At 72.5% G+C, this 87,698-nt stretch carries 73 protein-coding genes and 3 pseudogenes (1 of these 76 cut by a window edge); 42 read left to right on the forward strand and 34 right to left on the reverse strand.

Features of this window, described 5'->3' with window-relative positions:
* From ACWEK3_RS21330 to ACWEK3_RS21345, 4 genes are all read right to left on the reverse strand, one after another.
* Positions 1 to 406: the beginning of a TOMM precursor leader peptide-binding protein gene (locus ACWEK3_RS21330; RefSeq protein ID WP_453250342.1), read on the reverse strand. It extends 1,541 nt beyond the left edge of the window; only the first 406 of its 1,947 coding nucleotides appear in the window; the start codon lies at positions 404 to 406; its stop codon lies off the left edge, out of view.
* Positions 396 to 2,654 (reverse strand): TOMM precursor leader peptide-binding protein, encoded by a 2,259-nt coding sequence (locus ACWEK3_RS21335; RefSeq protein ID WP_450540713.1) that lies wholly within the window; start codon positions 2,652 to 2,654, stop codon positions 396 to 398. The genes ACWEK3_RS21330 and ACWEK3_RS21335 overlap by 11 nt, the downstream gene beginning before the upstream one ends.
* A 126-nt stretch (positions 2,655 to 2,780) precedes the next feature.
* Entirely contained in the window at positions 2,781 to 4,682 is a 1,902-nt protein-coding gene (locus tag ACWEK3_RS21340; protein WP_453250343.1) for a BTAD domain-containing putative transcriptional regulator, read from the reverse strand.
* Between the two features lie 548 nt (positions 4,683 to 5,230).
* On the reverse strand, positions 5,231 to 5,401 hold the full coding sequence (locus tag ACWEK3_RS21345) for a thiazolylpeptide-type bacteriocin (protein WP_031128743.1): 171 nt from the start codon (positions 5,399 to 5,401) through the stop codon (positions 5,231 to 5,233).
* Positions 5,402 to 5,611: 210 nt separating this feature from the next.
* On the opposite strand from ACWEK3_RS21345, the gene ACWEK3_RS21350 reads away from it, so the two are divergent.
* Positions 5,612 to 6,526 carry a HipA family kinase gene (locus ACWEK3_RS21350; RefSeq protein WP_388725907.1) on the forward strand — a complete coding sequence of 305 codons (915 nt, stop codon included), beginning with the start codon at positions 5,612 to 5,614 and terminating at the stop codon, positions 6,524 to 6,526.
* A 99-nt stretch (positions 6,527 to 6,625) separates the two neighbouring features.
* Here ACWEK3_RS21350 and aceB read toward each other — a convergent pair whose 3' ends face one another.
* Together aceB and ACWEK3_RS21360 are read right to left on the reverse strand one after the other, a co-directional pair.
* Positions 6,626 to 8,251 (reverse strand): malate synthase A, encoded by a 1,626-nt coding sequence (aceB, locus tag ACWEK3_RS21355; protein ID WP_453250344.1) that lies wholly within the window; start codon positions 8,249 to 8,251, stop codon positions 6,626 to 6,628.
* Between the two features lie 222 nt (positions 8,252 to 8,473).
* Entirely contained in the window at positions 8,474 to 9,073 is a 600-nt protein-coding gene (locus tag ACWEK3_RS21360; RefSeq protein ID WP_450540705.1) for a nucleotidyltransferase family protein, read from the reverse strand.
* Between the two features lie 192 nt (positions 9,074 to 9,265).
* On the opposite strand from ACWEK3_RS21360, the gene ACWEK3_RS21365 reads away from it, so the two are divergent.
* Positions 9,266 to 9,580: a DUF5955 family protein gene (locus tag ACWEK3_RS21365; RefSeq protein WP_361412201.1), complete on the forward strand. Its 315-nt coding sequence runs from the start codon at positions 9,266 to 9,268 to the stop codon at positions 9,578 to 9,580.
* 82 nt (positions 9,581 to 9,662) lie between these two features.
* On the opposite strand, the gene ACWEK3_RS21370 is transcribed toward ACWEK3_RS21365, so the two are convergent.
* Together ACWEK3_RS21370 and ACWEK3_RS21375 are read right to left on the reverse strand one after the other, a co-directional pair.
* Positions 9,663 to 10,301, reverse strand: a complete 639-nt coding sequence (locus ACWEK3_RS21370; RefSeq protein WP_450540703.1) for a response regulator — start codon at positions 10,299 to 10,301, stop codon at positions 9,663 to 9,665.
* Positions 10,298 to 11,482: a sensor histidine kinase gene (locus ACWEK3_RS21375; protein WP_450540702.1), complete on the reverse strand. Its 1,185-nt coding sequence runs from the start codon at positions 11,480 to 11,482 to the stop codon at positions 10,298 to 10,300. The genes ACWEK3_RS21370 and ACWEK3_RS21375 overlap by 4 nt, the downstream gene beginning before the upstream one ends.
* Positions 11,483 to 11,617: 135 nt before the next feature.
* Between ACWEK3_RS21375 and ACWEK3_RS21380 the strand changes: the two genes are divergently transcribed.
* Together ACWEK3_RS21380 and ACWEK3_RS21385 are read left to right on the forward strand one after the other, a co-directional pair.
* Positions 11,618 to 12,652, forward strand: a complete 1,035-nt coding sequence (locus tag ACWEK3_RS21380) for an ABC transporter permease (protein WP_453250345.1) — start codon at positions 11,618 to 11,620, stop codon at positions 12,650 to 12,652.
* On the forward strand, positions 12,649 to 13,368 hold the full coding sequence (locus ACWEK3_RS21385; protein ID WP_450540698.1) for an ABC transporter ATP-binding protein: 720 nt from the start codon (positions 12,649 to 12,651) through the stop codon (positions 13,366 to 13,368). Before ACWEK3_RS21380 ends, ACWEK3_RS21385 begins: the two co-directional genes overlap by 4 nt.
* Positions 13,369 to 13,771: 403 nt before the next feature.
* Here the strand turns inward: ACWEK3_RS21385 and ACWEK3_RS21390 are convergent, their stop codons facing one another.
* Entirely contained in the window at positions 13,772 to 14,575 is an 804-nt protein-coding gene (locus tag ACWEK3_RS21390; protein WP_361412191.1) for an IclR family transcriptional regulator, read from the reverse strand.
* A 235-nt stretch (positions 14,576 to 14,810) separates the two neighbouring features.
* Between ACWEK3_RS21390 and ACWEK3_RS21395 the strand changes: the two genes are divergently transcribed.
* From ACWEK3_RS21395 to ACWEK3_RS21415, 5 genes are all read left to right on the forward strand, one after another.
* Positions 14,811 to 16,304 (forward strand): NCS1 family nucleobase:cation symporter-1, encoded by a 1,494-nt coding sequence (locus ACWEK3_RS21395; RefSeq protein WP_450540694.1) that lies wholly within the window; start codon positions 14,811 to 14,813, stop codon positions 16,302 to 16,304.
* A gap of 76 nt (positions 16,305 to 16,380) precedes the next feature.
* A complete protein-coding gene (locus tag ACWEK3_RS21400) occupies positions 16,381 to 17,106 on the forward strand; it encodes an aspartate/glutamate racemase family protein (RefSeq protein ID WP_376546178.1) in 726 nt (241 codons plus the stop codon).
* Positions 17,107 to 17,283: 177 nt separating this feature from the next.
* Positions 17,284 to 18,630 carry an allantoinase AllB gene (gene allB, locus ACWEK3_RS21405; protein WP_453250346.1) on the forward strand — a complete coding sequence of 449 codons (1,347 nt, stop codon included), beginning with the start codon at positions 17,284 to 17,286 and terminating at the stop codon, positions 18,628 to 18,630.
* Positions 18,631 to 18,635: 5 nt separating this feature from the next.
* A complete protein-coding gene (gene alc / locus ACWEK3_RS21410) occupies positions 18,636 to 19,751 on the forward strand; it encodes an allantoicase (RefSeq protein ID WP_450540691.1) in 1,116 nt (371 codons plus the stop codon).
* Between the two features lie 206 nt (positions 19,752 to 19,957).
* Positions 19,958 to 20,353 (forward strand): ribonuclease domain-containing protein, encoded by a 396-nt coding sequence (locus ACWEK3_RS21415; protein WP_361412179.1) that lies wholly within the window; start codon positions 19,958 to 19,960, stop codon positions 20,351 to 20,353.
* A 125-nt stretch (positions 20,354 to 20,478) separates the two neighbouring features.
* Here the strand turns inward: ACWEK3_RS21415 and ACWEK3_RS21420 are convergent, their stop codons facing one another.
* Together ACWEK3_RS21420 and ACWEK3_RS21425 are read right to left on the reverse strand one after the other, a co-directional pair.
* The gene (locus ACWEK3_RS21420; protein ID WP_453250347.1) at positions 20,479 to 21,459 is read right to left on the reverse strand and encodes a hypothetical protein; all 981 of its coding nucleotides are present in this window, start codon (positions 21,457 to 21,459) and stop codon (positions 20,479 to 20,481) included.
* The gene (locus tag ACWEK3_RS21425; RefSeq protein ID WP_453250348.1) at positions 21,456 to 22,955 is read right to left on the reverse strand and encodes a M48 family metalloprotease; all 1,500 of its coding nucleotides are present in this window, start codon (positions 22,953 to 22,955) and stop codon (positions 21,456 to 21,458) included. The genes ACWEK3_RS21420 and ACWEK3_RS21425 overlap by 4 nt, the downstream gene beginning before the upstream one ends.
* 87 nt (positions 22,956 to 23,042) lie before the next feature.
* Here ACWEK3_RS21425 and ACWEK3_RS21430 point away from each other — a divergent pair, with 87 nt between their 5' ends.
* Entirely contained in the window at positions 23,043 to 23,465 is a 423-nt protein-coding gene (locus ACWEK3_RS21430; protein WP_450540685.1) for a hypothetical protein, read from the forward strand.
* 15 nt (positions 23,466 to 23,480) lie between these two features.
* Here the strand turns inward: ACWEK3_RS21430 and ACWEK3_RS21435 are convergent, their stop codons facing one another.
* Both ACWEK3_RS21435 and ACWEK3_RS21440 read right to left on the reverse strand, forming a co-directional pair.
* The gene (locus ACWEK3_RS21435; protein ID WP_453250349.1) at positions 23,481 to 24,446 is read right to left on the reverse strand and encodes an NADPH:quinone reductase; all 966 of its coding nucleotides are present in this window, start codon (positions 24,444 to 24,446) and stop codon (positions 23,481 to 23,483) included.
* A 589-nt stretch (positions 24,447 to 25,035) separates the two neighbouring features.
* Positions 25,036 to 26,058 (reverse strand): Gfo/Idh/MocA family protein, encoded by a 1,023-nt coding sequence (locus ACWEK3_RS21440; RefSeq protein WP_450540682.1) that lies wholly within the window; start codon positions 26,056 to 26,058, stop codon positions 25,036 to 25,038.
* A gap of 116 nt (positions 26,059 to 26,174) precedes the next feature.
* Here ACWEK3_RS21440 and ACWEK3_RS21445 point away from each other — a divergent pair, with 116 nt between their 5' ends.
* The 8 genes from ACWEK3_RS21445 (at position 26,175) to ACWEK3_RS21480 (ending at position 37,824) form a co-directional block, all read left to right on the forward strand.
* The gene (locus tag ACWEK3_RS21445) at positions 26,175 to 26,924 is read left to right on the forward strand and encodes a GntR family transcriptional regulator (RefSeq protein WP_361412462.1); all 750 of its coding nucleotides are present in this window, start codon (positions 26,175 to 26,177) and stop codon (positions 26,922 to 26,924) included.
* 183 nt (positions 26,925 to 27,107) lie between these two features.
* Positions 27,108 to 28,112 (forward strand): sugar ABC transporter substrate-binding protein, encoded by a 1,005-nt coding sequence (locus ACWEK3_RS21450; RefSeq protein ID WP_450540681.1) that lies wholly within the window; start codon positions 27,108 to 27,110, stop codon positions 28,110 to 28,112.
* Entirely contained in the window at positions 28,109 to 29,173 is a 1,065-nt protein-coding gene (locus ACWEK3_RS21455) for an ABC transporter permease (RefSeq protein WP_450540679.1), read from the forward strand. Before ACWEK3_RS21450 ends, ACWEK3_RS21455 begins: the two co-directional genes overlap by 4 nt.
* Positions 29,170 to 29,961 carry an ATP-binding cassette domain-containing protein gene (locus tag ACWEK3_RS21460; protein ID WP_450540678.1) on the forward strand — a complete coding sequence of 264 codons (792 nt, stop codon included), beginning with the start codon at positions 29,170 to 29,172 and terminating at the stop codon, positions 29,959 to 29,961. The genes ACWEK3_RS21455 and ACWEK3_RS21460 overlap by 4 nt, the downstream gene beginning before the upstream one ends.
* 142 nt (positions 29,962 to 30,103) lie before the next feature.
* Positions 30,104 to 31,252, forward strand: a complete 1,149-nt coding sequence (locus ACWEK3_RS21465; RefSeq protein ID WP_361412162.1) for an ROK family glucokinase — start codon at positions 30,104 to 30,106, stop codon at positions 31,250 to 31,252.
* Positions 31,249 to 31,830 carry a sugar kinase gene (locus ACWEK3_RS21470; protein ID WP_450540676.1) on the forward strand — a complete coding sequence of 194 codons (582 nt, stop codon included), beginning with the start codon at positions 31,249 to 31,251 and terminating at the stop codon, positions 31,828 to 31,830. The genes ACWEK3_RS21465 and ACWEK3_RS21470 overlap by 4 nt, the downstream gene beginning before the upstream one ends.
* Positions 31,831 to 31,933: 103 nt before the next feature.
* Complete coding sequence (locus ACWEK3_RS21475) at positions 31,934 to 34,882, forward strand: DEAD/DEAH box helicase (protein WP_453250350.1); 2,949 nt, start codon at positions 31,934 to 31,936, stop codon at positions 34,880 to 34,882.
* 1,019 nt (positions 34,883 to 35,901) lie between these two features.
* Positions 35,902 to 37,824 (forward strand): SWIM zinc finger family protein, encoded by a 1,923-nt coding sequence (locus ACWEK3_RS21480; RefSeq protein ID WP_453250364.1) that lies wholly within the window; start codon positions 35,902 to 35,904, stop codon positions 37,822 to 37,824.
* 115 nt (positions 37,825 to 37,939) lie between these two features.
* Here ACWEK3_RS21480 and ACWEK3_RS21485 read toward each other — a convergent pair whose 3' ends face one another.
* Genes ACWEK3_RS21485 through ACWEK3_RS21495 form a run of 3 tightly spaced genes read right to left on the reverse strand, consistent with a single transcriptional unit; the run spans position 37,940 to position 40,859 of the window.
* Positions 37,940 to 39,049: a PP2C family protein-serine/threonine phosphatase gene (locus ACWEK3_RS21485; protein WP_450539669.1), complete on the reverse strand. Its 1,110-nt coding sequence runs from the start codon at positions 39,047 to 39,049 to the stop codon at positions 37,940 to 37,942.
* Between the two features lie 50 nt (positions 39,050 to 39,099).
* Entirely contained in the window at positions 39,100 to 40,230 is a 1,131-nt protein-coding gene (locus tag ACWEK3_RS21490; protein ID WP_453250365.1) for an MFS transporter, read from the reverse strand.
* A 53-nt stretch (positions 40,231 to 40,283) separates the two neighbouring features.
* A complete protein-coding gene (locus ACWEK3_RS21495; RefSeq protein ID WP_450539671.1) occupies positions 40,284 to 40,859 on the reverse strand; it encodes a Chromate resistance protein ChrB in 576 nt (191 codons plus the stop codon).
* 165 nt (positions 40,860 to 41,024) lie between these two features.
* On the opposite strand from ACWEK3_RS21495, the gene pcaDC reads away from it, so the two are divergent.
* The 4 genes from pcaDC to ACWEK3_RS21515 all read left to right on the forward strand — a co-directional run bounded on the left by pcaDC (position 41,025) and on the right by ACWEK3_RS21515 (position 44,378).
* On the forward strand, positions 41,025 to 42,320 hold the full coding sequence (gene pcaDC / locus ACWEK3_RS21500) for a bifunctional 3-oxoadipate enol-lactonase/4-carboxymuconolactone decarboxylase PcaDC (RefSeq protein ID WP_450539673.1): 1,296 nt from the start codon (positions 41,025 to 41,027) through the stop codon (positions 42,318 to 42,320).
* Positions 42,321 to 42,403: 83 nt separating this feature from the next.
* Complete coding sequence (locus ACWEK3_RS21505) at positions 42,404 to 43,039, forward strand: MBL fold metallo-hydrolase (protein WP_450539674.1); 636 nt, start codon at positions 42,404 to 42,406, stop codon at positions 43,037 to 43,039.
* 58 nt (positions 43,040 to 43,097) lie between these two features.
* Positions 43,098 to 43,877: an exodeoxyribonuclease III gene (locus ACWEK3_RS21510; protein WP_361412150.1), complete on the forward strand. Its 780-nt coding sequence runs from the start codon at positions 43,098 to 43,100 to the stop codon at positions 43,875 to 43,877.
* A 60-nt stretch (positions 43,878 to 43,937) separates the two neighbouring features.
* A complete protein-coding gene (locus tag ACWEK3_RS21515) occupies positions 43,938 to 44,378 on the forward strand; it encodes a DUF6278 family protein (RefSeq protein ID WP_450539676.1) in 441 nt (146 codons plus the stop codon).
* 365 nt (positions 44,379 to 44,743) lie between these two features.
* On the opposite strand, the gene ACWEK3_RS21520 is transcribed toward ACWEK3_RS21515, so the two are convergent.
* Positions 44,744 to 45,505, reverse strand: coding sequence for a hypothetical protein (locus tag ACWEK3_RS21520; protein WP_450539678.1), 762 nt, complete (start codon positions 45,503 to 45,505; stop codon positions 44,744 to 44,746).
* Positions 45,506 to 45,640: 135 nt separating this feature from the next.
* On the opposite strand from ACWEK3_RS21520, the gene ggt reads away from it, so the two are divergent.
* Positions 45,641 to 47,452 (forward strand): gamma-glutamyltransferase, encoded by a 1,812-nt coding sequence (gene ggt, locus ACWEK3_RS21525; RefSeq protein WP_450539680.1) that lies wholly within the window; start codon positions 45,641 to 45,643, stop codon positions 47,450 to 47,452.
* 72 nt (positions 47,453 to 47,524) lie between these two features.
* Here ggt and ACWEK3_RS21530 read toward each other — a convergent pair whose 3' ends face one another.
* Both ACWEK3_RS21530 and map read right to left on the reverse strand, forming a co-directional pair.
* On the reverse strand, positions 47,525 to 50,083 hold the full coding sequence (locus ACWEK3_RS21530) for an ATP-dependent Clp protease ATP-binding subunit (RefSeq protein ID WP_450539682.1): 2,559 nt from the start codon (positions 50,081 to 50,083) through the stop codon (positions 47,525 to 47,527).
* Between the two features lie 214 nt (positions 50,084 to 50,297).
* Positions 50,298 to 51,065 carry a type I methionyl aminopeptidase gene (gene map / locus ACWEK3_RS21535; RefSeq protein ID WP_450539684.1) on the reverse strand — a complete coding sequence of 256 codons (768 nt, stop codon included), beginning with the start codon at positions 51,063 to 51,065 and terminating at the stop codon, positions 50,298 to 50,300.
* A 43-nt stretch (positions 51,066 to 51,108) separates the two neighbouring features.
* Here map and ACWEK3_RS21540 point away from each other — a divergent pair, with 43 nt between their 5' ends.
* Positions 51,109 to 51,360 carry a helix-turn-helix domain-containing protein gene (locus ACWEK3_RS21540; protein WP_361412138.1) on the forward strand — a complete coding sequence of 84 codons (252 nt, stop codon included), beginning with the start codon at positions 51,109 to 51,111 and terminating at the stop codon, positions 51,358 to 51,360.
* 61 nt (positions 51,361 to 51,421) lie between these two features.
* On the opposite strand, the gene ACWEK3_RS21545 is transcribed toward ACWEK3_RS21540, so the two are convergent.
* On the reverse strand, positions 51,422 to 52,204 hold the full coding sequence (locus tag ACWEK3_RS21545) for an HAD family hydrolase (RefSeq protein WP_453250351.1): 783 nt from the start codon (positions 52,202 to 52,204) through the stop codon (positions 51,422 to 51,424).
* A 269-nt stretch (positions 52,205 to 52,473) separates the two neighbouring features.
* Positions 52,474 to 53,487 (reverse strand): ScbA/BarX family gamma-butyrolactone biosynthesis protein, encoded by a 1,014-nt coding sequence (locus tag ACWEK3_RS21550; protein WP_453250352.1) that lies wholly within the window; start codon positions 53,485 to 53,487, stop codon positions 52,474 to 52,476.
* A gap of 110 nt (positions 53,488 to 53,597) precedes the next feature.
* Between ACWEK3_RS21550 and ACWEK3_RS21555 the strand changes: the two genes are divergently transcribed.
* From ACWEK3_RS21555 to ACWEK3_RS21590, 8 genes are all read left to right on the forward strand, one after another.
* Positions 53,598 to 54,236 (forward strand): ScbR family autoregulator-binding transcription factor, encoded by a 639-nt coding sequence (locus ACWEK3_RS21555; protein WP_450539690.1) that lies wholly within the window; start codon positions 53,598 to 53,600, stop codon positions 54,234 to 54,236.
* A gap of 166 nt (positions 54,237 to 54,402) precedes the next feature.
* Positions 54,403 to 55,245: a nitrilase-related carbon-nitrogen hydrolase gene (locus ACWEK3_RS21560; RefSeq protein WP_141356879.1), complete on the forward strand. Its 843-nt coding sequence runs from the start codon at positions 54,403 to 54,405 to the stop codon at positions 55,243 to 55,245.
* The gene (locus ACWEK3_RS21565; protein WP_453250353.1) at positions 55,242 to 56,525 is read left to right on the forward strand and encodes an aspartate aminotransferase family protein; all 1,284 of its coding nucleotides are present in this window, start codon (positions 55,242 to 55,244) and stop codon (positions 56,523 to 56,525) included. Before ACWEK3_RS21560 ends, ACWEK3_RS21565 begins: the two co-directional genes overlap by 4 nt.
* A 133-nt stretch (positions 56,526 to 56,658) precedes the next feature.
* Entirely contained in the window at positions 56,659 to 58,245 is a 1,587-nt protein-coding gene (locus ACWEK3_RS21570; RefSeq protein WP_453250354.1) for a PucR family transcriptional regulator, read from the forward strand.
* Between the two features lie 155 nt (positions 58,246 to 58,400).
* Positions 58,401 to 59,243, forward strand: coding sequence for a nitrilase-related carbon-nitrogen hydrolase (locus ACWEK3_RS21575; protein ID WP_450539696.1), 843 nt, complete (start codon positions 58,401 to 58,403; stop codon positions 59,241 to 59,243).
* Between the two features lie 49 nt (positions 59,244 to 59,292).
* Positions 59,293 to 60,693 (forward strand): dihydropyrimidinase, encoded by a 1,401-nt coding sequence (gene hydA / locus ACWEK3_RS21580; RefSeq protein ID WP_390724649.1) that lies wholly within the window; start codon positions 59,293 to 59,295, stop codon positions 60,691 to 60,693.
* Positions 60,694 to 60,704: 11 nt separating this feature from the next.
* On the forward strand, positions 60,705 to 61,724 hold the full coding sequence (locus ACWEK3_RS21585) for a TIGR03842 family LLM class F420-dependent oxidoreductase (protein WP_390724650.1): 1,020 nt from the start codon (positions 60,705 to 60,707) through the stop codon (positions 61,722 to 61,724).
* Between the two features lie 111 nt (positions 61,725 to 61,835).
* Entirely contained in the window at positions 61,836 to 63,362 is a 1,527-nt protein-coding gene (locus tag ACWEK3_RS21590) for an NCS1 family nucleobase:cation symporter-1 (RefSeq protein ID WP_384427866.1), read from the forward strand.
* A gap of 59 nt (positions 63,363 to 63,421) precedes the next feature.
* Here the strand turns inward: ACWEK3_RS21590 and ACWEK3_RS21595 are convergent, their stop codons facing one another.
* The gene (locus ACWEK3_RS21595; protein ID WP_450539699.1) at positions 63,422 to 64,114 is read right to left on the reverse strand and encodes a hypothetical protein; all 693 of its coding nucleotides are present in this window, start codon (positions 64,112 to 64,114) and stop codon (positions 63,422 to 63,424) included.
* Between the two features lie 262 nt (positions 64,115 to 64,376).
* Positions 64,377 to 65,441, reverse strand: a complete 1,065-nt coding sequence (locus ACWEK3_RS21600; RefSeq protein ID WP_450539701.1) for a lipoate--protein ligase family protein — start codon at positions 65,439 to 65,441, stop codon at positions 64,377 to 64,379.
* A 486-nt stretch (positions 65,442 to 65,927) separates the two neighbouring features.
* Between ACWEK3_RS21600 and ACWEK3_RS21605 the strand changes: the two genes are divergently transcribed.
* The 8 genes and pseudogenes from ACWEK3_RS21605 to ACWEK3_RS21640 all read left to right on the forward strand — a co-directional run bounded on the left by ACWEK3_RS21605 (position 65,928) and on the right by ACWEK3_RS21640 (position 74,802).
* A complete protein-coding gene (locus ACWEK3_RS21605) occupies positions 65,928 to 66,806 on the forward strand; it encodes a hypothetical protein (RefSeq protein ID WP_453250355.1) in 879 nt (292 codons plus the stop codon).
* Positions 66,807 to 67,433: 627 nt separating this feature from the next.
* Complete coding sequence (gene galE / locus ACWEK3_RS21610) at positions 67,434 to 68,543, forward strand: UDP-glucose 4-epimerase GalE (protein WP_453250356.1); 1,110 nt, start codon at positions 67,434 to 67,436, stop codon at positions 68,541 to 68,543.
* Positions 68,540 to 68,731 (forward strand): annotated as a pseudogene (locus ACWEK3_RS21615) (UDP-glucose 6-dehydrogenase); the annotation flags it as partial. The gene galE and the pseudogene ACWEK3_RS21615, both read left to right, overlap by 4 nt.
* 392 nt (positions 68,732 to 69,123) lie before the next feature.
* Positions 69,124 to 70,953: a gamma-glutamyltransferase family protein gene (locus ACWEK3_RS21620; protein ID WP_453250357.1), complete on the forward strand. Its 1,830-nt coding sequence runs from the start codon at positions 69,124 to 69,126 to the stop codon at positions 70,951 to 70,953.
* A 140-nt stretch (positions 70,954 to 71,093) separates the two neighbouring features.
* A pseudogene (locus ACWEK3_RS21625) lies at positions 71,094 to 71,962 on the forward strand (inositol monophosphatase family protein).
* A gap of 252 nt (positions 71,963 to 72,214) precedes the next feature.
* On the forward strand, positions 72,215 to 73,624 hold the full coding sequence (locus ACWEK3_RS21630; protein ID WP_450539711.1) for a phytoene desaturase family protein: 1,410 nt from the start codon (positions 72,215 to 72,217) through the stop codon (positions 73,622 to 73,624).
* Positions 73,621 to 74,133 (forward strand): O-acetyl-ADP-ribose deacetylase, encoded by a 513-nt coding sequence (locus ACWEK3_RS21635; protein WP_450539712.1) that lies wholly within the window; start codon positions 73,621 to 73,623, stop codon positions 74,131 to 74,133. Before ACWEK3_RS21630 ends, ACWEK3_RS21635 begins: the two co-directional genes overlap by 4 nt.
* A gap of 129 nt (positions 74,134 to 74,262) precedes the next feature.
* Complete coding sequence (locus ACWEK3_RS21640) at positions 74,263 to 74,802, forward strand: manganese efflux pump MntP (RefSeq protein WP_390724661.1); 540 nt, start codon at positions 74,263 to 74,265, stop codon at positions 74,800 to 74,802.
* Positions 74,803 to 74,807: 5 nt separating this feature from the next.
* Here the strand turns inward: ACWEK3_RS21640 and pqqE are convergent, their stop codons facing one another.
* From pqqE to ACWEK3_RS21690, 10 genes are all read right to left on the reverse strand, one after another.
* Complete coding sequence (pqqE, locus tag ACWEK3_RS21645) at positions 74,808 to 75,944, reverse strand: pyrroloquinoline quinone biosynthesis protein PqqE (protein ID WP_453250358.1); 1,137 nt, start codon at positions 75,942 to 75,944, stop codon at positions 74,808 to 74,810.
* Entirely contained in the window at positions 75,937 to 76,266 is a 330-nt protein-coding gene (pqqD, locus tag ACWEK3_RS21650; protein WP_388725841.1) for a pyrroloquinoline quinone biosynthesis peptide chaperone PqqD, read from the reverse strand. Before pqqD ends, pqqE begins: the two co-directional genes overlap by 8 nt.
* A 5-nt stretch (positions 76,267 to 76,271) precedes the next feature.
* Positions 76,272 to 76,970, reverse strand: a complete 699-nt coding sequence (gene pqqC / locus ACWEK3_RS21655) for a pyrroloquinoline-quinone synthase PqqC (RefSeq protein WP_384427843.1) — start codon at positions 76,968 to 76,970, stop codon at positions 76,272 to 76,274.
* 4 nt (positions 76,971 to 76,974) lie between these two features.
* Positions 76,975 to 77,862, reverse strand: a complete 888-nt coding sequence (gene pqqB, locus ACWEK3_RS21660; protein ID WP_450539719.1) for a pyrroloquinoline quinone biosynthesis protein PqqB — start codon at positions 77,860 to 77,862, stop codon at positions 76,975 to 76,977.
* 193 nt (positions 77,863 to 78,055) lie between these two features.
* Entirely contained in the window at positions 78,056 to 78,187 is a 132-nt protein-coding gene (gene pqqA / locus ACWEK3_RS21665; RefSeq protein WP_453250359.1) for a pyrroloquinoline quinone precursor peptide PqqA, read from the reverse strand.
* A gap of 45 nt (positions 78,188 to 78,232) precedes the next feature.
* Positions 78,233 to 79,933 carry a PQQ-dependent dehydrogenase, methanol/ethanol family gene (locus ACWEK3_RS21670; RefSeq protein WP_453250360.1) on the reverse strand — a complete coding sequence of 567 codons (1,701 nt, stop codon included), beginning with the start codon at positions 79,931 to 79,933 and terminating at the stop codon, positions 78,233 to 78,235.
* Between the two features lie 19 nt (positions 79,934 to 79,952).
* Positions 79,953 to 80,414 carry an MSMEG_3727 family PQQ-associated protein gene (locus tag ACWEK3_RS21675; protein WP_450539725.1) on the reverse strand — a complete coding sequence of 154 codons (462 nt, stop codon included), beginning with the start codon at positions 80,412 to 80,414 and terminating at the stop codon, positions 79,953 to 79,955.
* Positions 80,415 to 80,610: 196 nt separating this feature from the next.
* Positions 80,611 to 82,761, reverse strand: a complete 2,151-nt coding sequence (gene katG, locus ACWEK3_RS21680; protein WP_453250366.1) for a catalase/peroxidase HPI — start codon at positions 82,759 to 82,761, stop codon at positions 80,611 to 80,613.
* Positions 82,762 to 82,832: 71 nt separating this feature from the next.
* The gene (locus ACWEK3_RS21685) at positions 82,833 to 84,227 is read right to left on the reverse strand and encodes a LytTR family transcriptional regulator DNA-binding domain-containing protein (RefSeq protein WP_453250361.1); all 1,395 of its coding nucleotides are present in this window, start codon (positions 84,225 to 84,227) and stop codon (positions 82,833 to 82,835) included.
* 54 nt (positions 84,228 to 84,281) lie between these two features.
* Positions 84,282 to 84,872 carry a DUF488 domain-containing protein gene (locus ACWEK3_RS21690; RefSeq protein WP_453250362.1) on the reverse strand — a complete coding sequence of 197 codons (591 nt, stop codon included), beginning with the start codon at positions 84,870 to 84,872 and terminating at the stop codon, positions 84,282 to 84,284.
* A gap of 140 nt (positions 84,873 to 85,012) precedes the next feature.
* Here ACWEK3_RS21690 and ACWEK3_RS21695 point away from each other — a divergent pair, with 140 nt between their 5' ends.
* Together ACWEK3_RS21695 and ACWEK3_RS21700 are read left to right on the forward strand one after the other, a co-directional pair.
* Entirely contained in the window at positions 85,013 to 86,518 is a 1,506-nt protein-coding gene (locus ACWEK3_RS21695) for an AlkA N-terminal domain-containing protein (RefSeq protein ID WP_450539730.1), read from the forward strand.
* A gap of 12 nt (positions 86,519 to 86,530) precedes the next feature.
* A complete protein-coding gene (locus ACWEK3_RS21700) occupies positions 86,531 to 87,013 on the forward strand; it encodes a methylated-DNA--[protein]-cysteine S-methyltransferase (RefSeq protein ID WP_453250363.1) in 483 nt (160 codons plus the stop codon).
* Here the strand turns inward: ACWEK3_RS21700 and ACWEK3_RS21705 are convergent.
* Positions 87,010 to 87,227: pseudogene (locus tag ACWEK3_RS21705) on the reverse strand (NAD-dependent deacetylase); the annotation flags it as partial. The gene ACWEK3_RS21700 and the pseudogene ACWEK3_RS21705 overlap by 4 nt on opposite strands.
* Positions 87,228 to 87,698 lie beyond the last annotated feature (471 nt).

An 87,698-nucleotide genomic window follows, 5' to 3' on the forward strand; every position in this document is an offset into this window, starting at 1 on the left:
GCGCGGCGACGGCCTGTGCGGCGAACGGCACCCGGTAGGGCCAGGGGCCCGCCTCCCGGGTGCCGCCGCGCAGCTCGATGCCCTCCCGCAGGCCGACGGAGCGCACCCCCTGCCAGCGGCGCCGCAGGCAGTCGCCGCAGCCGGCCCGCCCCTCGGCGGGCCAGGGGCCGACCAGCACCTGCCGGCCGTACAGGTGCACGGGGAGCGTGGCGCGTGAGGCGCTGGCGGGGGCGGTGAAGGCGTCCCGCACACCGAGAGCGGAGACCGCGATCCCGGGCTCCTGGTGACCCGGCTCGGACGCCAACTCCCTCAGGGCGTCGTGAAGTTCCTCCGCGAAGAGGCGGCATGCCCCGCGCCGCGGCTCCTCGGCCCCGTCGACGGTGGCCTCGGCGAGGTCAACGGTCATCGCCGGCCGCCTTGGTGAGCAGGACCCGGACGGTGTGGATGCCGGCGGCGGGCAGGTCGGCCGCGTGCGTGGGCACGACGAGGGCGTCACGCCCGGCGGCGGCCAGGCGCTCCAGGACGTCCGTCCAGGTCACCGCGGACCGGCCGGTGGCGTCGTCCTGTGCCGTGACCGGTATCAGGGCCGCGTCGAGGTCGGCCAGCAGCGGGTCACCGGTGTCGGGCGTGCCCAGCACCCCCTCCGCGGCGAGCTGGACCGTGCCGAGCAGGTCGCGCAGGGCGTCGGTGGCCGCGGCCGTCCGGTCCAGGGCGGCGCCGGTGGCCCAGCGGCACGGCTCGTCCGACCCCGTCGGACGGGTCCTGGCCAGCACGACGGACACTCCGGTGCGGTCCGCCTCCCCGAGGTCGAGGACTTCGACGTCCAGTTCCAGATGCCCGGCGGAACGCAGCAGGAAGGTCGCCTCGGGGTCGTCGGCGAACTCGGCCGGGGAGATCGCCGTGGTGCGCCCGGTCCCTCGCACGGACCGCTGGAGCGCGTCGTGGGCGAGCGCGGACAGCAGGCCGGCCGCCGCGGCCTCCGGGAGGCCGTCGCCCGCTCCGGCCCCGGCGCGGGACGGCTCGAACCGACGGTCCTGGTTGTCCGGCCCGAAGGGCCGCACGGCGCCGGCCGGCACCAGTGTCCGCTCCTTGGTCAGCAGCGACGTGGCCAGGGCCCAGGAGGCGACCGGATCGCCTCCCGCGCCGGTGGCCGTGGTCAGCGCGTCCGGGTCCACCTTCGGCGGCGCGTCGGGGTGGCCCGCGCGGGAAGTGCCGTTCGGGGCGGGGAAGGTGGGCACCACGTGCTCGGCGTAGACCTCGGCGGCCGCGTTGAGGGCTCGCAGGCGGGCGCCCGCGGTGTGGTGGACGTCGAACGCGGCGACGGTCCGGGTTCCGGCCTGGCCCAGACCGATCTCCACGGCGCCGACCTTCAGCGGGGTCTGGGTGACCGGTTCGTCCGCGTACCGGGTGAAGACTCCGACGGACGGCCGGACCGCGAGCGAGCGGCGGTCGAGCTCGGCGAGCGGCCCCTCGGTCGCACCGTCGTCCGGGGCGGCGGCGACGACCGGCTGGAAGGCGGGCCGCTCGGGGGCCGCGGTCAGGTCGACGGGCTCGGGGGAGCCGGGCCGGCCCGGGCAGAACGGGCAGTGCGGATGGGGCAGCAGCCGCTCCGCCAGGACGTCGAAGGAGGCCATGTCCTGGAGCAGCACCTGGCCCCGGGTCTCGGCCGGTAGTGCCTTGGTGACCAGCCGGAACACTTCGTAGCCGAGCAGGTTGCCGAGCATCGCGGCGAGTGGGCCGCGCGGCCCGGGTCCGGGAGTTCCCCCCAGCGTCAGGCCGCTCCAGAGGTCGGCCGCGACCGCCGCGTCCCCCGTCGCGCCGAGCCGGAGCGCCGCGCAGGCCAGGCAGCCGGCGGAGTCCGGGGCGCCGACCGGTCCGACCACCGCCCGGCCGCCGAAGGTCCAGGCGGGGAGCAGGAAGCGGCCGTCCGGAACGCCCTGGCCGAGCAGGGCGATCGCGGTCCGGAACGCGTCGCGGCCGCAGGCGGCGACCACGACGTCGTACCCCTCGTACGCGTTCCAGCCGCCCGCCGCGCCGGACCCGGCGTCGGGCAGCACCGCCACCTCGGCCGGGCTGCCCTGCGCGGTGAGCTCCGCCGCCTCGGCCCGGAGCGCGCCGAACTCGGCCGTGGTGGCCGGGTTTTCGGCCAGAGCGGCCTCCACGCCGACGAAGGCGCAGCCGTTGCGGATCAAGGAGAGCGCGCACCACCGGGCAACCGGGCCGTCGCCGAGCACGGCGACACGGGTGCCGCGGAACGCGGCGAATCTGCTCCCGGCGTCGTCGGCGTAGTGGTCGATGTAGGCGATCTGCTGCCCGAAGCGGGCGGCGACCACCGGTTCCACGGACGCGCCCGGTCTCTCCTCGATGGGGTCCGGCACGGGCCGGGCGAATCCGCGCGCGTAGAGCGCCTTGACCAGGCCGCCCACCATCGCCTTCTGCGGGTCCTTGAAGCCGGCGCAGATCTCCGCCACGGTCCGGCTCCCGTCCAGGTGCGGGACGAGGAGGGTGGCGAACCGGTAGGCGGACGGGGAGCTGAGCTGGAAACCGCCATCGGCGTTGTGGAAGATCACCCCGCCCGGCGTCTCGGTGAACAGCACGTCGCGGCGCACCCTGGGCCGGGTGTGCGCGGTCTCCTCGTACGGCGTCGTGGGCATGCGGGGATCGCACCTCCGGGTCGGGGCCTGGCGGCCGCTCTGGTCTGAACAGGTGGGAAAAGGCGGGGCGTTCGAGGTGTGGGCCGGCCGAGCCGGGCCGCGTTCCGCGCGGTGGCGCCGGGGCCGTCAGGTGGCTCCGGACGGAAGCGCGCGCCGGGCCGGGGAGCCGACGGTCTGCGGGATGTCGCCGGTCCGGGCGGCCCTGCGCAGCGCGTGGGCGCGGAACAGGGTGTTCATCCGGAGCGTCCCCGGCTGCTCCTCGTCGAGGAGCCCGGTGTCGAGGAGCCGTTCGAGCAGTTCCTCGGCGTGTGTCTCGGGGACGGAGAGGGCGGCGGCCGCGGCCGGCCCGGTGATCTGCCCGTTCAGTCGCGCCAGGCGCAGGTGCGCGTCGGCCAGTGGGGCGGGCAGCCGGTCCAGGGCCCCGTCGAGGGACAGGGGCACGGACATCCGGGGGTCGTCGGGCAGGGCCAGCCGGGCGGGCAGGTCCCGCCGCACCCACGCGGCGTAGTCCGCCAGGCGCAGCTTCGGCCGGGTCAGCAGCCGGGCCGCGACGATCCGCAGGGCCAGCGGGACATGCCCGCACGTGTCCGTGAGGGTTCGTGCGGCCGTGGCCTCGGCCGCCACCCGTTCATGACCCAGGACGGCGGTGAGGAGCGCGTGGGACTCCTGCGGCGACAGGGCGCCCAACTGCAGCACGGCCGGGCCGTGCGTGGCGACCAGGGCGGCCAGTCCCAGACGGCTGGTGACGACGACGGCGCCGCAGCCGCTCACGTCGAGCAGCCCGCGCGCCTGGTCCGGGTGCACGACATCGTCGAGTATCACCAGGCGCGACCCGCGGGAAGCGCCGGCGGGGAGCCGGGAGCGCAGTTCGGCGGCCACCTCGTCGGCGGACCGTGGCCTACCGTCGGGCCCGGTCAGCCGCAGCAGCACGCCGCCCGCGGGGTACCGGTCCGCCACCAGCTGCGCGGCGTGCAGTGCCAGCGCGGTCTTGCCCATGCCGGGGCCTCCGGAGATCACCGCGATCACCGGGGCGGCGTCCGCCCGACCGTCGCTTCGGCCGCCGCCGCTCAGGTGGCTCACCAGGTGGGCGGCCTCACGGGTGCGCCCGGTGAAGCCGGGGACATGGGGCAGCCGGGGCCCGGGCGGGTCGGCCGGATCCGGGGACAGTCGGCCGCCGCCGGGCGTGGCGGGTCCGGCCGCAGCGGTGCGCCCGTGCTGCGCCGCGGGGTCGTCGGCCGCCGCGGGCGCCCCGTGCGGCGTCGGTGCGAGCGGCGTGGCCTCGAAGGCCGGGCCACGGGGTTCGGCGCCGCGCAGGATGGCCAGTTCCAGGCTCTGCAGTTCCGCGCCCGGGTCGACGCCGAGTTCGTCCCGGAGGTGCGTCCTGATCCTCCGGTACTCGGCCAGCGCCTCGATCTGCCGTCCCACCCGGTAGAGCGCCCGCATCAACTGGGCGGAGAATCCCTCGTGCTCGGGGTGGGTCCGGGTGGCCTCCCAGAGGTCCACCAGGACCTCGCGGCATCGTCCCCGGGCCAGTTGGATCTCGCAGACGCGTTCCAGGACGCGCAGGCGCTCCTCGACCAGCCGGGGCACCTCGTCGCGGTGTATGAGTGCGGAGGGGACATTGGCGAGTAGCGGTCCCCGCCACAGGCCGAGTGCCGTGCGCAGCAAGGGGAGTTCGGACTCTCCGGCCCCGGCCGCCCTGGACACCAGGCCGCGGAAGTGCAGCAGGTCCAGGGTGTCGCCGTCGGCCGGGAGGCGGTAGCCCCCGGCGACCGCGACCACCGACTGCTCCTCTATGTCGTACTTCGCGAAGAGGCGGCGCAACCGCAGGACGCAACTCTGCAGGGCCGCTTTCGCCGTCGCCGGCTGCTCCTCCCCCCAGACGGCCTGCCGGAGACGATCCGTCGGGACCACCTCGCCGGGGCGGACCAGCAGCGCCGCCAGCAGCGACGTCGGTTTGGACGGCGGAAGAACGACCACGTCACGCCCGTCGGTGATGCTGAGCGGACCGAGCAACTGAAAACGCACCGAGTTCCCCCGTTGACCGTCGAACACCTGCCGGACCGGCTCACCACTGCGCCTTCAGGGAAGTGGTGTCCTGCCGCCATGGCCGCCCTGGTCGGGGGGCGGTGGCTCACACAGGACCCCGATCTCCCCTCTGGTGCGGGCGGGACGGAGCACGTGTGAAGTTGTCTTCACGAAACGATTTCGGCCTTGTGGCAGTGGTGAGTGTCTACTGGCGTAGACCGCGGGTCAAGGGGCGGTCAAGAAATGTTCAAGGGGCGGATTTCAGCCACTGACTATGTGTCAACTTGCTTTGAAATCAGAATAGTTACTGGTCATGGACTCGTCGGTGTCCCGCGCCGGACGGACGCTCCCGAGAGGGCAGGCGCGTCTGACGGACGGCGTTCTCCAAACCTTGTCACGGCATTCACTCCCGCCCCGGACGGCCCAGGGCCGGGACGCGCGCCGCCGGGCGCCGGTGCGGTCGGTCCGGGGCACGCCGAACGCCCGGTTCGCGACCGCCTCTTGACGAGGGAAGGCGCGAACCGGGCGCTGCGGCACCGGACCTGGGCTCAGGCGGAGCAGGAGGTGGTGCTGCAGGTGGAGCTGGAGGTCGAGGTGGAGCTGGTGCTCGTGCAACCGGCCAGCACGACCTCGCTGGCGTCCGAGTAGTCGGAGATCTCGAAGGTCTCGGCCTCGAGCTCGAGGATCTCGTCCGCGAGGGTGCTCAGGTCCTTGTTCATGGTGCCTCCCGATGAGTCGGGGCGGACCGCCGTGGCCGGCAGCCTCCGCCGTGTGGGGTACGGGACCATTCCAGCGGCCTCCGCTCACCGTTCGGCACGTCTCCCGCTGGCATCCCGCTGTCACGCGGCGCCAGCGGGCGACCGGGGGCGCGCGGAGGGATCGGCACGCCGGCCGAAACCCCCCGGATTCTCCCCGTATAGCCTGGGGGGATGCTCACCCAGGTCAACGCCACCCGCTACATAGAGCCGCTGCGGTCCGGCGGCTCCGTACCCGGAGTCGTCGAGGCCGACGACCTCGGCACGTACGTGGTGAAGTTCACCGGCTCCGCGCAGGGCCGCAAGGCGCTGGTCGCCGAGGTGATCGTGGGTGAGCTGGCGCGCGCCCTCGGACTGCGGTTCCCCGAGCTGGTCCTCGTGCACTTCGACCCCGCGCTCGCCGCGCACGAACCCCACCAGGAGGTGCGCGACCTGCTCGACGCGAGCCCGGGCGTGAACCTCGGCATGGACTACCTGCCGGGCGCCGCGGACTTCACCCCCGAGGTCGCCGAGCACTTCCCGGTGGACCCCGTGGAGGCGGGCCGGATCGTCTGGCTGGACGCGCTGACCGTGAACGTGGACCGCACCGTCCACAGCTCGAACCTGATGGTGTGGCCGACCTTCGGCACCGCGCCGCCGCGCCTGTGGCTCATCGACCACGGCGCGGCCCTGGTCTTCCACCACCGCTGGGACGCCTCGGAACCGGGGAAGGCCTACGACTTCCGCCACCACGCGCTGGGCCGGTACGCGCCGGACGTGGAGGCTGCCGACGCCGAACTGGCCCCCAGGGTGACCCGCGAGCTGCTGCGGTCCGTCCTCGCCGAGGTGCCGGACGCCTGGCTCGCCGACGAGCCCGGTTTCGCCGGCCCGGACGAGGCCCGGCACGCCTACGTCGACTACCTCGCCGCCCGTGTCGAGGCCTCCCCGGCCTGGCTGCCCACCGACTTCCCCACCCGCGAGGAGCTGGCGGCGGAGGAGTCCCGGCGGGCCGCGCGGACCCGGGCAGGCCGACCGGACTGGCTCAAGCGCGTCCCCGACCTGCACGGCAGGCCGGCCGCGGCGCAGGACTGGTCCGTGCACCTGGGGTGACCGGCCGTGGCGCAGGACCGGTCCGTGCGCCCGGGACGAGCCGGGGCACGACGCGAAGTGGCCCCGGAGGGTTCCGGGCCACTTCGCGCGGTGCGGTTGTCAGCCCTTGAGCTGCTGGTACGCCGGCAGGGTCAGGAAGTCGGCGTAGTCCTCGTCGAGGGAGACCTGGAGCAGCAGGTCGTGGGCCTGCTGCCAGTGACCGGCGGCGAAGGCCTCGTCGCCGATCTCCTTGTGGATGTTCTCCAGTTCCTCGGCGGCGACCTCGCGGGCCAGCTCCGGCGTGACCTTCTGGCCGTTCTCGAACTCCACGCCCGCGTTGATCCACTGCCAGATCTGCGAACGGGAGATCTCTGCGGTGGCCGCGTCCTCCATCAGGTTGAAGATCGCGACCGCGCCCAGGCCGCGCAGCCAGGCCTCGATGTAACGGATGCCGACCTGGACGGCGTTGACCAGGCCCGCGTACGTCGGCTTGGCGTCGAGGGAGTCGACCGCGATCAGGTCGGCCGCCTCGACGTGCACGTCCTCGCGCAGCCGGTCCTTCTGGTTCGGCTTGTCGCCGAGGACCTTGTCGAAGGACTCCAGGCAGATCGGCACCAGGTCGGGGTGGGCCACCCAGGAGCCGTCGAAGCCGTCGCCGGCCTCGCGGTCCTTGTCGGCGCGGACCTTCTCGAAGGCCACCTTGTTGACCTCGGCGTCCCGGCGGGAGGGGATGAAGGCCGCCATGCCGCCGATCGCGTGCGCCCCGCGCTTGTGGCAGGTGCGCACGAGGAGTTCGGTGTAGGCGCGCATGAACGGAGCCGTCATCGTGACCGCGTTGCGGTCCGGCAGGACGAACTTGGCGCCGCCGTCACGGAAGTTCTTGACGATGGAGAACAGGTAGTCCCAGCGGCCCGCGTTCAGCCCGGCGGCGTGGTCGCGCAGTTCGTAGAGGATCTCCTCCATCTCGTACGCGGCCGTGATCGTCTCGATCAGGACGGTGGCGCGCACGGTGCCCTGCGGGATGCCGACGTAGTCCTGGGCGAAGACGAACACGTCGTTCCACAGCCGCGCCTCCAGGTGCGACTCCGTCTTCGGGAGGTAGAAGTACGGGCCCTTGCCGAGGTCGAGCAGACGCTGGGCGTTGTGGAAGAAGTACAGGCCGAAGTCGACGAAGGCGCCGGGCACCTGGGTGCCGTCCGCGTCGACGAGGTGGCGCTCGTCGAGGTGCCAGCCGCGCGGGCGCATGACGACGGTGGCGAGCTCCTCGTTCGGGCGCAGCGCGTAGGACTTGCCGGAGCCGGCGTCCGTGAAGTCGATGTTCCGGGTGTAGGCGTCGATCAGGTTGAGCTGGCCGAGGACCACGTTCTCCCAGGTGGGGGCGGAGGCGTCCTCGAAGTCGGCGAGCCAGACCTTCGCACCCGAGTTGAGCGCGTTGATGGTCATCTTGCGGTCGGTGGGACCGGTGATCTCGACCCGGCGGTCGTTCAGGGCCGCGGGAGCCGGGGCCACCTTCCAGGAGTCGTCCGCGCGGATCGCGGCCGTCTCCGGGAGGAAGTCGAGCGTGGAGGTGCGGGCGATCTCGGCGCGGCGCTGCGCCCGGCGCGCGAGGAGTTCGTCGCGGCGCGGCGTGAACCGCCGGTGCAGCTCGGCCACGAAGGCGAGCGCCGCGTCGGAGAGGACCTCGTCCTGCCGGGGCAGGGGCTCGGCGTCGACGATGGCCAGCGGGGACGGCGCTGGTGCGGACATGAGCTGTCACTTCCTTCGGGGGAGCTTCTTCAGCGAACCACGTTCAGTGCCACCATGCCGTGGCACCGGGTGCCAATGGCTGTGAATGCGGCATATCGCACCCGAGGAGCGGTCGGGTGCTTCTGAACTGTGGATAGTAGTTTCCTCATGGTGGAAGTTCAATCGTGTGTTGACGTCGAGATTCTTCGGGTCGAGGAAAGGTGGCGCTCGGTGCCACCCCGCTCACTCAAGGTGGCCCAGGTCGGCCTCGGTGTCGATGTCGTACGCCCGTGCCACGTCCCCGCACTCGACGAGGGTGATCGATCTCTCGTGCGCCCTCAGATAGGCGCGTGCCCCCCGGTCGCCGGTCGCACTCTGCGCGACGCCGTCCCAGTGGGTCGCCCCGAGCAGCACGGGATGGCCGCGCATCCCGTCGTACGCCGCCGAGACCAGCGAGCCCTCGTCCCGGTACGCGGCGCGCACCCGGGCCACCGCCTCGGCGCTCACTCCGGGCTGGTCCACGAGCAGGACCAGGGCCGCGCGGACCCCCGTACCGGCGAGGGAGTCCAGCCCGGCCCGCAGCGAGGAGCCCATGCCCCGCTCCCAGTGCGGGCTCTCCACGAGCACGCAGCCGGCCAGTGCCGCGCGCTGCCGCACCTCGGCCGACCGCGCGCCCAGGACGACGTGGACGCGCTCGCATCCGGCCGCCCGCAGGATCCCGACCGCGTGCTCCACCAGCGGCCGGCCCCGGTGCGCGAGCAGCGCCTTGGGCCGCCCGCCGAGCCGCCGCCCGCCGCCGGCCGCCAGCACCAGTCCCGCGATCTCGTCCTCTGTGCGTGTCATGGGTCCTGCATACCGCGGACCGTCCCCTGTCGAGCCGGTGTGCGGGGGCTGAATTTCGGTCCCCGCGGTGGCGCACCCCGGTCCTGGTGGCGTTTACTGATCGGCGTCCCCCGGCGCCCGACCCGCTCGACAGGGATGTCCGACGGGACCACGGAGGGGACGGCGCACGACGGCGTGCGAGGGGGAGGGGCTGTGTTGCGGAGCTTGGACCAGCGGCCGGCGACCGGCGGCAAAGAGGATCCCAGGGTGACGGAGTTGCGGACCGCCGTGGCCCGGCTGCGCCGCGAGCTCGCCGCGCATCCGGCGGAGTTTTCCGACCGTGCCATCGCCGAGGACGAACTGGCCGCCCTCGCCGCGATGGCCGCCCACGGCACTCCCGAGATCCCGCGGCTGCGCCGCTCCCTGCTGCTGATCGCCGGATCCATCGGCTCGGTCAGCGCCCTGGCGCACGGACTGTCCCAGGTGCGCACCGCGGTCGACCTGTTCGCGGAGCCGCCGCGCGGTTGACGGCCCCGTCAGTCCCGGGGCGTCCGTGCCCTGAGGCCCGGCGCGGGCACCGCGCCGGCAGGCCCGTCCGTCTCCGTGCCCGTCACGGTCTCAGGCGCCGGATGAGGCCCTGCCCGGTCGCCGCCGCCACCGCCGCGGTACGCGACTCCACACCCAACTTGGCGTAGATGTGCACCAGATGGGACTTCACCGTGGCCTGGCTCAGGAACAGGCGCTTGCTGATCTGAAGGTTGGACAGGCCGTCGCGGACCAGTTCCAGCACCTCCAGCTCGCGGCGGCTGAGCGCGGCCGCGGGCGTGCGCATGCGGTCCATCAGACGGTGGGCGACCGCGGGCGCGAGGGCAGAGCGGCCGGAGGCGGCGGTGCGCACCGCGGCGGCCAGCTCCTGCGGCGGCGCGTCCTTCAGGAGGTAGCCCGCCGCACCGGCCTCCACCGCGGCGAGGATGTCCGCGTCGGTGTCGTACGTGGTCAGCACCAGGACGCGCGGGGCTCCGGGGTGGGCGGTGATCGCCGCCGTCGCCTCCGCGCCGTGCGCGCCGCCCGAGCCGAACTGCAGATCCATCAGCACCACGTCCACACCGCCCGCCGCTGCCAGCTCCACGGCGCGCTCCGCCGTCGGCGCCTCCCCGGCGATCTCGAAGTCGGGCTCGGCGGACAGCACCGCCTTCAGGCCCGCACGGACCACGGGATGGTCGTCCGCCAGCAGCAGCCGGATCGTCATGCGCCACCCCCGGAGTCCGGGTACGGCAGCGTGACCGCCACCGCGGTGCCCTGGCCGGGCGCCGACTCCACGGCGAACGTCCCGCCCAGCGCCTCGGCCCGCGCGCGCATCGCGGGCAGCCCGAAACCGCCGTCCGCCGCCCGGCCGGGCCGAGCGTTGGTGTGCTCGGCGCCGGGATCGAAACCGGCGCCGTCGTCGACGACGTCCAACGCCACCGCCGTGTCCATGAAGCTCAGGGTGATCTCCGCCCGGTGGGCGCGGGCGTGCCGCAGGGTGTTGCCGAGCGCCGACTGGGCGATCCTGAGCAGCGCCACCTCGTAGGGGGTGGGCAGCTCGGCCGGAGTGCCGCTCACCGTGAAGCGGACCTCGGGCGGGGCGGCCACGCCCGAGCCGAGCCGTTCCAGGGCTCCGGCCAGCGAGCCGCGCTCCAGGTCGGGCGGGGTCAGCGCATGCACGAAGCGGCGGGCCTCGGCGAGGTTGTCCTGCGCGGTCGCGCGGGCCTGCTCGATGTGCGCGGCGGCCGGGGAGCCGTCGGGCAGCGCACGCTGGGCGGCACGCAGCAGCAACTGGATGCTGGACAGGCCCTGGGCGAGCGTGTCGTGGATCTCCCGGGCCAGCCGCTCCCGCTCGGCCAGCGTGCCGGCGGTGCGTTCGGCGTCGGCCAGCTCGGCGCGGGTGGCCACCAGCTCCTCGATCAGCTCACGGCGCCGCTCGCTCTCCCGGTACAGGGCCTCGTAGCCGAGGACCGTGGCGACGGCCACCCCCGCGCCGAGCAGCGGGCCGATGAAGGCGCCGGCGGTGAGCCGCTCCCCGTGCCCGAGGAAACCGGCGATGGCCGCGCCCGCGGTCGCCCCGACCGCGGGCAGGCTCCAGCGCACCGGCAGCAGGTGCAGCTGGAGGAAGTACAGCGGGAAGGCCGCCCACAGGGCGTCGGGGGAGAGCGCGAGCAGCACCAGCCAGGCCGCGCAGAGCGACGCCAGCCACACCGCGGCCGCGCGCTGGGAGCGGTGGGTGGCCGGGCTCAGCACCCCCCAGGCGAACACCGCGCCCGTGCCCAGCGCCGCCGCCACGGTGGCCGGGCCGTGCGCGCGGGCCGCGGCGAGCGCCAGCAGGCCGGCGAACAGCGCGTACAGGCACAGGCGCAGGGTGACGACGACGGGGGAGTGGGGGCGGACGTCCATGACGGATCCAGGGTAGGCGGGCCGGGCGGGACGCCGGTCAACCGAAAGTTCGAAAGACGGGTGCGTCCTTCGATCCGCGGCAACCGTGCCCCGGCGCGATGCCCGGCGGGGGCGGTGCCGCGCAGGGTGGAGGACATGTTCGTCGCATGGAGAGACCTGCGGTTCGCCAAGGGGCGGTTCGCCCTGATGGGAGCCGTGGTCACACTGATCACCCTGCTCGTGGGGCTGCTGTCCGGGCTCACCGCCGGACTCGCCGAGGAGAACGTCTCGGCGGTGAGGGGCCTGCCCGCCGACCACCTCGCCTTCGCCGCGCCGCCCGGCGGCCGGCCGGTGTCGTTCACCGGTTCCTCGCTGCCGCCGGAGGCCGTCCGGCGGTGGGCGGAGCGCGTCCCGTACGCGGAGCCGGTCGCGATCCGCACGCTCGACGCCGCCGCTGGGAGCCGTACGGCGGCGGTGTCCGTGTTCGCCGTACGCCCGGCGGCCGGCATCGCACCGGACGGCGTGGCACCCGGTCGGGCCGTGCTTTCCGCCAAGGCGGCGTCTGCACTCGGCGTCGCCGCCGGGGACCAGGTCCGTCTCGGCTCCGCCACCTGGACCGTGGCGGCCGTGGCGGGCGGTGCCTCCTACAGCCACACGCCCGTGGTGTGGACGGCGTGGGACGGCGGCCCGGCGACCGTGATCGCGCTGCGCACACGGGGCGCCGACGTCCCGGCCGGGGACCGGACCGCCGGCACGAAGACCCTCGCCAAGGACGACGCGCTGACCGCGATCGGCTCCTACCAGGCCGAAAACGGCTCGCTGCAACTGATGCGCGGCTTCCTGTTCGCCATCTCCGCGCTGGTCGTGGGGGCGTTCTTCACGGTGTGGACGATCCAGCGGTCCCCCGACATCGCCGTACTCAAGGCGCTCGGGGCCTCCACCCGCCACCTCTTGCGCGACGCGCTGGGACAGGCCGCGGTGCTGCTCGCCGCCGGGACACTGCTCGGCACCGGGCTCGCGGCCCTGACCGGCGCACTGGTACGGGGCGGCGCGATTCCCTTCGTACTCGACCTGCCGACCGTCCTGCTGCCCGCCGCAGTGATGGCCGCCCTGGGCGTGCTGGGCGCCGGCCTCTCCGTCCGGCGGATCACCGCCGTCGACCCGCTGACCGCGCTGGGAGGCGTGCGATGAGCCTGCTCCTCGACGACATCACCCTGACCTACCCCGACGGCGACGGCAGGCTCACCGCCCTGGACCGGGTACGCCTGGAGGTGCCCGCGGGCACGGTCACGGCGGTGGTGGGGCCGTCCGGCTCGGGCAAGTCCAGCCTGCTCGCGGTCGCGGCCACGCTGATCACGCCGGACAGCGGACGCGTGTGCGTGGACGGTACGCCGACCGGGGAGCTGAGCGCCGCGGAGCGGGCGGTCCTGCGCCGCCGCGGCATCGGGATCGTCTTCCAGCAGCCCAACCTGCTGCCGTCGCTGACGGCGGCGGAGCAGCTCGAGGTGATGGCCCGCCTGGACGGCCGCCGGGCGGCGGCGGGCCGGGCCCGCGAACTCCTGGCCGCCGTGGGCCTCGCCGACCAGGCACACCGGCGCCCGCACCAGCTCTCCGGCGGTCAGCGCCAGCGCGTGAACATCGCCCGTGCGCTGATGAACGACCCCTCCGTCCTCCTGGTCGACGAGCCCACCAGCGCCCTCGACCACGAACGCGGCGCGGCCGTCCTCGACCTGCTGACCGGCCTCACCCGCGCCCGCGGCACGGCGACCGTCCTCGTCACCCACGACCGCACCCATCTGGGCGCGGCGGACGCGGTACGGGAGATGAGAGACGGACGACTGACCCCACCGGCCACCGACCGCCCAGGTGACGCGGGACACCGGCCGGGCGAACGAGCAAGGTCCTGAGCCCGGCGGCCGGCCGGTGGGGGGCCTGGTCTGGTGGGGGTGGAGCCGGTTGGCCGGGGTGGGGCGGGACCGGGTTGGTGGGGGCGGAGCCGACTGGCCCCTCCGGCCACCGACCGCCTGGGTGATGCGGGACACCGGCCGGGCGAATTAGGAAGGGCCTGAGCCCGGTGGCCGGCCGGGGGCGGGACCTGGCTGGTGGGGGGAGCCGGTTGGCTGGGGTGGGGCGTGAGTCGATCCCGGCCGGGGCGGGAGTCGGCCGACCGAGGGCCCGGCCCCTTGGGCCGCCCCCAGCCGGCGGCCGGTCACCGTGCGCGCGTCCCGGCCCGTGTGTGCGTCCCGGCCCGCGGGCGGCCGCGACCGCCGGCGGGCGGGATCCGCCGACCGGCAGCCGGTGGGCGGGGGATCAGGCCGCCGGGCCCGAGCTGGCGAGGGCCTTGGACAGTTCTCGCGCCACCTGCTGGAGGACCGGGACGATCCGTTCCGTCGCCGTGTCCGTGACCCGGCCCGCCGGGCCGGAGATGGAGATCGCCGCGGCGGTGGGGCTGTCGGGGACGGTGACCGCGAGACAGCGGACCCCGATCTCCTGCTCGTTGTCGTCGACCGCGTAGCCGAGCCGGCGGACGTCCTTCAGGGCCGCCAGGAAGCCGTCCGGGGTGGTTATGGTCTTGTCCGTGGCGGCCGGCATGCCGGTGCGGGCCAGCAGTGCGCGCACCTCGTTGTCGGACGTGTGCGCCAGCAGGGCCTTGCCGACGCCCGTGGAGTGCGGCAGCACCCTGCGGCCCACCTCGGTGAACATCCGCATGGAGTGCTTGGACGGCACCTGCGCCACGTAGACGATCTCGTCCCCGTCCAGCAGCGCCATGTTCGCGGTCTCGCCCGTCTCCTCCACCAGCCGGGCCAGGTACGGCCGCGCCCATGTGCCGAGCAGCCGCGAGGCGGACTCGCCGAGGCGGATGAGGCGGGGACCGAGCGAGTACCGCCGGTTCGGCTGCTGCCGCACATAGCCGCAGGCGACCAGGGTCCGCATCAGCCGGTGGATGGTGGGCAGCGGCAGACCGCTCGCGGCGGAGAGCTCGCTCAGACCCACCTCGCCCCCGGCGTCCGCCATCCGCTCGAGCAGGTCGAAGGCACGCTCGAGGGACTGGACCCCACCGGTGGCGGCGGGGCCGGCGGAGGCGGAGGACTTGCGCTCGTCTGACGGCGGCACGTCGCATTCCTTTCTGCGGGTGTGGCCGCATGCTACCGGCCTGGTCGGATGCCTACTGAGGTCCGTCACGAGACGTTCCTGCCGATCAGCAAGGGTTTGTCCATATCCTTGTCTGCATTACGGTCGGGCTCTTGACGGTGCTCTCGGTGAAAACTACGTTCTGGCCACCGGAAGTTTACTTCCGTTCTGTGGAAAACACCGAACGTTCCCCCACTTTCCCTCCCGGGAGCCCCCTATGCCTCCTGCTGTGGATGACCGATCGTCCGTGGATACCGGCAACACAGGCAATACAGCCAGTTCCGGCCTGTACACGTACGATCTCGCCCCCACGAAGAAAGAAGGGCGCCGCTGGGGCGCCTACAACGTCTTCACGCTCTGGGCCAACGATGTGCACAGCCTCGGAAACTACGCCTTCGCGATCGGTCTGTTCGCGCTCGGCCTGAACGTGTGGGGCATCCTGGCCGCCTTCGCACTGGCCTCCGTCCTGCTGTTCCTGCTGCTCACCCTGTCCGGGTTCATGGGACACAAAACGGGCGTGCCGTTTCCCGTCATGAGCCGCATCGCCTTCGGCATCAAGGGCGCGAAGATACCGGCCGGCGTCCGCGGCGCCGTCGCCATCGCCTGGTTCGGCATCCAGACCTACCTCGCCGCCTCCGTGCTGAGCGCGCTGCTGGTGGCCATGTTCCCCGGCCTGAGCAGCCTCGAGAAGCACTCCGTGCTCGGGCAGAACCTGCTCGGCTGGATCACCTTCATGGCCCTGTGGCTGCTCCAGGTGCTCATCGTGAGCTACGGCATGCAGATGATCCGGCGCTACATGGCCTTCGCCGCGCCCATCACCCTGATCACCATGTCCGCCCTGGCCGCGTGGATGTTCTTCCGGGCGGGCGGATCGATCTCCTTGTCCGACGGCCACCCGCTCTCGGGCGGCGCGATGTGGCTGCACGTCCTGCAGGCCGCCGCGCTGTGGGTGGTGATCTACGGCACCTTCGTGCTGAACTTCTGCGACTTCACCCGGTCGGCCAGGAGCCGCGCCTCGATCGTCCGAGGCAACGTGATCGGCATCCCGGTGAACATGCTCTTCTTCGCCGTCATCGTGGCGGTCCTCTGCGGAGCGCAGTTCAAGCTCGACGGGCAGATCATCACCAGCCCCACGGACATCGTCCGCACCATCCCGAACATGATCCTGCTGGCCGCGGCCTCGCTCGCGCTCATCGCCCTGACCGTCGCGGTGAACCTGCTGGCCAACTTCGTGGCGCCGATCTACGCGCTGGTCAACCTCTTCCCGCAGCGGCTGAACTTCCGCCGCGCCGGCCTGGTGAGCGCGATCGTCGGCCTGGTGATCACGCCGTGGAACCTCTACAACAGCCCGATCGCGGTCGAGTACTTCCTCGGCGGGCTCGGCGCCCTGCTCGGACCGCTGTTCGGCGTGATCATGGCCGACTACTGGCTGCTGCGCAGGGCCCGGGTCAACGTCCCCGACCTCTACACCGAGGACGCGCAGGGCGAGTACCACTACCGCCGCGGCTACAACCCGCGGGCCGTCTGGGCCTTCGTGCCGTCCGCGGCCATCGCCGTCGTCCTCGCCCTGGTGCCCGCCTTCCACGCCGTGGCCGGCTTCTCCTGGTTCGTCGGCGCCATCCTCGGGGCCGTCTTCTACTCGGTCATCGCCGACCGCAACGTCCTGATCCGGGACGTGGACGGCGAGGCCATCGCGGTCGCCGCCGAATAAGCCGCGGATCAGGCGCGAACCAGCCGCGGATCAGCCGCGAACGAGCCGTCCAGCAGAACCACCCAGAAAGCGAACCATGCGCATCCTCGTCGTGAACGTCAACACCACGCAGTCCATCACCGACTCGATCGGTGAGCAGGCGGCGGGTGCGGCGTCCCCCGGCACCGAGATCGTCCCGCTGACCCCGTCCTTCGGAGCGGAGTCCGTGGAGGGCAACTATGAGAGCTACCTCGCCGCCATCGCCGTGATGGAGGCCGTCCGCGCCTACCCCGAACCCTTCGACGCCGTGATCCAGGCCGGATACGGCGAGCACGGCCGCGAGGGCCTTCAGGAACTGCTCGACGTACCCGTCGTCGACATCACCGAGGCCGCCGCGAGCACCGCCCAGTTCCTCGGCCGCTCCTACTCCGTCGTCACCAGCCTGGACCGCACGGTCCCGCTGATCGAGGAGCGCCTCCACGTCGCCGGGCTGAGCGCCCGGTGCGCCTCCGTGCGCGCCAGCGGCCTCGCCGTGCTCGATCTGGAGCGGGACGAGAAGGCCGCCGTCGCCGCGATCGCCGATCAGGCCGCCCGCGCGGTGGAGGAGGACCGGGCGGAGGTGATCTGCCTCGGCTGCGGGGGCATGTCCGGGCTCACCGAGCGCGTCGCCGAACGCACCGGGGTCCCTGTCGTCGACGGCGTGACCGCCGCCGTGGCGATCGCCGAGTCGCTCGTCCGGCTCGGCCTGTCCACCTCCAAGGTGCGCACCTACGCGCCGCCGCGGCCCAAGCGGATGGTCAACTGGCCCCCGAGCGCGCGTTGACGCAGGTCGCGCGAGGCCCGCACCGGCCACCGCGACGAGGTCCGCTTCGCCAAGAAGGTCTTGACTCATGAGGTTCGGCCATGAAGACTCCGTCTACAGGAAACTCATTTCCGCTCTCCGGAATTTCGCGGGTGGGCGACAGTGAATAGAGGAACAGCACCAGAGGAGGGGCGTCCGTTGCCCGACGTACAGCTCGTACTGCGCTCCACACGCGTCGTCACCCCCGAGGGCGTGCGCCCCGCGTCCGTCACCGTCGCCGACGGCCGGATCGTGGCCGTACTGCCGCACGACGCCGAGGTTCCGGCGGGAGCGTGGCTGGAGGACGTCGGCGACGACGCCCTGCTGCCCGGCCTCGTCGACACCCACGTCCATGTGAACGACCCCGGGCGCAGCGACTGGGAGGGCTTCTGGACGGCCACCCGGGCGGCGGCCGCCGGAGGCATCACCACCCTCGTCGACATGCCCCTCAACTCGCTGCCGCCGACGACCACCGTCGACAACCTGCGCGTCAAGCAGGAGGCGGCCCGCAGCAAGGCCCACATCGACGTCGGGTTCTGGGGCGGCGCGCTCCCGGACAACGTCAAGGACCTGCGGCCCCTGCACGACGCGGGCGTCTTCGGCTTCAAGTGCTTCCTGTCCCCGTCCGGGGTCGACGAGTTCCCGGAGCTGAACCACGACCAGCTGACCGCCGCCATGGCGGAGATCGCGGGCTTCGGCGGGCTGCTCATCGTGCACGCGGAGGACCCGCACGAACTCGGGCTCGCCCCCCAGCTGAGCGGCCCGAAGTACACCGACTTCCTGCAGACCCGTCCCCAGGTCTCCGAGGACAGCGCCATCGACGGGCTCATCGCCCTGGCCCGCCGGCTCGGCGCACGGGTCCACATCCTGCACCTGTCCTCCTCCGGCGCGCTGCCGCTGATCGCCGCCGCCAAGCGCGAGGGCGTCCGCCTCAGTGTCGAGACCTGCCCGCACTACCTCACTCTCACCGCCGAGGAAGTGCCCGACGGGGCCAGCGAGTTCAAGTGCTGCCCGCCGATCCGCGAGGCCGCCAACCAGGACCTGCTCTGGGCCGCGCTCGCCGACGGCACCATCGACTGCGTCGTCACCGACCACTCGCCGTCCACCGTGGACCTCAAGACGTCCGACTTCGCCACCGCCTGGGGCGGCATATCCTCGCTCCAGCTGAGCCTTTCCGCCATCTGGACGGAGGCGGCCCGGCGCGGCCACGGCATCGAGGACGTGGTCCGGTGGATGTCCGAACGCACCGCGAACCTCGCCGGTCTCGACCGCAAGGGCGCCATCGCGCCCGGCCGGGACGCCGACTTCGCGGTCCTGGCCACCGACGAGACCTTCACCGTCGACCCCGCCGCGCTCCAGCACCGCAACCGCATCACCGCGTACGCGGGCAAGACCCTGCGCGGTGTCGTGAAATCCACCTGGCTGCGCGGCGAGCGCATCTACGGCCCCGCGCTCGACGACCACTTCACCGAACCCACCGGCCGACTTCTGGAAAGGACGAACTGATCACCGTGACGGCGACCCTGAGCTTCACCGGCGACGCGAACCCCTACGGCGGCGGCGACCCCTACGCCGACTTCCGTACGGCCGACTTCCCCTTCACCAGGCACGCCAACCTGGCCGACCGCCGGCTCGGCGCGGGTGTCGTCGCCGCCAACGACGAGTTCTTCGCCCAGCGCGAGAACCTGCTGGTGCCCGAGCGGGCCGAGTTCGACCCCGAGGACTTCGGGCACAAGGGCAAGGTCATGGACGGCTGGGAGACCCGCCGCCGGCGCGGCGTCTCGGCCGAGCACCCCTGGCCCACCGAGGACGACCACGACTGGGCGCTGATCCGGCTCGGCGCGCCCGGAGTCGTCCGTGGCATCGTCGTGGACACCGCCCACTTCCGCGGCAACTACCCGCAGGCCGTCTCCGTCGAGGGCACCTCGGTCGACGGCGCCCCCACGCCCGAAGAACTCCTCGCCCACGACGTCAAGTGGACGACCCTCGTCCCGCGCACCGCGGTCGGCGGCCACGCGGACAACGGCTTCGAGGTGAACGCCGAGCAGCGCTTCACGCACCTGCGTCTCAAGCAGCACCCCGACGGCGGCATCGCGCGCCTGCGGGTGTACGGCGAGGTCGTGCCCGACCCGGCGTGGCTGGCCGCGCTCGGCACCTTCGACGTGGTGGCGCTGGAGAACGGCGGCAGCGTCGTGGACGCCTCCAACCTCTTCTACTCGCCGGCCACCAACACCATCCAGCCGGGCCGTTCCCGCAAGATGGACGACGGCTGGGAGACCCGCCGCCGCCGCGACCAGGGCAACGACTGGATCAGCTACCGCCTCGCCGCGCACACCGAGATCCGCGCCCTGGAGATCGACACCGCCTACCTCAAGGGCAACAGCGCCGGCTGGGCGTCGGTCTCCGTCAAGGACGGGGAGGACGGCGAGTGGACGGAGATTCTGCCGCGCACCCGTCTCCAGCCCGACACCAACCACCGCTTCGTGCTGCCCGCGGCGGCCGTCGGCACGCACGCGCGCGTGGACATCTTCCCGGATGGAGGCATCTCCCGGCTCCGCCTGTTCGGCGCGCTGACCGAGCAGGGCGCGGCCGCCCTGGCGGCCCGCCACCAGGAACTGGGCGGCTGACCCGTCCGTACCCGCGGGGCGGCCGGCCGCACGGACCGGCACGCCCCGCCCACCGGGTGCCGATGCGTTCGAGACGTATGACATCGCGGGCCGCCCCCGGTACGGCTCCTACCTGGATTAACTCCCCGCGAATTCATCGAACTTGACGGTAAATTCCTCGGACTTGTCATTGACATGTCAGTGTCTACGCGCGTCATGATGAGCGCATGAGATTCCCCCCACGCACCACCCGCATCGGCGCCGCGGGCGCCCTCCTGTCCGCCCTCCTGGTCGGTGGCACCGTCGCCGCCGCCCCGGCCGACGCCGCCGCGACCGCGGTCGGCAGCATCTGCTACAGCGCGCTGCCCTCCCAGGCGCACGACACGCTCCGCCTGATCGACAAGGGCGGTCCCTTCCCGTACTCCCAGGACGGTGCCGTCTTCCAGAACCGTGAGGGCGTCCTGCCGAAGCAGTCGACCGGGTACTACCACGAGTACACGGTCGTCACCCCGGGCTCCCCCGACCGTGGCGCCCGACGCATAGTCACCGGCCAGAAGACCCGGGAGGACTACTACACCGCGGACCATTACGTCACGTTCAAGCTCGTCAACTTCGGCTGCTGAACCACGAGTCCACCGCACGTCCCTCGCCCCGCGGACCCTCCACGCACACCGGCCGCGGGGCGAGCCGCTGCCCGGCCCGAGCTCGGAGGGGACGGGCAGCGGGTGCCGCTTCGGCGCGGCGCGGGTCAGGGCCGCGGAGCGCTCTGCGCCCACAGCGCGGCGGGCAGGACGGCCCCGCACAGCGCCATGCTCACGGTCGCCACCGCGGTTCCGCCGATGAAGAGGGCCCCTGCCAGGGCGCCCACGACGAGTCCGACGGCGGCCGCCTGGGCGCCCGGCCACCACCAGGGCCTCGCGGAGAGCGCCGCGGCGTCGACCGAGGTGAAGGAGTCCTCCAGGGTCGCACGGACCGCCGTGTACTCGTCGAGGAACACGCGGCGCGGCGCACGGTGCCGCAGGCGTCCCAGGGGCACCAGACGCGTGCCGTCCGGCAGTTGGGCCACCACGGCGCCGCGCGAGCCCGCCCGGTGATGGGCGCTCACCTCGACCGGGCCGCGCAGCTCGTCGAGGGCGGTATGCCACATGATCCGCTGCCAGGCGGCCGGCCGGTCACTCACGCCCGTCTCGGTGAGCGCGAGCCACAGGGTCTCCGACAGCGCCTGCGAGGAGACGGGCCGGACACCGTAGTGCATTGTCGCCGTCATCGGACGGCCCGGCCGCCGCGCCGCCCGCCGGAACCGCACGCCACGCCAGGCCCACACCGAGCACAGCGCGGCCGCCGTGACCCCGGCGAGCACGATGGGGACGAGCAGGTCGTCCTCGTCGGACGTCTCCTCCGGGTCGCCGGGGAAGCCCCGCGGATCCGTCTCGTCCGGGTCGTAGACGACGGGGAAGTGACGGCCCTTGGTGTAGCGGTCGGTGTCGTAGACGCCGAAGCTCTGCTCGTGTTCACGGCCCGAGCGGTCCTTCCAGCGCACCCGGATGTCCTCGCCCTCCCCGAGGCCGTCCTCGACGATCACGCCGTTGGTGCGGGCCGTGGCGCGCTCGCGGGCCTGGCCGTAGGTGTACGCGTGGAAACCCAGCCAGCCGGCGAGCAGCGCGAAGCCGGTCAGGGTGGCCGTCACGCCCAGCAGGGCGACGCGCAGGGCGGGGCCGGGGCGTCTCATGCTCTCTCCGCCTTCTCGGTCCCGGTCTTCTCCAGCAGGGCGCGGACGGGCGCCGGGTCACCGCCGTCCACGGCCGTGACGAGCACCTCGTACAGGTCGACGACCGTGCCGTCCGGCGCCCTGAGCACGGTGTTCATCCAGCGGCCGGCGTAGGACCAGCCGACCTTCAGCAGCAACGGCGCCAGGGCCGCTCCCATGGCCCCGGCCAGCACCTGACCGCCGACCGCCCTGCGCGCGGCAGCCGGCAGCCACCGCAGTTGAGGGTCCATCCGGCGGGCCAGGCGGTACCAGTCGGCGTCGGCGAGGGCGTCCAGTGCGACGTGCAGTGCCTCGGTGGTGGAGGGCTGTCCGGTCGCGGCCGCCAGCGCCGCCGCGCCGGGGCCGCCGTCGGCGGGGAGGCAGAACCTGTCGGGGTCGAGTTCGAGGAGGCGCACCGGCTTCAGGTCCTCGGGCCGCAGGGCGCTGCCCCGGACACCGCCGCCCTCCTGGAGGGTCGCACCGGGTCCGTCCGCGCAGGCCAGACGCTGGACGCACCACTCGGCGACCGCCTCGGCGTCCCGCAGCCCGAGCGGAGCCGAGCCGTACGCCGCATAGGTGCCGGTGTGCGGCAGCGCGGCCGTCCGCACGACCGACGGCGGCTGGGCGGCCATCGCGTAGACGTCCAGGGCCCGGTCCTCGGCGTCCTCGCGGGCGGCCCGGTGCAGCACCGACGGATCCTGGAGGGCGAGGTCGAACGCCTCGTAGAGGTCCACCGGATACGTGCCGTCCTCGAGCAGGTCCTCCACCCAGTCCTGCGTGATCACGTCGAAAGCCGCCTCGATCACGGCGACCCGTTCCACGGCCTCGCGCACCGCGGTACCGCCCACGGCCCGTGCGGCCTCGGCGTCGGCCGCCAACTCCGCCTGCCAGGACCAGGGTTGAGTAGCGCGCAGCAGGGGAGCGGCCAACGGGGCCAGCGGTCGCAGGCGCCCGTCCAGCCGTTCGGCGAGCGCACGGCGTGCCGCCAGCAGGGCACGTGTGCGACGGTCGTCGAAGTGGCGCCGGTGGGCCAGCTCGTGCGCGATCACCGCGGCAAGCTGCGCGGCCGAGAGCGCCCGGACCAGCGGCAGTCCGAGCAGCAGCGCGTAGCCGGGTCCGCCCGTTGCCCTCACGCGGCACGCGAGCACCGCCGGCTCCGGGAGGATCCGCACCAGCAGCGGAGCGCCGAAGCCGGTCCGTTCGGCCAAGTCCCGTACCAGCGCCGCTAGTTCCGGCTGGTCGTCCGGCCGTACCGCCCGGCCCGGCAGGACGTCGGGGATCACGACCTCGCGCAGGGCCGGAAGCAACCACAGCACCGGAAGCGCGGCCATCTGCCAGACCCCCCAGGCCACCCCCACGGCCGCGATCAGGAGAGTGGGGGCGAACAGAGGCAGCCAGGCGACGGCGGACATGGCCGCGGTGAACAGCCACACACGGGCCGCCGAGACCTGCGGCCCTCCGGGTATGCGACCGTCCATCACACTCCTGTCGCCCGTGAGGTGTCGGCGGATTCTGTCATAGTCCGGTGAGGCGAGTGGACACCTGTACGAGGAGGAGGCGGGGCGATGGGCGCACGGGCACGCCGGGGTCCTCCCACGGGTGCCGAGGCCGAGGTCATGGACCACTACCGGGAGGTGCGCCGCAGGGGCCGGCCGGCCCGTGAACTGCGGACCGTGAACGGCGCCAGGATCCGGTCGAAGGCCGAGTCCGGGTGGAGGGGCGCTCGATTCCGCTGGGTGATCGTGGGCGCCGGGGCGCTGTGCTGCGCGGCCGGGTTCGTCATGCTGGCCGTGGCGGTGGCACTGGGGTGGGCGCCACGGGCCGTCCTGAGCGGCGTCTACTTCGTCGGGCTGGGGGTGGCCGTCGTGGTCGGCCACCCCCTCTCGGTGATGCGCGCCCGGCGGCGGTGGGCTGCCCGGACGACCGCGCCGGCGGAACAGGACGCCGGTGACGGAGAGGTACCGGGCGGGCCCGGGACAGGGACGTAGCACCACGCTTCGGAGTCAGGGGCGTAGCACCACGCGTCGGCCGTGGAGTTCTCCCCGCTCCATGCGCTGGTGGATCTCCGCCGCGGCGCTCAGGGGGCGGTACTCCACCGAACGGGGCCGCAGCCCGCCCGAGGCCAGGAGGCCGTTGACGGCGGCCGCCGCCTCGGCCAGTTCCGCGGCGGTGGCGTGGGAGATGGCGAAGCCGCGCAGGGAGCCGTCCTTCATGTAGAGCGGACCGACCGGAAGGGTCGGCTCGTCGCGGGCACCGGACAGGACGACGATGCGGCCGCGGTGGGCGAGGAGTTCGACCGCGGTCCTCAGGTCGTTGTGTCCCGAGGTGTCGACGTGGACGCCGACGCCGGACGGAGCGAGCCGCGCCAGCCGCGCGGCGAGATCGGGGGCGTGGTAGTCCACGGCCTCCGCCGCGCCCAGGGAGCGGACGTGCTCGTGGTCGCGCGGTGCGGCCGTGGCGAGGACCCGCGCGTACGCCCGGTACGCGAACTCCACCAGCGCGCCGCCCACGTTGCCGGCCGCGCCACCGACCAGGACCGTCTCACCGGGGAGCAGCCCGCCGTGCGTGAAGAGAGCCAGATAGGCGGTCGCGGCGGGATGGAACACGGCCACCGCCTCCTCCGGGCGCACGGCCGCCGGCAGCCGGTAGAGGCGGTCGGCGGGCACCACGGCCTGTTCGGCGGCCGCCCCCTGCCGGCCGTCGTGGCCCAGGCTGTTGCACCACACCGTCTCGCCGACGGCGAAACCGGAGCCCGCGGACGCCACCGTGCCCACCAGGTCGCGCCCGATCACGAACGGGAACGACAGCGGTGTGCGGAACAGCCCCGAGCGGACGAAGGTGTCCACCGGGTTGACTGTCGTGGCCATCACGTCGACCAGCACCTCGCCCGGCCCCGGCACGGGAGCGGGCAGCTCGCCGAAGCGGATGACGTCGGGTGGTCCCAGCTGTTCGACATAAGCGGCACGCATGATCGCCAATTCTCCCACCGGGCAGGCCGTGCGGCCCGTGCGGCGCCTGCGGGTGGGCGAGTCCGGCGCTGGGCTGGTGCGCCTGACGCGATTGGTGTGACTGGTGCGTCTGGCGGGTTGGTGAGCTGGTGCGTCGGTTAGTCCGGTGGGCCGGTGCGTCCGTTAGTCCGGTGTTGCCGGTGGGCCGGTGCGGCCGGTTAGTCGGTGCGGCCGGTTGGTCGGTGGCCCGGTGCGGCCGGTGGGCCGGTGGGCCGGTTGGTTGGTGCGGCTGGTGAGCCGGTGTGCGGGCGCCGCGCCCGCCCCCTGGCCCGTGCCCGTCGAAGACTCGCCCGTCCCGCCGCGCCCACCGAGTCGGCCGCGCGACCGGTCGGCCGAGAGCCGCTGGTCCTCCGGGAGCCGGCGGTCGGCCGCGCCAACGCTCGGCCGGGAGTCACTGGTTGGCCGTGCGCCGCCGGTCGGGGTGAGCCGCTGGTTGGCCGTGCGTCGCTGGTTGGCCGTGCGCCGCCGGTCGACCGTGCGTTGGCGGTCGGCCCGGAAGCCGTCCGGGCATCCGGACGGTCGGACGGCGGTCACCGTGGCTGTCGGCCCGTCACCGGTGGACCGCCCGGTCGCCGCCCGGGATCTCCGCCAGGCTCACCGGGCGGTGTTCACGGCGGGAGACCTCGCAGGCCTCGGCGATGCGCAGGGCCTGGAGGGCCTCGCGGCCGTCGCACGGGTTGGGGCGCTCACCGTGCAGCACCTGTACGAACGCGGCCAGTTCGGCTTCGTAGGCGGGGCCGAAGCGTTCCAGGAAGTCGGGCCAGGGCTTGTCCGCGGCCGGTGGGCCGGTCGGCTCGGTGGACGCGATCGGCGTCCGGTCGTCGAGGCCGACCACGATCTGGTCCCGCTCCCCGGCCAGTTCCATGCGGACGTCGTAGCCCGCGCCGTTGAGGCGTGTCGCGGTGGCGGTGGCGAGCGTGCCGTCGTCGAGGGTGAGCAGCGCCGCGCCGGTGTCGACGTCGCCCGCCTCGCGGAACATCGCGGGGCCGGCGTCGGATCCGGCCGCGTACACGCTGAGGACCTCGCGGCCCGTCACCCAGCGCAGCACGTCGAAGTCGTGGATCAGGGTGTCCCTGAAAAGCCCGCCGGAGAGCGGAAGCCACTGAGGTGGCGGCGGTGCCTGGTCGGAGGTGAGCGCGCGGACCGTGTGCAGACGGCCGAGGCGCCCGGAGCGCACCGCCTCGCGCGCGCCGGCGTAGCCCGTGTCGAAGCGGCGCTGGAAGCCCATCTGGAGCACCGTGCCGGCGGCTTCGACCTCGGCGAGCGCCTGTAACGTGCCCGGCAGGTCCAGGGCGATCGGTTTCTCGCAGAACACCGGGAGCCCCGACCGTGCCGCCCGGCCGATCAGTTCGGCGTGGGCCGAGGTCGCCGTGGTGATCACGACCGCGTCCACGCCCCAGGTGAAGATCTCGTCCACCCCCGGTGCCGCTGTCTCACCCAGCCGGAAGGCGAGGGCCTGTGCCCGCGCCGGATCGGCGTCCGTGAGGATCAATGAGCCGACCTCGCGGTGGCGGCTGAGTGCGTTCGCGTGGATGGTGCCTATGCGGCCCGTACCGATGACCCCGATGCGCATGGGAACAAAGTGAGGGCGGACCCCGGACCCTGTCAACCGCATGTCCGGACAATCGAACTTCACGACTTCCCGTCAACCGGCCGCGGAGCTACGCTCGGGCCGTGCCGAAACCAGAAGTGGACCCCACCGTCTCACTCGAACTCCATGTGGACCGGAGTTCCCCGGTACCGCTGTACTTCCAGTTGTCCCAGCAGCTCGAGGCCGCGATCGAACACGGCAGCCTCACCCCCGGCAGCCTGCTGGGCAACGAGATCGAGCTCGCCGCGCGGCTCGGCCTGTCCCGGCCCACCGTCCGCCAGGCCATCCAGTCGCTGGTCGACAAGGGCCTCCTGGTACGCCGCCGCGGTGTCGGCACGCAGGTCGTGCACAGCCGGGTCAAGCGCCCGCTGGAGCTGAGCAGCCTCTACGACGACCTGGAGGCGGCCGGTCAGCGCCCGGCGACGAAGGTCCTGGTCAACACGGTGGTCCCGGCCTCCGCCGAGGTCGCCGCCGCCCTCGGGGTGGCCGAGGGCGAGGAGGTCCACCGCATCGAACGGCTGCGCCTGGCCCACGGCGAGCCGATGGCGTACCTGACCAACTACCTGCCGCCCGGACTGCTCGACCTGGACACCGGTCAGCTGGAGGCCACCGGCCTGTACCGGCTGATGCGCGCCGCCGGGATCACCCTGCACAGTGCCCGCCAGTCCATCGGCGCCCGTGCCGCCTCCTCCGCCGAGGCCGAGCGGCTCACCGAGCCCGAGGGCGCCCCCCTGCTGACCATGCAGCGCACCACCTTCGACGACACCGGCCGCGCGGTGGAGTACGGCACGCACACCTACCGGCCCTCCCGTTACTCCTTCGAGTTCCAGCTCCTCGTACGTCCCTGACCGCGCTTGCGGTCGCCCGGTGTGCTCCAGGCATCCTCCTCATGTCCGGACAATGTGACCGGTCACCCACTCCCCGCCCGCGGAATCAGTGGTTCCGGTGTCCGATAATGGAACGTTCGGGGCTGGTGGGATCGTCATCGGCCCCTTGCGTACGTTCGGGCACAGCAAGAAGGGCACGGCCTCGTGGCACGGTTTCCAACCTGGGTAGTCATCACGCTGGCAGGGGCACTGTCCCTGTCGCTGGCGGGGTGCAGCAGTACCGGCGGTAAGCGGGCGGAGGATGCCCGCAAGGCCGCGGCGGCCCAGGGCAGGGCCGCGGTGAACACCCCCCGCTGGACCTTCGCGATGATCACGCACTCCGGGGACGGTGACACGTTCTGGGACATCGTGCAGAGCGGCGCCAAGCAGGCCGCGGTCAAGGACAACATCAACTTCCTGTACTCGCACGACGCCGAGGCCCAGCAGCAGGCCCAGCTCGTGGACGCTGCGGTGGACAAGAAGGTCGACGGCATCATCGTCACCCTCGCCAAACCCGACGCGCTCAAGGCCGCCGTGGCCCGCGCCGAGCGGGCCGGCATTCCGGTGATCACGGTCAACTCCGGATCGGCGCAGTCCAAGGCGTACGGCGCCCTCACGCACGTCGGCCAGGACGAGACCGTCGCCGGTGAGGCCGTCGGGCAGGAGCTGACCGAGCGCGGAAGGAAGAAGGTGCTCTGCGTCCTGCACGAGCAGGGCAACGTCGGGCACGAGCAGCGCTGCGCCGGAGTGGCGAAGACCTTCTCCGGCACGGTCGAGAACCTCTACGTCAACGGCACCAACATGCCGGACACGCAGGCCGCGATCGGCGCCAGGCTCCAGGCGGACAGGTCCGTCGACGCGGTCGTCACGCTCGGCGCCCCGTACGCGGACACCGCCGTCAAGGCGAAGGCCGACGCCGGCAGCAGGGCCGAGGTCGACACCTTCGACCTGAACGCCAAGGTCGCCGCCGAGCTCAAGGACGGCACGCTCGGCTTCGCCGTCGACCAGCAGCCCTACCTCCAGGGCTACCAGGCCGTCGACCTGCTCTGGCTCTACAAGTACAACGGTGACGTCCTCGGCGGCGGCCGGCCGGTGCTCACCGGCCCGCAGATCGTCACCAAGGACCAGGCGGCCACGCTGGAGGAGTACACGAAGCGGGGCACCCGATGAGCGGGACGACCACGGACCGGCCCGCCGTCCACCCCGAGACCTCCGCCGCTGAAACGTTTCCGCAGACCTCGGCGCTGCGCAGGCTGCTCACTCGTCCCGAGCTCGGCTCGGTCGTCGGCGCGATCGCCGTCTTCGTCTTCTTCGCCTGCGCCGCGGACGGCTTCCTGCGCGCCGCCAGCCTCAGCACCGTCCTGTACGCGTCCTCGACCATCGGCATCATGGCGGTTCCGGTCGCGCTGCTGATGATCGGCGGCGAGTTCGACCTGTCGGCGGGCGTGATGGTGACGTCCTCCGCGCTGGTCTCCTCGATGTTCAGCTACCAGATGACCGCGAACGTCTGGGTCGGGGTCGGCGTATCCCTGCTGGTCACCCTGGCGATCGGTGCCTTCAACGGCTTCATGCTGACCCGCACCGGGCTGCCCAGCTTCATCGTCACCCTGGGCACCTTCCTGATGCTGACCGGGATGAACCTCGGCTTCACCAAGCTGATCGACGGCACCGTCTCCACCAAGACGATCGGCGACATGGAGGGCTTCTCCAGCGCCCACGCGGTGTTCGCCTCGACGCTCACCATCGGCGGCGTCGACGTCAAGGTCACCATCCTGTGGTGGCTCGGCCTGGTCGCCCTCGCCTCCTGGATCCTGCTGCGCACCCGCACCGGCAACTGGATCTTCGCGGTCGGCGGCAACAAGGACGCGGCGCGCGCGGTCGGCGTACCGGTCACCGGAACCAAGACCGGCCTCTACATGGGCGTGGGCCTCGGCGCCTGGATCTGCGGGCAGCACCTCCTCTTCTCCTTCGACGCGGTGCAGTCCGGCGAGGGCGTCGGCAACGAGCTGATCTACATCATCGCCGCCGTCATCGGCGGCTGCCTGATCACCGGCGGCTACGGCAGCGCCATCGGCTCGGCGGTCGGAGCCCTCCTGTTCGGCATGACCAGCAAGGGCATCGTCTTCGCCGAGTGGAACCCCGACTGGTTCAAGTTCTTCCTCGGAGCGATGCTGCTCCTCGCGACCCTGCTCAACACCTGGGTCCGCAGGCGGGCGGAGGCCACCAAGTGACGCAGACCGAAGCACGCACGGCACTCGTGGAGCTGTCCGGCGTCAGCAAGCACTACGGCGGTGTCCGCGCCCTGGAGGACGTCGGCCTGGCGGTCCACGCCGGGGAGATCACCTGCGTCCTGGGCGACAACGGCGCCGGCAAGTCGACCCTGATCAAGATCATCGCGGGACTGCACCAGCACGACGGCGGTGTCCTGCGCGTCGAGGGCGAGGAGACCCGGCTCACCTCACCGCGCGACGCCCTGGACCGGGGCATCGCCACGGTGTACCAGGACCTGGCCGTCGTGGGCCTCATGCCGGTCTGGCGGAACTTCTTCCTCGGCTCCGAGCCCCGCAAGGGGACCGGCCCCTTCAAGCGCCTGGACGTCGACCTCATGCGCAGGACGGCGCGGGCCGAACTGCTGCGGATGGGAATCGACCTGCGCGACGTCGACCAGCCCATCGGCACCCTGTCGGGCGGCGAGCGCCAGTGCGTCGCCATCGCGCGCGCGGTGTACCTCGGCGCGAAGGTGCTCGTCCTGGACGAGCCGACCGCGGCGCTCGGCGTGAAGCAGTCGGGCGTGGTGCTGAGGTATGTGGCGGCAGCCCGCGACCAGGGTCTGGGTGTTGTGCTGATCACCCACAACCCCCATCACGCGTACCTTGTAGGTGACCGATTCGTCCTGCTGAGGCGGGGCACCATGGTCGGCCACCACACTCGGGACGAGATCACCCTGGACGAGCTGACCCGGCAGATGGCGGGCGGCAGCGACCTGGACGAGCTACGCCATGAGCTGCAAGGGACCTGAGGGCCCGCGGGGTTGTGGCATCATGCCGCTCCGCAGCGCGGACGCGACGACCCCCACACGTCCGTATCCCGTACAAACCGGGCACCGGCTCCTCGGTGCCCCGTACGGGCCCCTTACCCATCGTGCGGCAGAATCGGGCCCGATGAGCACCTACCGCGACCTCACCGCCCCCATCGGCTCCCGCCGCGCTCCCGTACTGCGCACGGTCGGTACCCGGGAGCGGCGCTCCCACCTGACCGCACCCCGCGTCCCCACGGTGGGCATCGACATCGGCGGCACCAAGGTGATGGCGGGCGTCGTCGACGCCGACGGCAACATCCTGGAGCGGCTCCGCACGGAGACCCCGGACAAGTCCAAGAGCCCGCGGGTCGTCGAGGACACCATCGTCGAACTGGTCCTGGACCTGTCCGACCGGCACGACGTGCACGCGGTCGGCATCGGCGCGGCCGGCTGGGTCGACGCCGACCGCAACCGCGTGCTGTTCGCCCCCCACCTGTCCTGGCGCAACGAACCCCTGCGTGACCGCCTCTCCGAACGCCTGTCCGTGCCGGTCCTGGTCGACAACGACGCCAACGCCGCCGCCTGGGCCGAGTGGCGCTTCGGCGCGGGCCGCGACGAGGACCACCTCGTCATGATCACGCTGGGCACCGGTATCGGCGGCGCGATCCTGGAGGACGGCCAGGTCAAGCGGGGAAAATTCGGTGTCGCGGGCGAGTTCGGGCACATGCAGGTCGTGCCGGGCGGCCACCGCTGCCCGTGCGGCAACCGCGGCTGCTGGGAGCAGTACAGCTCGGGCAACGCCCTGGTGCGGGAGGCGCGTGAGCTGGCCGCGGCCGACTCCCCGGTCGCCTACGGGATCATCGAGCACGTCAAAGGGAACATCGCCGACATCACCGGGCCGATGATCACCGAGCTGGCCCGCGAGGGCGACGCCATGTGCATCGAACTGCTCGAGGACATCGGCCAGTGGCTCGGCGTCGGCATCGCCAACCTGGCCGCCGCCCTCGACCCGTCCTGCTTCGTGATCGGCGGCGGGGTCTCCGCGGCCGACGACTTGCTGATCGGCCCCGCGCGGGACGCGTTCAAACGGCACCTCACCGGCCGCGGCTACCGCCCCGAGGCCCGTATCACCCGCGCCCAGCTCGGCCCCGAGGCCGGCATGGTCGGCGCCGCCGACCTCGCCCGGCTGGTCGCCCGCCGCTTCCGGCGCGCCAAGCGGCGCCGGGTCGAACGGTACGAGCGCTACGAGCGGTACGCGCAGGCGCGGCGCGCGGCCCGGGAGGCGCTATGACGATGTCGTTGCCACGCCAGGCGGCGCCCCCGGACGGGCGGCCGCCGCGTGTCGAGGACCGCCGGCACCGCAACCGCCGCAGGACTTTCACCCTGCTGATCATCGTGCTGCTCATCGGCGTTCCGGCCGGCTACCTGGTGATCTCCGCCAACCAGAGCCGCGACAGCGGCAAGGACAAGGAGGCCCGGTACGCGGTGAAGGGCCTCGCGCCCGGCTACCCGTCCAAGGTCCAGCGCCGCCTCTACCAGGTGCCGATCCCGCACCCGGCCGACATGGTCTCCTACTACGAGACGAACAACTGGAAGACCAGCCGTCTCTACGTCCAGTTCCGGACCACCGAACCGGGCCTCACCTCCTTCCTGGAGGCCATGGGAGTCAACCGGAGCGACTTGAAGGAGGGCGCCGTCACCGTCGGCGCCCGGGACAAGAAGACCACCGGCTGGACCTTCACCAGCCCCGGCCCCTGGTGGGGCCTCACTCACGGCCAGAAGAACCCCGCCCCCACGCAGGACGTGGTCGTGAACCTGTCCAACCCGGTCCTGCCGATGGTCTACGTCGTCTCCCGCACCGTCCCCTGATGTCGGCCGTGGCCCGATCCAGGCCGCCGGAGCCGATTGTCAGACCCCGCCCGTAGAGTCGAAGACGACTGGGCCGGACGGCGAGGGCGAGGTGACAGAACGTATGAGCGACATGGTGGTCGGAGCGACGGACAGCACGACGCACACGGTGTCCGTGTCCCCCCGCCTCGCCGCTGTCTTCCTCCCCGCTCCCCTTCCACGCGACAGCCGCATCGCCTTCTGGGACCCGAACGACGACGTATGGACGGGGAGCGGCCCCGCCGACGGCAACGGTCGAACGGCCGACGCCCGCCCGGAGCGCGCCGGACAGGGAGCCGCGAGCACGCCCGGGCCGCACCCGGACGGCGGTGGGCCGGTGCCCACGGAGCTCACCGTCGTGCGGCGGCACGGGGCGGGGGCCCGGCGCAGGAGCGCGTCCGCACTGTCCCTGCCGATCGAGGACGCGCTGCCGCACCTCGTACGGGCACGGCACGATCCGGCGGCCCACCCCGCCACGGCCTGCTGGGGCGCCGCCGCCCTGCACGCGCTGCGGCTCGTCGCCCGTGGACGGCTGCTGCCCGGCCTGACCGTCACCGGGCACGACGCCTGGCGCGCGGGCCCCCTCGACCCGGACGACATCGCCCACCTGCGTGCGATCGCCGCCGCCCTGCCCTACGAGGGCCACGCGGTCCCGCTGCCCGGTTCGGGTCCGCTCCGCCTGCCCGAACCGGAGGCGCTGCTGCGCACCTTCCTCGACGCGGTCGCCGACACCCTGCCCCGCACCCCGGCCGCACCCCACACCTCCGGGAAGCCCTTCGCCGCCCGCGGGCCGCAGCACCTGCCGCACGCCCACGACTGGGCGGCCGAGGTCGCCGCCGGCATGGACGCGGGCGTCCGCGTCTCACTCCGCCTGGACCTGTCCGCGCACGACCTTTTCGACGGTGACGACGCCAACGGCGACGGCGCGGCCCGCAGCGCGGGCGCGGCGATCGTCCAGGTGCACAGCCTCGCCGACCCCACCCTCGTCGCCGACGCGGCGGCCCTGTGGGCGGGCGAGGCGGACACGGCCTTCGGCCCACGCTCACGCGTGGACGCCGCCCTGGCCATACGGCGCGCGGCCCGCGTCTGGCCCGCGCTGGACCGGCTCTCCGAGCAGGAGGTGCCCGACGTCCTCGCCCTCTCCGAGGGCGAGGTGAGCGAACTGCTCGGCGTGGCCGCGACCCGGCTCGCCGCGGCAGGCGTCGCCGTGCACTGGCCGCGCGACCTGGCCCAGGACCTCACGGCGACCGCGGTGGTACGCCCCGCGCCGGGCTCGGCCAAGGACGGCACCGGCTTCTTCGAGGGCGAGGAACTGCTGCGGTTCCGCTGGCAGTTGGCGCTCGGCGGCGATCCGCTCAGCGACGCCGAGATGGACGCGCTCGCCGAGGCCCACCGCCCGGTGGTGCGGCTGCGGGACCGCTGGGTGCTCGTCGACCCGGCCCTCGTCCGCAAGGCCCGCAAGCGCGACCTCGGCCTGCTCGACCCGGTCGACGCGCTCTCCGTCGCCCTCACCGGCACCGCGGAGGTCGACGGCGAGACGGTCGAGGCGGTGCCCGTCGGCGCGCTGGCGACCCTGCGGGACCGGCTCACGGCAGGTGTCCGGCCCGCCGAACCGCCGCCGGGCCTCGACGCCACCCTGCGCGACTACCAACTGCGTGGCCTGGGCTGGCTCGACCTCATGACCTCCCTCGGCCTCGGCGGCTGCCTCGCCGACGACATGGGCCTCGGCAAGACGGTCACCGTCATCGCGCTGCACCTCAAGCGGGCGCGCGACGAACCCACCCTGGTGGTCTGCCCGGCCTCCCTGCTGGGCAACTGGCAGCGGGAGATCACCCGGTTCGCCCCCGGCGTCCCCGTCCGCCGCTTCCACGGCCAGGACCGCACCCTGGACGGCCTCGACGGCGGCTTCGTGCTCACCACGTACGGCACGATGCGGTCCACGGCACCCCTGCTGGCCGAGCAGCCCTGGGGCATGGTCGTCGCCGACGAGGCCCAGCACGTCAAGAACCCGTACTCGGCGACCGCGAAGGCGCTGCGGACGATCCCGTCCCCCGCGCGCGTGGCCCTCACCGGCACCCCCGTGGAGAACAACCTCTCCGAACTGTGGGCCCTGCTCGACTGGACCACTCCCGGGCTCCTCGGCCCGCTGAAGTCCTTCCGCGCCCGGCACGCCCGCGCGGTGGAGACCGGCGAGGACGAGGAGGCCGTGCAGCGCCTGGGCCGCCTGGTACGCCCCTTCCTGCTGCGCCGCAGGAAGTCCGACCCCGGCATCGTCCCCGAGCTGCCGCCCAAGACCGAGACGGACCACCCCGTCCCTCTCACCCGCGAACAGGCCGCGCTGTACGAGGCCGTGGTGCGCGAGTCGATGCTCGCCATCGAGACCGCCGAGGGCATGGCCCGGCGCGGGCTGGTCCTGAAACTGCTGACTTCGCTGAAGCAGATCTGCAACCATCCGGCGCTCTACCTGAAGGAGGAGCACGTCCGCGGCGGCGACAGGCCGGCGGCGCGCTCCGGGAAGCTGGCGCTTCTGGACGAGTTGCTGGACACCCTGCTCGCCGAGGACGGCTCGGCGCTGGTCTTCACCCAGTACGTCGGCATGGCCCGCCTGATCACCTCCCACCTCACCACCCGCGCGGTCCCGGTGGACCTGCTGCACGGCGGTACGCCGGTCCCGGAGCGCGAGCGCATGGTGGACCGCTTCCAGAGCGGCGCGACGCCGATCCTCGTCCTGTCCCTGAAAGCGGCGGGCACGGGCCTGAACCTCACGCGCGCGGGCCACGTCGTCCACTTCGACCGCTGGTGGAACCCGGCGGTCGAGGAGCAGGCCACCGACCGCGCCTACCGCATCGGCCAGACCCAGCCTGTCCAGGTGCACCGCCTGATCACCGAGGGCACCGTGGAGGACCGTATCGCCGAGATGCTCGCCGCCAAGCGCGCCCTGGCCGACGCGATCCTCGGCGCGGGCGAGTCGGCGCTCACGGAGCTGACCGACCGCGAGCTGTCCGACCTGGTCTCGCTGCGGAGGGACGCCTGATGGACGAGCGCCCCGCCGACGCGGCACGCCGGGCCCTGCGCGCCGCGCGGGAACAGCAGACCCGGACCCCCGAAGGACCCGAGGACCACCGCAAGCCCGTTCCGGGCGACCCGGCCGGTGCGGGGAGCCGTCCCGGTGACGCCGCACGGGACGCCTTGCGGCGCGCGGTCAACGCCCGGCGCGGCGACGACACCGGGGAGGACCCGGACGAGCCGGCCCCCCGACCGGAGACGCCCCCGGCGGACGGCGCCGCACCACGGCGGCCCGCGGCGGCCCGCCTCTCGGAGGCCGCAGCGGACGAGCCGGCACCGCGACCGTCGACGCCCTCCGGCGCCCCGGCGGACGGTGCCGCATCGCGGGGGTCCGCGGGGGCCCGCCCCTTGGAGGCCGCAGCGGACGAGCCGGCACCGCGACCGTCGACGCCCCCCGGCGCCCCGGCGGACGGCGCCGCACCACGGCGGCCCGCGGCGGCCCGTCCCTCGGAGGCCGCGCGCGAGGCGCTGCGCGGCGCCCTGGCCCGGCGTGCGGCCCGTGCGGAGGCGACGCAGGCGGGGACCAGAGCCGCTCGCCGAGCGACGCGGCCGACGCCCACCGACCGCCCGGCCGGAACGGACGCTGAACACGACGGCGCAGGCACCCACGCCATCGCGCCCACCGGCCCCTTCCGGACGCCCCCGGCAGCGCCCGGCCACCACGCGAACACCAACAGCAACGGCCCGACCGGCCGGGGAAGCCCCGAGCCCCGGACGATCCCGCCCACACCCGTGCCCTCGAGAGAGGACCTCTCTACTACGGCCATCCCGACCACCGCCTGGGCTGCCGCCTCGCAGGCCGCCCTGACGAGGACCCAGGAAGACGTCTCGGAGGGCGTCCTGACGACCAGCGTCACCTCGGTCACCCCGTCCGACGGCTCTTCGAGTCGCACATCGCAGGAGGCCACCCCCGTCGTCCCCTCCGACGCCCTCTTGGTGGGGACGGAGGAGTGGGCCTCGGCAGACGCCCCGGACGGCGCCTGGACGGTGACGGGGGAGGGCGCCCCGGTAGGCACGCCGGGTGCTCCCTCGGCGGCGACGGGGGACGGCGCCCCGGCGGGCGCCCCGGACGCCCCCTCAGCCGCCACGCGGCACGGCGCCTCAGCAGGCACCCCGGCGGGCGGCCCGTCGGCGGCGACGGGAAAGGGCGCCTCGGCGGGCGCTCCGGACGCCTCCTCAGCCGCGACGTGGGACGGCGCCTCGGCAGGCGCCCCGGACGCCTCCTCAGGCACGACGCGACAAGGCGCCTCAGCGGGCACCCATTTCGGCCCCTCAGCGGTGATGGGTGAGGGGCCGTCGGCAGGCACTCCGGGCGCACCCTCAGCCACGACGCAGCACGGCACCTCAGCGGGTACCCCGGACGGCGTCTCGGCGGTGATGGGGGAGAGCCCGCCGGCGAGCACTCCGGGCGCCCCCTCAGCCGCGACGCGGGACGGTGTCTCAGCGGGCACCCCGGCGGGGGAGGGCACCTCGACGGGCGCCCCGGATGCCTCCTCGGCGGGCACCCCGGAAGCCGCCTCGGAAGTCAGGCGGGCGTACGGCCGTCGAACGTCCCCGTCCTCGGCCGGGGCGGGCTCCGGAAGTGCCTCGTTCTCGCCGGCGCGGGCCGGCGCCGAGCCGCCCGTGCCGCCCCGGGTCCCCCGCACCATGGCCTCCCCACGCCGGGACGGCGAACTTCGGCGTACGTTTCCGGCGTTCCCGGCGCGGGCGGTGGAAGGGGAGCGGTTCGCCGATACATGGTGGGGCGACGCGTGGGTCGACGCGTTGGAGGAGGGCGCGCTGGACGCGGCGCGGCTGGCCCGCGGGCGCGGGTACGCGCAGACGGGGCACGTGGACGCCGTCACCGTCACCCCGGGGCTGGTCCTGGCGTACGTGCAGGGGAGCCGGCCGCGCCCGTACCGGGTCCAGGTGCGGCTGCGGACGCTGGACGACGCCGACTGGGACCGGTTCCTGGACGCCGTCGCGGAGCGCCCCGGGCACATCGCCGCACTCCTCGACAAGGAGATGCCCCAGTCGCTCGCCGACTGCGGCGTCCCGCTGCTGCCCGGCCCAGGCGACCTGGAGCCGCACTGCAGCTGCCCCGACCGCGGTCACCCCTGCAAGCACGCCGCCGCCCTCTGCTACCAGACCGCACGCCTGCTGGACGCGGACCCCTTCGTCCTGCTGCTGCTCCGCGGCCGGGGCGAGCGGGAACTGCTCGACGCCCTGTCCCGGCTGAACGCCACCCGCGCGGCCCGCGCCGCGCAGGAGCGGGAACCGGAGCCCTTCCCGGGGGTGCGCGCGGGCGAGGCGCTGGCCGAGCGGCGGCGCCCGCCGCTGCCCGCGCCGTTGCCCGCACCCTCGCACCCGGAGCAGCCCCCGGTGTATCCGGCGGCACCGGGCGGCCCCGACCCGTTCGTCCTGGACCAACTGGCCACCGACGCCGCCGCCCGCGCCCACGCCCTGCTCACCACCGGCCGCGACCCGGTCGGCGGGCTCACGCTGTGGCAGGACGCGGTACGCCTCGCCGCCGCCCGCCCCGGCTCCGGACTGACGGCGGCCACCCGTTCCCTGTACGCCTCGCTCGCCTCCGCCACCGGTCGCGGCACGGCCGAACTGGCGCGGGCGGTGGCGGCCTGGCGCCAGGGCGGCCTCGAAGGACTCGCCGTCCTGGAGGAGCCCTGGGACCCACCGGCCGGCCGCTTCGACCGGGCGCGCCCGCTGCTCCTCGCCGCCGACCTGCCCGCCTTCCGCCCTCGGCGCAACCGGCTCACCCACCCCCGCGGCCACCTCCAGCTCCGCCTCGGCCGGGACGGCCTGTGGTACGCGTACGAATCGGAGCCGGACCGCGACGACTGGTGGCCCCGCGGCACCCCCGACCTCGACCCGGTCGGCGCCCTGACCGGCCTGGGCGCACCGGGCGCCCTCTGACACCCCCTGCCGGACCCGTATGGGCCCCCCTGCCGGACCGTGGACGGCGCCCCTGCCTTGATCCGTCGGCGGCGCCCCGGCCTGATCCGTGGGCCAGGGACCGGGATCCGCAGGGCTAAGGACCGGCAGTGCGCTGCAACGCGACCAGCGCGGCGTCGTCGGTCAGGCGCCCGCCGACGTGGTCCAGCAGGTCGGCCCGCAGGTGATGGACCAGAGCCACGGGGCTGTCCTGCGTCCAGGAGACGGCCCGTGCGGCGAGCGGGTAGAAGACGCCCCCGGGGTCGCGTGCCTCGACCACACCATCGGTGTACAGCAGCAACAGGTCCCCGGGCTCCAGCCGGAAGGTGTCCACCCGGTACTCCGGTGTGCTCAGCTCGCCCAGGCCCAGCGGCGGAGCGGGAGCGCTGGCGCGCAGCGTGACGGCCTGCCGGCCGCGCAGCAGCAACGGCGGCGGGTGTCCGCAGATCACCATCTGCGCCTGCGGCAGCGCGTCGGGGATGTCGACGATCGCGGCCGTGATGAAGCACTCCCCCTCCTGCCCCGGCTCCGTGGGCTCGGCCAGGTTCCAGCACACGCTGCGCTCCAGGTAGGCCATCAGCTCGGGCAGGGCCGCCTTCCGGTGCGCGGCCTCCCGGAACGCGCCCAGCAGCAGCGAGGCGTCGCCCATCGCGGTCAGGCCCTTGCCCATCACATCGCCGATGATCAGCCGTGTGCCGAGCGGGGTGCGGACGGCCGCGTACAGGTCGCCGCCGATCAGCGCCTCCTCCTGAGCCGCCAGGTACACCGACGCCACCCGCAGCGGCCCTATGCGCCGGGGCAACGGCCTGAGCACCACCCGCTGCGCGGCCTCCGACACCCTGCGTACCTGTTCCAGCTCGCGGGTGTGCCGCTCGCGCAGATAACGGAACACCGTCACGACCACCGAGACCACCACCAGGGAGATGATCTGCGCGCCGACGCTCTCCGTCGTCAGCAGGTGGAACCCCGCGCCGACGCCGAGCAGGGCCGCCACGGCGATGACGCCGACCAGGGCGGTGAGGAAGGGACTGGCGAAGGACGCGGTGATCGCGGGAGCCACGATCAGCAGGGGCCCCAGCGGCACGTGGGGCGGGGTCAGGATGTCGGCGACGACGATGGCGGCGATCAAACCGAGCGGCACCGCGAGCAGAGCGTCGCTGGCCTGCCACGAGTGATTGCGGTGAGAGATCCGCCGCCCTGGACGCATGCTTCCTGCTTACACCCCCCGCTGAGGCACGGCAGCCCGGAAGAGCCGTGTCAGCGGGGCGTGCGGCGGGCGGCCAGGGCAAGCGGCAGAAGCGCGGTCAGGACGGCCAGAGCGGTGTATCCCCAGGTGAGGGTGGCGGCGGAGGCCACGGAGGCGACCAGGAGCGGGCCGGAGGCGTCGCCGAGTTCGCGGCCGAGTTCGGCCGCGCCCATGGTCTGGCCCATCCGCTCCTCGGGGGTAGCGGCGGCGAGGGCGGCGAAACCGAGCGGGGTGATCAGACCGGTGCCTGCGCCGATCAGGACGGCGGCCGTCAACAGCCCGGTCACGCCGGGCAGCAGGGCGGCGGCCAGTCCGCACGCGGTCACGACGAGCCCTGCGGCCAGTCCCGCGCGGGCCGTCAGCCGTCCGTCGTCCAGCGCGCGCCCGGCCCACGGCTGGACGAGGGCCGCGCACGCGGCCAGGACGGAGACGGCCGCCCCGGTGGCCACCGGCGGCAGGCCGTCGGCCGCGCCGGACAGGGGCAGGAACCCGACGCCGACGGACAGGGCGGCGGTCGCGGCGGCCAGTGCGGCGACCGGCCGCAGGAAGGCGCCGTCGGCCAGTCGGCGGGCCAGGCCCAGGAGCGTCTGACGGCTCCTGGGCAGGGGCGGCACGGCGGGCACCGCGAGCGCGGCCCACACCGCGACGGCGGCGGCCAGCAGCATGAGGACGGCGAACAGCAGCGTCAGCCCGCCCGCCCAGACCAGCACGCCGCCGAGCAGGGGGCCGGCGGTGTAGCCGATGCTCTTGAAGAAGCCGTAGGAGCCGAACGCGCGGCCGTGTCCGGCCCGCGGGTTCAGGCGGGCGACCAGGGCGGAGGCGGCCGGGGAGAACGCGGAGGCGGCGGCCCCCTGCCCCAGCCGCGCGGCCCACAGCAGACCCGGGTCCCGTACGGCGACGAACAGGGCGGAGGCCGCGGCGAACGCGATCAGCCCGCCGACCAGTACGGGGCGGGCACCGACGCGGTCGGCGAGGGTGCCGAACACCGGCTTGAGGACGACCTCCGCGCCGTCGTACAGGGCCAGCAGCACCCCCAGGTAGAGCACCGACCGGACCAGCCCGGTGTCGCCGGAGGCGAGGTTGGCGGCGATGCCGTGCGCGCCGAAGGCGGTGGTGAACCCGGCCGCGTACAGCGGCCACATCCGCCGCCGGTCCGGGGCCGGTATCGCGGCGGTGCCGGCGGCTGTCGGCCCGTTCACCGCGCCCCCTCCCCGGTACCGGCGGAGAAGGCGTGCAGATGGGCGAAGACCCGCTCGCTGTAGTCCTCGAAGCGCCGTACGCACTCGGCGAGCCGCCGGTCGGCCTCCGCACCGCCCGGGGCGCCGAACACGTCCCGGGCCCGCAGGTCGCGGTGCCAGCGGCGCAGCCGCTCCAGCGACTGCTCCTCCTCTTCCAGCTCGGCCAGGGTGAACTTGCCCTTGCCGATCTCCTTGTCCAGCTCCGCGGTGTACTTGCCGCAGTCGGCGGTGAACTCGCCCCAGTCCTCCTCGCGGGCGGCGGTGAACATCGCCTCGAACCGGGCCGCGTCCCGCGGCTCCCGGCCGGCGGCGCTCAGCACCACACTCTCGCCCCCGGCCCGCTCGGCCAGTTCCAGGGCCCGCCGCACGCCGTCGCCGAAGACCGGCACGTCCGGCACCGCCCATACGCCCTGGCCGAGCGACAGCGCGCCGACCTTGCGCAGCTCCCGCCACACCGCCACCCGGTGGCGCGACGGCTGCGCGGGCAGCCGCAGGATCAGCAGCACCCAGTTCTTCGCCGAATCATTGCTCACCTTGCGAAAGTAACAGGCGTTACACGCGTCTGAGCAGAGGACCGTCACTTCCCGTTAAAGCCGACAAGGAGAGGATCTTCGCGAAGTCACCACAACCTGGGACGGCTTGCGAGGGGCTCCGACCCAAGCAATTGAGAATTTGTGTGATGTGAGAGCGTGCAGGGCGTGAGTGACACACCGACGAACACCCTGCAATACCGCTTCGACGGGCGGGAAGACGCCCCAGTCCTGATCCTGGGTCCCTCACTGGGTACGACCTGGCACATGTGGGACCGGCAGGTCCCGGAGCTGACGAAGCAGTGGCGTGTCTTCCGGTTCGACCTGCCGGGACACGGCGGAGCGCCCGCGCACCCCGCCGACTCGGTCTCCGACCTGGTCACCCGGCTGCTGGCCACCCTGGACGGACTGGGCGTGCAGCGCTTCGGCTACGCCGGGTGCGCCCTCGGCGGCGCGATCGGCGTCGAACTGGCGCTGCGCCACCCGGAGCGACTCGCCTCCCTCGCCCTGATCGCCACCTCGCCGCGGTTCGGCACCCCCGACGAGTTCCGGCAGCGCGGGGTGATCGTCCGGACGAACGGGCTCGACCCGATCGCCCGCACCTCCCCGGAACGCTGGTTCACCAGCGGTTTCGCCGCCGCGCAGCCCGCGATCACCGACTGGGCCGTGCAGATGGTGCGTACCACCGACCCCGGCTGCTACATCGCCGCCTGCGAGGCGCTGGCCGTCTTCGACGTCCGCGCCGAGCTCGGCCACATCGGCGTGCCCACGCTGGTCCTGGTCGGTTCCGACGACCAGGTCACCGGCCCCGCCGAGGCGCGCACCCTGGTCGCCGGCATCCGCGACGCCCGCCTGGCCGTCGTGCCCGGCGCCTCCCACCTGGTGCCGGTGGAGCAGCCCGTCGCCGTGACCGACCTGCTGGTGCGGCACTTCTCCACCGCCTGGCACCCCGGTTTCGACTCGACCACAGGACACATGGCGATCGTCGGGCCTCCGGTCAGGCCGGTGCTCGCCGCGCCCCCGCAGACCTCGCCCATCGCCGAGATCGCCCCGGCGCCGGTACCGGCGCAGGCGGCGGGCGGGCCGGACCGGTACGACATCGGTCTGAAGATCCGCCGCGAGGTGCTGGGCGACGCGCACGTGGACGGGACGCTCGCCGCGGCGGAGGACTTCTCCGGCGACTTCCAGGAGTTCCTGACCCGCTACGCCTGGGGCGAGATCTGGGACCGGCCCGGCCTCGACCGGCGCACCCGCAGCAGCGTCGCCCTCACCGCCCTGGTCGCGGGCGGCCACCTCCAGGACCTCGCCGCCCACACCCGGGCCGCTCTGCGCAACGGGCTGACCCCGGACGAGATCAAGGAGGTGCTGCTGCAGACCGCGGTGTACTGCGGGATTCCCGCGGCGGGTGCCGCCTTCGGGATCGCCCAGCAGGTCATACGCGAGGAGACGACGCCCACGGAGTGATCCCCGGCCGGGCGCCGAGCGCCGGGCGCCGCCACCGGGGACCACCCGCGCGCCCGGCGCGCGGGTGGTCCAGGCTGGGGAGCATGAGACTCACGAAGAAGTCGCACGCCTGCGTTCGCCTGGAGAAGGACGGGCGGACGCTCGTCATCGACCCCGGCGGGTTCAGCGAGCAGGACGCGGCGTCCGGCGCGGACGCGATCCTGGTCACCCACGAGCACGCCGACCATTTCGACGAGGGCCGTCTGCGCGCCGCCCTGGAGTCCCGCCCCGGCGCCGAGATCTGGACCCTGAAGTCCGTCGCGGAGCAGATCGCCGCCGCCTTCCCGGGCCGCGTCCACACCGTCGGCCACGGCGACACCTTCACCGCCGCGGGCTTCGACGTGCAGGTGCACGGCGAGCTGCACGCGGTGATCCACCCGGACATCCCGCGCATCACCAATGTCGGCTACCTCCTCGACGGCGGCCGCGTCTTCCACCCGGGCGACGCGCTCACCGTGCCGGACGTCCCGGTCGAGACGCTGATGCTGCCGGTGATGGCGCCCTGGAACAAGATCTCCGAGGTGATCGACTACGTCCGCGAGGTCGGGCCGCAGCGCGCCTACGACATCCACGACGCCCTGCTGACCGACCTGGCCCGCCCGATCTACGACCGGCAGATCGGCGCCCTGGGTGGCGCGGAGCACCTGCGGCTGACGCCGGGGGCGTCGGCGGAGGTCTGAGCCGGGTCCTGAAGCCGGGCGGAGGGCGTTGTCAGCGGTGCCCGGTAGGTTGTGAGGCATGCGCATCGCGACCTGGAACGTGAACTCGATCACCGCCCGTCTGCCCAGGCTGCTGGCCTGGCTGGAGAGCAGCGGCACGGACGTGCTGTGCCTCCAGGAGGCCAAGGTCGCCGAGGAGCAGTTCCCCTTCGACCAGCTGCGCGAACTGGGCTACGAGGCGGCGGTCCACGCCACCGGCCGGTGGAACGGCGTGGCGGTGCTCTCCCGCGTGGGACTCGAGGACGTGGTCCGCGGCCTGCCCGGCGACCCCGGCTACGAGGGCGTGGAGGAGCCCCGCGCCATCTCGGCGACCTGCGGCCCGGTCCGCGTCTGGTCGGTGTACGTGCCCAACGGCCGCGAGGTGGACCACCCTCACTACGCCTACAAGATCCAATGGTTCGAGGCCCTGAGGGCGGCCGTCGCCGGTGACGCGGGCGGCAGCCGCCCCTTCGCCGTCCTCGGCGACTACAACGTCGCGCCGACGGACGACGACGTCTTCGACCGCGCCGCCTTCGAGGGCTCCACCCACGTCACCCCGGCCGAGCGCGCCGCCCTGACCGCCCTGCGCGAGGTGGGCCTCTCGGACGTGGTACCCCGGCCCCTGAAGTACGACCACCCCTTCACGTACTGGGACTACCGCCAGCTCGGCTTCCCCAAGAACCGCGGCATGCGCATCGACCTGGTGTACGCCAACGAGCCCTTCGCGAAGGCGGTCACCGACTCCTACGTCGACCGCGAGGAGCGCAAGGGCAAGGGCGCCTCCGACCACGCCCCGGTCGTGGTGGACCTCGACGTCTAGGGCCCGGCCGGGCCCGCGCGCCTGTGGTGCGACCGGCGGTGCGGATGTCACCCTGGGGCCATGGACATCCCTTTCCTGGGCAGGTGGCGCAAAAGGCAGGACTCGTCCGTCGGTGCCGTTGAGTTCCCCGGGGGATCCGAGGGCCGGGCGGGCCTCGCCCAACTCCTCTCCGAGTGCGAGCTGTTGCGTTCCCAGGTGTCCGGGGCGGGACTCCGGCTCGACGACTCCGCCGCCTCCCTGGAGGCACTGGACCAGTTGCTGCCGCGCTGGCGCGACGACGAGGACACCCTGACCTGGCTCGGCAACGACGCCGGGCTGTACCTGGGCACGGTCGTCGTACGGACCGTGCCCGGCGCCGGCTGGGAGATCGGGCCGGGCGGCCGTCCGGTCGTCAGGCTGGCCTCCGGACGCGAGATCGACGTGGTGACCGCCGGCCACGACTGGGCGACCGCCGGGGTGCCCGAACTCTCCCAGCTGTACGCGGAGATCGCGGAGGTGTGAGCGCCGGAGGAGCGGGGCCGCACGGCCCCCCGAAGGGCGTTCTTCCACACTGCCGGGCCTCGCGCGCTCGACCTCGACTACGATGTTTCGCTCGTCCCTGTGGTGATGGCGCCTTGGCCCACCGCCACCGGGACGGGGACGCTGCTGCCGGGTGAGGCACCCCCACGGCGGCCCCTCGACCGTAGGGGGCAGCAGGTCACAGAGAGCCATACCCGGCCGGCGGCAGCCGGAGATCACTGCTCGCGCGGCGGGACGGACCGATATGACGGGTCGTCCGCCGACGAGGGGAAGGTCAGCTGCGCGCCGGACGGGTTGTGCTCGACCCGGATCCACACCGGACGGCTCGCCGTAGGCGCCGCCCTAAGTTACGTGCTGGTAACGCTTGTTGAGGGTTCGGCTTCGGGTTCCGGCAGGGGAGCCCGTGCCGCGCGGGTCACGTCCGCGACGAGTTCGACCACGTCCGGGCCGTAGGCCTGGGAGTTGATCACCTTCAGCAACAGCACGAAGGAGCCGTTGCCGTACTTGCGGTACAGCCGCTCGTGGTTGCGGGCCAGGTAGCGGGTCGCGGCCTGGTTGTCGATCGCGCGCTGGCCGCAGAAGAGGAACACCGGCCGGCTGCCGCCGCGCTCGCCCGCGGTGAGACGGGCCAGCAGCACGTACTCCGTGACGCCCGAGTCCATGCGGTAGTGCTCGGTGCCGATCCGGAAGGCGCACTGGTCCGGGCCCGGCTCCCGGTCGGTGTTCATCCGCACGCCCGGCAGCATGGCCGACATGTGCGCCACCATCCGCCGGTTCGACCCCGGGCCCCCCACGCAGAACTCCGTGCGCTCGCCGAATCCCTGATGGATCGTGTCCTGGGTGACCATCTGGACGTTCGCGCCGCAGCTCTTGATCAGCGCGGCGAGTTCGAGCAGGGCGAACACGTCGAACCGGTGCACCGCGAGTTCCGCCGTCGCCGGGTCGCGGTTGACCACCAGGAGCGACTCGGCGTTGTCGGGCAGCCCGAAGAACGCCTGCTTGCGACGCAGCCTGCGCCGCCACAGATAGGTGCGGGCCAGCCAGCCGAACGCGGCGCTGACCCCTGTCGCGGCCACTCCCAGGACGATGTTGCGCACGTCGTCGTTCATGGCCGCGCATGGTAGCCGGTCCTGCGCACCCCTGTTCGACACCCGACTGGCCCTGTCGGCCTGACGGGAGCATGGCAATGAATTAAGCTGCGCGAACGATCAGGCAACCGAACCACAATCAGCGTGGAGGTGCGGATGCGTCGTCCTGTCGCACGGAAACTGGCGGCTCTGGCGGTCTCGGCCGCCGTGGTGTCGGTGGGGGCCGCGGCCCCGCCCACCGCCCAGCCGGAGGCCAAGCCGAGAACGGTCGAGAAGGTCCCTGTGGCGGCCGGCTACGGCGGCGCCGTGGCCAGCGTCGACGCGGACGCCTCCGCCGCCGGTATCGAGGTGCTGAAGCAGGGCGGCAACGCCGTCGACGCGGCCGTCGCCACCGCCGCCGCCCTCGGCGTCACCGAGCCCTACTCCGCCGGCATCGGCGGAGGCGGCTACTTCGTCTACTACGACGCCCGCTCCCGCACGGTGCACACCATCGACGGCCGCGAGACCGCCCCGCTGACCGCCGACTCGACGCTCTTCATGGAGAACGGCAAGCCGCTCGCCTTCAACGACGTCGTCAGCAGCGGTCTGAGCGTCGGCACCCCGGGCACGCCCGCCACCTGGCAGACGGCGCTGGACCACTGGGGCACCAAAGGACTGGGCGCGGTCCTGAAGCCGGCCGAGAAGCTGGCCGGCGACGGCTTCACCGTCGACGAGACCTTCCGCTCGCAGACCGCCGCCAACGAGGCCCGCTTCCGCTACTTCCCCGACACCGCCAAGCTGTTCCTGCCCGGCGGAAAGCCGCCGGAGGTCGGCTCGACCCTGAAGAACCCCGACCTCGCGCGCACCTACCAGGAGCTGGCCGCCAAGGGCGTCGGCGCGATCTACCGGGGCGACCTCGGCAAGGACATCCTCAAGACCGTCAACCACCCGCCCGTCGACCCGAAGTCCGGCTGGAACGCCCGCCCGGGCAAGCTGTCCGCCAAGGACCTCGCGGCCTACCGCGCCAAGCTCCAGGTGCCCACGCAGACCTCGTACCGGGGCTTGCGCGTGTTCTCCATGGCGCCCTCCTCCTCCGGTGGCACGACCGTCGGCGAGGCGCTCAACATCCTGCAGCGCACGGAGCTTTCGACGGCGAGCGAGTTCCAGTACCTGCACCACTTCATCGAGGCGAGCCGTATCGCCTTCGCCGACCGCGGGCGCTGGGTCGGCGACCCCGCCTTCGAGAACGTGCCCACGAAGCAACTGCTGTCGCAGAAGTACGCCGACTCCCGCGCCTGCCTGATCAAGGACGACGCGGTCCTCACCAGCCCGCTCGCACCCGGCGACCCGCGCCACCCGGTGGCCTGCTCCCGCGGCGGCACGGCCGCGCCGACGACGTACGAGGGCGAGAACACCACGCACCTGACGGTCGCCGACCGGTGGGGCAACGTCGTCGCCTACACCCTCACCATCGAGCAGACCGGCGGCAGCGGCATCACCGTGCCCGGCCGGGGCTTCCTGCTCAACAACGAGCTGACGGACTTCTCCTTCGCCCCGGCCAACCCGGCCGTGCACGACCCGAACCTGCCCGGTCCGGGCAAGCGGCCGCGCTCGTCGATCTCGCCGACGATCGTGCTGGACCGGCACAACCGGCCGGTGGTGGCGCTCGGTTCGCCGGGCGGGGCGACCATCATCACGACCGTGCTGCAGACCCTGACCGGGTTCCTCGACCGGCACCAGTCCCTGGTCGACGCGATCGCCGCGCCGCGCGCCAGCCAGCGCAACGCCGCGCAGACCGAACTCGAACCGGCCCTCTACGACAGCGTGTTGAAGAAGGAGCTGGAGGCGATCGGCCACTCGTTCAAGCTCAATCCCGAGATCGGCGCCGCCACGGGCGTCCAGAGCCTGCCGGACGGCAGGTGGCTGGCCGCCGCGGAGAAGGTGCGCCGGGGCGGAGGTTCGGCGATGGTGGTGAATCCGTCGCCGTGACCCGGGCCCGTTGAGACGACGGCCGGGGCCCGCCTCCTGGAAGGGAGAGCGGGCCCCGGCCGTTCACGCCGTTCACTCCGTGGGCGAAGGCGCGGGCTCCTTGTTCTGGGGGTCGAAGGTGAGCCGGTCGTCCTTCGCGTCCACCACGACCCGGCCGCCCTCGCGGACCCGGCCGGCCAGGAGCAGCCGGGAGAGCTGGTTCTCGACCTCGCGCTGGATGGTGCGGCGCAGCGGACGGGCGCCGTACTCGGGCTGGTGGCCGCGCCGGGCGAGCCAGTCGACGGCCGCCTCGGTGAACTCGACCGTGACGTCCTGCGCGTGCAGCAGCCGGCGCGTCTTCTCCAGCAGCAGGTCGGTGATCTGCCGCAACTGCTCGGCGGTCAGCTGGCGGAAGACGACGATCTCGTCGATCCGGTTGAGGAACTCGGGCCGGAAGTGGTCGCGCAGCGGCCTGAGGATCTGCTCGCGCCGCGCCTCCTCGTCCGCCTCCGCGCCGCCCGCGCCGAACCCGATGCCGGCACCGCGCCGGGTGATCGCCTCCGAGCCGAGGTTGCTGGTCATCACGATGACGGTGTGGGTGAAGTCCACCGTGCGGCCCTGGGAGTCGGTGAGCCGCCCGTCGTCGAGCACCTGGAGCAGGATGTTGAAGACGTCCGGGTGCGCCTTCTCCACCTCGTCGAGCAGCAGCAGCGAGTACGGGTGCCGGCGCACCACCTCGGTGAGCTGGCCGGCCTCCTCGTGACCGACGTACCCGGGCGGGGCGCCCACCAGCCGGCTGACGGTGTGCCGCTCCTGGTACTCGCTCATGTCCAGGCGGACCATGCGGTCCTCGCTGGAGAACAGGACCTCGGCCAGCGCCCGGGCCAGCTCGGTCTTGCCGACGCCGGTCGGGCCGAGGAACAGGAAGCTCCCGATCGGCCGGTCCGGGCTGGCCAGCCCGGCGCGGGAGCGCAGCACCGCCTCCGAGACCGCGCTCACGGCCTCCTCCTGGCCGACGACCCGCCGGTGCAGGTGCAGTTCCAGGCCGAGCAGGCGCTCCTTCTCCTCCTGGGTGAGGCTGCTGACGGGGATGCCGGTCTGCCGCGACACCACCTCGGCGATGGCCTCCGCGGTGACCTCCAGATGCTGCCCCTCGTCGGCCTCGCCGCCGCCGGTGGCCTGGCCGATCCGCTGCTTCAGCTCGGTGATCCGGTCGCGCAACTGCGTGGCCTGCTCGTACTGTTCGTCCGCCACCGCCTGGTCCTTGTCCAGGGTGAGCTGCTCGACGTCGCGCTCCATGGCCCGTACGTCGGTGCCCTTGGTGCGCGCCCGCAGTTTCACCCGGGCACCGGCCTGGTCGATCAGGTCGATCGCCTTGTCCGGCAGACGGCGCTCCGTCAGATAGCGGTCGGACAGCTGCACGGCGGCCACCAGCGCCTCGTCGGTGTACCGCACCTGGTGGTGGGCCTCGTAGCGGTCGCGCAGCCCGCGCAGGATCTCCAGCGCGTCCGCGACGGACGGCTCGGGCACCAGGATCGGCTGGAACCGGCGGGCGAGCGCCGCGTCCTTCTCGATCCGCCGGAACTCCTCCAGCGTCGTCGCGCCCACGATGTGCAGCTCGCCGCGGGAGAGGGCGGGCTTGAGGATGTTGCCCGCGTCCATCGCGCCGCCCTCGCCGCCCGCGCCGGCCCCGACGACGGTGTGCAGCTCGTCGATGAAGACGATCAGCCGCTCGGAGTTGGTGCGGATCTCGGTGACGATGTTGTTCAGCCGCTCCTCGAAGTCGCCCCGGTACCGGGTGCCCGCGACGACGCCCGTCAGGTCCAGGGCCACCACCCGCCGGCCGGTCAGGACGTCGGGCACGTCCCCGTCGGCGATCCGCTGCGCCAGACCCTCCACGATGGCGGTCTTGCCGACGCCCGCGTCACCGATGAGCACCGGGTTGTTCTTGCCCCGCCGGGAGAGCACCTCGATGGTCTGCTCGATCTCCTGCTCCCGTCCGATCACCGGGTCGATGCGCCCCTGCCGGGCCAGTTCGGTGAGATCGCGCCCGTACCGGTCCAGGGTCGGTGTCGAGGTGGACCGCTGCCGCTCCGTCCCGGGCGGCGTGGCGGCGTCCGGGGCTTCGGGCGGCAGGCCGGAGGAGGCGTACCGGGCCGCGTTCAGGATGTGCCCGGCCGCCGAGTCGGGGTTCGCGGCGAGCGCGCTGAGCACGTGCTCCGGACCGATGTAACCGGCGCCGCTGGCCCGAGCCATGTCGTGCGCGTCGAGGAAGGCGCGTTTGACGGCCGGGGTGAGCGAGAGGGAGGTCGGTGGCGGCGCCTCGCCCGGCGGATGCTGCACGGGGCCGGCCCGCTCGTCGATCTGCGTCGCGAGCGAGTCGGGGTCTGCACCGGACCGGCTGAGCAGACTGCGGGTGGGCTCGGTGGTGAGCGCGGCCCGCAGCAGGTGCTCGGTGTCCAGATCCCGGCTGCCGTGCTCCGCGGCGTACTGCGCCGCGCCCCGCACCAGCTCCCGGGCGGGCTGGCTCAGCAGCCGGCCGATGTCTATCTGCCGGGGGCCGGGGCGCGGTCCGCCGAAGAAGCGGGCGAAGAGTTCACCGAAGGGGTCGCGGTCGCGGTCGCCCTCCGGGCCGTTGAAGCCGCTGGTCATCGCTGTCCGTTCCTTCGCTGACAGTGGCTCCCGCCGGGTAACCGGTGTGGGGGTCGTTCATGCCACGATGGCACGAGTTCCTGCGGACGGCACACGGAGCGGCCGCCGGTCGCGGGCACTGTGCCGTCGTGTGGCTGCGGGTGCGTCGCGGCTGGTCGCGCCCGCGCGGCGGAGCCGCACCTCGATACGGCCCCGCGCCCCTTGAGCGGTGGCCCTACCGTTCCGTGAGGATGCGCGGGCCCGATTCCGTGATCGCCACCGTGTGCTCGACGTGGGCCGCGCGGGAGCCGTCGTCGGTACACAGGGTCCAGCCGTCCGGGGCCGCGTGGTAGCCGTCCGTGCCGCCGGCGATCAGCATCGGCTCGATGGCGAGGACCATGCCGTGGCGCAGGGGCAGGCCCCGGCCCGGCCGGCCCTCGTTCGGGACGCCGGGGTCCTCGTGCATCTGGCGGCCGATGCCGTGGCCGCCGAACCCGTCCGGGATGCCGTAGCCCGCCGCGCGGCACACCGAGCCGATGGCGTGGGCGATGTCGCCGATGCGGTTGCCGACCACGGCCGCCTCGATACCCGCGGCCAGCGCCCGCTCGGCGGTCTCGATCAGCCGCAGGTCCGCGGGGCGCGGCCGGCCCACGACGAAGCTGATCGCCGAGTCGCCGGCCCAGCCGCCGAGCTTCGCGCCGAAGTCCAGGGAGACGAGGTCGCCGTCGCGCAGCCGGTACCTCGTGGGGATCCCGTGCACGATCGCGTCGTTCACCGAGGCGCAGAGCACGGCGGGGAAGGGGGTCGGGGCGAAGGAGGGCCGATAGCCGAGGAACGGCGAGGCCGCGCCCGCCGCCCGCAGCACGTCGTGGGCCAGTTCGTCCAGCTCCAGCAGGGACACTCCCACGCCGGCGGCCTTGCGTGCGGCGGTCAGGGCCCGTGCCACGACCTGGCCGGCCTCGTACATTGCGTCGATCGACGTGTCCGTCTTCAGTTCCACCATGCCAATTACTATACCGGTATTTGAATCGCGGTAGGATGCCCGTATGGTGCGCACCCCCCTGACCCCCGAGGAGCGCGAGCGCGGCGAGCGGCTCGGCCGCCTGCTGCGCGCGGCGCGCGGCGAACGCAGCATGGCTCAGGTCGCGGCGAGCGCGGGCATCTCGGCCGAGACGCTGCGCAAGATCGAGACAGGCCGGGCCCCGACCCCGGCCTTCTTCACGATCGCCGCGCTGGCCCGGGTGCTGGGGCTGTCCATGGAGGAGTTGGCGGAGCGGAGCGCACTGGCCGGGGTGTGACCGTCCGCACCACCCGCGGTGGCCGTCGGCGCGGGGTGGACCACCGCGGGCGGTACGGGGCTCAGGGGGCGGACGTGGTGCCGGACCGGCTGGGGCCGCCGGGGGGCGGAACCGTGGGGCGGCCGGGCGCCACGCCGGGGGTGCCGGTCCTGAGCCGGACGGTTCTGGGGCGGCTGGCCGCCCAGGCCATCAGGCCCGCGTTGTCCAGCGCGCCCACCCACAGGTCGGCGAGGGCGGCGGCCTCGGGGCCCGGTCGCGGGCCCACCCCGACCACTCGGAGGCCGGCGTCCGCCGCGGCCTTCAGTCCGTTGACCGAGTCCTCCACGGCCAGCGTGTTGCCGTCGGCCACCCCCAGGCGGCGCACGGCCTCCGCGTAGGTGCCGGGGTGCGGCTTGGGGCGGACCTCCTCGTCGGGCACCACGATGTGCCGGAAGTGGTGCCGTAAGCCCACCGATTCCAGGGAGAACTCCACCACGTCGGCGGGGCAGTTGCTGGCCACGGCCAGCGGTGCGACCCGGCTCAGGATCGTCACCAGCCCCTTGGCTCCGCGCGCGGCCACCGGCTCGCGTGCGACGAGGGAGCGGAAGGTCGTCAGCAGCCGCTCGGTCATCTCCTCGGCGGCGTCCGGCCTCCCGGCGACGCGTGCCATGAGGGCGCCGCACTCGGTGTAGTGCAGTCCCTTCGCGCGTTCCGTGAAGTCCGGGCCGGGTTCGCAGCCGAAGTCCCGCAGGACGCTGACCCGGGCCTGTTGCCAGTGCTGTTCGGAGTCCACCAGCGTGCCGTCGCAGTCGAAGACGACGGCTTCGGGGGTCCAGTCGAGGTCGAACATGTGATGTGTGGCCATGTGCTCTTGCCGTTCTCTGGCGCGGGACGGACCTGCCGGAGGGCGGCGCGATCCGCCGGTCGTGGACGTCGGCGCCTGCCGTTCGTCACGCGTGTCAAAGCAGCGTGAAGTCGCAGGCGGACAGGGGTGGTTGAGGGGTGTGGCAGTCACACGCACCGCACTGCGTGGTTTCCGGGAATTCATCCGGAACCGGAAACATAATGAACGTTACGCTCCACTTGACCGGTCGCGGATATTCACTGCCGCAATACGCACGTGTGGGTGACACCTCACGGGTATCGCAATACGCCTTCGGCCGTGGTGGTGCCGCCCTGACGGAAAAGGAATTCGCCGGTGCGGCCCCGGGCGGAGCAGTCAATGACGGCGGGCGGGGCGTGCTCGGTGAACCGCAGGGCCGACATCCGGCAGGCGACGGGCCGCACGAGCCGCCCTCCGCTGCGCAGGGCGATCGCCTGCCGTGCCGCCTCCAGCAGGGCCGTCCCGGGCACGTGGTCCGTTCCGTGGTCGAACAGGAACGGATGGCGCGGATCGGCGGGGCACACCAGCAGCTCCTCGCCGGCCACGGCGACGACGGCGTCCGACTCCGACGCCAGCCCCAGCAGGGCGGGTTCGGGCCGCGGCCCGGCTCCGGACGGCCCGGCCGCGGCGGCGCCGGTCCTGAGCCGGTCGTAGCGCTCGGCGTCAAGGAACCGCGCCCCGCCCGCCGCGCGGGCGAACGGCCGCCGGCCGGCCAGGAAGTCGACCCGCATGCGCAGCCCGGTCAGCACGTTCCCGCCGTGGTCGGTGCGCAGGCCGCCCACCCGCACCAGGCAGGTGACCTCGCTGGCCCCGTGCGGTGCCGTGGGCTCCGCGTCCACGTCCAGGGCGTAGGACAGGTCGTCGATCAGGAAGCGGGCGGTGCGGGGCACGTCCAGGTGGCGCAGCGGGATGTAGATGCCGAGCTGGCGCAGGGTCTCGACGATCATCCAGGGGCTGTGCCGGTCGTCGCGTCCGCGCGGGAACGTGGGGTGCGAGCGCGGCCACGCGGCGGCGGCGCGGAAGGAGAGCGGACCGTGGGGGCGGACGTCGGTCAGCAACACCTCGGCCACCGAGGTCCGGTGGACCAGTTCGCGCTCGACCGTCCGGGACCGGCCGAGCGGGGAAGGGCGCGAAGGGCGGGAAGGGCGGGAAAGGAGGGAAGGGAGGGAAGGGCGGGAAGGGCGGGAAGGAGGGGAAAGGGCGGTGGGGTCGCCGGACCCGGTCGACGGGGTGCGGGAATCCCGCGTGCGCGATCCGGAGTCCATGGAAAAATGCTAATAAGACTATTAAGAGTTTCGCATGTTGGGCTCTCCCGGCCGGGCGGCAAAGGCCGATAGATTCCTCCTCGCGACGCACCTACGGACGAGGGAGACGCGTGCAGGAACGGGCGGAGGAAACCCGCGGAGCCGTATTGCAGGCAGCAGCTCACCTGTTCTTCGAACGAGGTTACGCGGGGACCAGCATCGCCGACATCAGCGCACGGTCCGGGCGTACCAGCGGGGCCATCTATTTCCACTACACCAACAAGGAACAGCTCGCCCTCGCCGTCGTCACGGCGCATTTCGCCGCCTGGCCGGCCCTGGTCGCACAGCACGAGTCGGTGCCCGAGCCCGCCCTGGAGAGGCTGGTGCGGCTGAGCTTCTCGGTGGCCCGGGCGTTCCGTGACGACGTCGTCGTACGCGCCGGCGCGCGGCTGTGGGCCGAGCGGCGGTCCATCGACGTGGAGATGCCCCCGCCGTTCGTGGACTGGATCGCCACCGTCGAACGCATGCTCGCCGCCGCCCGGAGCGAGGGAGGACTGGCCCCCGGGGCGGAGCCCGGCCGGGACGCCCCCACCCTGGTCGCCGCCTTCTTCGGCCTGCACACGCTCTCCGACGTCCTCGACGACCGCCTGCTGATCGAGGACCGCCTGGCCGCCCTGTGGCTGCTGCTGCTTCCCGGGCTCCAGGCCGGCCCGACGGCGCCCCACGAGCTGCTGGCCAGGGTGAGTGCCCCGGTCCCGGCCCCGTCGTGACGCCCTTCCCGCCGGCCGACGCGCTCGCCCACCGGAGTGCGAAACACGATCGACTTCGCGGGTTGACGACAATGGTCTTGGCAAGCCACGAGAAGAGGCTTACGTTCGTGCCTCTAGGCCTGTTCTACGGGCGTAGAGGCTCTGACGTACGTCGAAGGAGCAGCTCATGGCCAACGTCGTCCGTGCGGCCCTGGTCCAGGCCACCTGGACCGGCGACACCGAGTCCATGGTCGCCAAACACGAGGAGCACGCCCGAGAGGCGGCCCGTCAGGGTGCCCGGATCATCGGGTTCCAGGAAGTCTTCAACGCGCCGTACTTCTGCCAGGTCCAGGAGCCGGAGCACTACCGATGGGCCGAGCCGGTGCCGGACGGGCCCACGGTGCGGCGCATGCGGGAACTCGCCCGCGAGACCGGCATGGTGATCGTCGTCCCGGTGTTCGAGGTCGAGCAGTCCGGCTTCTACTACAACACCGCCGCCGTGATCGACGCCGACGGCAGCTACCTCGGCAAGTACCGCAAGCACCACATCCCGCAGGTCAAGGGCTTCTGGGAGAAGTACTACTTCAAACCCGGCAACCTCGGCTGGCCCGTCTTCGACACCGCCGTCGGCAGGGTCGGCGTCTACATCTGCTACGACCGCCACTTCCCGGAGGGCTGGCGGCAGCTCGGCCTGAACGGCGCCCAACTCGTCTACAACCCCTCCGCCACCCACCGCGGCCTGTCCGCCTACCTGTGGCAGCTGGAACAGCCGGCCGCCGCCGTCGCCAACGAGTACTTCGTCGCCGCGATCAACCGCGTCGGCCGGGAGGAGTACGGCGACAACGACTTCTACGGAACGAGCTACTTCGTCGACCCCCGCGGACGGTTCGTCGGAGACGTCGCCGACGACTCCAAGGAGCAACTCCTCGTCCGCGACCTCGACTTCGACGTCATCGAAGAGGTGCGGCAGCAGTGGGCCTTCTACCGCGACCGCCGCCCCGACGCCTACGAAGGGCTGGTGCAGCCGTGAGCGACCTGTATGACCGTCACCGGGCCGTCGCGCCCGACTGGCTGGCGCTCTACTACGAGGACCCGATCGAGATCACCCACGGCGAGGGCCGCCATGTCTGGGACGCCGACGGCAGGCGCTACCTCGACTTCTTCGGCGGAATCCTCACCACCATGACCGCGCACGCGCTGCCCGAGGTCACCAAGGCCGTGAGCGAGCAGGCCGGCCGGATCATCCACTCCTCCACGCTCTACCTCAACCGCCCGATGGTCGAACTCGCCGAGCGCGTCGCCCAGTTGAGCGGGATCCCGGACGCCCGGGTGTTCTTCACCACCTCCGGAACCGAGGCCAACGACACCGCCCTGCTGCTCGCCACCACCTACCGGCGCGGCAACACGATCCTGGCCATGCGCAACAGCTACCACGGCCGCTCCTTCAGCGCCGTGGGCATCACCGGCAACCGCGGCTGGTCCCCGACCTCCCTGTCCCCGCTCCAGACGCTCTACGTACACGGCGGCGTACGCACCCGAGGCCCCTTCGCCCACCTGAGCGACGCCGAGTTCATCGACGCCTGCGTCGAGGACCTCAGGGACCTCCTCGGCCACACCCGCCCGCCCGCCGCGCTGATCGCCGAACCCGTCCAGGGCGTCGGCGGCTTCACCTCCCCGCCCGACGGCCTGTATGCCGCCTTCCGGGAGGTGCTCCAGGAGCACGGCATCCTGTGGATCTCCGACGAGGTGCAGACCGGCTGGGGCCGCACCGGCGACCACTTCTGGGGCTGGCAGGCGCACGCGCGCGGTGGGCCGCCCGACATCGTCACCTTCGCCAAGGGCATCGGCAACGGCACGTCCATCGGCGGGGTGATCGCCCGCGCCGAGATCATGAACTGCCTGGACGCCAACAGCATCTCCACCTTCGGCGGCACCCAGCTCACCATGGCCGCGGGCCTCGCCAACCTCAACTACCTCCTGGAACACGACCTCCAGGGCAACGCCCGGCGCGTCGGCGGACTCCTCATCGAGCGGCTGCGGGCCGTCGCCGCCCAACTGCCCGGCGTGCGCGAGGTCCGCGGACGCGGACTGATGATCGGCGTCGAGCTGACCCGGCCCGGGACGGACGAGGCCGACCCGCAGGCGGCCACCGCGGTGCTGGAGGCGGCCCGGCAGGGCGGCCTGCTCATCGGCAAGGGCGGCGGACACAACACCAGCGCCCTGCGCATCGCCCCGCCGCTGTCCCTGACCGTCGCGGAGGCCGAGGAGGGCGCCGCGATCCTGGAGAGCGCGCTGCGCGCCGCGTACTAGTGCCGCGACAGGCAACGTTTGCCCGTGAAGGAGTGGCGTCCGGTGCGTGCTCTCGGCGACGGGGCGAACGTTGCCTGTCGGGGCGCTAGCGCCCCGGAGGTGGACCGAACCGCACAAAGAGGGGAACGTCGCCATGACCACCGCCTCGGACACACCCCCGGCCTCCTGGAACCCGCCGGAACCCGCTCTGTCGGTGCGCCAGGTGCTCACCCTGGAGCGGGTGCTCGCGGGGGAGCCCGAGGTGGTGGCCGGCGCCGGCCACCTCGACCGGCCCGTGCGCTGGGTGCACGTCGCCGAGGCCGCCGACGTCGGCGTGATGCTCACCGGCGGCGAGATGGTCCTCACCACCGGCGTGCTGCTCGCCGGCGACGAGGAGAAGCAGGCCGAGTACATCCGCTCCCTGCACCGCGCGGAGGCCGCGGCCGTCGTACTCGGCCTCGGCCGGGCCTTTCCCACGCCGCCGGACGTGATGCGCCGGGCCGCCGAGCGGTGCCAGCTGCCCCTGGTCGTCCTGCACCGCCCCTTCCCCTTCGCCGAGCTGACCGAGGAGGTCCAGTCCCGGCTGGTGCGGCGCAAGTTCGCCTCTGTCAGCCTGTCGGAGGCCGTACGCACCGCCCTCACCGCGCTGATCACGGTGGGCGCCCCGCTCCAGGCACTGCTCGACGAGATCGCCCAGCACAGCGCCTGCCCCGTCGTCGTCACCAACCTCGCCCACCGCGTCCTGGCCACGGCGGGGGAGCGGTCGGCGGTCGACGACGTGCTGCGGGACTGGGAACGCATCGCCCGGCAGGCCGGCGCGGGCCAGGGCGACGGCTGGATCCGCGCCGAACTGGGCGGACGCGGGGAACGGTGGGGACGGATCGTGCTGTGCGGCCACCGCGGCGACAGCGCCACCGGACGGCTGCTGGCCGACCGCGCCGCCGAGGCCCTCGTCCTGCACCGCATGCTCGGCGGCAACGCCGGCTGTTCCTGGGAGGAGCAGTCCGCGCAGAGCCTGCTCACCGACCTCGTCGGCGGAGCCGTACCGGCCCGGCAGCTGCTGCCCCGGGCACGGGCCGCCGGGCTGCCGGTCAACCGGCGCAGCTTCGTACCACTGGCCGTACCGGACGGCGACGTGGCCGGACTCGACCGGCTGCTGCGGCTGCTGGGCCTTCCCGGGCTGGTCGCCGAGCTGGCCGAGGGCGCCACCGCCGTGCTGCTCAGCCTCGCCCGCGACCAGGACGCCGATGCCCTCACCGAGCACTTCGCGGCCCGGCTGCGCGACGGGTCCGGCGCGGACCGCACGGTCGTCGCCGCCGCGGAGGCCCGCACCGTCTGGGACGACGTGCCCGCCGGGCTGCGCGAGGCCCGGCACGTCGCCCGGGCCGTGGCCGACTCCGCCGACGCCCTGGACCTCCCGGCCGTCGTACGCCTGAAGGACGTGCACCTGCGCGGCCTGGTCCGGCTGCTGCGCGACGACCCGCACGTGCAGTCCTTCGCGGAGCGGGAGCTGGACGGACTGCTGCGCCGGGCCGACGACGACCTGCTGTCCGTGCTGCGCACCTACCTCGCCACCGGGCGCAACAAGTCCCGCACCGCCCAGCTCCACCACGTCTCCCGGCCCGCGCTCTACCGCCGCCTGGAGTCCATACAGGCGTGCCTCGGGGTGGACCTCGACGACTTCGAACAGGCCGCCTCGGTGCACATCGCGCTCCTCGCGCACGACGCGCAACAGGAGTGAGCCGGAAGAACGGCCGGGAGAATGGCGGTGAGACATGGGACGGACCCGGAGTGACACGGTGGCACGCCCCGCCCCCGCAGACGTGACACGGTGCACCTCAAAGCGGAGCCGCCGGCTTTCTACGCTCCCGGCACATCCAGCGAGTGGAGGTCCCGATGAGCAAGGTGATCCGTGCCGCCCTCTTCCAGACCGCGTGGACCGGCGACAAGGAATCCATGATCCAGGTCCACGAGCAGGCGGCCCGCGACGCGGCCGCGCAGGGCGCCCAGGTGCTGTGCTTCCAGGAACTGTTCTACGGACCGTACTTCTGCCAGGTCCAGGACCCCGCGTTCTACGCGTACGCCGAGCAGATCCCCGAGGGCCCGATCGTCCGGCGCTTCCAGGCGCTCGCGAAGGAACTCGGCATCGTCCTGGTACTGCCGATGTACGAGGAGGAGCAGCCCGGCGTCCTCTACAACACCGCCGCCGTGATCGACGCGGACGGCTCCTACCTCGGCAAGTACCGCAAGACCCACATACCGCAGGTCCAGGGCTTCTGGGAGAAGTTCTACTTCCGGCCCGGCAACAGCGGCTGGCCGATCTTCGACACCAAGGCGGGCAGGATCGGCGTCTACATCTGCTACGACCGGCACTTCCCGGAGGGCTGGCGGGCCCTCGGACTGGCCGGCGCCGAGATCGTCTTCAACCCGTCGGCCACCTCGCGCGGACTGTCCGGCTACCTGTGGCAGCTGGAGCAGCCGGCGGCGGCCGTCGCCAACGAGTACTTCGTCGGCGCGATCAACCGGGTGGGCGTCGAGGAGTACGGGGACAACGACTTCTACGGCACCTCGTACTTCGTGGACCCGGAGGCGCAGTTCGTCGGCGAACCGGCGAGCGACAAGGACACCGAACTGGTCGTGCGCGACCTGGACCTGGCCAAGCTGCGCGAGGTCCGCGACCGCTGGCAGTTCTACCGCGACCGCGCCCCGGGCACGTACGAGCCGCTGACCGCGCCCTGACCGGGGACCCGCGACCCACCGTGCACACCCGACCGGAAGGAGAGGGAGCATGAGCCGCACCGTCATCCGCGGCGGCCTCGTCATCACCGCCGCCGACGAGATCCACGCCGACGTCCTGATCGAGGACGGCCGCATCGCCGCCCTCGCCGCCTCCGGCACCCCGGCCGCCGGGGCGTTCACCGCCGAGCGGACCATCGACGCGACCGGCAAGTACGTGATCCCGGGCGGCGTCGACGGCCACACCCACATGGAGATGCCCTTCGGCGGCACCTACGCCGCGGACACCTTCGAGACCGGCACCCGGGCCGCCGCCTGGGGCGGCACGACCACGATCGTGGACTTCGCCATCCAGACCGTCGGCGGAACCCTGCGGGAGGGCCTGGACGCCTGGCACGCCAAGGCCGAGGGCAACTGCGCGATCGACTACGGCTTCCACATGATCGTCTCCGATGTGAACCAGGAGACGCTCAAGGAGATGGATCTGCTGGTGGAGGAGGGCGTGACCTCCTTCAAGCAGTTCATGGCCTACCCGGGAGTCTTCTACAGCGACGACGGGCAGATCCTGCGCGCCATGCAGCGGGCCGCCGACAACGGCGGGCTGATCATGATGCACGCCGAGAACGGCATCGCCATCGACGTCCTGGTCGAACAGGCCCTGGCCCGCGGCGAGACCGATCCGCGCTACCACGGAGAGGTCCGCAAGGCCCTGCTGGAGGCCGAGGCCACCCACCGCGCCATCCGGCTCGCCCAGGTCGCGGGCGCGCCGCTGTACGTCGTGCACGTCTCGGCGCAGGAGGCGGTCGCCGAACTGGCCAGGGCACGCGACCAGGGACTGCACGTCTTCGGCGAGACCTGCCCGCAGTACCTCTTCCTGTCCACCGACAACCTCGCCGAGCCCGGCTTCGAGGGCGCCAAGTACGTGTGCTCGACGCCCCTTCGCCCCAAGGAGCACCAGGCGGCCCTGTGGAAAGGCCTGCGCACCAACGACCTCCAGGTGGTCTCCACCGACCACTGCCCCTTCTGCTTCACCGGCCAGAAGGAACTCGGCCGCGGCGACTTCTCCAAGATCCCCAACGGCATGCCGGGCGTGGAGAACCGGATGGACCTGCTCCACCAGGCCGTCGTCGACGGGCACATCTCGCGCCGCCGCTGGATCGAGATCGCCTGCGCCACCCCGGCCCGTATGTTCGGCATGTACCCGAAGAAGGGCACCATCGCACCGGGTGCCGACGCGGACGTCGTCGTCTACGACCCGCACGCCGAGCAGGTCATGTCCGCCGAGACCCACCACATGAACGTCGACTACTCGGCGTACGAGGGCAGGCGGATCACCGGCCGGGTGGAGACCGTGCTCTCCCGTGGCGTACCCGTCATCACCGAGCGGGAGTACACCGGGCACGCCGGGCACGGCGTCTACACCCCGCGCTCCACCTGCCAGTACCTCGACTAGGAGTGCCGCCCATGGACTTCGGACTCGTCCTGCAGACCGACCCGCCGGCCTCGCGCGTGGTCAGCCTGATGAAGCGCGCCGAGCGCAACGGCTTCCGCTACGGCTGGACCTTCGACTCCGCCGTGCTCTGGCAGGAGCCGTTCGTGATCTACAGCCAGATCCTCGCGAACACCGAGAAGCTGACCGTCGGACCCATGGTCACCAACCCCGGCACCCGCACCTGGGAGGTCACCGCCTCCACCTTCGCCACCCTCAACGACATGTTCGGCAACCGCACGGTCTGCGGGATCGGCCGCGGCGACTCCGCGATGCGGGTGGCCGGCCGCAAGCCCAACACCCTGGCCCGGATCAGCGAGGCGATGAAGGTCATCAGGGCGCTGGGCAGGGGTGAGGAGGCCGACCTCGGCGGCACGGTGATCAGGTTCCCGTGGATCAAGCCCGGCGCGGAACTGCCCGTGTGGATGGCCGCGTACGGGCCCAAGGCGCTGAAGATGACCGGTGAGGAGGCCGACGGGTTCATCCTCCAGCTCGCCGACCTCTACCTGACCGAGTACATGGTGAAGGCCGTGAAGGACGCGGCGGCCGCGGCCGGGCGCGACCCGTCCGCGGTGAGGATCTGCGTCGCCGCCCCCGCCTACGTCACCGCCGACGACTCGCCCGAGGCGCTCGCCCATGCCCGCGACCAGTGCCGGTGGTTCGGCGGCATGGTCGGCAACCACGTGGCCGACCTGGTCGCCCGCTACGGCGAGCACTCCGCCGCCGTACCCGACGAACTCACCGACTACATCAAGGCCCGCCAGGGCTACGACTACGCCCACCACGGGCGCAGCGGCAACCCGGACACGCAGTTCGTGCCCGACGAGATCGTCGACCGGTTCTGCGTGGTCGGACCGGTCGAGAAGCACATCGAAAAGCTGAACGCGCTGCGCGAGCTGGGCGTGGACCAGTTCGCCGTGTACGACATGCACGACGCGCAGGAAGCCGTGATCGACGCGTACGGGCAGCAGATCATCCCGGCCGTCAACTCCTGAGTCCTCGAGCGCTGTTCCCATCCCCCCTCTGTCCCCCCTCCCCACCTCCCCGGGGAGGGGCCGGGCGCCCGCACCGCCCCGTTTCGACCCGTCTCATCGATTGGGCTGCCCATGACCGACACCGCTCCTCCGGCCATACCGCCGTCCGCGCAGGTCACCCTCCCCGACGGGCGGGTGGAGATCGCCCCCGGCACTCCGCCGCCCAGTGGCCCCTACGCCAATGCGGACCTGCTGCCCGTCCCGGTCGCCAAGCGCACCTGGACCACGTACAACTTCTCCGCGCTGTGGGTCGGCATGGCCCACAACACGGCCTCCTGGACCCTGGCCTCCGGTCTGATCGCCGTCGGCATGGACTGGAAGCAGGCGGTGTTCACCATCGCCCTGGCCAACCTGATCGTGCTCGTTCCCATGCTGCTCACCGGGCACGCGGGACCCAAGTACGGCATCCCCTTCCCGGTCTTCGCCCGCGCCTCCTTCGGCGTGCGCGGCGCCAACCTGCCCGCTGTCGTGCGGGCGTTGGTGGCGTGCGGCTGGTTCGGCATCCAGACCTGGATCGGCGGCGAGGCGATCTACTTCCTCGCCGGGAAGCTGATCGGGAGCGGCTGGACGGACGCCGCGAAGGTGGGCGGCCACGCCTGGACGATGTGGGCGTCGTTCGCCATCTTCTGGGCGATCCAGGTGGCCGTCATCTACCGGGGCATGGAGACCATCCGCCGGTTCGAGAACTGGGCGGCGCCCTTCGTGCTCGTCGGCGCCTTCGTGATGCTGTGGTGGATGAGCAGCAAGGCCGGCGGACTCGGCCCGCTCTTCGACCAGCCGTCGAAACTGGGCTGGGGAGCGGACTTCTGGAAACTGTTCGCGCCCTCCCTGATGGGCATGATCGGCTTCTGGTCCACCCTGTCGCTGAACATCCCGGACTTCACCCGGTACGGCAGGAGCCAGAAGGCGCAGACCCGGGGTCAGGCGCTCGGACTGCCCACGACCATGACCCTGTTCGCGTTCCTGTCCGTGCTGGTCACCTCCGGCTCCCAGGCCGTGTACGGCGAACCGGTATGGGATCCGGTGCAGTTGGCGGCGAAGACGGACAACGTGGTGGGCCTGGTGTACGCGCTGGTGACCGTGCTGGTGGCGACCCTGTCGGTCAACATCGCGGCCAACATGGTCTCCCCGGCCTTCGACTTCTCCAACGTCGCGCCGCGCAAGGTCAGTTTCCGCACCGGCGCGCTCGTCACCGCCGTGCTCGCCGTGGTGATGTGCCCGTGGAAGCTGTACGCCGACCCGCAGGGCTACATCTTCACCTGGCTCGGCCTGGTCGGCGGACTGCTCGGCACCGTCGCCGGCATCCTCATCGCCGACTACTGGGTCCTCAGGCGCTCCCGGCTGGACCTGGCCGACCTGTACCGCGCGGGCGGACGCTACTGGTACGAGGGCGGCTGGAACTGGCGGGCGGTCGTGGCCTTCGTGGTGGGCGGCGTGCTGGCCATCGGCGGCGCGGATTTCCACCCGCTGATCGACGGCCGGCCCATCCCGGCCCTGAAGTCCCTCGCCGACTACGGCTGGGCGGTGGGCCTGGGCACCTCGCTGGTGCTGTACCTGCTGCTGATGGCGGCGCGCGGCCGGCAGCGGGCGACCGTCTGACGCGCGTCATCGCCTGAGCGCTGTACTGCCCGACGCGCTTCACCGCCCGGGGAGGACGGTCAGCCCGTACGACCGTTCTCCAGGGCGGCCATCGCCTCCTTGGCGGCCTTGATGGCGCCCTTGTTGATCTCGTCCGTGCTCGGCGCCTTCTTCGACTCGAAGTCGCTGCCGTTGTACGTGACGACCACGATCGCGTTGGCGGAGCGGGCCAGCACCACGCCCTCGCGGGTCTCCTGCTTGTCCTCGGTGGTCAGGTTCACCACCGAGTAGGCACTGTCCCCGAGGCCGGGCACCGCCCCGCCGCCGCTCTTGTCGCTGGTCCGCTGCTGGTACGACTTCAGCGCCGCCTCGTCCGTCGCCATGATCTCGAAGGACACGTCGAGCCAGCGGTAGTCGTAGTCCTTGAGCGCGTTCCAGGAGCAGGTCCGGCGCACCTTGGTGTCCGTCGACGGGATCTCCTTGCCCGCCGGCTTGGCACCCGGCACCAGGGACGTGACCGTCTTCTCGGCGATGCTGGTGCACGGTGCGGGGGCGGACGCGTACGTCTTGGTCACCGCGTTCGACGACGGCGCGGACGGCTCGGAGGACGACCCGTCGTCGGCGCCGCGGTTCTCCTGCTGTTCGGTATTGGGTCCGGCTGCGGCCGGGGAGGCGGCCAACGGGCCGGACGTCAACGCCCAGCCCGCGCAGGCGAGCACGACGACCGGACTCAGACGCGCGGTGAGCGCGAGGGGGAGAGGAAGTTCACGCACGGCGCACTTCTCGTGTGGGGGACGGACGCGGTGCGAAGCGATTCCACACCGCGGACGGGACCTCAGTGTCACACGACTCCCCGTGTGGCGGAAGCGGTACTCCGCTCCGTGCCCGGACGGTCACGGCCGCCCGCTCCTGACGTACCGTTTGTCGTTTATGTCCAGACAGGGGAGGGGAAACGGAGCAGGACCCTTGAGGCCCGCGCCGGGCAACTCCTCGTTCCCGCCCAGGAGTCGGGGCCGGTGGCGGCGCGCGTGAACGCTACGGCACCCGCGCCGTCCACTGGTCCGAACCGAACTTCGTCCGCGCCAGCTCCCGCGCGCGGGCCAGCTCCTCGTCGGTCGCCTTGCCGACCGTCAGGCCGTACCGGGCGCGGAAGGACTCCACCATTCGCGTGATGACGGCCTCGCGGGCGAGCCCGGTCTGCCGGCGCAGCGGGTCCACCCGCTTCTTCGCGCTCCCGATGCCCTTGTCGGACAGCTTCTCCCGCCCGATCCGCAGCACCTCGAGCATCTTGTCGGCGTCGATGTCGTACGACATGGTCACGTGGTGCAGCACCGCGCCGGGTCCTCCGTCGGGCCCCACCATCCGCTTCTGCGCGGCGCCGGCGATCTTGCCCTGGTCGGTGGCGATGTCGTTCAGCGGTTGGTACCAGGCCCGGATGCCCATGTCACCGAGGGCGCCGAGCACCCAGTCGTCCAGGTAGGCGTAGCTGTCCTGGAAGGACAGTCCCTGCACCAGTGCCTCCGGCACCGACAGCGAGTACGTGATCGTGTTGCCCGGCTCGACGAACATCGCGCCGCCGCCGGAGATCCGGCGCACCACCTCGACGCCGTGCCGCGCCGCCCCCTCGGGGTCCACCTCGTTGCGTAGCGACTGGAAGCTGCCGATGATCACCGCGGGTGCGGCCCACTCCCACACGCGCAGGGTCGGCGGACGCCGGCCCGCGGCGACCTCCGCCGTCAGCACCTCGTCCAGCGCCATGTGCAGCGCGGGGGACTGCGGGCCGTCGTGGACGAGCTGCCAGTCGTAGTCCGTCCAGTCCGTGGCGTGCGCCAGCGCGCGGCGCACCGCGATTCCGATGCCCTCGGACGTCAGCCCGTACATCACGGTGCCCTCGGGCAGCGCCGCGTCGATCCGGGCGGCCAGGCCCGCCGCACCGGTGTCCGCGGGGGCGCCCTCCAGCGCGCGGTTCACGGCGTCCAGCGCCTCGTCCGGCTCCAGGAAGAAGTCACCCGCCACGCGCACGTGCCGCAGCGCGCCGTCCTCGACCTCCACGTCCACGACGACGAGCTTGCCGCCGGGAACCTTGTACTCACCGTGCACCGTCCGACCTCCGTTCTGCCGCAGCAGATCAACACCGAGGACCGTCGTGGTGTTCCCGCGCCTACGAGGTCTGTGGGGCGTGGGCGTCCTTCAGGGCGGTGACGAACGACGTCCAGGCGGGGGCCGTGACCGCGAGAATCGGACCGCGGGAGCACCGCACTGTCATTCGCCACCTCGGCGAGGGTGTCGCCATGACCGTCCGGGTGTACTGCACCCGGGACCGTGCGCGACTCGAGGTCACCGACCCGGACCCGCGCGCCCTGCCCGTTGCGGTGGGGTGTGGATCGGTGGCCCGGCGGCAAGACCGTGTGGTGCGAACTGGCGGCCCAGTTGTCAGGGGCTGGCGACGCATACCGGTTTCAGAGTGATGAGGTCGAGGGCGAGCCGTCGAGTGCGTCGATTTGCGTGGAATGACCGTCGGGATGATCTCGGCCGAGTGTTGCTGTACAGTCCGCGCCGCTCCGCCGTGACGTAAGGAAAAGGTCCATGCGAACTCGCCTCCGGTGTGCCCTCGTGCTCGTACTCCCGCTCGTGCTCTCGCTGGACGCATGCGGAGTTGAGGCGGGGAAGTCGGCCGGGGCGGCGGGAAGCCCCGAGGTGGCGGCGACTGTGTCCGCGTCGCCCGAGCCGTCCGCGACGCCCGAGTCGCCGGAGGACTTCCTCGACCTCGCGGAGAAGGCGATGGCCGAGGAGTCCGGCTGGACCTTCTCCGTGAAGGGGGAGGAGGGGCTCACTCTCCAGGGGCAGAAGAACGCGGCCACCTACCGGGCCACGGTCCGGCGCGCGATGAAGCCGGAGGTGCTGCGGTCCGAGGGCGTCACCACCAGCAGCAAGGGGACCAGGAGGAACGAGGAGATATACGTCGCCGACGGCACCGCCTACCTCAAGGAGGGCGACGCGCCCTGGAAGCACGCCCCCGTCACCGACCCGGAGATGCGGAACAAGGTCGAGGACCCGGTCGCGGTCGTCGAAGAGTTCCGGACGTACGCGAAGGCCACCGGGGGAGACGTGAAGGTGACCGGGACGGGCGACGGCACGGTGGAACTCCGCGTCGCGAGCGGCGAACGGAAGCTGAGTGCCGTCGCGGACCGGGCCTGGGCGAAGAAGGCGAAGCGCGAGTTCGATCCGACGGCTGAACAGCTCCGCAAGGCGGGGGTGGCCGTCGAGGACGCCCAGCTGACGCTCTCCGGCCTTGACGAGGTACTGGTCCTGGACGCGAAGACGTACCGGATCAGGAGTCACCGGTTGGACTTCGGTTTCCTGATCCCGTACGGCGGCGCCGACATCACGTTCGAGCAGCATGTCGGCGAGGAGAACCAGGGGACGTATGCCGGGAGGATTGAGCTCCCGGCGGACGTGCAGTGAGATGAGGCGTTCGCCCGGACCGACCGACGCGCGGAAACAGCGAGGTAAGACGCCGCATGTTCACCACCCGGCCCACCCTCCGGGGCACCTTCGGCATGGAGGCCCCGGGATCGGGCCGCTGACCTGGGCTTTCGACGCCTCTTAAGTCCCTGACCTGCGGGAACGGGTCTTTCAGCGTCTTTCGTAGGGGTACCGGCTCGTGCCGTTCGAACTCCTCGCGCGCCGGCGAAAACCGTGTGCCAGTGATCGCCAGTTGGTCCAGGCGGATGAGGATCACAGTGCGGGATGTGGTCTGCCGGTTCACGGGCTCGGTCTGGCCTGCCTGGACCCTGATTCCGTTCGACTCGCCGACGCTGGGTGGGGAGCCATCGTTCACTCCATCGGTGCAGGTATGTGCCGCGAGGGAATGGGGCCGAGCCGGTAAAGCGCAACCGCACAGCCGCCCGGACTGGGCCGGTCGGCGGTAGCTCTCCACCCGAGACCAGATCGTCATACCGGCCGATTTCATATCTTTTCTTCATGTCTGTGCCTGACCTTGCCCAACTGAGGTGACATCCGGGCGGTGCCGCGCGCCCCTCATTCCGTCCTCCTCCATTCCCCCTCGATGCCCAACGGAGGTGTCACTCCATGTCCCAGCCACGCACGATCATGGTGACCGGGGGTGCCGGATTCATCGGCAGCCATACCTGCGCAGAGCTCCTCTCGCGCGGTCACAACGTGATCGTCGTCGACAACCACCAAAACAGCGTCCCTGAGGCGCTCCGTCGCGTCGAGTCGGTGGCCGGCCGCCGCCTGGCCGCCTCCTACGTCCTGGACGTCCGCGACCGCAACGCACTGTCCAGTGTCTTCGCCTGCCATCCCTTCGACGCGGTGGTTCACTTCGCCGGCCGCAAGGCGGTGAGGGAGTCGGGGCGGATGCCCGTCGAGTACTACGACACCAACGTGGGCGGCACCACCGCACTGCTGGAGGTGATGAGTGAACACCACGTGCACCGGCTGGTGTTCTCCTCCTCATGCTCCCTGTACGGCGCCGCCGCCCGTATGCCCCTGATCGAGGACGACCAGGTGGCACGCGTCAACCCGTACGCACGCTCGAAGTGGATGTGCGAACAGATCCTCGCCGACGTGTGCGCCCGCCGGCCCGAGTTCACCGTGCACGCGTTGCGCTACTTCAACCCTGTCGGCGCCCACCGGTCCGGGCTTCTGGGGGAGGACCCGCTCGGCATGCCGGACAACCTCATGCCCTGTATCGCCCAGGTCGCCGCGGGCCTGCGCGAGCACGTCACAGTCTTCGGTGACGACTGGCCCACCCCGGACGGAACGGGCGTGCGCGACTACATCCACGTCATGGACGTGGCCGAAGGGCACCGGATCGCGCTGGAGTGTTCCGCGCCGCCGGGACTGCACGTCCTCAACCTGGGCAGCGGGCGCGGTACCTCGGTGCTCCAGCTGATCGAGGCCTACCAACGGGCCTCCGGCCGGCCCGTGCCGTACCGCATCGGCCCCCGGCGTCCGGGTGACGTGCCGGATCTCGTCGTCGACGGGTCCGCCGCGTCCGATGTCTTGGGCTGGTACCCGATCCGGGGCCTGGCCCGGATGTGCCGGGACTCCTGGCGCTTCCAGACCGCCAACCCCTACGGCTACCGAACCCCAGGAGTCCCCGGCCCCGCCGTCGCCGAGCCCCGTGCCAGGACCGGGCCGGTCCGCCTCCACGCCACCCCCCGGAGCAGCAGATGAAACTGACCGTCATCGGCACCGGCTGCCTCGGTGCCGTCCATGCCGCCCGCATGGCCGAAATCGGGCACGAGGTCCTAGGGGTCGACATCGACGAGGCCAAGGCCGCCGCACTCGCGGCGGGCCGGACGCCGTTCGTACGAGAACGACGGAGCGGGCCTCCTGCTCTACTCCTCCGACACGCAGCGACCGTCCCGCGAGTCGGCTGACCGTCCGGCCGAGAACTTCGCCACGTATTCGACACGTCGCCCGCGAAAACCGGGTGACAGCCGGACAGCCCCGGAGCCTTCCCATGACCGTCGGGGGGTGCCCGGGGCTTCGTCGTGCGCGGTGGAACTCGGCCTGACCAGTGAAAAGCCCTCCCGCTGGGGGCTGTCAATGGCGACCCCGGCAGGACTCGAGCCTGCGGCCAAGCGCTTGGAAGGCGTCGGCCGGTAGGGCACCGGAGTGAGAGCGCATCCGATCGGTAGCCTGCTGCCTGGTCAAGGCTGAGCGGAGTCAAGCTGAAACTCCCCAGATCCTCCCCCAGACAGGTATGAAGGATTGGCGAGGCCGCAGGCGCGCCCAAACACCGAGGTGAGAGATGCAGTTCACCACCCGACCCACGCTTCAGGGATCCTTCGGCATGGTGTCCTCCACCCACTGGCTCGCCTCGCAGTCGGCGATGGCCGTGCTGGAGAGCGGCGGCAACGCCTACGACGCGGCTGTGGCCGGCGCCTTCGTACTGCACGTCGCGGAGCCGCACCTGAACGGGCCCGCCGGTGAGGTGCCGATCCTGCTCGCCCCGGCGGGCGGCGAGGTGCGGGTGCTGTGCGGGCAGGGTGTCGCCCCGGCCGGGGCGACGGTCACGCACTACCGGGCGCTCGGGCTGGACCTCGTACCCGGCACCGGCCCGCTGGCCGCCGCCGTGCCGGGCGCGTTCGACGCGTGGATGGTGCTGCTGCGCGACCACGGCACGAAGTCCCTCGACGACGTCCTCAAGTACGCCGTCGGGTACGCAGAGCACGGGCACGCGCCCGTGGAGCGCGTCGGCGAGACCGTCGAGACCGTGCGGAGGCTGTTCGAGACCGAGTGGACCTCGTCCGCAGAGGTCTACCTGCCCGGCGGACACTCGCCGCGCCCCGGCACGCTGCTGCGCAACCCCGCGCTCGCCGCCACCTGGAAGCGGCTGCTCACCGAGACCGCGGGCGCGGGGGACCGGGAGGCGCGGATCGAGGCCGCGCGGGAGGTGTGGCGCACCGGTTTCATCGCCGAGGCGCTGGTCCGGCAGGCCGGGCGGCCGACACTGGACACCAGCGGCGAACGGCACACCGGCACCCTGACGGCCGCCGACCTCGCCGCCTGGTCCGCGACCTACGAGACGCCGGCGACGTACGACTGGAACGGCTGGACCGTGTGCAAGGCCGGCCCCTGGAGCCAGGGCCCGGTGCTCCTCCAGCAACTCGCCCTGCTCCCGGCCGAGTTGCCTCCGTACGGCTCAGCCGACTACGTCCACCTGCTCATCGAGGGCTGCAAGCTCGCCATGGCCGACCGGGAGGCCTGGTACGGGGACGCCGCCGAGGTGCCGCTGGCGGAGCTGCTGTCGGCGCCGTACAACACCGAGCGGCGGGGGCTGGTCGGCGCCGCCGCCTCGTACGAGCTGCGGCCCGGCAGCCCCGGCGGGCGCGTCCCACGGCTGAGCACGCACGCGCACGCGGTGGCGGACGGCGAGGGCGAGTTCGACGCGATGGGCGTCGGCGAGCCGACGTTCGCCAAGAGTTCCGCGTCACCCGTGCCGGGCGAACCCGACGTGGCCGCCGACGGCGGCACGCGCGGCGACACCTGCCACATAGACGTCGTCGACCGCTGGGGCAACATGGTCGCCGCCACACCCAGCGGCGGCTGGCTCCAATCCAACCCCGTCGTGCCCGAACTGGGCTTCCCGCTCGGCACCCGGCTTCAGATGGCCTGGCTGGAGGAGGGCCTGCCCAACTCGCTGACGCCGGGCCGCCGTCCACGCACCACCCTCACCCCCTCGATCGCGCTGCGCGACGGGGTGCCGGTCATGGCCTTCGGCACGCCCGGCGGGGACCAGCAGGACCAGTGGCAAATGCACTTCTTCCTCGCGGTCGCGCTGCGCGCCGCCGTCCGCGGGAACCTCGACCTCCAGGGCGCCATCGACGCGCCGAACTGGCACAACGACAGCTTCCCCGGTTCCTTCTACCCGCGTGGGACGCGCCCCGGCAGCGTCACCGTCGAGTCGCGCATGGACCCCAAGGTCGTCGCGGAGCTGCGGCGCCGCGGTCATGACGTGACCGTCGGGGGGCCGTGGTCCGAGGGACGCCTGTGCGCCGTCGCCCGCTGCCCCGAGACCGGCATCCTGTCGGCGGCCGCCAACCCGAGGGGGATGCAGGGCTACGCGGTCGGCCGGTGAAGCCGGCCGGCGTCCGCCACGCGCCGGATGCGGCCTCCACCGGACGTACCGGGATGTCCGATGACGGGTGTTCACGCCGATTCCATCCGGTGTGCACCGGCCCGGCGGGGAATGTCAGTGGGGCATGTTCTCATAGAGACATGATCGAAGAGACGGAAACCATCGAAGAGTTTCTCGCACGTCACTCGGCCGATGTGGAGGAGGCGGTCCGGAAGGCGGCCGCGGCCGAGATATGCCCCGCTTCCGGCGGCTGGCGGAGCACGAGGTGGACCAGAAGTCCGGACCGCACGACCTGGTGACGGACGCGGACCGGCTGGCCGAGCGGTACCTCACGGACGCGCTCGGCGCCCTGCTGCCGGGCTCGGTCGTGGTCGGCGAGGAGGCGGTGCACGCCGACCCGGCGGTCTACGAGGCGGTACGGGGCGACGCACCCGTCTGGATCGTCGACCCGGTGGACGGCACACGGCAGTTCGTGCACGGCGACCCCGGCTTCTGCACCCTGGTCGCGCTCGCCCGGCACGGGGTCGTGCTTGCCTCCTGGACGTACGCGCCGGCGCGCGACCAACTCGCCACGGCCGTACGCGGTCAGGGCGCCTTCCTCGACGGCGCGCCCCTGCGCTGCGGTGCGCCCGAGCCGGGGCGGCCCCTCGAAGTCGCCACGTCCCACCCCGACTACACGACGGACGAGCAGAAGCAGGCGCTGCGCGGCCTGTGGGCGGACGGTGTCGCACCGCGTCCCTGCGGGTCGGCGGGACTGGAGTATCTCGCGGTCGCCCGGGGCGAGTTGGACGCCACGGCCTTCTGCTGGGAGGCGGCCTGGGACCACGCGGCGGGCCTCCTGCTGGTCGAGGAGGCCGGCGGCACCCACCTGACCCTGAGCGGCACCCCCTTCCGCGTCACGGGCGGCAACACCCTGCCCTTCACAGCAGCCCGCAACACGGCCACGGCCCGCCACATCACCGGCCTCCTCACCGCCCCGGACACCCACACCTCCTTGCCCGGCGTGTAAGACCCGACCCCGACGCCGTGATCCCGGCGAGTCCGGGCATGGCGGGCACCGGCCCGGCCTGTCCGGCGTCGGTGGCTCGTCCTGGCGACGGCCGTCCTGCCCCCGGTAAAAGCCGCCCGAGGGCGCCGGGGCGACCCCCTGTAACGCCTCCCCGTTCCCGAGCCCGCTGCCCCGACCCCGGTGTGTCGGGGGTGCGGCATATCCTGGGGCCGAGTGGCCATCGGCTGACTAGGGGGTCCGAAGGTGCCGTCGATGCTCGATGCGGTCGTGGTGGGTGCGGGGCCGAACGGACTGACCGCTGCCGTGGAGCTCGCCCGCCGCGGCTTCGACGTGGCGGTGTTCGAGGCGCGGGACACCGTGGGGGGCGGTGCCCGCACCGAGGAGCTCACCCTGCCCGGCTTCCGGCACGACCCCTGCTCCGCCGCGCACCCCCTCGGCATCAACTCGCCCGCGTTCCGCGCCCTGCCCCTGGAGCGCTACGGCCTGGAGTGGCTGCACGCCGAACTGCCCATGGCGCACCCCTTCCCGGACGGCACCGCGGCCGTGCTGGCCCGCTCCGTCGCCGAGACGGCCGCCTCCTTCGGACCGCGCGACGCGGGCACGTACCGCAGACTGGTCCAGCCGTTCCTGCCCAGGTGGGACACCCTCGCCCGCGACTTCATGTCGTTGCCCCTGACCGCGCTCCCGCGCGACCCGGTCACTCTGGCCCGCTTCGGCCTGGTCGGCCTGCCCCCGTCCACGTGGCTGATGCGCCGTTTCCGGGACGAGCGGGCCAGGACCCTGTTCGCCGGCCTCGTCGCCCACGTCATGGCACCCCTCGGCGGCTTCGCCACCGGCGCCGTCGGCCTGATCTTCGCACTCGCCGCGCACGCCCGCGGCTGGCCGGTGGCCCGCGGCGGCTCCCAGTCGATCTCCGACGCCCTCGCCGCGTACCTCAAGGACCTCGGCGGCGCCCTGCACACCGACTACGAGGTCAAGCGCCTCGACGACCTGCCGCCCGCGCGGGCGTACGTCTTCGACACCTCGCCCACCGCGCTGGCCCGCATCGCCGGCCTCGGCCGCTACTACGACGGCTACCGCTACGGCCCGGGCGTCTTCAAGATCGACTACGCCCTTGACGGCCCGGTGCCGTGGACCGCGCGGGAGCCCCGCGGTGCCGGCACCGTGCAGATCGGCGCGGACAGCGCCGAGATCGGCACCGCGCTGCGCGCAGCGTCCCGCGAGGGCCGCGCCCCCGACCGGCCCTTCCTCATCACGGTCCAGCCCAGCGTCGCCGACCCCACCCGCGCCCCCGCGGGCAAGCAGGTCTTCTGGGCGTACGGCCATGTCCCCAACGGCTGGACCGGCGACCTCACCGACGCCGTGGAACGCCAGCTGGAGCGCTTCGCCCCGGGCTTCCGCGACCGCGTCCTCGCCCGCGCCACCGCCGGCCCGCCCGAGGTCGCCGCCCGCAACGCCAACTACGTCGGCGGCGACATCGGCTCCGGCGCGGTCTCCGGGCTCCAGCTCCTGCTGCGCCCGAAACCGTCGCTGTTCCCGTACAGCACCCCGCATCCGGCCGTCTTCATCTGTTCCTCGGCCACCCCGCCGGGCCCCGGCGTGCACGGCATGTCGGGGCACAACGCCGCGAAGGCCGTCTGGAGGAGGCTGCGGCAGCCATGACCACCGTCATCACACTCGTCCAGGGCGACATCACCAGGCAGCGCGCCGACGCGATCGTCAACGCCGCCAACTCCTCCCTCCTCGGCGGCGGAGGCGTCGACGGCGCCATCCACCGCCGCGGCGGCCCCGCGATCCTCCAGGAGTGCCGCGCCCTGCGCGCCTCCCGCTACGGCAAAGGCCTGCCCACCGGCCAGGCGGTCGCCACGACGGCCGGCGAACTGGATGCCCTCTGGGTCATCCACACCGTCGGCCCCGTCCACAGCCGCACCGAGGACCGCTCGCACCTGCTGGCCTCCTGCTACCGCGCGTCCCTCGGTGTCGCCGACGAGCTGGGCGCCCGCACCGTCGCGTTCCCGGCGATCTCCACCGGCGTCTACCACTGGCCGATGGACGACGCGGCCCGGATCGCGGTGGAGACCGTGAGGGAGACGGGCACCTCGGTCGAAGAGGTCCGCTTCGTCCTCTTCGACGAGCGCGCCTACGAGGCGTTCGCCGCGCGCGTCGGCTGACTCGGCTACCTCCCTCATACCGGGCGGAACTCCGACAAATCGCCGTATAAAATGGCTGATTATGGCGGGTAGGAGCCGAGGCAGAGCCGCTCACGCCGACGTCGGTCGTCATCGGACAGTGACGTCGCCATGATCTGGGAGATGCTGGGCCTGGGTTTCGTGCTCAGCCTGGACAATTTCCGGGTATCGATAGCGCTCGGCACCGTCCCCTTCGGTCTGAAGCGCGCGATGCAGGTCGCGTTGACCTTCGGGCTGTGGGACGCGGTCATGCCCCTGGTCGGGCTGCTCATCGGCCGCGAAATCGGGGAGGCCGTCGGAGGCGTCGCCGACGTGGTGGGCGCGGTCGCGCTCGGCGGGTACGGCCTCTACCTCGTCATCTCGTCCCTCCGGAACCCCGAGCCGGACGAGCTGGACCACCCGTGGGCGCTGTTCGGCATCCCGCTGACGCTGAGCCTGGACAACCTGGTCGCCGGGGCGAGCCTGGGCATCCTCGGGCTCTCGCCGTGGTTCTCGGCCCCCGTCTTCGGCCTCATCACGGCGGTGATGTCGCTGATCGGGCTCCAGCTCGGGCGGGCCGCGGTGCGCCTCATCCGGATCCGCGCGGACCTGGTGAGCGGGGTCAGCCTGATCATCGCCGCGGCGGTGCTGCCGTTGGTGTTCGGTGGCTAGCCCGCTCACTCGGCCCCGGAAGCGGGCCGGCCCACTCGGTCCCGCAGGCGGTCCGGCCGGCGGCCCCGATTTGAGCGGGGGACCAGCCGGAGGGCCTCGGCGCGCGAGCCGGCGTTGGCGGCCTCGACCGCCCGGGCGACCAGGTCGTGGTCGGGCGACAGATGGCAGACCGGGTCGGTGCGGGCGGCGTTGCCGGTGAGCAGGAACGCCTGGCAGCGGCACCCGCCGAAGTCCACCTCCCGCCGGGGGCAGCTCCGGCACGGCTCCGGCATCCAGTCGGTCCCCCGGAACGCGGTCATCACCGGGGACTCGGCCCAGATCCGCTCCAGCGACTCCTCCCGCACGCTGGCCCGCGGCAACGGCAGGGACTGGGCGGCCGGGCAGGGCAGGACGTCACCGTTCGGCGTCACGGTCAGCTGCCGGGAGGCCCAGCCGCTCATGCAGGGCTTCGGATAGCGGCTGTAGTAGTCGGGGAGGACGTAGATGACGTCCATGCGGTCCCGCAACCGCTCGCGGGCGGCCCGTACGACGACCTCGGCCGCTTCGAGCTGGGCCCGGCTGGGCAGCAGCGCGTCACGGTTCCGCCAGGCCCACCCGTAGTACTGGGTGTTGGCCAGCTCCACCCGGTCGGCGCCCACCTTCTCGGCCAGCCCGAGCACGTCGGCGACGCGGTCGATGTTGTACCGGTGCAGCACCACGTTCACGGTGAGCGGCCAGCCCAGCTCCTTGACCACGCCCATCGCCTCGATCTTGCGCTCGAAGGACGGGAGCCCGGCGATCCGGTCGGAAACGGCCGGCTCGTCGGCCTGGATGCTGACCTGCACGTGGTCCAGGCCGGCCGCCCGCAGCCGCTCGGCCCTCGGCCGCGAGAACCCGACGGCGCTGGTGATGAGGTTGGTGTAGAGACCCAGGTCGTGGGCGTCCGCCACGATCTCCACCAGGTCGCGCCGCAGCAGCGGCTCCCCGCCGGACAGGTGGCACTGGAGCACCCCCAGATCGCCGGCCTCGGTCAGCACCCGCCGCCACTCGTCGGTGGCCAGCTCGTCCCGGTAGTCGCCCAGATTCAGCGGGTTGGAGCAGTACGGGCAGGCCAGCGGGCAGCGGTAGGTGAGCTCGGCGAGCAGCCCGAACGGGCTATCCATCGGCGAGCTCCACCCAGCGCCGGGCGACGAGCCGGGACAGGAACCGCCGCACCTCGTCGTCGGGGACGGACTCGTAGCGTGTGCCCAGTTCGGCCATGATCTCCGCGACGGTGCGCCGCCCGTCGCACAGCTTGAGGATCTCCGCGCCGCTGCCGTTCAGCACCACCACCGTCTCGGGGTGCAGCAGGACCGGACGCTGCCTGGTCCGGGAGTAGGCCAGCCGCACATGGCGCGCCAGGCGGGGCCGGTCCGTGCCGGACACCTCGACGCCGGGGCGGGTCCTGGATGTGGTCCGGGTCGTTCCGGAAGGGGTCGGGTCCATGGTGGTCACTCCGGATAGGCCTGGTCGACGGCGTCCATCAGGCTCCACAGGACGTCGCACTTGAACGACAGCGCGTCGACGGCGCGTGCCTGGGACTCGGCGGAGAGGCAGTGCGCCGTGACCACCTCGAGGGCGTGCTCGCAGTCGCGGGGCGCCTGCTCCAGGCGGGCACGGAAGTAGGCGAGGCCCTCGGGGTCGATCCATGGGTACCACCGCTCGAACGCGGCCAGCCGCGCCGCCATCAGATCGGGCGCGAACAGCTCGGTGAGCGAGGACGCCACCGCCTCCACCCAGGGGCGGGTCCGGGCGAAGTTCACGTAGGCGTCGACGGCGAACCGTACCCCGGGCACCAGGTGCCGGTGGTCCCGGACCTCCTCGCGGGTCAGCCCCGCGGCCTCGCCGAGGCGCAGCCACGCCTCGATGCCGCCCTCGCCGGCGGCGGTGCCGTCGTGGTCGGTGATCCGCCGGATCCAGCGGCGCCGGACCTCCAGGTCTGGGCAGTTGGAGAGGATCGCGGCGTCCTTGCGGGGGATGTTCTCCTGGTAGTAGAAGCGGTTGGCCACCCAGCCCCGGATCTGCCGGCGGCTCAGCCGGCCGGCGTTCATCCGGACGTGGAACGGGTGCTGGTCGTGGTATCGCCGCGAGTGGGCCCGCAACGCCTCGACGAAGTCGTCGGCGCCGGTTCTCGTGGTCGTTGCCGTCACGGCTCTACACCTGGACCTCTAGGCCGTCCGTGGCCACTTCCATGCCGCTCTTCTCCACGATACGACGCTCGGGAGTGTCCTCCAGAAGGATCGGGTTGGTGTTGTTCATGTGCACGAAGATCGTCCGCCGCACGCCCAGCGACGGGAGCTGCGCCAGGCTGCCGTCCGGGCCGTCGATGGGCAGATGGCCCATCTCCCTGGACGTCTTGCCGGCCAGGCCGAGCCGTACGAGCTCGTCGTCGCGCCAGCAGGTCCCGTCGATCAGCAGGCATGCGCAGCCTTCGATCTCCCCGCGCAGCGCCGGCGTCAGCGACTGCACCCCCGGCAGGTACACCAGCGTCCCGCCGCTGCGCTCGTCGGTCAGCCGGTAGCCCACGACGCGGCCGTGGTCCACCCCGGTTCCGAACCGGTCGCGTTTGCCGGTGGGCACGTCGAACGCCCGGCAGGACAGCCCGTCCGCCAGGGCCAGGCCGGCGCCGGGGGTCACCGCCCGCCACTCGACCGGGCAGTAGTGCTCCAGCGTGCGCAGGATTCCCGAGCCGACGCACAGGGTCTCGCGCACCGCCGGCGTGGCGTACAGCCGCAGGGCACGGGCCTCGCGCAACAGCAGCAGGCCCAGCGTGTGGTCCAGCTCGGCGTCGGTGAGCAGCACCGCCTCCAGCGGCGTCGTCCGGTCGTCGTGCGGGTGCAGTCCGGGGAAGGCCTCGATCTGGGCGCGGACGTCGGGCGAGGCGTTGACGAGGAACCACCCGCGGCCGTCGGCGCTGACCGCGACCGACGACTGGGTGCGCGCGAGGCCGGCCCGGGAGCGGACCGCGGCGCACACCGGGCAGCCGCAGTTCCACTGCGGGGAGCCGCCCCCTGCCGCCGAGCCCAGCACGCGCAGCAGCACGTCGGCACTCCATTCGTCGAAGGGGGCCGGGTCCGTCGCCAGCCCGGCCGTCCGTGGCCGTCCTGAGCCGTCGGCGCCGGGCCGGGTCCGTCGCCGGCCCGGCCGTCCGTGGCCGTCCTGAGCCCTCGGCGCCGGGCCGGGTCCGGCGCCGTCCTGTCCGGCGCCGTCCCACGTCCGCCGGTCCGTCAGTCCGCTAGTCCTCCAACCGGGCGACGTACATGGTCACCTCGGCCGCGATTGCGATCTCCTCGAACTCGGGCGTCTCCCACGCTTCCAGCACTTCCAGCACTTCCAGCACTTCCAGCACTTCGAGCTGGGACTCCATGGATTCACCTCCTCTCCGCCCGAACGGGCAGGCTCCGGTCACGCGCTACGGCGATTCCGGGAGGGCGAAGACCATCAGGGCGCTTCCGTGCCCCGCGCCGAGCATGCCGGGGAGGAATCCCTCGGCCCATCCGCCCCAGCCGACGGGCACGGCGATGTACTGCCTGCCGTCGACCATGTAGGTGGTCGGGCTGCTGTGGTGGCCGCTTCCGCACTGGAACTGCCAGAGCAGTTCGCCGGTGCGGGCGTCGAGCGCGTTGAACTCCCCGGAGGGCTCACCGGCGAACACCAGGTCGCCGCCGGTGGCCAGCACCGAGGCGCACATCGGGAGTTCGTTGCGCCACCGCCACTTCTCCTCGCCGCTCGCGTCGAACGCGCTGATGGACCCGGCCATGTCCTCGATGTCCACCTGAACGCCCGCGCCCCAGTACGGAATGCTCTCCTTGAACTCCCGGCGCCGCCGGGTGGCCGTGGCCCCGGTGTCCTGGACCGGGACGTAGAAGAGCCCGGTCTTCGGGCTGTAGGCCGCGTGCGTCCACTCCTTGGCACCGGCCGGACCCGGGTAGAAGTGGACCGGCACTCCCTCCTGGTCCGGGTACGCCTTCGCCGTCACCCGGCCGTCCCTCGTGATCGCTCCCCAGGTGATGCGGTCCACGAAGGGGGTGATCCCGACCCTCTCGCCGTTCGTGCGATCGAGGACGAAGAAGTAGCCGTTCTTGTCGAAGTGCCCGAGCAGTTTGCGCCCGTCCCGCTCGAACAGGATGCACTCGGCGATGCTGTCGTAGTCCCACACGTCGTGCGGGGTGCACTGGTAGTGCCAGCGGATCTGACCGCTGTCCACGTCGACGGCGATGACGCTGTCGGTGAAGAGGTTGTCGCCCTCGCGGACGGCTCCGTCGAAGTCGGGCGCCGGATTGCCGGTGCCGACGTACAGCAGGTTGGTCTCCGGGTCGAAGGTGCCGGTGACCCAGCAGTTCGCCCCGCCCCGGGCCCAGGCCTCGCCGTCGGCGGGCCAGGTCTCCGAGCCGGGTTCCCCGGGCTTCGGCACCGTGTAGCACCGCCACTGGTGCTCGCCGGTCTCGAGGTCGAACGCGTCGAGGTGGCCCCGTACGCCGAACTCGCCGCCGGAACTGCCGACGATGAGCAGGTTCTTCACGACCAGCGGGGCGAGGGTGGCGCTCTCCCCGGCGCGGACGTCTCCGTAGGTCCTGTCCCAGACCCGCTTGCCGGTGGTGGCGTCGAGCGCGAGCACACGGGCGTTCGCCGTGACGAAGAAGACCTTCCCCTGTGCCACTGCGACCCCGCGGTTGACGTTCCCGCAGCACAGGGACACGTCGAAGGGGACCGCGTGCTTGTACCGCCAGATCTCCACACCCGTCTTCGCGTTGAGGGCCCAGACCCAGCCGTCCCAGCCGGAGAGGAACATGACCCCGTCGACGACGATCGGGGCGGCCTCGAACGAGTAGGTCGACGCGCCCGCGATCAGTCCGGTCGTGCCGGCCTGGAAGACCCATGCGGGGACCATGCGCTTGACGGTCTCCGTGTTGATCTGGTCCAGCGGGCTGTACCGCTGTCCGTCGTAGGCGCCGTAGTAGGTGAGCCAGTTCTGGGGCTCCTCGCGGGCGTTGAGCAGGCGTTCGTAGTCGACGCCGGCCACCACGGGCGGCGCGATGTCCCCGCCCGCGACCTTGCCGCTCAGGCTTCCCTGGTCGACGGCCCAGCCCGCGTCCACGTACTCGACGGCCATGTGCTCCACCTCCTTCTTCCTACGGCCGCGGCTGTTCGGGACGGTCGAGGCGGGCCTCCGGCGGAGCGTCCCCCATGACGACGATGGCCCCGGTCAGACCCCGGCCCTCGTCATTGCCCGTGGGCGAGCCGAACCAGTAGTAGCCCGGTCCGTCGAGGTTGAGGGCCGCCCGTCCCCGCGAATGGTTCACCAGCCAGATGAATTTCCGGTCGCCATTGCTGGGCAGGAGCGCACAGTGCGTGTTCCCGTCGTCATTGACGAGTTCCAGCTCGATATCGCCTCCATGGGGCATGACCAGAATCGAGGGATCCCAGGCCAGCTCGTCCGGGTGGATGCGGATGGTGGCCTCCATGCGGCCGTCCGGCCTCACGGTGGCCTGCCCAATGCTTCCGGTCCCCAGCACCTGGCCCAGCGCTGCCTTGTTCTGTCCGGCCAACCCGATCGTGTCCAGCAGGTTGGATCGTTCCTGCGCGGTTGTCATCGGGGCTTCACTCTCCTCACCCGAATCCGCAGTGACCCTGAATTCGCGAATTACTTAATTGACGCCGTAAAGGGTGAAAAATTGGTCAGCAAAGAGCACGCTACGCCGGAGGAATCACACCGGGCGGTGCATGCCGTTCGTCCGCGACGAGCCGCCGTTCGTACCCGAGGTGCCGCCGTTGGGAGGAGGGGAGGAATCAGGTGAGGTCGTACCGATCGAGATTCATGACCTTGTCCCACGCCGCGACGAAGTCCCGCACGAACTTCTCCCGTGCGTCGTCGCTCGCGTAGACCTCCGCGAGAGCCCGCAGCTCGGAGTTCGAGCCGAAGACGAGGTCGACACGGCTGCCGGTCCACTTCACCTCGCCGGTGGCGCGGTCGCGGCCCTCGAAGGTTTCCGCGGCCGCGGACGTCGGCCTCCATTCCGTGCCCATGTCGAGCAGATTCACGAAGAAGTCGTTGGTCAGCGACCCGGGCACCGAGGTGAAGACGCCCAACGGCGACTGCCGATGGTTGGCGCCCAGCACGCGCAGGCCACCCACGAGGACGGTCATCTCGGGCGCGCTCAGGTCCAGCAGGTTCGCGCGGTCGACCAGCGAGTGCTCCGACGGCAGTCGGCCGCCCTTGCGGCGGTAGTTGCGGAACCCGTCCGCGGCCGGCTCCAGCGGGGCGAAGGACTCCGCGTCGGTCCACTCCCGGGTGGCGTCCGTGCGGCCCGGAGCGAAGGGGACCCGGACGTCGTGGCCGGCGGTCCTGGCGGCCTGCTCGACGGCGGCCGCTCCGCCGAGCACGATGAGGTCGGCCAGCGAGATCCTCTTGCCCCCGGTCCGGGTGCTGTTGAAGGACTCCTGGATCCTCTCCAGGGTGCGCAGCACCCGTGCCAGCGTGTCGGGGTCGTTGACCTCCCAGTTCCGCTGCGGCTCCAGGCGGACGCGCGCGCCGTTCGCCCCGCCCCGCTTGTCGCTGACGCGGAACGTCGAGGCCGACGCCCACGCCGTCGAGACGAGCTGGGGGACCGACAGCCCGGAGGCGAGGATCCGGTCCTTGAGCGCGGCGATGTCCGCCGCCCCGACCAGCTCGTGGTCCACGGCGGGGACCGGGTCCTGCCAGCGCAGGGTCTCCCGGGGGACCAGCGGTCCGAGGTAGCGCCGGATCGGGCCCATGTCGAGGTGCGTCAGCTTGAACCAGACGCGGGCGAACGCGTCCGCGAGCCGGTCCGGGTGCTCCAGGAAACGCCGCGCGATCGGCTCGTAGACCGGGTCCGACCGCAGCGCGAGGTCCGTCGTCAGAATCGTCGGGGCATGGGTCGCCGCCGGGTCGTGGGCGTCCGGCACGGTGCCGGCCCCGCCGCCGTCCCTCGGGATCCACTGCCACAGACCGCCGGGGCTCAGCTCCAGCTCCCACTCGTAGCCGAACAGGGTCTCGAGGAAGCCGTTGTCCCATCGTGTCGGAGTGGGCGTCCACGTACCTTCGAGCCCGCTGGAGATGGCGTCCGCGCCCTTTCCGGTGCCGTAGCCGCTCTTCCAGCCCAGGCCCTGCTGCTCCAGCGGGGCGCCCTCGGGTTCTGGGCCGAGGTAGGTGTCCGGGTCGGCCGCGCCGTGGGTCTTGCCGAACGTGTGGCCGCCCGCGATCAGCGCGACGGTCTCCTCGTCGTCCATCCCCATGCGCCGGAACGTCTCGCGGATGTCCCGGGCGGCGGTGAGCGGGTCCGGGACGGTGTTCGGACCCTCCGGGTTGACGTAGATGAGGCCCATCTGATCGGCGGCCAGCGGGCTCTCCAGCTTCCGGACGCCGCCGTGGCGTTCGTCGCCGAGCCAGGCGCGCTCGGGACCCCAGTACACGTCCTCGCCGGGCTCCCAGACCTCCGCCCGGCCGCCGGCGAAGCCGAAGGTCGTGAAGCCCATCGTCTCCAGGGCGCGGTTGCCCGCGAAGACCATCAGGTCGGGCCAGGAGATCTTGCGGCCGTACTTCTTCTTCACCGGCCAGAGCAGCCGGCGCGCCTTGTCGAGGTTGCGGTTGTCCGGCCAGCTGTTCAGCGGCGCGAAACGCTGCATTCCGGCGCCCGCGCCACCGCGCCCGTCGTCGACGCGGTACGTCCCGGCGCAATGCCACACCATCCGGAGCACGAGCGGCCCGTAGTGGCCGAAGTCGGCCGGCCACCACTCCTGCGACGTCGTCAGCACCTCGTCGACGTCCCGTGCCAGGGCGTCGAGGTCGAGCGTCCGGAACTCCGCGGCGTAGTCGAAGCCCTCGCCCAGGGGGTCGGCCATGGCGGGGTGCTTCCGGAGGACCGCCAGGTCGAGCCGGTTCGGCCACCAGTCGCGGTTGCTCGCGCCCCCGGCGTTCATCGCGCCGGCAACGGCGTCCCGACCGTCCGTCACGGGAACCTCCTTCCGGAACAGAGGGTGTGCTGAGGGACTCAGAGGTCCAGCGCGCGACGCACGGCCGGCGCGTTCCGCCGGGAGACCGGCACCATCTCCTTGGTCCGGCCGTCCATGACCAGGGACAGCTCGCCCTTGAGCCCGCGCTCGATCTCCCGGATGCGGCCGAGGTTGACCACATACCTGCGGTGCACCCGCAGGAAGCCGGCATCCGCGAGCTCACCGTCGAGCTTGTCCAGGCTCACGGAGGCGGCTCGCAACCGCCCCTGATCGGTGGAGAGCCACACGTCGTTGCCCCGCGACTCGGCGAAGGAGACTTCCGGCAGCCGCAGCAGCACCAGCCGGTTGTCGCGCACCGCGACCAGCCGGCGCGGCAGCACCCGAGGATGCGCCGGCGCCTCCACCTGCGGCACCTGCGCCCCGTCGGAGGCGCCGAACGAGACCAGGTGCCCGATCAGGCGTCCCGACGAGAAGACGGGGCGGATGCCGATCGACGTCGGCTCGTCGGCGAGATGGGCGAAGATCTGCGTCGAGCCGACCCAGTCGGGATTGTCGGCCGCCTGCCCCGTGGCGTACCGGGCGGCCGCGATCAGTTCCGGCAGCCCGGGCTTCCAGCGCAGCGTGGGGTCGACCGCCGGGGTGCAGGCGGGGACGCCCAGGAGCACGCTCGCCATGGCGTCGGCGATCACCACCTTGCCCGCGGTGTCCACCGCGGCCAGCGCCGCACCGGAGTGTGCCCTGGCCTGCGTGCAGGCCGCGACCAGCTCGGCGCCGCTGTCCCGGGCGCGCCTCTTCAGCGGGTACTGGGTCAAGGTGACCGCGTTCGCCAGCCAGCCGCTCGCGGACGCGGGCAGCGGGCTGCGCCAGCAGCAGATGCTCATGACCGCGAGCGGGTCCTTGGTCACCACGTCACGCACCGCGACGCCCGCGCAGACCCAGTCGTGGAACGCCTGGCACCAGTGCTCCGCGCCCCTGATCGGTACCGGTCCGTGCGTCTCCAGCGCCGTGCCCATGCTGTTCGTGCCGACCGCGCACTCGGACCAGCAGAACCAGGGGGCCAGATTGGACTCGCCGGCCCGGGCGAGCGTGGCCTGGTCACCCCACTCGGCCAGGATCCGGCCGGTGGCATCGGTGACGGTGACGACACCACCGAGGCCGCCCACCTCATGGGCGACGGAGGCGGCACGGAAACCCAGCTCGGCGAACACGACGTCGTGCTCGGACGTGTGGTCGGGCTCCGCGACGGCCACCGGGGCCCGCGTGAGGTGCGGATCCACCCGGTACTGCTCCCGGCAGCGATGCCAGGAGATCGCCACCAGGGGCCGGACGTCCGGGACATGGTCCTCGCCCCGCACGAACCGCTCCCATGCCGCGAGCACGGTGCCGCCGCCCAGGTTCGCCGAGACGGGCTCGAGCCGATGTACATCGCTCATGGTTCAGAACCGTCCTTGGTCCCTCCCCACCCCCACAGACCTGCATCACCCACCCTAGTTCCCCAAGGTTCCCTCGTCGGGTTGTGCACGTCCCTCCCCGAGCAGGTCCGGGGACCGCCGACCGTCGTAGACGAGCAGTCCGTCCTCCCGCAGACGTACTCCCTCGCTGAGCCGATGGGGGACGAGCCGGCCGTCGTGCATCAGATGCAGGACGGGCCGTCCGCGGGCGAGCACCACGAAGTCGGCGATGATACGGCGGTGGCAACGCCACCAGACCGCCTCCGCGCACATGACGGCCGTCCGCCGCCGCGCGGCCTCGTCGAGGAGCTGGGTGATCGCGTCGAGGAACTCGTCCGTGCGCGTGTGTGCGGCGTAACCGCGGAAAGCCTCGTTGCGCCAGACGGTGTCGGGCGAGTCCGGAGGCACCTTGCGGAAGCCGCCCAGTCGCGGTTCCCAGCGGTAGGCGGTCCCGCGCTCGGGCAGCCACTCCAGCAGCCTCTCCCGGCCCACGTCCGGGTTGTGGCGGCTTCCGGGCGCGGTCCTGACGTCCACCACGGCGTCGATCCCCGCCCCGCGGATCAGCTCCGTGAGGCGTTCGCGGTCCGCCGTACCGTGTCCGAAGGTGACGAGCGGCTGCTGCTCCATGCTTCCAGGATCGCCTTCATGCCTCCGGAGCGCCGGAGGACCTCGTCCGGTCCGTGGGCGATCGCCGCGGACCCAGGACACGCGAGGTCGATGTCGGATTCCCGCCAGCCCCGGCCCGCCCGGTGCCGGATGCTGGACGCATGCAGAAAGGGATGCACACCCACCGGGAGCGCTGTGTGCGCGCCGTACGGTCCAAGGACGCGCGGTTCGACGGCTGGTTCTTCACCGCCGTCCTGACCACCCGCATCTACTGCCGGCCCAGCTGCCCGGTGGTGCCGCCCAAGCCGGAGAACATGACCTTCTACCCGAGCGCGGCCGCCTGCCAGCAGGCCGGCTTCCGGGCCTGCAAGCGCTGCCGCCCCGACACCAGTCCCGGCTCACCGGAGTGGAACCAGCGCGCCGACGCCGTGGCCCGCGCCATGCGGCTGATCGCCGACGGAGTCGTCGACCGCGAGGGCGTGCCCGGACTCGCCGCCCGCCTCGGCTACAGCACCCGCCAGATCGAACGCCAGCTCCGCGCCGAACTCGGCGCCGGACCGCTCGCGCTCGCCCGCGCCCAGCGCGCCCAGACCGCCCGGCTGCTGATCGAGACCACCGCCCTGCCCATGGCGGAGATCGCCTTCGCCGCCGGCTTCTCCTCGATCCGCACCTTCAACGACACCGTGCGCGAGGTGTTCGCCCTGTCGCCCAGCGGACTGCGCACCCGCGCCCCCGGGCGGCCCGCCGAGCCCGGCACGCGCCCCGGCGTCCCGGGCACCCCCGGCGCCCTCTCCCTGCGCCTGCCGTTCCGCGCCCCGCTCAACCCGGACAACCTCTTCGGCCACCTCGCGGCCACCGCCGTGCCCGGTGTCGAGGAGTGGCGTGACGGCGCCTACCGCAGGACCCTGCGCCTGCCCTACGGCCACGGGATCGCCACGCTGACCCCGAAGCCGGACCACATCGCCTGCCGCCTCACCCTCGGCGACCTGCGGGACCTTCCGGTCGCCATCAGCCGCTGCCGGCGCATGCTCGACCTGGACGCCGACCCGGTCGCCATCGACGACCAGCTGCGCACCGACCCGTTCCTCGCGCCCCTGGTCGACAAGGCCCCCGGCCGGCGCGTGCCGCGCACCGTGGACGAGGGCGAGTTCGCGCTGCGGGCCGTGCTCGGCCAGCAGGTCTCCACGGCCGCCGCCCGCACCCACGCCGGCCGCCTGGCCGTCGCGCACGGCGAGCCCGTCGACGACCCCGAAGGGGGCCTCACCCACCTCTTCCCCGCCCCCGGGGCACTGGCCGCCCTCGACCCCGAATCGCTGGCGATGCCCCGCACCCGGCGCACGACACTGCTCACCCTGGCCGGTCAACTCGCTGACGGAACACTCCACTTGGGTGTGGAGAGCGACTGGGAGGAGACCCGTGGCCGCCTCCTGGCACTCCCCGGATTCGGCCCCTGGACCGTCGACGTCATCGCCATGCGCGCCCTGGGCGACCCGGACGCCTTCCTCCCCACCGACCTCGGCATCCGGCGCGCCGCACAGGAACTCGGCCTGCCGTCCACCCCGGCCGCGCTCACCGCCCGCGCGGCGGCCTGGCGGCCCTGGCGGGCGTACGCCGTGCAGTACCTGTGGGCGACCGACAGCCACCCGATCAACTTCCTTCCCGTCTGAGGACGTTCCGCCATGAAGCAGTACACCGTGATCGACAGCCCCTACGACCTGCTCACCCTCGTCGCCGACGACGGCGTCCTGTGCGGCCTCTACATGACCGACCAGCGCCACCGCCCGCCCGAGGAGACCTTCGGCGAGCCCGACGACGGTCCCTTCGGCGAGGCCGTCGACCAACTGGAGGCCTACTTCACGGGCGAACTGAAGGAGTTCACCGTCCCGCTGCGCCTGCACGGCACCCCGTTCCAGTGCACGGTCTGGGACCAACTGCGGAAGATCCCCTACGGCGAGACCCGCTCCTACGGCGAACTCGCCACCGCCCTCGGCAACCCGGGCGCCTCGCGCGCGGTCGGCCTCGCCAACGGCAAGAACCCCATCGGCATCATCGTCCCCTGCCACCGCGTGATCGGCGCGGGCGGCAGCCTCACCGGCTACGGCGGCGGCCTGCCCAGAAAGCGACGCCTGCTGGACTTCGAACGGGGAACGGCCCTCTTCTAGCCGCTGTACGAGCCGTCGCGCAGCCCGCGCAGCAGCGTGGGAAGCGCCGTGCCGACCGGCTCGCGTACGACCTCGTCGGCGATGTCGTCGTACGGTGTCGGCTCGGCGTTGACGATGACCAGCCGTGCCCCGTGGTCGGCGGCACCCCGGCGAGCCCGGCGGTCGGCTGCACCTGGAGGCTGGTGCCGACCGCGATGAACACCTGGCAGGCCTGTCCTCCACCGGCATGCGCTCCAGGTCGGTGCAGAGCTGGACCTGGATGTCGAAGGCGTAGGGCCGCTCTTGCAGCTCGGCTTGCAGGGCCGGTCGGAAGACCTCCGGCGCGGAGGTCGGGTCCGGGGTGATGCGCACCTTGGCGATGTAGTCCCCGTACCGGACGGCGCCCATCGTCCAGTAGCTCGAGAGCAGTACGTTTGTCGGAGGGATCTTTGACAGGCGCAGGAAAGCCAGGAACTCGTCCCAGGCCCAGTTGTCCTGATCCAGCGTTCCCTTTCCGGTCACGAACTCGGTGAAGAAACGATGTGCTCCGGCCAAGCACTCGGACATGAGGTCATCGCCCTCACGTCTTCGATGCTCCCTGCAGCTGAGCTGCCTCGCATCTCGGCCCCTGGGCATGTGGTCAGCTGGGGTGGTATCTCGAGAAGCTCCGGCAAGTGCGGCGTCGGCCTGCCCCGGTGCGGCAGGC

It is taken from the genome of Streptomyces sp. NPDC004721 (genome assembly GCF_053601495.1).

Coding starts and splice junctions, on each gene's coding strand:
- ACWEK3_RS21335 (WP_450540713.1), bottom strand. CDS start 2,654: ATGCCCACGACGCCGTACGAGGAGACCGCGCACACCCGGCCCAGGGTG.
- ACWEK3_RS21345 (WP_031128743.1), bottom strand. CDS start 5,401: ATGAACAAGGACCTGAGCACCCTCGCGGACGAGATCCTCGAGCTCGAG.
- ACWEK3_RS21350 (WP_388725907.1), top strand. CDS start 5,612: ATGCTCACCCAGGTCAACGCCACCCGCTACATAGAGCCGCTGCGGTCC.
- aceB (WP_453250344.1), bottom strand. CDS start 8,251: ATGTCCGCACCAGCGCCGTCCCCGCTGGCCATCGTCGACGCCGAGCCC.
- ACWEK3_RS21360 (WP_450540705.1), bottom strand. CDS start 9,073: ATGACACGCACAGAGGACGAGATCGCGGGACTGGTGCTGGCGGCCGGC.
- ACWEK3_RS21370 (WP_450540703.1), bottom strand. CDS start 10,301: ATGACGATCCGGCTGCTGCTGGCGGACGACCATCCCGTGGTCCGTGCG.
- ACWEK3_RS21375 (WP_450540702.1), bottom strand. CDS start 11,482: ATGGACGTCCGCCCCCACTCCCCCGTCGTCGTCACCCTGCGCCTGTGC.
- ACWEK3_RS21380 (WP_453250345.1), top strand. CDS start 11,618: ATGTTCGTCGCATGGAGAGACCTGCGGTTCGCCAAGGGGCGGTTCGCC.
- ACWEK3_RS21385 (WP_450540698.1), top strand. CDS start 12,649: ATGAGCCTGCTCCTCGACGACATCACCCTGACCTACCCCGACGGCGAC.
- ACWEK3_RS21395 (WP_450540694.1), top strand. CDS start 14,811: ATGCCTCCTGCTGTGGATGACCGATCGTCCGTGGATACCGGCAACACA.
- ACWEK3_RS21400 (WP_376546178.1), top strand. CDS start 16,381: ATGCGCATCCTCGTCGTGAACGTCAACACCACGCAGTCCATCACCGAC.
- ACWEK3_RS21415 (WP_361412179.1), top strand. CDS start 19,958: ATGAGATTCCCCCCACGCACCACCCGCATCGGCGCCGCGGGCGCCCTC.
- ACWEK3_RS21420 (WP_453250347.1), bottom strand. CDS start 21,459: ATGAGACGCCCCGGCCCCGCCCTGCGCGTCGCCCTGCTGGGCGTGACG.
- ACWEK3_RS21425 (WP_453250348.1), bottom strand. CDS start 22,955: ATGGACGGTCGCATACCCGGAGGGCCGCAGGTCTCGGCGGCCCGTGTG.
- ACWEK3_RS21430 (WP_450540685.1), top strand. CDS start 23,043: ATGGGCGCACGGGCACGCCGGGGTCCTCCCACGGGTGCCGAGGCCGAG.
- ACWEK3_RS21435 (WP_453250349.1), bottom strand. CDS start 24,446: ATGCGTGCCGCTTATGTCGAACAGCTGGGACCACCCGACGTCATCCGC.
- ACWEK3_RS21440 (WP_450540682.1), bottom strand. CDS start 26,058: ATGCGCATCGGGGTCATCGGTACGGGCCGCATAGGCACCATCCACGCG.
- ACWEK3_RS21455 (WP_450540679.1), top strand. CDS start 28,109: ATGAGCGGGACGACCACGGACCGGCCCGCCGTCCACCCCGAGACCTCC.
- ACWEK3_RS21465 (WP_361412162.1), top strand. CDS start 30,104: ATGAGCACCTACCGCGACCTCACCGCCCCCATCGGCTCCCGCCGCGCT.
- ACWEK3_RS21470 (WP_450540676.1), top strand. CDS start 31,249: ATGACGATGTCGTTGCCACGCCAGGCGGCGCCCCCGGACGGGCGGCCG.
- ACWEK3_RS21475 (WP_453250350.1), top strand. CDS start 31,934: ATGAGCGACATGGTGGTCGGAGCGACGGACAGCACGACGCACACGGTG.
- ACWEK3_RS21485 (WP_450539669.1), bottom strand. CDS start 39,049: ATGCGTCCAGGGCGGCGGATCTCTCACCGCAATCACTCGTGGCAGGCC.
- ACWEK3_RS21490 (WP_453250365.1), bottom strand. CDS start 40,230: ATGTGGCCGCTGTACGCGGCCGGGTTCACCACCGCCTTCGGCGCGCAC.
- ACWEK3_RS21505 (WP_450539674.1), top strand. CDS start 42,404: ATGAGACTCACGAAGAAGTCGCACGCCTGCGTTCGCCTGGAGAAGGAC.
- ACWEK3_RS21510 (WP_361412150.1), top strand. CDS start 43,098: ATGCGCATCGCGACCTGGAACGTGAACTCGATCACCGCCCGTCTGCCC.
- ACWEK3_RS21515 (WP_450539676.1), top strand. CDS start 43,938: ATGGACATCCCTTTCCTGGGCAGGTGGCGCAAAAGGCAGGACTCGTCC.
- ACWEK3_RS21520 (WP_450539678.1), bottom strand. CDS start 45,505: ATGAACGACGACGTGCGCAACATCGTCCTGGGAGTGGCCGCGACAGGG.
- ggt (WP_450539680.1), top strand. CDS start 45,641: ATGCGTCGTCCTGTCGCACGGAAACTGGCGGCTCTGGCGGTCTCGGCC.
- ACWEK3_RS21530 (WP_450539682.1), bottom strand. CDS start 50,083: ATGACCAGCGGCTTCAACGGCCCGGAGGGCGACCGCGACCGCGACCCC.
- map (WP_450539684.1), bottom strand. CDS start 51,065: ATGGTGGAACTGAAGACGGACACGTCGATCGACGCAATGTACGAGGCC.
- ACWEK3_RS21540 (WP_361412138.1), top strand. CDS start 51,109: ATGGTGCGCACCCCCCTGACCCCCGAGGAGCGCGAGCGCGGCGAGCGG.
- ACWEK3_RS21545 (WP_453250351.1), bottom strand. CDS start 52,204: ATGGCCACACATCACATGTTCGACCTCGACTGGACCCCCGAAGCCGTC.
- ACWEK3_RS21550 (WP_453250352.1), bottom strand. CDS start 53,487: ATGGACTCCGGATCGCGCACGCGGGATTCCCGCACCCCGTCGACCGGG.
- ACWEK3_RS21560 (WP_141356879.1), top strand. CDS start 54,403: ATGGCCAACGTCGTCCGTGCGGCCCTGGTCCAGGCCACCTGGACCGGC.
- ACWEK3_RS21570 (WP_453250354.1), top strand. CDS start 56,659: ATGACCACCGCCTCGGACACACCCCCGGCCTCCTGGAACCCGCCGGAA.
- ACWEK3_RS21575 (WP_450539696.1), top strand. CDS start 58,401: ATGAGCAAGGTGATCCGTGCCGCCCTCTTCCAGACCGCGTGGACCGGC.
- hydA (WP_390724649.1), top strand. CDS start 59,293: ATGAGCCGCACCGTCATCCGCGGCGGCCTCGTCATCACCGCCGCCGAC.
- ACWEK3_RS21585 (WP_390724650.1), top strand. CDS start 60,705: ATGGACTTCGGACTCGTCCTGCAGACCGACCCGCCGGCCTCGCGCGTG.
- ACWEK3_RS21590 (WP_384427866.1), top strand. CDS start 61,836: ATGACCGACACCGCTCCTCCGGCCATACCGCCGTCCGCGCAGGTCACC.
- ACWEK3_RS21605 (WP_453250355.1), top strand. CDS start 65,928: ATGCGAACTCGCCTCCGGTGTGCCCTCGTGCTCGTACTCCCGCTCGTG.
- galE (WP_453250356.1), top strand. CDS start 67,434: ATGTCCCAGCCACGCACGATCATGGTGACCGGGGGTGCCGGATTCATC.
- ACWEK3_RS21620 (WP_453250357.1), top strand. CDS start 69,124: ATGCAGTTCACCACCCGACCCACGCTTCAGGGATCCTTCGGCATGGTG.
- ACWEK3_RS21630 (WP_450539711.1), top strand. CDS start 72,215: ATGCTCGATGCGGTCGTGGTGGGTGCGGGGCCGAACGGACTGACCGCT.
- ACWEK3_RS21635 (WP_450539712.1), top strand. CDS start 73,621: ATGACCACCGTCATCACACTCGTCCAGGGCGACATCACCAGGCAGCGC.
- ACWEK3_RS21640 (WP_390724661.1), top strand. CDS start 74,263: ATGATCTGGGAGATGCTGGGCCTGGGTTTCGTGCTCAGCCTGGACAAT.
- pqqE (WP_453250358.1), bottom strand. CDS start 75,944: ATGGATAGCCCGTTCGGGCTGCTCGCCGAGCTCACCTACCGCTGCCCG.
- pqqD (WP_388725841.1), bottom strand. CDS start 76,266: ATGGACCCGACCCCTTCCGGAACGACCCGGACCACATCCAGGACCCGC.
- pqqA (WP_453250359.1), bottom strand. CDS start 78,187: ATGGAGTCCCAGCTCGAAGTGCTGGAAGTGCTGGAAGTGCTGGAAGTG.
- ACWEK3_RS21670 (WP_453250360.1), bottom strand. CDS start 79,933: ATGGCCGTCGAGTACGTGGACGCGGGCTGGGCCGTCGACCAGGGAAGC.
- ACWEK3_RS21675 (WP_450539725.1), bottom strand. CDS start 80,414: ATGACAACCGCGCAGGAACGATCCAACCTGCTGGACACGATCGGGTTG.
- katG (WP_453250366.1), bottom strand. CDS start 82,761: ATGAACGCCGGGGGCGCGAGCAACCGCGACTGGTGGCCGAACCGGCTC.
- ACWEK3_RS21685 (WP_453250361.1), bottom strand. CDS start 84,227: ATGAGCGATGTACATCGGCTCGAGCCCGTCTCGGCGAACCTGGGCGGC.
- ACWEK3_RS21690 (WP_453250362.1), bottom strand. CDS start 84,872: ATGGAGCAGCAGCCGCTCGTCACCTTCGGACACGGTACGGCGGACCGC.
- ACWEK3_RS21695 (WP_450539730.1), top strand. CDS start 85,013: ATGCAGAAAGGGATGCACACCCACCGGGAGCGCTGTGTGCGCGCCGTA.
- ACWEK3_RS21700 (WP_453250363.1), top strand. CDS start 86,531: ATGAAGCAGTACACCGTGATCGACAGCCCCTACGACCTGCTCACCCTC.